Source organism: Actinocrispum wychmicini, assembly GCF_004345645.1.
GTDB classification, from domain to species: Bacteria; Actinomycetota; Actinomycetes; order Mycobacteriales; family Pseudonocardiaceae; genus Kibdelosporangium; species Kibdelosporangium wychmicini.
Genome location: NZ_SLWS01000013.1, coordinates 115343 through 229601 on the forward strand (window position 1 = coordinate 115343; position 114259 = coordinate 229601).

Genomic DNA, 114259 nt, shown 5'->3' on the forward strand with positions numbered 1-114259 from the left:
AAGCGGGTCGCGCTGGAGCTGGGTGGCAAGTCCGCCAACGTGATCCTGGACGACGCGGATCTCACCGCGGCGGTGAAGAAGGGGATCGCGAACACGTACAACAACTGCGGCCAGACGTGCACCGCCTGGACCAGGATGCTGGTGCCCGCGGACAAGCACGACGAGGTCGTCGAGCTGGCGGTCGCCGCCTCGGGCAAGTACTCGCCTGCTGACCCGACCGACCCGAACACCCGGATCGGCCCGGTGTCGTCCGACCTGCAGCGCACCCGGGTGTTGGGGTATGTCAACAAGGGCATCGACGAGGGCGCGACCGTGGCGTGCGGCGGCGCTGAGACGAGCGGCCTGCCTTCGCCGGGCGCGTACGTGCAGCCGACCGTGTTCTCGAACGTCCGGCCGGAGATGACCATCGCGCAGGAGGAGATCTTCGGCCCGGTGCTGTCGATCCTGCCGTACCGCACCGAGGACGAGGCCGTGGCGATCGCCAACTCCACGATCTACGGCCTCGCCGGCGCGGTGTTCTCCGCCGACCAGGACCGGGCGCTGAGCGTGGCCAAGCGGCTACGGGCCGGGCAGGTGAGCGTGAACGGCGGCACGTTCAACCCGCTCGCGCCGTTCGGCGGCTACAAACAGTCCGGCAACGGGCGCGAGCTGGGCCGGTACGGCATCGAGGAGTTCACCGAGCTGAAGTCCATCCAGCGCTGAGGTTTTCTCGCTGCTGGATCACGAAGTCCTGGCCGACGGGATGGCCGTGACCGGGGACGACGATCCGTGGATCGAGCTGCAACAGGGCGTCCAGGACGTTCGGCCAGTTGGTGACGTCGCCGTCCCCGAACGACTCGTCGGTGAGTTCGGGGACTTCGACGAGGTCGCCGGCGAACACCACGTCGACGTCGGGCACGTGCACGACTGTGTCGCTGTAGGAGTGCGCGGGCCCGAAGTGGTGGAGGACAACGCTTCGGCCACCCACGCTTAGCGCTTCGGTGTCGGCGAAGAACTTCGTGGGCGTCACGAGCGTCGTCGTCTCGATGGCGTCGGCGATGTCTTCCTTGCCTTGGGCGCGGTAACTCGACGCCCACACGTCCTGTTCCTCGCGGTCGATCTGGAAGTTCTCGTGCGCCCACACATCGCACGGCAGGAACTCGCTCGTGCCGTAGAAGTGGTCGAAGTGTGGGTGCGTGAGCACCACCTGCCACGGGTACGGCGTGATCTCCCGTACGGCGTTGACGAGGTCCGCGCCTTGTACGCGGTCGCCGCGCGTGTCGATCACGAGGCACGCGTCCTCGCCGACGACGAGCCCGGTGGTGAGGTCCAACTCTTCGTGCCTGCGGGCGTACACGCCGTCAGCGACCTCGGTGAATGTCACTCGAAGACCCCGTTCACCAGGTGCGGTGCGGCTTTGCTGACGTTCGTCTGGCCGGCCAGCGCGATGTCCTCGGACAGGCCCCGCTCGCCCAACTCCAGGCCCGAACCGCAGCCGCCGAGCAGGTCGCCGAGGTACGGCTCGGCCGTGCGGTACGTCGTCGCCGCGAGCGCCGCCTCCGGTGACGCGGGGTTGTACCCCAGGGCCAGCAGTTCGGACACGAGCGCGCCGGCGCCCAGGTAGTCCTCGATCGCGACCCGCATCCGGCCCTCGGTCCTGCCTTCGAACATGTTCACGCCCCATTGCTCACCGGCCGGAACGATGCCGATCGGGCCACGGTCGGCCAGGTCGATCGCCTTGTCCGCGACCGCGGCGGCGTTGCGCAGGCACCCGGCCATCACCTTGGTCCACTGCGCGGCATGCTCGCACAGGCGTCCGCCGTTGGGGGAGGTCATGGTGATCTCGTCGCCCGGTTGGACGGACCGCAACGCACTTGGGCGCCGTAGACCGGTGGTGGCCTGCGGGCTGAACGGCCTCAGGTTGATCCGTCCGCCCTGCCCGACGATCATGTCGAGCGACGTGGTGAAGCACAACACGTCGACGATGATGAGCACTGTGCAGTGCGGGGCCAGCGCCTCGACGCCGTCGAGTCCCCATTCCAGTCGTACGCCAAAGCCGTCCTGAGTGAACATGCCTCCAGCCTGCCAGTCCGGTCCATGGCAGACTTCGGCGCGTGCGCGTGTATCTGGGAAGCGACCATGCCGGCTTCGAACTGAAGACCTACCTGGTCTCGCACCTGACCTCAGCAGGGCACGACGTCGTCGATGTCGGCCCCCATGTCTACGACGGCGACGACGACTACCCGCCGTTCTGCATCGACGCCGCCCGGCGGGTCGTGGACGACCCGGGCAGCCTCGGGATCGTGATCGGCGGCTCCGGCAACGGCGAGCAGATCGCCGCCAACAAGGTGCCCGGCTGCCGGGCGGCGCTCGCCTACAACGTGGATACGGCGACCTTGGCGCGTGAGCACAACAACGCCCAGGTCGTCGGCATCGGCGCCCGGATGCACACCCCGGCGGAGGCCGCGGAGATCGTCGACAGTTTCCTGGCGACACCGTTTTCCGAAGGGGCGCGGCACGCGCGCCGGATCGCCCTGATCGCCGAGTACGAGAAGACCGGGACCCCGCCGGCCCGGCCCGATGCCTGAGGGCCACACCCTGCACCGGCTGGCCCGGCTGCACCACCGCCGGTACGCCGGCCACCCGGTGTCGGTGTCCAGCCCACAGGGCCGGTTCGCCGCCCAGGCGTCCGCTGTGGACGGTCGGAAGCTGGTCCGGGCCGAGGCGTACGGAAAGCACCTGTTCCACGTGTACGGCCCGGACGCGGTCGTACACGTGCACCTCGGCCTGGCCGGCATCTTCGACGAGCACAAACTGCCGCTCGCGCCGCCGGTCGGCCAGGTCCGGATGCGGGTCGCCGGGCGTACACATTGGACAGACCTGCGCGGGCCGGCCGCCTGCGAGCTGCTGACCGCGGACGATGTGGCCAGGATCCACGCCCGCCTGGGCCCGGACCCACTGCGCAAGGACGCGGACCCGGACAAGGTGTGGCACCGGATCTCGAAGTCGCGGGTGCCGATCGCGGCGCTGCTGATGGACCAGGCCGTGCTCGCCGGCGTCGGCAACGTCTATCGGGCGGAGATCCTGTTCCGCCACCGGATCCCGCCGATGACGCCGGGCCGCGACCTGGACGCGGCCCTGTTCAAGGACGTCTGGGGAGACCTGGTCGACCTGATGAAGGACGGCGTGAAGGTCGGCCAGATCAACACGGTCCGGCCCGAGCACATGCCCGAGGTGACCGGCCGGGAACCCCGCCAGGACCGGCACGGCGGCGAAGTGTACGTCTACCGCCGGGCCGAAATGCCCTGCCACCTCTGCGGAACCGAAGTGGCGAAGGCCGAGCTGGCCGGCCGGAACCTCTACTGGTGCCCAACGTGCCAGGCATGATGATCCTCACCCGGAGGCAGCCCCCACCCTCTCCGGGGGGCGACCCCGATGCCAGCGTATCGCCGATGGGGGCGCAGGAGGGGGTTTGGCGGCTGTGAGTCCGTACGAACGGACCGTTCGTACGGACAACCCCCAGCCGGGTGACGGCTACCAGTCCCCGCCGCCGAAGTCCCCGCCGCCGTCTCCGCCGCCCCAGTCGAAGCCGCCACCGCCGTCGCCACCGAAGTCCTGACCGCCGCCGTCGCCGCCGAAGTCCTGGCCGCCGGCGTCACCCATGGCGTCGGCCTGGCCCGCGTCGTAGCCGGCCTGCCAGTCCTGGGCGCCGGCGATGCCGTGCATGCCGGAGAACATGGCGTCGAACAGCAGGAAGGACCCGACGCCCCAGGCGCCCGCGACCAGCGCCGGCTTCCACCACGGCTCCGAGTACCAGCCCTGCGGCACCGGCCGGCCGGCCACCCGGCCGCCTGGGTAGTAGTACGGCGTGCCCTCGCCGGAGTACGGCGATGCCTCGTAGTCGCGGCCTTCCACGGACACGCGACGGTCCTCGGTGACCTTGCCCGCCTCGGTGCGTTCGCGGTCCTCAGGCAAGGCGGGGCCCGGGTCCAGGCCCATCGCCGTCCGGGCCGCGCGCACGTAGTAGAGGCCTTCCAGCGCCGTCTTGGTGACCAGCCGGGCCTGTTCGGTGGTCCGTGCCTGATCCATCTGGGACCCGGCCGCGGTGTACCGCTCCGAGGCGTCGGCCATGGCCTGTTTGGACGCCGCGTCGGTACCGGTCAGGTTCATCACCTGGCCGCCGAGGCGTTCCATCCACCGCCGCGCGTCCGCTTTGGCGTCCTCGAGTTCGTTGCGGCGCGCGGCGTTTCCCTTGCTCACGGCCACCACGATCAGTCCACCGACCACGATGACCAGGACAACCACCACGATGAGCAGACCCACCACGCCTCCAGCCAGAGCATTCCTAAAGTCGTCGAAACGGACAACGCGGAACGCTACCGTGCTGGTTCCCGACTCGCCGTCAGAAGACCTCTTGGCAGTGCGGGGCGTGGTCGCCGATGAACGCCCGGGAGGCCTTCGTCACCGCGCCCGGGGTGAGTTCGGTGATCAGGCCGGCGGCGGCCAGTTCGGTGAGCCGGACGCCGCCGAGGTAGGCCGCGCCCAGGTCGGCGATGTCCAGCACCATGTCCGGGTCGGCGGTGGTGCGCTCGACGGTCGCCGCGCCGGCCGAGTCCACGGCCAGGCGCCAGCGGCCCTGGTTCCACGGACAGAGCACGTCTGTGACCTGGAACACGGTGTCCAGCGGAGTCCCGTAGCCGCGCAGCGCGAGCGCCCGGTCCACGTCGACGAGCCGGACCCACAGCCCGTCCTTCGTCAACCGGACTGCCTGCTCCTTGTCGTGCAGCATCGTCGTCACCGGCTCGTCCACCGCGAACATGCCGTTGACCAGCCGGACCTGGTCGTAGTCGAGGAGGTAACGCCAGAGCGCGGCCGCCGCCACCGGGGAAGCCGCCACGATCTCGCGCACTTTCAGCTCACCCGCCGGGCCGCGGTCGTCCCACTTCGACGTGGTCCGGAAGATCGCGTACCCGTCGGGGTGCACGGCGAACCGGTAGGCCGAGGCGCCGTCCCGGTTGCGTTCGGAGTCCCACAGGTGCATGTTCCACGACGGCTCGGCCCGGCTGAGCCACCCGACCCGGGTGGGCGCGACCCGGTCGTACACGGCGGTCACGTGCTTCATCGCCTCGGCGCGGGGCAGTTCCCTGATCCGATCCTTGCCGAGGTCGACACCCGCCCGGAAGGGCACCCCGCCCGGCACCTTGATGGTGGAATAGTGAGCGGCGAGACCGTATCCGAAGCGGCCGTAGATCGAGCCCTCGGAAGCCCACAACGCGGCAAATGGTTCGCGTTGTTCTTCATGAAGCCCGTGCAACTGCACGTGCATCAGCATTGACGCGGCGCCGCGCCGTCGATGCCACGGTTTCACAGCCACTGTGGTGACCCCCGCGACCGGGGTCGGACCCGTTCCCGGCAGGGTGATGTCCCTGGTCAGGACCGCCGCGGTGCCGACAAGTTCGTCGCCGTCGAAACAGCCGTGGAACCGGTCGGGCTCGAAGTCCGAACGGAACCAGTCCGGGTCCAGGTTCTCGAGGTCCCGCAGAAAGGCGGAACCGAAAGTCAGCAGGATCTCGTCGAAGAGATCCTCTGTCACCAGTCGTACGGTCAGCTCGGACACCCGCTCTTCATATCCCAGGCGTCCAGACGTTGCCACTGAGTTTCCGGTGTGCGTATCGTGTGCGCTACTTCTTCTGGACCCTGGTCTTCGGCTGGGAGGGTCCCATGCGGGTGGACACCCTGACTCTCGTGCGTGAGGCGCGTGCTGGCGACGCGGCCGTGATCGCTGACGTGCACGCCGAGGCGTGGCGCGTGGCGTACGGGGACCTGTTCGAGTCGTCGTTCCTCGCCAAGCAGTTGGAAACTGTTCGCCGGCAATGGAGCGCCCCGGAATTGCCCGGGAACATCCTGGTCGCGGAACGTGGTCACCGGATCGTGGCGTTCGCGCATTTCGGTCACGGTGAGATCTTCGATTGTTACGCCCGCCCGATCGCATGGGGCACAGGCGTCGCCGGCACGTTGCTCACGCATGTCCTGGAGACCCTCGCGGACGCCCGCGACCGGGACGTTCGCGCGTGGACACTGTCCGGCGCGAACCGGGCACGGCATTTCTACCGGAAAGCCGGGTTTCGGGAGTCCGGCCGGTACCGCGAGCGTGACTACGGGGACGGCCGGCCGGTGATGGAACTGGAATACATAAGGAGCATCCGACACCTGCACAGGTGACCCCGGTGTTGTAGGGTTTGCGTTGTCGGGGTTCTGGGGCTGACCATTCTCTCGGGGGAGAGAGAAAGGACCTTGGTGAGGGTCAGGACGTTCACCGAACAACTGACAGTGTTCGACGGGGCGGACCAGGTTGTCGAACTGGTCCGTGCGCTGGTCCACCGGCCGCGTTTCGGGGAGGCCCCGGAACGCACGCGTGACCAGGACACATGGCGTCGCCGTGGCCGCAAGGGCATCCCGATGGTGTGCCTGGTGCGGGATGTCCACGAGCGCGAACTGTTGGCGGAGTTGGACAAACGGCTCGAACAGGCACGGCCGAAGCCGGTCCCGCACGCCCGCTACACGTACGGTTCCCGGGTCGCGGACTGGCCGGAGTCCGGCGACCGGGCGTTGAAGCCCGCGCACGCCAGTGACGTCGAGCCGATCCGGGCGGTCCTGTCCGACCTGGCCGTGGATCTGGCGGGCCGGGACGGCGCGCCGCGGTTCCGGCGGTTCCGGCTGGTGCGCTGGCTGACCGAACAGTCCTTGCGGGACGCGATCACCGAGCCGGACGGGGAACTGCTGCGCCGATTACGGGAACGCGACCTCGCCCGGCGGCGGTCGTTCGCCACGGAACGCACGGACGAGCTGACCGACATCGTGCCGTCCTGGGCCAGGTTCGTGTTACGGCTGGTTCCTCCACTGTGGTTTCGCGCGAAGATCTCCGGCCTGGGTGCCGAGTACCGGTGGTTGCTGCGGCAGCCGTACCTGGCGCCGAGAGACCCGGGCACGTTCGCCGGGTTCGCCGAACGGCTGACCACGGACAAGCGGGCCAAGGAGGATCCCGAACAGCTGCTTCGCCTGCTGGTCAACGCTTTCCTCGCGGATCTCCGGCACGCGTACCGCCGCCGGCCGTGGCGGCCCGGTGCGGCGCGGCGCACCAGCTACGTGGTGATCCTGCTGGACGGGGTGTCCCGGGCCAACGGCGGCTACCGGCTGTTGAAGCTGATCAACGACGTCCGCAACGACACCGGCGCCTTCGACCCGGTGCTGTTCGTCAGCGGCAGCGAGAAGGTCCCGCCGTTCGCGGTGAAGTCGGACGAGCACGGCACCCCGGCGGTGCCGACGGCCCGGAACGCCTTGCAGGCGTACCGGAAGTGGTCCGAACGGTTCAGCACGGCCAGCCGCGCGCGTACGCCGACCGCTTGGTACCTGCCGATCCGCGTACCGCAGGGCCCCAACGCGGAAAGTGACCGTTTCGACGAGGCCCGGGAACGGCTGCTCGACACTCCGGCGATCACGTCCGACCCGGCGCCGTTGTGGTCCCGGCGTTGGGTTCTGGCGCTGGTCACGCTCGCGCTCGTCGGCGCCGTGGTCGGCGTGGAGGAGCAGCAGCGGCAGGCGCACTGCGGTGTGTTCTTCCTGGCCGCCGAAGCGTCCACTCTGGTCACCGCGGGCGACGAGTGCGTGGGCGTGAGCGAACGCGGATTCGCGTTCCAGCCGTCCGACCGGGCGTTCAGTGACGTGCAGGCCAAGGTGGGCGAGCTGAACCAACGGGCCACGGACGCGCATCGCGCGAACCCGAAGCGGCCGCTGGTGTCGCTCGTGTTCGTCGCCGCGCAGAGTTCGCCCAACCAGTCGCTCGCGTCCGAACGGGAGAGTCTCGCCGGGATCGCGGTCGCGCAGGACCGGCAGATCGAGGCGAGCGGCGACAACAACCCGCTGCTGCGGGTCCTGGTCGCCAACGTCGGGTTCCAGATGCGGCACGGACCCGAGGTCGCCGAGTTGCTCGGCCGGATGGTGGCCCGGGACAGCTCGATCATCGGCGCGATCGGCTTCGACCAGAGCCGGCAGCCCGCGCTCGAGACGATCGACGCGCTGTCCCGGATCGGCCTGCCGATGGTGGCCGCGACCCTGTCCGCGGACCACATCCCGGACCGGACCTCGCTGTACTTCCAAGTGTCCCCGCGTAACCAGCGGGAGGCGGCGATCGCCGCCCGGTACACCGACGAGGAGCTGAAACCCGCCGAACGCAAGGTCCTGGTCCTGTCCCCGGACGACCCCGGCGACACGTACAGCAACAACCTGCGTGACGACCTGCGCGCCAGCTTCGGCACCGTCGGCTTCGTCGTGGAGACCCGTGACTACGCGCTGAGCCCAGGAGCGGGGGAGGTGGCGCGCCAGGTCGGCGCGGACGTCTGCGGCTACCGCGGGGTGGTGTTCTTCACCGGCCGCTCCGAGGACTTCGACCTGTTGCTGGACGGCGTGAACGCACGGTGTCGTGGCGTGTCACCGATGATCCTGGCCGGCGACGACATCTCCCGGTACGTCGCCGACCGCGGCCTGCGGGCCCGGTACGCGGGCGTTCCCTTCGACTACCTGACGTTCGCCACCGGCGGCGCCGGCTGCGACACCGGAGGGGATCTGTACGCCCGGATGAAGGTGTTGGTCCCCAACGAATGCGGCGGCGAACGAGACGTCGCCCTCGACGAGTACGCGCCGTTGGCCTACGACGCGACCCTGACGTACATCAAGGCGGTGGAACAGGTCCGGGAGAGCCCCGGCCAGGTCCCGTTGGACAAGGCTTCGGTGTGGCACGAGCTGAGCAGCACCCAGACCCTGGTCGGCGAGAGCGGCACCATCGACTTCGGCGGCAAGGTGGACCAACGCTGGCCGTTGAACAAGTACGTGGCCGTCGTCCGGGTCAACGGCCCAGGCCAGACCCACCCGACCGTGATGGCCACCTGCGGCCTGCACCAGGGCGACCCACCGAGCGCCGCCTGGTGTCCACATGACTAACCACTGGTCAGCCCATTCCGGACATAGTCCGGAATGGGCTTCTTGGCCAGGGTCGCGGGGTCGACGAACACGTGCCGCATCTCACCCTCGGTGATCACGGTGTCGCCGACCCGGAACACCGGGTGGACGATCAGGCTGGTGGTGCCGAGGTGGTGGACGTCCATCGCGATGTCGATCTCGTCGTCGAACCGTCCCGGCCTGAGGAACCGCAACCTGCTCTCCGCCACCACCAGGTCATCGCCCTTGTCGATCATCTCCTGGTACAGGCACACCCGCGCCCGCCACAACTCGGTGAGGGCGACGTCGTAGTAGGCGAGATAGTTGGCGTTGAAGACCACCCCTTGCTGGTCGCACTCGCTGTATCGGACCCTGAGCCGGTGAACGAACATGATTCATTGTCCCGCCTGCGGGCCCTCTGCCTGGCTCTCCCCGAAGCCGAGGAGAAAGTGAGCCACGGCGAACCCACGTGGTTCGTGCGCAAGGTCTTCGTGATGTACGCCAACCAGCACCACGACGACCGCGTCGGCTTCTGGTGCGCGGCGCCCCCAGGCGCCCAGGAAGCGATGGTCGCCGCGGACCCCGCGAAGTACTTCCGCCCGCCGTACGTGGGCCACCGCGGCTGGCTGGGCGTGTACCTGGACGTGCCGGTCGACTGGGAGGAGATCGCGGAGATCGTCACCGACGCCTACCGCGCGATCGCCCCCAAGCGCCTGATCGCCCTCCTGGACTGAGCCGCTGTTGGGACGTTTGGGTGGTTCCATGTCCGTGGTGGTGCCTTGGCGGCTCCTGTCTGGACGACGTCGAGAATTCACGACTCGTCCGAGGAGTGCGGCACGTGCCATTCAACCCGAACCAAGCCAGAGGTGCAGACGGCAAGTGGATCAAGACAGGAGGAGCACTGGGCGCCGCATTGGTCGCCGGCGTCCTTGCGGCAGCGGGCGGCGGTGATGTGGTCACGTCGGTGGGTGCAGGGCTGGACGCGGCGGCCGGTCGCAGCACGGGCAGCACGAACAGGGCGACCAGCCGGCAAGCCGCGAAGACCGGGGACGAGGCCAAGGCATGGGAACGTTTGGCGCTCAAGGAACTCAAGAAGGATGTGCGGCACCGACTTCGGTGCGCTGTCCAGTCGCGCGGCCAGGTGCGGCAGTTCTTCGTCAAGCACCCGTGTGACAAGCTCGACCAGTTCCTGTTCGCGGTGAGTGACGCGAAAGGTGACGTTGTCGTCGGCTCGGTCATGTGGGTGAAGATGCCGTCGTCCGCTGCGGCAACCCAGCTCAAGCAGTTGGAGGACACGCCCGGAACCGGCGACGTGACCCCGTTCGGAACCGAGGTGCTGCAACTCGGCGGATTCCAGTTCACCGGCGAGCACTATCGGTCCCGCCTGGACGGATCCCTCGTCGTCATCGCGGAAACCGAACCTGTACGTGGGCATCCCTCCGACAGTCTGCTCAACGATGTCGCCACGGTCGCTGTGGTGCTGCCGCCGAAGTGAGGACTCGGGCAAATCCAGTGGCTGCGGGGCCGTGCCCGTGCCGATACTGCTGTATATGGCTGTGATCCGCCGGGCTGTGCCGCGCGACGCCGATGACGTGGTCGGACTCGTTCGCGAGTTCTACGAGCTCGACGGCCATCACTTCGACGCGCGCCGGGTGCTCAAGGGCCTTGCTCCGCTGCTGGTCGGCGACGAGCATGGCCAGGTCTGGCTCGTGGTCGACGGTGGTCTGGTGGGGTACGCGGTCGTCACCTGGGGCTGGAGTCTGGAATCAGGCGGGCGTGACGCCCTGCTCGACGAGATCTATCTGCGGGTCCGTGGCGCGGGCATCGGGCTCGCGTTGCTGACGCACGCACGGATGGCCGCGGCGCTGGCCGGCGCCAGCCGGATGTTCCTCGAGACTGAGTCCCACAACGATCGAGTGCGTGCCTTCTATGCCCGAAGTGGATTCACCGCGGACGATTCGATCTGGATGAGCCGCGATATCGGGCCGCTGTGAAGCGGTTGGGCCGGGCGCCCGACCCAACCGCCCGCGTTCACCGCACGCTGGCGAGGTAGGCGACCGCGGCGTCGAACGACGTGTCCAGGTTGTTGTCCAGTTCGTAGTCGCTGAACACCCCTGGTGTCACCTTGTGCGGAGGGATTCCGGCGCCGTCGAAGGTCGTTCCGGCCCTGGTGCGGAACTCCTCGTTGGGCAGCCCGAACACCCAGCCGTTCGGCAGCGCCCGGTTGAGGACGTCCGAGAACACCCCCTGCGTGTTCTCGCCGATCCGGTACGGGGTCGGCGTGCGGGACATCATCGCCTGGGTGAACGTCTCACCGGCGCTCTTGGTCAGCGGACTGGTGAGCAACGCGATCGGACCGGTATAGGCCGTACGGCCATTGGGCTCAACCCACTGCGGCTGCGGCCTGGTGAACCGGGTCGGATCGGTCGCGTCGTTGCGTGCCTGCACAGCGTAGGCACGGTAACTCGAACCGCTCAGCCGCGCGGCCAACTGCAGGCCGAGAGCATCCGAGCCACCCTTGTTGTCGCGTACGTCAACGATGAGTCCACGCAGCTTGCACACCGGGTTCTGGGTGAAGATCTCGTCCAACGCGCTGTTCAGTACGTCCGAGTCAGCCTGGAAGTAACTCGGGTCGACATAGCCAGAGAACCCGGTCACCCGAAGATATCCAAGCCCACCAGGAAGACTCGCGTACCCGATCTGCTTGTTCGCCCATAGCTGCAAAGGCCTGCCGACATCGCGGCGCTCGATCAGGTCCTTGATCCGACCCTTGACTGTCGGGTCGTACGGCCGAGTGCCCGACCGGACCGCCGATCGTCCCCTTGCTGTCGGTCAACTGGGTGTGCGCGTCGCGTAGCACGCCAAGGATCTCACGCAACTTGGTGGAAAGTTCGTCCGCAGTGTGTATCTGAGGACGATAGGTCGCCCGAATCCCTTGCCAGTCAACACCCTTGGCCGCGAAGAACGGATAGTTCTCAGCGAACGTCTGCCAGAAGACATCGAACGACGTGACCGGATCGGTCGGCATCGGAGCAGTGCACCGCCCCGGCAGCGCGGACAGCCGCGTGAGGTTGACACCCGCGGCCTTTCCCGCCACCTGCAGCACCGCGTGCCCACGGCCCTGCGGCTCGAACGTGAGAAGCGGATGCCCATTGTCAGTGAACGCCACCGAACCGTCCGGCCCACTGGCCCCACGTTCCGCACTGAGCAAACCGGACAGACAACTTATCGACGTGGTCTCATAGGTCCTGAGTGACGTGCGGTCGATGGCCAGGATCAAGCCGTAACCATCGGTCCGCCAGAACCCTTCCACCCCTTGGGATGCCGCCGCCGAGGCGGTCAGGGGAGTGACGATGGTGAGTGCGATCGCGGCCACCATCGCGGTGCTCATGATCTTCATGACGCAGAGGCTAGGAAGCGGCCATCTAACCGAACATCCGTCCCTGGGCCCATCGGAACTTCAGGGGTTCCCCCGAGGCCGTACAAACTAGTTCGGTTCGTACCGGCCGTCCATCGGAGCCGAAGACCCAGGAAGCTCCGACCTGCCGTGCCTGGCCGTGCTGGTGAATCGGTAACGACGGCTGGACCTGGGCGATATCCGACACTGAAGCTTAAGGAGCGTGAGATGGCGGATGCTTTACGGCCTGACGTTCAGGCGGCCAAAGACAGGATGCAGGCCAAGCTTGGCGCCGGCCGCGAGATCAAGCGGCTTGTCGACTACCTGTGGGAAGGCGAACAAGTCGAACTGATGGCGAGCGGCACCTACGGTCCAGGCGTTGGGCTTGTCGTCTTGACGGATCGGCGCCTGTTGTTCCTGAAGGACGGCGTGATGCGTCAGGTCACCGAAGACTTCCCGCTGGACAAAGTGTCTTCGGTCCAGTGGTCGGCGGGGCTCGCGCTTGGTTCGTTCACCATCTTCGCGTCGGGCAACAAGGCCGAGATCAAAAGCATAAACAAGAAGGACGGCAAGCAGATCGCGGATGCGGCTCGCGAGCGCCTCGCGAATCGAGCGCACCCGAATCCGTCGACCCCTCCTGCTGTCACCGCGGTGCATGGTTCGACTGGCGATGTCTACGAGCAGCTTCGAAAGCTTGGCGAGCTGCACGAAGCCGGCGTTCTTACTGCCGACGAGTTCAACACGAAGAAGCAAGAACTACTGAATCGGCTGTGACCTGAACCGCCGCGCTCCGCTCGCGGGCGGAGCAAAGCAGCCGACTGAGAACCGCCGCACGAGGGCTCCACCAGCGGCGTGCTGCGGAGCAGTTGATCGGATTGAGCCCGCTTGACCGGCTTGGCAGCGCGACAGAAACGGCCGGTCCACAGCGCCTGACCTCAACGGTCGCTGGTCGTGGTCGCCCCCCGACCAGCGGTAAGTAGCACGCCAGTAGCACGCGATCATGCTAGCCGGATGCTGCGCAGTCGATGACGCGTTCGGTCGCCGGTGGTTGATCACCCGGATCGTGCCCGTCGAGGAGCACACACCGATACGTGACCATGGATGAGGATGTCGTCGACGTCGCCATGATCGAGCTGGACTGGATGCAGCGGCACTGGCCGCAGGCGATGCGACATGGCACGCGGGGGGCACGGCGGCGTCAGAGGGGCCGAAGAAGCGTCGCAAAGGGACGGTCCGCGAGAGCTCTACCAGCGGGGATGTGGTGGAGCGGGTGACGGGAATCGAACCCGCATGACCAGCTTGGAAGGCTGGGGCTCTGCCATTGAGCTACACCCGCGTGCGCCGGCCGTGGGGGCCGGTGCGGATTAAGAGTAGCGGGTCGCGATAAGCTTCGTGGGCAGGACCCCGGGATGTAGCGCAGCTTGGTAGCGCATCCGCTTTGGGAGCGGAGGGTCGCAGGTTCAAATCCTGTCATCCCGACCAGGCGACCGGAGCAGGCGTGCGGTCGCGCGTTCGACTCTGGCGCGGCCGAAGCGCCTGATCAGGGCCAGGTAGAACACCACTGGTCCCACTGACGACCAGTTGTCGACGCGGTCGGGGCGGAGCAGGTAGGTGATCACCGGTTCGACCTCGAAGGCGACGAACTCCAGGTGTTGGTGCTCCCATTTGTCCGGGACGCCTCGGGTTCGGCGGGCTTGGAGGTCTGCCGCGGTCAGGTCGTGCAGTTCGGCGGTGAAGAGCGCGCCCCACTGTTGGCGGTGGGTGTCGATCGTGAAGGCGAGCATCTCCAGGTGGTATTCGGACTGGTCCACCGCCAGTTCTTCGGCGATTCCCCGGCGCATCACGTCGTAGAGGTCCGATGCTGTCCGGCCGCGGGAGTCCAGTTCACGGGACAGCGCCTCGTTCGCGGAGGAGCTCCAGGTGCCTGGTTGGGAGCCGACCTGGTCGCTGCGCCGCTGGACGGCCAACAGGTTGTCCGCGGTGACCAGTGCGACGTTTGTGCCGAAGCTGCAGCACATGAAGTCCGGTGCCGTGGCGGGGCCGGAGCTCAGGTAGCGGGCGCGGGGTGTGGTTCCGTCCGCGAACTCGCGGTCCAGCTGCTGGGTCGCCATGAACGTGTAGTAGTCCGCGTGCTTGAGGCGCAGGCAGGCCTCCGGTGCCTCGTTCACCGTTGTGCGGCTGACCACCAGGCCGGTGACCGCGTAGTTCGGCCCGTTCCAGAAGAACTGTTCACCGCGGTCCCGCCTGGCCTGCTGTTCCCGAGCCACTTCCGCGCGCCAGGCCGCCATCTCGTCGGGCAGTTCCACGTCGACCGGGTCGATCACGATCCGGATCGACTGCTCGTTGATCACCTGCTCGCCGTCGCCCTCGACCACCAGCATGGGAGTGCGTAACGGGCCGAGTTGGAACTCGTCCGTCCGCTCCGGCAGTCTGCCGCGGGACCGGACCCGCCTCGTCCACGAGCCGAGTCGCTTCGTCTGGTCCTTGAGGTAGTCCTCCAGGAACACCGCGAGCAACAGACCGAGCAGGGCGCCGACGACCAGGCCGGTCGCACCGGAACTCAGCGTGTCCACGGCCCCCACTTCCGTGACTGGGCATCAGCTGGTCGGGTCACATTACGGCACCGTGACCCCGGGCGGTGGCCGGTGGGGCGACCTCACATAGACTTTCCTGGTAACCCTGGCCGTCGGTTCGCCGGGTGTTCCCACTTGTCATGAGGAGTCCTACGTTGAAGAGCACCGTCGAGCACCTGAGCCCGACACGGGTCCGGATCAACGTCGAGGTGCCGTTCGACGAGCTCAAGCCGAACTTCGACCGCGCATACCGCAAGCTGGCCAAGCAGGTGCGCATCCCTGGTTTCCGGCCGGGTAAGGCGCCCGCGCGGGTGCTGGAGAGCCGGCTCGGTCGCGGTGTCGTGCTGGACGAGGTCGTCAACGAAGCCATCCCGGCCAAGTACATGGAGGCGGTCAGCTCCGACGAGCTGAAGACCCTGGGCCGTCCGGACATCGAGGTCACCAAGATCGAGGACGGTGACCACCTGGCGTTCACCGTCGAGGTCGACATCCGGCCCGAGATCACGGTGCCGGCGTTCGGCGAGCTGAGCGTCTCCGTCGACGACGTCGAGATCACCGACGACGAGGTCGACAAGCAGCTCGACGACCTGCGGGCCCGGTTCGGCACGTTGAGCGGCGCCGACCGGCCGGCCGAGGACGGCGACTTCGTGTCCATCGACCTGTCCGGCACGGTGGACGGCGAGGAGGTGCCGGACGCCGCGACCACCGGACTGTCCTACCAGGTCGGGTCCGGTGAGCTGATCGACGGCATCGACGAGGCCATTGTCGGCACGGCCGCCGGGGAGACCAAGACGTTCACGTCCTCCCTGGTCGCCGGCGACTTCGCCGGCCGGGACGCGGAGATCTCGGTGACCGTCCAGTCGGTCAAGGTCCGGGAGCTGCCCGAGGCCGACGACGACTTCGCGCAGCTGGCCAGCGAGTTCGACACCATCGACGAGCTGCGCGACAACCTCCGCGAGCGGGTCGGCATGAGCAAGCGGATGCAGCAGGGTGTGCAGGCCCGGGACAAGGTCCTGGACGCGTTGCTGGAGACCACCGAGGTCCCGCTGCCGGAGACCGTGGTCAACGCCGAGGTGGAGATGCGCGCCCACGACGCGGTGCACGCCTTCGACCACGACGACGCCAAGTTCAACGAGTTCCTCGAGGCGCAGGGCAAGACCCGCGAGGAGTTCGACGCCGACATGCGGACCGAGGCCGAGAAGGCAGTGAAGACCCAGCTGGTGCTGGACTCGGTCGCTGACGCCGAAGGGGTCAACGTCTCCGACCAGGAGCTGACCGAACGGATCATCTACCAGGCGCAGCGGTTCGGTATCAGCCCGGACGAGTACGTCAACCGGGCCCAGCAGTCCGGCCAGCTCGGCGCCATCTTCGCGGACGTGCGCCGCGGCAAGGCGCTGGCGGCCATCGTGCGCCAGGCCACGGTCACCGATGCCAGCGGCAACACGATCGACTTCGACGCCCTGTTCGGCCCGGCCGAGCCCGCCGAACCGGCCGTGCCGGTCGAGGAGACCGCGGCCGAGCCGGAGACGGCCGAGGCGCGGTAGTGACGCTCTGAGCGAACGTGGGCGGTGTCGGGACGTCGACGCCGCCCGCCTTCGTTAATGTCGGTTGGTAGCGGACGAACTTTTCTTGGCAGAAGGCAGGCAGTAGCTGTGAGTGACATTCAGCTCCCCCAGGCCCGATACGTGCTGCCCTCCTTCGTGGAGCGCACGAGCTACGGGGTCAAAGAGTCCAACCCTTACAACAAGCTCTTCGAAGAGCGGATCATCTTCCTCGGCGTGCAGATCGACGACGCGTCCGCCAACGACGTGATGGCGCAGCTGCTGTACCTCGAGTCGGTGGACCCGGACCGGGACATCGAGATGTACATCAACTCGCCCGGCGGTTCGTTCACGTCGCTGATGGCGATCTACGACACCATGCAGTACGTGCGTCCGGACGTGCGCACCACGTGCCTCGGCCAGGCCGCTTCGGCCGCCGCCGTGCTGCTCGCCGCGGGCACCCCCGGCAAGCGCATGGCCCTGCCGAACGCGCGCGTGCTGATCCACCAGCCGTCGATCGAGGGCATCTACGGCCAGGTGTCCGACCTGGAGATCCAGGCGAACGAGATCCAGCGGCTGCGCCGCCAGATGGAGATCACCCTGGCGCACCACACCCGCAAGGCGCCCGAGGACATCCGCAAGGACATCGAGCGCGACAAGATCCTCACCGCCGAGGACGCGAAGACCTACGGCATCATCGACGAGGTGCTGCCGTACCGGAAGCTTTCGGCCGTCAGCTGAGGCGAACGGTCCCGGCGTTGCCGATGTCCCGTTTCGCGCGACACGCGCGGCCGGTAGGGCCTACGGTGAGTCAGCGGAGGTAATCGGTGGGATTCGGCAACGTACGGGTCAGGTTCTCCCGCTTTGCGGTTCCGGGCACGTACAGTCGAGAGGTGCGCGGGTCATGACCCGCCGCCTGGACACCCCGACCGGTGTTGAAGTCGAGACACCCGAGCGGGCGAGAAGCTCGAACACAGCCAGGCGTACCGCTGGTACGCCGGAGGGGACAGAGGTCAGCGGTCATGGCACGTATCGGTGACGGCGGAGACCTGCTCAAGTGCTCCTTCTGCGGGAAGAGCCAGAAGCAGGTGAAGAAGCTCATCGCCGGCCCCGGCGTGTACATCTGCGACGAGTGCATCGACCTGTGCAACGAGATCATCGAGGAGGAGCTGGCCGAGGCGGGCGACGTCAAGCTCGACGAACTGCCCAAGCCGGCCGAGATCCACGACTTCCTCGACCAGTACGTGATCGGGCAGGACGACGCGAAACGCAGCCTCGCCGTAGCGGTGTACAACCACTACAAGCGGATCCAGTCGGGCGACCGGGTGCGCGAAGGACGGGACTCCCGCGAGGAGACCGTCGAGCTGGCCAAGTCCAACATCCTGATGCTGGGGCCCACCGGCTGTGGCAAGACCTACCTGGCGCAGACCCTGGCCAAGCTGCTCAACGTGCCGTTCGCGATCGCGGACGCCACGGCGCTGACCGAGGCGGGCTACGTCGGTGAAGACGTCGAGAACATCCTGCTGAAGCTGATCCAGGCCGCGGACTACGACGTGAAGCGAGCCGAGACCGGCATCATCTACATCGACGAGGTGGACAAGATCGCTCGCAAGAGCGAGAACCCGTCGATCACCCGTGACGTGTCCGGGGAGGGCGTGCAGCAGGCCCTGTTGAAGATCCTGGAGGGCACCACGGCGAGTGTGCCCCCGCAGGGCGGCCGCAAGCACCCGCACCAGGAGTTCATCCAGATCGACACGACGAACGTGCTGTTCATCGTGGCCGGCGCGTTCGCCGGGCTGGAGAAGATCATCCAGGACCGGGTCGGCAAGCGCGGCCTCGGCTTCGGCGCCGAGATCCGCACCGCCGCGGAGATCGACAAGAGCGACGTGTTCGCCGACACCATGCCCGAGGACCTGATCAAGTTCGGCCTGATCCCGGAGTTCATCGGCCGGTTGCCGATCGTGGCCAGCGTGACCAACCTGGACAAAGAGTCCCTGGTGACGATCCTGACCGCGCCGCGCAACGCCCTGGTGAAGCAGTACCAGAAGCTGTTCGAGATGGACGGCGTGGAGCTGGAGTTCACCGAGACGGCCCTGGAGGCCATCGCGGACCAGGCGATCCTGCGCGGCACCGGTGCCCGTGGCCTGCGCGCGATCATGGAGGAGGTCCTGCAGCCGGTGATGTACGACATCCCGAGCCGTACGGACGTCGCCAAGGTTGTGATCACCGAGCAGACGGTCCGGGAGAACGTGAACCCGACCATCGTCGCCCGTCAGCCCACTCGCCGCGAGCGCCGCGAGAAGTCGGCCTGAGCTTCGACGACTTGGAGAACGGCCCCCAGGTTGGGGGCCGTTTTTCTCATCCCTGGGCGGTGGCCGGGGTGTGCTTGCCGAGGAAACCGAGGACGCTGGGAACGATCCCGCGGTAGAAGGCGTCGCTGTGGGTCCCGGGGCCGGTGTACCGCACCTCGGGGTTGGCCAGCTTGATGAACTTGCGGGTGCCTTCGATGAAGTGGTCCTCGGTGCCGCACCAGATGCCCACCGGGACCTTGCCGAGCTTGTCCACGTTGCGCAGCGGGTCGAGGGCCGCCCAGTCGGCGGTGTCCCGGAACGCCTTCCGGGTGCTCATCTCCCGCCAGGACGTGAGCAGGCCGGGGGAGATGGCCGCGATCGCCTGAGCCGGGCGGCCGGCTTCGTGCCGTCGCCGGCCGTAGAGCAACGCGCCGAAGCCGCCCATGGAGATGCCGGCGCACGCGAACGGCACGCCGTTGGCGTCGCCGAGGCCGCGGGCTTTCAGCCAGGCGGGGACTTCCTCCAGGAGCATGCCCATGGGGTTGTCGCCGCGCTGGTTCTCGTGCCAGTAGTTGTCGCCGCCGTCCACCGCCACGAACGCGAACGGGGGGATCGTGCCGTTGGCCGCTTCGGTCGCCAGTCGCTGCGCCAGGCCAGTGGGGGCTGCGTTGCTGGCGTGCCCGTGCAGGCCGTGCAGCAGCAGGCAGACAGGCAGGTTCTTGGCCGGGGTGTCGCTGGGCAGGATCGTCACCAGGTCGACTTCCTTGTGCCGCTGGTGCGAGTAGACCCGCTCCTGTCGTTTGATCCCGTCCGGGCCCACCGCGGGCCGGCTGGACATGCCCAGCACGTCACCTACCATGTCGGCGAGCGGGATCACCCCGGTCGCCGACCCGAGTACCAGGCTGGCCGTGGCCAGACCGGCCGTGCCGGCGACGAGCACCGAACGCCGGCTCATCCGCCGTCGCTCCTCCTGCTCGGTCCCGTCTTCGTCCACCCCGGTCCTTCCCCCGATGGCCACACACATGGTCTTTACCAGTAAGACGTCTGCGCGTGTGCCCACGTTGCATCCTGTTGCCACCATCGGGCCACAGGGGCCGGACGTTTCGCCCGCTACGGTGACGTTGAGTACTCAACCAGGCGTTCGAGGCCGCTGTACACGTTCATCTCCTCGCCGCGGAGGAACCCGACCAGGGTCATCCCGCTCTCGACGGCCAGTTCGACGGCGAGTGACGACGGCGCCGAGACCGCGGCCAGCACCGGCACACCGGCCATCGTGGCCTTCTGAACGAGCTCAAAGGACGCCCTTCCGGACACCAGCAGCACGGTCCCTGTCAACGGCACAAGGCCCTGCAGCAACGCCCACCCCATCACCTTGTCGACCGCGTTGTGCCGGCCGATGTCCTCGCGGACCACGAGCGTGGTGCCGTCCGCGCGGAACAGTCCGGCCGCGTGCAACCCGCCGGTCGACTCGAACACGCGCTGCGCCTCGCGCAATGCGTCCGGCAGGGTGGTCAGCACGGTTGGGGAGATCCGCACCGGGTCCTGCGCGGGGGAGAACCGGGACTTGAGCTTCACGGCGTCCAACGCGGCCTTGCCGCACACCCCGCACGACGACGTCGTGTAGAAATTGCGCTCCACGCCGGTGTCGGGCGGCGGGACACCCTCGGCCAAGGCGATGTCGAGCACGTTATATGTGTTTTTGCCAGAGTCGTCGACGCTGTCGCAGTACCGGGCCGTCGCGATGTCCTCCCGGTCGCCGACCACGCCTTCGGTCAGCAGAAAACCGTGCGCCAGTTCGACGTCGTGGCCGGGCGTCCGCATGGTCACTGCCAGGGCTTTTCCGTCCACCCGAAGCTCAAGCGGCTCCTCGGCCGCGAGACTGTCCGGGCGGCGGCGTTGGCCGTTCGGAGTCAGCCTCACCACCGGCCGGCGTACGGTCACCCGTCCCATGTGGAACTCCTTCTTGCTGCACCCGCTTCATGCCATTAGTTTGCCTACTCAACAACCAGCGTACGGAGGTCAACGATGGCCCTCGGTTTCCTGGACCGCTCCCGCACGATCGCGCCGGCCGGCTGGAGCCGCTGGCTGATCCCACCCGCCGCACTCTCCATCCATCTGTCGATCGGGCAGGCGTACAGCTGGAGCGTGTTCAAGACGCCGCTGGAGAAGTATCTCGCACTCAACGGCACCCAGAGCGCGTTGCCGTTCCAGCTGGGCATCGTGATGCTCGGGCTGTCCGCCGCCCTGTTCGGCACCAGGGTGGAACGCAACGGCCCGCGCTGGGCGATGTTCGTGTCGCTGTGCTGTTTCGTCAGCGGGTTCCTGATCTCCGCGCTCGGCGTGGCCACCCAGCAGTATTGGCTGGTCGTACTCGGGTACGGCGGCGTCGGCGGGATCGGCCTGGGCATGGGCTACATCTCGCCGGTGTCCACGCTCATCAAATGGTTCCCGGACCGGCCCGGGATGGCCACCGGCATCGCCATCATGGGCTTCGGCGGCGGCGCGCTGATCGCATCGCCCTGGTCCAACGCCATGCTCACCGGCTTCGGCGGCGACCGCGGTGCGATCGCGCTGGCCTTCCTGGTGCACGGCCTGGTGTACGCCGTGTTCATGGCCATGGGCGTGCTGCTGATCCGGGTGCCGGCGGACGACTGGCTGCCAACCGGGTGGAACCCGGTCCAGGACGCCAAACAGCACACGTTGATCACCACGGCCAACGTGTCCGCGCGCAACGCGATCAAGACACCACAGTTCTGGTTCTTGTGGATAGTGCTGTGCTTCAACGTGTCCGCCGGCATCGGGATCCTGGAGAAGGCGTCGCCGATGATCCAGGACTTCTTCAGGGCCACGCCGATCCCGGTCAGCGCTGCGGCCGCGACCGGATTCCTGGCGCTGCTGTCGCTGGCGAACATGCTCGGCCGGATCGGCTGGTCGTCCACATCGGACCTGGTCGGCCGCAAGAACATCTACCGGCTGTACCTGGGGGTCGGCGCGGTGCTGTACCTGGTCATCGCGTTGTCCACCAACTCGTCGAAGCTGCTGTTCATCATCTGCGCGATGCTCATCCTTTCCTTCTACGGCGCCGGTTTCGCCACCATCCCGGCGTACCTGAAGGACCTGTTCGGCACGTACCAGGTCGGCGCCATCCACGGCCGGCTGCTCACCGCGTGGTCGGTCGCCGGCGTGCTCGGCCCGCTGATCGTCAACGCGATCGCCGACTCGCAGAAGTCCGCCGGCAAGAGCGGACCGGCGCTGTACACGACGTCCATGTACATCATGATCGGCCTGCTGGTGCTCGGGTTCGTGGCCAACGAACTGATCCGGCCGGTCAACGCAAGGTTCCATGAGCCGGTCGCGCAGGAGGTGACTTCCTCATGAACCGCACCGCACTGATGGTCCTCGTCTGGCTGTGGGTGGCCGTACCGTTCGCCTACGGCGTGTACGAGCTGATCCAGAACGTCAAAAAGATGTTCACGGGCTGAGCGCGGCCACCAGGACGGCACGTGCCTCGTGCACGTGCTCCTCGGCGTACCGCGAGGCGGCCTCGGGGTCGCCACGCCGGAGCATGGCGACGATCTCGCGGTGCTCGTCGACCACGATCGCCCGGTAGTGCTCGCCGTTCAGCCGGACGCGGGTGAGCTGGAACAGGTACACCTGGGACCGCAACGCCCGCCACGCGCTGATCAGGCGGGCGTTGCCGGTCGCCTGGTAGATCGTGTCGTGGAACCGCATGTCCAGGGCCAGCAGGCGGTCGTCGTCGGTCAGGTCGAGCATGACGGCCACGATCTCGTCGAGCTCGTCGAGTGAGACGCGGCCGATGGCTGTGCTCGTGGCGAGCCCTTCCAGAGCGGCCCGGACGGCGTAGACCTCTTCGACGTCATGGACGGTTACGTCGATCACTTTGGTGCCGCGGTGCCACTCGCTGCGCACCAGGCCCTCGGCTTCCAGGACGGCCAGTCCCTCCCGCACGGAACCACGGCTGATGTCCAGCTCGGCGGCCAGTTCGATCTCGCGGAGCTGGCTGCCGGGCGGGACCACGCCGCCGAAGATCGCGTCCCGGATCCGCTCGGCCGCCTCGTCCGCCATGCCCCGCCGGGCCGCCCGCTCAAACATGTCCGAATGTTGACATTCGGACAATCCGCGGGTCAAGGTGGAGGCATGACCCGACCCGAATCAGGTGACGCCGTGACCAAACCTGCGTCCGGTGACGCCGTGACTCGACCTGTGTCCGGTGACGTCGCGGCTCGACCTGTATCTGGTGACGTCGCGGCCCGACCTGCACCTGGTGACGCCGTGAGCCGACCTGGATTTCACCTGGCCATCCCCGTCGACGACCTTGCCGCGGCGCGCGCTTTCTATGGCGGCGTGCTCGGGCTGACGGAGGGCAGGTCCGCCGACGCGTGGGTCGACTGGAACTTCCACGGCCACCAGGTCGTGACGCATGTCGTCCCCGGACACAGGGCGACCGCCCCCGGGGACGGGCACGACGCTGGGCACAACCCGGTGGATGGGCACTCCGTGCCGGTGCCGCACTTCGGCCTGATCATGGCCGTTCCGGCGTTCCACGCGTTGGCCGACCGGCTGCGGGCCGCGGGCACCGAGTTCGTGATCGAGCCGTACCAGCGGTTCGCGGGCGAGCCGGGGGAGCAGTGGACCATGTTCTTCCGTGACCCGGCCGGGAACGCCTTGGAGTTCAAGGCGTTCCGGGACGAGACGCAGGTGTTCGCGAAATGAGCCGGGGTGTGCTGGTCACCGGTGGGACGCGCGGGATCGGTCTGGCGATCGCGGACGCGTTCCGCGCGTTGGGGGACGAAGTCGTCGCGTTGTCGTCCGCCGACGGCGACCTGGGTGACGCCGACGTGGTCGAGGGGTTGGTGGCGTCGGCAGTCGACACGCTGGGGACGATCGACGTCCTGGTCAACAACGCCGCGGTGATCCTGTCCAGTCCAGTGGCCACGTCGTCCTATTCGGACTGGCGGGACACCTGGCAACGGACGTTGGCGGTGAACGTGTTCGGCGCGGCCAACGTGAGCTACTGCGTCGCCCGGCACATGATCGAAAAAGGCGCCGGGCGGATCGTCAACGTGGGTTCGCGCGGCGCCTTCCGCGGCGAGCCCAACCACCCCGCGTACGGCGCCAGCAAGGCCGCCCTGCACTCCCTCGGCCAGTCGTTGGCGGTCTCGCTCGCGCCGCACGGAATCGCGGTGACGTCAGTCGCCCCCGGCTTCGTCGAGACCGAACGGGTCGGCCCGATGCTGACCGACGACGTCCGGCAGCAGAGCCCGTTCGGCCGGGTCGCCACGCCACAGGAGATCGCGGCCGCCGTGGTCTACCTCGCGTCCGGGCCGGCCGAGTGGGCGTCCGGCGCGGTGCTCGACCTCAACGGCGCGTCCTACCTACGGACGTGAACCAACCGAGGTCTTTCAGCAGTTGGACACCCTCCTTGGTGACCGACCGCAGCACCGGCAGCCTGGACAGGCGCACCAGCCGGTCGATCATCGGCACCGTGCGGTCCACGAGAATCCGGCTGCGGGCGCTGTCCGGCGCCCGGTCGTGCACCCAGAACAGCACGATTCCCATGTGGTAGAGCCACAACAGGCCGGGCAGCTCCGGCCGCAGGGTCGCGTCGGGCTTCGCGTCCGACCCGGCCAGCACCCGTTCCTGCATCGCGATGTTCGCGGTGCGGGCGGGCTCTGACTCCGCCGAGAACGGGCTGAGTGGGCTGGTCGGGTCGGCCGCGTTCTTGAAGAACTGCGCGGCGAACTCGTGGTACGGCTCGGCGATGTCCAACCAGATGTGCAGCACCCCGCGCAGCCGGGCCGCGAAGTTCCGCTCACCGGCCAGCAGGTCGGTGCAGGACTCCAGGAACACCGCCTGCATCTGGTCGTAGAACCCTTGGATCAGGTGTTCCTTGGACTCGAAGTAGTAGTAGGCGTTGCCGACCGACACGCCCGCTTCCTTCGCGATCGCCCGCATGGTGGTGCGGTCGTAGCCCTGTTCCCGGAACAGCCGCAGGGCCGTCGCCATGATCAGGCTCCTGGTCTGCTCACTCTTGGCGGAGCTACCCGCCGACTTGACACCGGGCAGGCCAGGTTCCGTCATGATGTTCACCGTAGTCTTTGTCGCGCAGCCGGTTGGCGAGGCTCATCGCGGCCCGGAGGGCCACCTTGTTCCGGCTGGCCGAAGCGCGGACGGCAACCCCTCGAAACGCCGCCAACGCCCACAGGCACACCAGCCAGGCCCGTTCACCCTGATATACCTCGCCTTCGTCGGATACCACCGTCAGGTCGCACAAGGTTCGCGTGTGGTCGAGATCCGGAAACATCCCCAGGGCTTCCGGCGAACCCGCCGACACGAACCGCAACGGCACCAACTGTGTCCGGTGGGACAGCCAGTCACGAGCACGCCGGCAGAAGTTGCAGCCGCCGTCGTACAGAACCGTCAGGCTCTTCATGTGACTGTCGTCCGCGCCTGCGGCTCGACGGGCGGAAGGTCCTGCCGTTCCCACAGGCTGCGCCGCCGTAGCCGAGCGAGCACAACGACGTTGCTGATGTGCAGCACGCCGAGGACGAGCACGACCGTGCCCACTTTGAGCGACAAGGTCTCGAAGACGTCCCGTACCCCCGCCACCGTGTCGTCAGTGCGCAGGAAGTACGCCATGAAGCCGAGATTCACCAGGTAGAACCCGACGATGAGCAGCCGGTTCACGGCCGTCGCCAGCTCCGGGTTGCCGTCGAAGACCTGGATCAGGAACACCCGGCCGTTGCTGCCCAACGTGTGCCCGACCCACACCGTGAGGCCCACGCTGATGGCGATGTAGAGCAGGTACATCATGACCAAGTTGGTCATCACCCCTCCTTTTGAACGTGTTCAATTCGGCAGCGTAGACCCGTTTTTGAACGCGTTCAAGACGCAGGTCGGTGAGGGAGGTCTCAGCCAAGGCGGCGAGAGGGTGCGACGGGTCGAGCGCGAACGACCGGGGCAGCTAGGACGTGCAGGTGCTGGTCGCCGGGAGGGTGCTGCTGGGGTCGAAGTACGTCGTCCGGTCGTGCGGCGGGGTGTCGGTCATCGGGCTGCCGCGGCGTTCGCTGTACGACGGCGCCAGGTAGCCCTCGCGGAGCGCTTGGCAGCCCATCGAGTACGTGAAGCCCTGGGACCTGATCGGCCAGATGCCGAGGCTGCTCGCCGCGTACTTGCCTGTCAGGACTGAGTAGTCGACGTCCCAGCGGTCCACGGCGACGATGTCCATCACGTCGGTGAGCTGCTCTGGGTGGGCGTCGTTGAAGGCATACGCGAACACGTAGTTCGTGTGGATGATCAGTTCACCCGGGTGCGTGCCCTGCTCGGCCCACATGCGGCCGCTTACCTTCGGTACGGCAGGGAGCAGCGTGTAGCCGTCGGCGAGTCGGGTCGCGTACGCGTGCGCCTGGTGTGGGTCGTCGGTGAACACCGGGCGCAGTTTCTTCTGCGAGTCCTTGGCCAGGAGCTTCAGCCACTGTTCCACGTCGTGCTTCTCCAGCACGGCCCGGTCCAGGCGGGAGGTGATCACCGCTTGGCGGACCTTGGCGTACGCGTCGGTGACCTGTTGCTTGGTGAACGGGCCGACGGGCGCGGCGTCGGGCGCTGCGATCCCGGTCTCGCCGTCCGCCCACTTCTCGGCCGGGGTGCCGACGAACGGCCGGGCGAAGTCGATCTGCGGTTTGGCGGGGGCGGCGACCACGTCCACTGTCCGAGGTTCCGCGGTGCTGTGCACGGCGGCGAACGTGACCGCGCCGGCGACCACCGCCACGGCGGCACCGACGGTCACGAGTTTGCCCAGACCGCGGGGACGCGGCTTGGCAGTGGCGGGACCGCCGTTGTCCTGCACTTCTTCGGACATTTCTCCCTCGCGCAGTTCAGAGAGAACCGGTGCCCGGCAGCCCCATGGTGTCTCGTCCACACCGGACGCCGAGAGCCTAGCCTGGACACGGTCCGTAAAACCAGTGGTCACGCGTAGTGGCGTGGGTGCGCTGAGTCACAACCCGTGGTCCTCGGCCTGCGGCCGTTCCGCATGCAAATGGGCCATCACCCGTTCGTATGACTGGTAATGCGGATGAAGCCGATCGGCCGAGGTTCGTAAACTCTACGACCGTGACGGATACAGCCATTCCCCAGCCCACCATCGATCTTCCGGCCGCGTGGCAGCCGGAGAAGGTAGAGGGGCGGCTGTACCGGCGTTGGGTGGACGCCGGGTACTTCACCGCGGACGTCGAGTCGGACAAGCCGCCCTTCACGATCGTGCTCCCGCCGCCGAACGTGACCGGCAGCCTGCACATGGGCCACGCGCTCGACCACACGCTGATGGACGCCCTGACCCGTCGTCGCCGCATGCAGGGTTACGAGGCGCTGTGGCTGCCGGGCATGGACCACGCCGGCATCGCCACCCAGAACGTGGTCGAGCGGATGCTCGCGGAGAAGGAAGGCCTGTCCCGCCAGGACCTGGGTCGCGAGGAGTTCGTCTCGCGGGTCTGGGAGTGGAAGGAGGACTACGGCGGCCGGATCCTCGACCAGATGCGCCGGCTCGGCGACAGCGTCGACTGGAGCCGCGAGCGCTTCACGATGGACGAGGGGCTGTCCCGTGCGGTCCAGACCATGTTCAAGAAGCTGCACGACGACGGCCTGATCTACCGCGCCGAGCGGATCATCAACTGGTGCCCGCGCTGCCAGACGGCCCTGTCGGACATTGAAGTCGAGCACTCCGAGGATGACGGCGAACTGGTCTCGATCCGGTACGGCGAGGGTGACAACTCGATCGTCGTGGCGACCACGCGCGCGGAGACCATGCTCGGTGACACGGCTGTGGCTGTCCACCCGGATGACGAGCGCTACAAGCACCTGGTCGGTACCGAGGTGGTGCTGCCGCTGACCGGGCGGCGGATCCCGGTCGTGGCCGACGAGCACGTCGACCCGGAGTTCGGCACCGGCGCGGTGAAGGTGACGCCCGCGCACGACCCGAACGACTTCGAGATCGGCCAGCGGCACGGCCTGCCGTCGCTGACGATCATGAACGAGCGGGCCGTGATCACGGCCAAGGGACCGTTCGAGGGGCTGGACCGGTTCGAGGCCCGGCCCGCGGTCGTGGCGGCGCTGCGCGAACAAGGCCGGATCGTCAAGGAGGTCCGGCCGTACAAGCACAGCGTGGGTCACTGTTCGCGCTGTGACACCGTTGTCGAACCGCGGTTGTCGTTGCAGTGGTGGGTCAAGGTCGAGCCGTTGGCACGGGCCGCCGGTGACGCCGTGCGGGACGGCCGGACCACGGTCCACCCGCCGGAGATGGCCAAGCGCTACTTCGACTGGGTCGACAACATGCACGACTGGACGATCTCCCGGCAGCTGTGGTGGGGTCATCGGATCCCGGTCTGGTACGGCCCGGACGGCGAGGTCGTGTGCTGCGGCCCGGACGACACCCCGCCCGAGGGCTGGACGCAGGACCCGGACGTGCTCGACACGTGGTTCTCGTCCGGCCTGTGGCCGATGTCCACGCTCGGCTGGCCGGCCGAGACCGAGGACCTGAAGCGGTTCTACCCGACCAGCGTCCTGTGCACCGGCTACGACATCCTCTTCTTCTGGGTCGCCCGGATGATGATGTTCGGCCTGTACGTGATGGACGGCGTCCAGCCGTTCGACGACCTGTACCTGCACGGCCTGGTCCGGGACGCGCAGGGCAAGAAGATGTCCAAGTCCCGCGGCAACGTGATCGACCCGGTGGAGTGGCTGGAGCAGTACGGCGCCGACGCGTTGCGCTTCACGCTCGCGCGCGGCGCCAACCCCGGCAGTGACCAGGCGATCTCGGCGGACTGGGTCTCGGGGTCCCGCAACTTCTGCACCAAGCTGTGGAACGCCACCAGGTTCGCGTTGGCCAACGGCGCCACGGTGGACATCCCGGTGCCGCCGCGCGCGGAGCTGACCGACGCGGACCGGTGGATCCTGGACCGGCTGGACACCCTGGTGTCCGAAGTGGACGGCCTGTTCGACGGCTTCCAGTTCGCCAAACTGTGCGACAGCCTGTACCACTTCACGTGGGACGAGTTCTGCGACTGGTACCTGGAGCTGGCCAAGGTCCAGATCGCGGCCGGCCGGGTGGACGGCACCCGCGCGGTGCTCGGCCACGTGCTGGACGTGTTGCTGCGGCTGATGCACCCGGTGATCCCGTTCGTCACCGAGGAGCTGTGGACCGCGTTGACCGGCCGTGAGTCCGTGGTCATCGCCTCGTGGCCGGCCGCGACCGGCGCCGCGCCTGACCTGGACGCGGCGCGGCGGATCGAGGGTGTGCAGAAGCTGGCGACCGAGATCCGCCGGTTCCGCAACGACCAGGGCCTCAAGCCCGGCCAGAAGGTCAGCGCCCGACTGTCCGGTGTGGACGACGCGGGCCTGGCCGGCCAACTGCCCGCGGTGACCACGTTGACCCGGCTGACCGAGCCGGGCGACGAGTTCACGCCGAGCGCGTCCCTGGAGGTCGCGCTGCCCGGCGCCGCGGTCGTGGTCGAGCTGGACCTGTCCGGCGCGATCGACGTCGAGGCGGAACGCAAGCGGCTGGCCAAGGACCTCGCCGCGGCCCAGAAGGAACTGGGCCAGTGCGAGGCCAAGCTCACCAACCCGAAGTTCACCGAGAAGGCCCCGGCCGACGTGGTCGAGAAGATCCAGGCCCGCCGCGAGGTGGCCAAGGCCGACATCGAGCGGATCACCGCCCGGTTGGCCGGCCTGCCGCAAGGCTGACCCGGTGCCCCCGATGTGCTGTCACATCGGGGGCACCGTCAGGGTGAACGTGGTGCGGCCGGGGTGGCTGGCCACGGTCACGGTGCCGCCGTGGGCGGTGACGATCGAGTGCACGATCGACAGGCCCAGGCCGGTTCCGCCGATGTTGCGGCTGCGCGAGTCGTCGATCCGGTAGAACCGGTCGAAGATCCGGCTCAGGTGTTCGGCCGGAATGCCCGGTCCGGTGTCGGTGACGGTGGCGACCGCGGCCGGTGACACGCTGAACTCGACCGACGTGCCTGCCGGGGTGTGCCGGGCGATGTTGGCCAACAGGTTGTCGAAGACCTGGCGCAGCCGCATCGGGTCGCCGTGCACGGGCACGTTGCTCGGGGCGTCGAAGTCCAGCGGATAGTCCGGGTGGGCGGCGACGAACGCGTCGGCGGCGGCGGACGCGACCTCCACGAGGTTGATGTCCTCCAGGCGCAGCGGGGAGTCCGCGTCGAGCCGGGCCAGCAGCAGCAGGTCGTCGACGAGCACACTCATGCGCTCGGTCTCCGCGCGGATCTTCGTCAGGTGCGCTTCGCGTTCCTGGGGTTCGTTCGCCGCCGCGTACTGGAAAAGGTCGGCGTATCCCCGGATCGACGTCAACGGGGTGCGCAGCTCGTGGGACGCGTCCGCGATGAAGCGCCGCAGGCGTTGCTCGGCGGCCGTACGGGCGGCCAGCGACTGGTCGATGTGGTCGAGCATGACGTTGAACGACGTACGCAACTCCTCGACCTCAGGGCCGCCGCCGGCACCGGCGGCACGGACCGAGAGGTGCCCGGAGTCCGTCAGGTCATGGGATGTGATGTCGTGCGCGGTCGCGGCCATGTCGCTCAACGGGCGCAGTCCCTTGCGCAACACGAATCTGCCGGCCACCACCAGCACGATCAACGCCACTGCGAACGTGCTCGCCAGCAGGATCACCAGTGTGCTGACCGTGTTGTCGATCTCGGCGAACGAGGCCGCGGTCACCAGTACCTGTCCGGTTCCGTACGGACAGGCTCGTACCCGGAATGTGCCCTCGTTGCGCAAGGAAACGTTGTCGAAGTACGCGTTGCGGCCGACTGCCTTCTCCGCGGCCCGTGCGAAGTCGTCCGGGTCCGGGAGGTCCTGGCTGCTCTGCTGGAGCATCGCCTTTCCGCCGTAGACCGTGAAGGTCGCCGAGTACCAGCCCGGCGACTGCGGCAGTGGCTGCTGGTACTTCGACTTGGCCGCCCACATCTGCTGGCTCTTGGTGATGTTCGCGTCGAACTGGCTTTCGAGGAAGTGCCTTGTGCGGTCCACGAGCACGATCCCGACGATCGCGAACACGACCAACGACAGCACGCCGATCGCCAACGCGAGCCGGGTGCCGAGCGAGGTCCGGCGCCAGCGGTTCACCCCGCCACCTGTCGCACGACGTAGCCGACGCCGCGGACGGTGTGGATCAACGGCCGGTGGCCGTCGTCGATCTTCTTGCGCAGATGGGACACGACCAGTTCGACCACATTGGACCGGCCGCCGAAGTCGTACTCCCACACGTGGTCGAGGATCTGCGCCTTGGTGAGCACCGCCGGGGACCGGCGCATCAGATAGCGCAACAGCTCGAACTCGGTCGGGGTCAGCCCGATCAGCTCCTCGCCGCGGCGGACCTCACGCGTGTCCTCGTCCATCGTCAGGTCGCCCACCTCCAGCACGGAACGCTTCCACGACGGCCCGGTCGACCGGCGCAGCACCGCCCGCAGCCGGGCCATCAGCTCCTCCACCGAGAACGGCTTCACCAGGTAGTCGTCGCCGCCCCTGGTCAGGCCGGCGATCCGGTCGGCCGTCCCGTCCTTGGCGGTCAGGAACACCACGGGCACCATCGCGCCGGACGCGCGCAGCCCGTCGAGCACCGAGAACCCGTCGATGTCCGGCAGCATCAGGTCGAGCACCACGATGTCCGGGTTGAAACTCTCGGCCTCGTGCAGCGCCTCCGCACCGGTCCCGGCCGTGACCGCGTGCCAGCCCTCGTACCGGGCGACCGTCGCGACCAGATCGGCGATGTGCGGCTCGTCGTCCACCACGAGCAGCCGCACCGGGCTCTTCTTGTTCACATCACAATGGTGCGGTACGCGCCGGCCGACAGCGAGACGACAGCAGGCCCGATAGAAAGTCGACAGGTTGTGGACAGGGCCGGCACAGGTTCAGTGGCGAAGCTCAGTGGCATGACGACCCTGCGACTGACGCGTCCACGGACGCACCAGCCTCCGACCAACCACCGCGCGGTCGCGCGGGCCGGCCTGTACCTGGTCATGGGCGCCAACATCGGGATCGTGACGGCGTTGTTCGCCGTCGCGGGCCCGTCCGTGAACCCGTTGATCACCGTCGGCCGGCTGTTCGGGCTGTACGCGGCCCTGGTGATGGCGTTCCAGCTGCTGCTGGTGGCCCGGCTGGGCTGGCTGGACCGGCGGCTGGGGATGGACCGGCTGACCAGCCTGCACCGCCTGACCGGCTTCGGCCTGGTGTGGCTGCTGGTCGGGCACGTGGTGTTCGTCGTGGCCGGCTACGCGGACCTGACCAGCTCGGGTCCGGTCGACGAACTGGTCACGCTGGCGACGACCATCGAGGGCGTCCTGCGCGCGATCGTGGCGTTCGCGCTGATCATGATCGTCGGCGCGGTGTCCGCCCGGTACGCGCGCAAGCGTTTGGCGTACGAGACCTGGCATTTCATCCACCTGTACACGTACCTCGCGGTGGTGCTGGCGTTCACCCACCAGGTCGCGGCCGGGTCGTCCTTTGTGGGCTCCCTGTTCGGACAGGTCTACTGGTGGACGTTGTGGGGCGCGGCCCTCGGCGCGGTTCTGCTGGGTCGGGCCGTGCTGCCGCTGTGGCGTAACTTCCGGCACCGGCTACGGGTGTCCGCGGTCGTGCCGGAGTCGGACAACGTGGTGTCGGTGTACATGACCGGCCAGGACCTGGACCGGTTGGCGGCCAGGGCAGGCCAGTTCTTCCTGTGGCGGTTCCTCACCAGGGGCCGCTGGTGGCAGGCGCACCCGTACTCGCTGTCGGCGGCGCCGGACGGGAAGTCGTTGCGGCTCACGGCAAAGGCAGTCGGGGACGGAAGCGCCGGGCTGCGCGACCTCAAGCCGGGCACCCGCGTCTTCGCGGAGGGCCCGTACGGCGCGTTCACCACGATGCACCAGCGACGGGCGAGCGCGCTGCTGATCGCGGGAGGCGTCGGCATCACGCCGATCCGGGCGTTGCTGGAAGAGATCCGTGGGCACGTCATCGTCCTGTATCGCGTGAACAAGAGGGATGACGCAGTGCTCGTGCGGGAACTCGTTGACATCGCGCGGACTCGGGGTGCGTTGGTGCACGTGCTGACTGGGCCGCCGAGCGCGCGCGACGAGAACGGGCCGTTGCTGGGCGCGCAGAGCCTGGCCGGGATGGTGCGGGACATCTGGGACCGGGACGTCTTCGTGTGCGGCCCGCCGCCGATGACCGACGTGGTCCTCAAGGGCCTGCGTGAGTTGGGTGTGCCGAAGGATCAGATCCACGCCGAGCGTTTCAGCCTGGCGAGTTGAGGAGACCTGACATGCGCCGGGCCGTCCCCGCCCTCCTGCTGACCGCCGCCGGCTTCTTCTTCGTCTGGCAGTACCAGCCCCAGCCCGACATGGTTACTGAAACGGCCGCCCCACCAGCCGTTGTCTCAACCGCGCCTGGCAGTACCACCAAGACCGTCGCGGGCACCACCCAGCGCAACCGGTACGGCAACGTGCAGGTCCAGGTGACGTTCACGGACAACAGGATCACCGCGGTGGAGTTCCTGCAACTGCCCCGGTCCGGGCCGTCCCAGGAAGTCGCGCCGACCCTGGTCCAGGAAACCCTGCGGGCGCAGAACGCGAACATCGACACGGTGTCCGGCGCCACCCAGACCAGCGAGTCGTACATCAGGTCGCTGCAGGCGGCGATCGACGCGAAGGGCGCGTGATGGCCGCGAACGTCGTCGAGCACCTGATGGGCTTCCCGATCTCCGTCGACCTGCCCAACGGCGGACGCCGGGACGCCGACCGGGTCTTCGAGTGGTTGCACGAGGTGGATCTGCGGTTCAGCCCGTTCCGGGCGGACAGCGAAGTGAGCCGGTTCGGTCGTGGCGAAGTCGACGAGGTCAGCGACGACCTCCGCGAGGTGCTGGCCCTGTGCGATGAATACGAACGCCGTTCCGGCGGCGCGTTCCGCACACGGCTGCCTGGGCGTGCGTTCGACCCGTGCGCGGTGGTGAAGGGATGGTCGGTACAACGGGCCGCGTCGATGCTGCGGGACGCGGGCCTGGAGCGGTTCTGTATCAATGCGGGTGGTGATGTGGTGACGGCCACCGACGGCGAACCGTGGCGGGTAGGCATTCGTCACCCTGACGACGCCACTCAGATCGCAGCCGTCCTCGGTGTGCGTAACGGCGCTGTGGCCACATCGGCGGCGTACGAGCGCGGCCACCACATCTACGACGGCCGTACGGGCCTGCCGGCGTACGGCCTGCTCAGCATCACCATCTACGCCGACGACCTCACCACGGCGGACGCGACCGCGACGGCCGCCTTCGCCATGGGCGAGGACGGCCCGCACTGGGCGACCCAGCAGGACGGCTGCCTTGTGTACGCTGTATACACGAACTACCGGGTGGTTCGCTCCCCGGATCTGCCCATGGTCGGGTGAGAAAGAACCTCCGGTCGTGACCACTAGACTCAGGTGTCGTGACCGATCCCGACAGCATGCAGGTGCTCCGCGCGGTAGAGGCCCAGTTGGACACCCGCTGGCCGGAGACCAAGATCGGCCCGTCGCTGGACCGCATCAGCCGCCTGATGGACGTGTTGGGCAACCCGCACCACTCGTACCCGGTGATCCAGATCACCGGGACGAACGGCAAGACGTCCACGGCCCGGATGGTCGACAGTCTGCTGACCCGGATCGGTCTGCGGGTGGGCCGGTTCACCAGCCCGCACCTGCAGTTGGTCACCGAGCGGATCGCCATCGACGGCGCCCCGATCAGCCCCGACCGGTACGTGCAGGCGTTCCGTGAACTTGAGCCGTACATCGGCATGGTGGACGCGGCCGGTGACATCCGGATGACCAAGTTCGAGGTGCTCGTCGGGATGGCCTACGCGGCCTTCGCCGAGGCCCCGGTGGACGCCGCGGTCGTGGAGGTCGGCCTTGGCGGCGGCTGGGACGCGACCAACGTGGTCGACGCCAAGGTGGCGGTGGTCGGGCCGGTCGACATCGACCACACCGACTACCTCGGGCCGGACATCACCGGGATCGCCCGCGAGAAGGCCGGGATCATCAAACCGGCGTCCGTGGCCATCCTCGGCGAACAGCGGCCCGAGGTGAACCGGGTGGTGCTCGAGCGAGTGGCCGAAGTGGACAGTGTGGTGGCCCGCCAGGGCCAGGAGTTCATGGTGCTCGACCGGGAGATCGCGGTCGGCGGCCAGGTCGTCCGGCTGCAAGGCCTCGGCGGCGTGTACGAGGACATCTACCTGCCGTTGCACGGCGCCCACCAGGCGGACAACGCGGTCCGCGCGCTCGCCGCGGTCGAGGCGTTCTTCGGCGCGGGCGCGAACCGGCAACTGGACGTGGAAGCCGTCCGGGAAGGCTTCGCGTCCGTCGTGGCGCCCGGCCGGATGGAACGAATGCGTTCCGCCCCAACGGTTTTCATCGACGCGGCGCACAACCCGCACGGCGCTCGGGCGCTCGCGGCCGCGCTGGACGAGGAATTCGCCTTCCGCCGGATGATCACAGTCGTCGGCATGATGGCCGACAAGGACGCCAAAGGCATCCTGGCGGCCCTCGAACCGGTCTCGACCGAGATCGTGCTGACCCGCAACACATCGCCGCGCGCGATGGACGTCGACGAGCTGGCGAGCGTGGCGCGGGACATCTTCGGCGACGACCGGATCGCCGTCGAACCCCGGCTGGACAGCGCGATCGAGGCCGCGGTCCAGCGCGCCGAAGAGGTCGGCGACCCGTCCGAGCCGCTGGCCGGCGGGGGAGTGGTGGTGACCGGCTCGGTGGTCACCGCGGGCGAGGCCAGGACGCTGTTCGGGAAGGGGCCGGCGTGACCGCGCCAGACTTGGGGAACGGCGACGACACGGATCCGGTGACGGATGCCGGTTCGCCAACGGAGGCGGCGCCGGCCCGAGTCCCCGACCCGATGAAGGGTTTCCGTGGCGTGGCCGCGGGCACGTTGATCCTCGAAGTGATCGTGGTCGGCCTGTCACTGCTTGTGGTGCAGCGCACCGCCGGTGGTCTGGCGTCCGGCGCGGGGCTGTTCGCGGGTGGGATCATCGTGGCGTTGATCGCCGCGTGCGGCGTGCTGCGGCGGGGCTGGGGCATCTGGTTCGTGGCCGCCATCCAGGTCGTCCTGATCGCCGGGTTCTTCGTGCTGATCGAGCTGGGTGTGGTGGGCGTCATCTTCGGTCTGGTCTGGACCTACCTGTTCTACCTGCGTCGGGACGTCGCCAAGCGGATGGCAGAAGGGCGTCTGCCCAGCCAGCAGCGGTAGCGTTCATCCGCCGGACCACCCGCGTTGGCGTGCTGTCCGGGTATCCGGGATAAAACGCCCACATGGATAGACGAACTCTCCTCCGGGCCGGCGCCGTCGGTACCGGCATGCTCGTCGCCGGAGCCCTCCCGGCAGGTGCTGACGTGCTCAAGCGGGACCGTCCGGTGCTGACCCACGGTGTGCAGTCCGGTGACGTCACCACCGACGGCGCGCTCGTCTGGACGAGGGCGGACCGGCCGTCGCGGATGCTCGTCGAGGTGTCCACCGACCCGTCGTTCCGTCGCTCGCGCTGTGTGCGGGGACCCGTTCTCACGCCGGACACCGACGGTACGGGCAAGCTGCGGCTGCGCGGGCTGGCGCCTGGCCATGACGTGTACTACCGCGTGCGGGCCGAGGACCTGGACGGCCGGACCGTGAGCGAGCCGCTGACTGGTACGTTCCGCACCGCGCCCGTGGGCAACGCGGATGTGCGGTTCGCGTGGTCCGGTGACGTGGCCGGGCAGGGCTGGGGGATCAACCCGGACATCGGCGGCATGACCGGGTTCGCCGCGATCGCCGCCCGCAAGCCGGACTTCTTCCTGCACAGCGGCGACACCGTGTACTCCGACGGCCCGCTGTCGGAGACCGTGACCCTGCCGGACGGGCGGGTCTGGCGCAACCTCGTGACCCCGGCGAAGACGAAGGTCGCCGAAACGCTCACCGAGTACCGAGGTCAGTTCGCGTATAACCTGCTCGACGCGAACGTGCGCGCGCTGGCCGCGCAGACACCGGCGATCGTCCAATGGGATGATCATGAGGTCCTCAACAACTGGTACCCCGGCCAGATCCTCGACCGGCCCGGCTACACCGAGAAGCGCGTGGACGTGCTCGCGGCACGCGCGTTCCAGGCGTTCCACGAGTGGCAACCGGTGGACCAGGCACGTGCCGTCGACGGACGCGTGTACCGCAGCTTCTCGTTCGGCCGCCGGCTCGACCTGTTCGTGCTGGACATGCGGACGTACAAGGACGCGAACACCGCGCCCAAGGACGGCGTGGGGCACATCCTTGGCGACAAGCAGGCGCGGTGGTTGGTGGACAGCCTGTCCCGCAGCCGGGCGACGTGGAAGATCGTCGCGGCGGACCTGCCGATCGGCCTGCTGGTGCCGGACGGCACCGGCATCGAGGCGGTCGCGAACGGCCTGCCCGGCGGACCCGGCGGCCGTGAGCACGAGTTCGCGTGGGTGCTGCAGCAGCTGCAACGCCGTCGCGTCCGCAACGTCGTGTTCCTGACCGCGGACGTGCACTACACGGCGGCGCACCACTACTCCCCGGACAGGGCCGCGTTCAAGGACTTCGACCCGTTCTGGGAGTTCGTGTCCGGGCCGTTGAACGCGGGCGCGTTCGGGCCGAACACGCTCGATCCGACGTTCGGGCCGCGGGCCGAGTTCGTACACGCGCCGCCGGCCGCGAACACGTCGCCGATGGTGGGTTTCCAACACTTCGGCGAGGTCGCGGTGGACGGCCACAGCGGCGAGCTCACCGTGTCGCTGCGGGACGGCAAGGGGACTTCCCTGTGGTCCACGAAGTTGCGGCCGGAAGGTCACCGTTAGGCTTCGGACGAATCGCACATCCCAACGAAGGAGTTCCGACCGCCGTGAGCGAGCGCACTCTTGTCCTGGTCAAGCCCGACGGCGTCAGCCGCGGCCTGGTCGGCGAGGTCATCTCCCGGATCGAGCGCAAGGGCCTGAGCCTGGTCGCGCTCGAACTCAAGCACGTCACCAAGGAGCTGGCCGAGCAGCACTACGCGGAGCACGCCGAGCGGCCGTTCTTCGGTTCGCTGGTCGAGTTCATCACCGGCGGTCCGGTGGTCGCGATCGTGGTCGAAGGCGTCCGCGCGATCGCCGCGTTCCGCCAGCTGGCCGGCGGCACCGACCCGGTCGAGAAGGCCGTGCCGGGCAGCATCCGCGGCGACTTCGGCACCGAGGTCCAGTACAACCTGGTGCACGGTTCGGACTCGGCCGACTCGGCCAAGCGCGAGATCGACCTCTGGTTCCCGAGCCTGTAGACAATTTCCGGCGGAGGCGGCCATTGCGCGGTCGCCTCCGCCAAGAAAGCCCTTGGCGAAATTCGGCCGAATTTCGCTATGGTGCCCCGGTGGATGGTTCTCTGGTCCGGGCTGTGGGGCTGACCAAACGGTTTGGCGATTTCGAAGCGGTCGGCGGCGTCGACCTCGATGTCCGGCGCGGCGAGGCGTTCGGCTTCCTGGGACCGAACGGCGCCGGCAAGTCGTCGACGATGCGGATGATCGGGTGCGTGTCCGCCCGGTCCGGCGGCGAACTGTCCGTGTTGGGAATGGACCCGAATGTCGACGGCCCGAAAATCCGGGCCAGGCTCGGCGTCGTACCCCAGACGGACAATCTCGACAACGAATTGACCGTCCGACAGAACCTGCAGGTGTACGGCAGATTCTTCGGCCTGTCCCGGACGTATCTGCGGGCCAAGGCCGCCGAGCTGCTGGAGTTCGCCCAGCTCACCGAACGCGCGGACGACGAGGTCGAACCGCTGTCCGGCGGCATGAAACGCCGGCTGACCATCGCCCGGTCGCTGGTGAACGACCCGGACCTGCTGCTGCTCGACGAACCCACCACCGGGCTCGACCCGCAGGCCCGGCATCTGTTGTGGGACCGGCTGTTCCGCCTCAAGCAGGAAGGCGTGACGCTGATCGTCACCACCCACTACATGGACGAGGCCGAGCAGTTGTGCGACCGGCTCGTCGTGATGGACGGCGGGAAGATCGCCGCCGAGGGCAGCCCCGGTGAGCTGATCGACCGGTACTCCACCAAGGAAGTCCTGGAGCTGCGGTTCCCGCCCGGCGAGCAGGACCCGATCCCGCCCCTGCTGCACGGCCTCGCCGACCGGATGGAGGTGCTGCCGGACCGGATCCTGCTGTACACCGTCGACGGCGAGGCGTCGCTGGCCGCGGCGCACAGCAGGGGAGTGCAGCCGCTGGCGAGCCTGGTCCGGCGGTCCACGTTGGAGGACGTGTTCCTGCGCCTGACCGGTCGGACGTTGGTGGACTGATGACCACCGTCTCCCGGAGCACCGGCCAGGTCCCGACGTGGCGGCGCGCCGTGCTGCTCTACATCGAGGCCGCGTGGACCTGGTATCGGCGCAACTGGCGGTCCACCCTCGTGTCGAGTGTGCTCACCCCGTTGTTCTTCCTTGTCGCCATGGGTTTCGGCCTCGGCTCACGGATCCAGCCCAGCGCGGCCACGGACGGCCTGCCGTACGCCGTGTATCTGGCGCCCGCCATGCTCGCCAGTGCCGCCGTGCAGAACGCGGCGGGCGAGTCCACTTTCCCGGTGCTGTCCGGGTTCCGGTGGAGCCGGGTGTTCTGGGGCATCGCGTCGACGCCGGTGACGGCCGCCCAGATCGCCGCCGGGCAGCTGCTGTGGATCGCGGCCCGGATCACGTTCTCCGGACTGGCGTTCGTGCTCGTGGCGGCTCTGCTCGGTGCCGTGGAGAGCCCGCTGATCCTGCTGTCGCTGGTGTTCTCGCTGCTCGCCGGGATGGCCTTCGCGGCGCCCCTGGTCGCCTACTCGGCCACGATCGACTCCGAAGGCCAGCAGTTCAACGCGGTGTTCCGGTTCATCGTGCTGCCGATGACGCTGATCGCCGGCACGTTCTTCCCGCTGACCGCGCTGCCGGTCTGGGTGCAGCCGCTCGCCTGGATCACGCCGCTCTGGCACGGCACGGAACTGAGCCGCGGCGTCGCGTTCGGCACGCTGGATCTATGGCCGGCGCTGGGGCATGTGGCGTACCTGCTCGCGCTGACGCTGGTCGGCACCGCGCTGGCGGCCCGGTACTTCCGCCGCAGGCTGGAGAAGTGACATGAGCACTGGCTTGGTGTGGCGGGTGCTGCCGCCCGGGATGTACGCCCGCCGCGCGCACACGCTGGTCGAACGCTCGTGGCTGGTGAACCGGCGCGCGTGGATGGGCATCTTCTCCGGGTTCTTCGAGTCGTTCTTCTACCTGTTCGCCATGGGCATCGGGTTCGGCGGCCTGGTCGGGCAGGTCACCGGCCCCGGCGGGCAGCCGATGAGCTACGCCGCGTTCGTCGCGCCCGCCCTGCTGGCCGCGTCCGCGATGAACGGCGCGGTCTACGACTCCACCTTCAACATCTTCTTCAAATTCAAGTACGCCAAGCTCTACGACGCCATGCTGGCCACCCCGCTGGGCACGTTGGACGTGGCGGTCGGCGAGATCTCGTGGGCGCTGATCCGCGGCGGCATCTACGCGACCGGCTTCCTGGCCGTGGTCACCGCCGTCGGCCTGGTGACGTCGCCGTGGGCGATCCTGGCGTTGCCCGCGGCCCTGCTGGTGGCGCTGGGCTTCGGGGCCGTGGGTATGGCCTGCACCACGTTCATGCGCTCCTGGCAGGACTTCGACCTGGTCCAACTCGTCCTGCTGCCGCTGTTCCTGTTCTCCGCGACCTTCTACCCACTGGACGTCTACCCGGAGGGCCTGCAGGTGGTCGTGCGACTTTCCCCGCTCTATCACGCCGTGCAGCTGATGCGCGGCCTCACCGCGGGCGTCCTGGAGTGGTCGATGCTCGTCAACGTGGCCTACTTCGTGGTGATGGCCGCCATCGGCCTGACCATCGCCGGCCGCCGCCTGGGCAAGCTGCTGCTGAGCTAGTCTGGTTCGCTGTGAGCGTGGAGTCCGTTTTCCCCCGGTTGGAGCCGCTGCTGCCCAGGGTGGCCAAGCCCGTGCAGTACGTCGGCGGCGAGCTCAACGCGACGGTGAAGGACTGGGACGCCACGACCGTCCGCTGGGCGCTGATGTACCCGGACGCGTACGAGGTCGGCCTGCCCAACCAGGGCGTGATGATCCTGTACGAGATCCTCAACGAGCAGCCGGACGTGCTCGCCGAGCGGACGTACTCGGTCTGGCCGGACCTCGAGAAGCTGATGCGCGCGCACGACGTGCCGCAGTTCACCGTGGACGGGCACCGCCCGGTCGGCGCGTTCGACCTGCTGGGGGTGAGTTTCGCGACCGAGTTGGGCTACACGAACCTGCTCACCGCGCTCGACCTCGCCGGGGTCCCGATCCACGCCGCGGACCGCACCGAGGACCACCCGGTGGTGGTCGCGGGCGGGCACTCGGCGTTCAACCCCGAGCCGATGGCCGACTTCATCGACGCCGCGGTGCTCGGCGACGGCGAGGAGGCCGTGCTCGACATCACCGCGGTCGTCCGTGGGTGGAAGGCCGAGGGCAGCCCCGGCGGCCGGGACGAGCTGCTCACTCGGCTCGCCGAGACCGGCAGCGTCTACATCCCTCGTTTTTACGATGTAAAGTACGGCTCGGCCGGTGAGATCACCCACATCGCCCCGAACCGGGACCGGGTGCCGCCGCGAGTGGCCAAGCGGACCACGATGGACCTGGACGCCTGGCCGTACCCCAAGCGGCCGCTGGTGCCGCTCGCCGAGAGCGTGCACGAGCGGATGAGCGTCGAGATCTTCCGTGGCTGCACCCGCGGCTGCCGGTTCTGCCAGGCCGGGATGATCACCCGGCCGGTGCGCGAACGCTCCATCCAGGGCATCGGCGACATGGTCCACAACGGACTCGAAGCCAGTGGCTTCGAGGAGGTCGGCCTGCTGTCGTTGTCCAGCGCGGACCACTCGGAGATCGCGCAGATCACCAAGGGCCTCGCGGACCGTTACGAAGGCACCAACACCGGACTGTCACTGCCGAGCACCCGGGTGGACGCGTTCAATGTGGACCTGGCGAACGAGCTGTCCCGCAACGGAAGGCGCTCCGGCCTGACCTTCGCGCCGGAGGGCGGCAGCGAGCGGATCAGGCGCGTGATCAACAAGATGGTGTCCGAAGAGGACCTCATCCGAACCGTGAGCGCCGCGTTCGCCAACGGCTGGCGGCAGGTCAAGCTGTACTTCATGTGCGGCCTGCCGACCGAGACCGACGACGACGTCCTGCAGATCGCCGCGATGGCCCACGAAGTCATCCGCGCCGGCCGGAAAGCCGCCGGGCGCAACGACATCCGCTGTACGATCTCGATCGGCGGGTTCGTGCCGAAGCCGCACACCCCGTTCCAGTGGGCGGCCCAGTGCGATCCGGACACAGTGGACGATCGGCTGCGCAAGCTGCGCACGGCCGTGAACTCCGACCGCGGTCTCGGCCGGAACATCGGAATGCGTTACCACGACGGCAAACCGAGCCTGATCGAAGGCCTGCTGTCCCGCGGTGACCGACGGGTCGGCAAAGTGATCGAACGCGTCTGGCGCGACGGCGGCCGTTTCGACGGTTGGAGCGAGCACTTCAAGTTCGACCGCTGGACCGCCGCGGCCGCCGCGGAACTGGAGCCGCTGGGCGTCAGCCTCGCCTGGTTCACCACCCGCGAGCGCGCCGAGGACGAGATCCTGCCCTGGGACCACCTGGACTCGGGCCTGGACAAAGAGTGGCTCTGGGACGACTGGCAGGACGCGCTGGCCGAACAGGAACTCGACGACTGCCGCTGGACCCCGTGCTTCGACTGCGGAGTGTGCCCGACGATGGGTACCGCGATCGAGATCGGCCCAACCGGCCGCAAGCTCCTGCCGCTGAACCCGGTCTAGTTCGACCGGCTGTTAGTTCGACACCGCGGCCAGGGCGTCGACCAGGCCGTGGCCGTAGAAGCCGTTGTAGGGCGCGTACCCGGAGCAGTACGCGTCCTGGGTGCCGGTGCCGCTGAGGTCGTAGTCGGCCGGGCAGGGGAGGTTCTGGGCCTGGTTGTTGAGCATCCTGGTCAGGCTCGCCGGGGACGCTTTCGGATGCGTCGACGCCAGCAACGCGAGCACACCGGACACGTGCGGAGCGGCCATGGACGTGCCACAGAACCGTGCGTACCCGCCGGGCACGGTCGACAGCACACAGCCGCTGTCCGGGTCGTCCGGCCGGCGTTTCTGCTCGCCGCCCGGCGCGGCCACGTCGATCACACCGAGGCCGTACGCGCTGTACCCGGCCTTCACCTTGTCCTGGCCGACGGACGACACCGCCAGCACACCCCGCAGCCCGGCGGGCAGCACGCGGCAGCTCGGGTCCGGCGGGTTGGCGATGTCGACGTTCTCGTTGGTCGCCGCGGCCACGTTCAGCACGCCTTCATAGGTCGCGTACGACACCGCGCGCGTCAACGCCTCACGCACCACACGCTGACCGGGCTTCGAGCACGTGAACAGCCACGGGTCCACGAAGTAGCTGCTGTTGGTGATGGTCATCTTCTTCTGCGCGGCCCACATGAACCCGCAGATCGCGTACTCCGGATAGATGTGACCGTCGTCGTCGACCACCTTGACCGACGCGACCCGTACACCCGGCGCGACGCCTGTGATGCCCTTGCCGTCGTCGGCCGCCGCGATCGTCCCGGCGACATGGGTGCCGTGCGGCGAGCCACTCGGGGACCACGCTGTCGGGGCGATGTCCGGACGGCCCGTCAAGCAGCCCGCGGACACCGACGGGTCGACCGCCGCGCGCAGGTCGGGATGCGTGTCGTCGATCCCGGAGTCCAGCACGCCGACGACCACGTTGCGGCTGCCCTCGGTGACCTCGTGGGCCGCCCCCGCGTTGATCATCGTCATGTCCCACTGCTCGCCGGTGCGGTCCGTGGCGGGGATCGCCGTGCGGCGGGGCGCCAGCTGGGTCTCGTCGGCCTTCCGGGGCGAACCCGCCCGCTTGGCCACCGCGGCCTCGGCGCTGAACGCCCGGTTCGGGCCGATCTGGTCGGCGAAACCGGGATCTGTAGCGGTCGCGACCGCCACGGCGATCTGTGGGTAGTAGACCGTGGTCGTCCCGCAGGAGCCGGTGATCTCCGCCTGGGCGGCGTCGGGTGTGGTCCCGGGGTCGAACAGCACGATGTAGCGCAGCGTCCGACCACCGCTGACGCATGCGGCGTCGGCGGGATCGGCCGCGGCCGGCAGTGCACACGTCGCCGCGATCACTGCCGTCAGCACCGCTGCCGCCCTCACGCGGCGGACCAGAGGCACGACGAAAGACCTCCATCGCTGGGTCGGCCGGCTCGGGGGACCGGCTGTCCACGTTGCGGGACGGTAGCCACGCCGGGTCGACCAGACAAGTTCATCCGGAGAATTGCGCCTGCCGGTACCGTGCCAGCCGAACGCGGGAGTGCACCAGCGGAGCCGCCGCAGTCCACCAGAAGGAGTAACGCTGAGCCGCCAAGACCAGCCCAACCCGTCACCACCCGGGGTGCAGAAGCTCCGGCTGCGTTACGCCAAACGAGGGCGACTGCGTTTCACGTCACACCGGGACATCGCCAGGGCCTTCGAACGGGCGCTGCGCCGGGCCGGCGCGCCCATGGCGTTCTCCCAGGGCTTCAATCCGCACCCGAAGATCTCCTGGATCGGCGCGGCGCCGACGGGGGCGGCCAGCGAGGCGGAATACGTCGAGATCCAGCTTGTTGAACAGGTCGAGCCGGGCCGGCTCGCGGCCGAGCTCGACGCGGCCATGCCGGCGGGCCTGGACGTGCTGGAGGCGGTGCAGGCCGGGGCGGGCTCGCTCGCCGACCGGATCGACGCCAGCCAGTGGCGGATCGAGGTGCCCGGTGTCACAGGAGCCGACCTGGCCGGCGCGGTCGCCGCTTTCCTCGCGGTCGAAGTGGCCGAAGTAGAGCGTCTGACCAAGAACGGCATGCGAACAATCAACGTCCGACCTGCGGTTGTTCGGGCCGAGACCCGTGAAGTGTCGGCGGCCGGCGAACCATGTGGGATACTTGAGGTGGTGGTACGGCAGACAACACCTGCCGTACGGCCGGACGACGTACTGAGTGCGCTCCGTGTCGTCGCCGCTTTGGAACCGCCGGTGCCCGCGAAGGCGACCCGGATGGCCCAGGGACGGCTCGACGACGGCGGCGGTGTCACCGACCCGCTGGCCCCCGACCGGGCGGCGGAGTCGCACCAAGGCGACGTCCACAGCTGACCTAAAGCCACCCCTGGGTGGCATGAGGCGAGGTTTCCCGCCGCCGGGGCCCCGAGGCTCTGCGGCGGGCCAGGCAGGACTGCTTTGAAAACGGTGTTCGTCAGGGGAAGGCGACGGGCACCGGAGACCACAACGTCCGCCGCTGGTAGCGGCGGACCGAACGACGACGAGCCCCTGTGCGGCCGCGTTCAGTCATGGACGCGCCCGGGGGCGAAGGAGCTACATGTCGGACACGACCACGCCCGCCGGTGACGACACCAGGCGGGACCTGATCGATCTACCGCCCAAGATCCGGGTGCACGCCCTGGCCAAGCTGCTCGGCGCGAGCAGCCGCGAGGTGCTCGGCGCGCTGGCGGATCTCAACGAGGAAGTGCGCAGCGCCCAGTCCAGCGTGAGCCGCGAGGTGGCCCAGCGGGTCGTCGACGCGCTCGCGCCCGCTGACGACGCGCCGAGCCCGGCGGCCGCCGAACCCGTCGAGGCGACGGACACAGTGGACACCACGGACACCGCAGACACTTCGGACGTGCCCGAGGTCGCGGAGGTCGCCAAGGAGCCGCGGCGCGCCCGGCCACCCAAGCAGCCGCTGTTCGCCTCGGCGTCCCCGCTGTTCCTGCCGCCGGAGGCCACAGCCCGCCCGGCCCGGCCGGCGCCCGTCGAGGAGCCCGTCACGGACGAGGCCGAAGCCGAAGCCGATGAGTCGGATGACGCCGACGGCCTCGACGAGGACGGCAACACCCGCCGCCGGCGTCGGCGCGGCCGCCGGGGCCGTGGCCGGGGCAAGGGCACCCTCGCCGAGGACGGGTCGGAAGAGCAGGACGACGACGCCGAAGAAGAGCCCGCGGTCGAAGAGGCCGAGGCGCAGGACGCCGAAGCCGACGAGGACGCGCAGGACGCCGAGGACGGGGTGTCCCGTCGGCGTCGGCGTCGCCGTCGTCGCAAGGGCTCGGACGGCGACGAGTCGTCCGGCGGTGACGACGACCCGCCCAACACCGTCGTGCACGTCCGCGAAGCCCGGGACGAGAAGGCCAAGCCGGAAAAGCCGGCCGCCGACCGCGACGAGGTCCGCAGCGTCCGGGGCTCGACCCGGCTGGAGGCCAAGCGCCAGCGTCGCCGTGACGGCCGGGAAGCCGGCCGCCGCCGCGCGCCGATCCTGTCCGAGGCGGAGTTCCTGACCAGGCGCGAGTCCGTCGACCGCAAGATGGTCGTGCGGGAACGCAGCGACCGGACCCAGATCGGCGTGCTTGAGGACGGCGTGCTCGTCGAGCACTTCGTCACCTCGTCCGGCACCGGCTCCCTGGTCGGCAACGTCTACCTCGGCCGGGTGCAGAACGTGCTGCCCAGCATGGAGGCCGCGTTCGTCGACATCGGCCGCGGCCGCAACGCCGTGCTGTATGCCGGCGAGGTCGACTGGGACGCCGCCGGCCTGGAAGGCAAGGCCCGCCGGATCGAGCAGGCCCTGTCCACCGGCGACAGCGTGCTCGTGCAGGTCACCAAGGACCCGGTCGGGCACAAGGGCGCCCGGCTGACCACCCAGATCAGCCTGCCCGGCCGCTTCCTGGTGTACGTGCCCGGCGGCGGCGCCACCGGTATCAGCCGCAAGCTGCCGGAGAACGAGCGGCGCCGGCTGAAGGACATCCTCAAGCGGATCGTCCCCGAGGACGCCGGCGTGATCATCCGGACCGCGTCCGAGGGCATCAGCGAGGACGAGCTGGCCCGCGACGTCCGTCGGCTGCAGGCCCAGTGGCAGGTGATCAAGGACAAGGCCGAAGGCAGCGACGAGGTCAAGAAGGCCACCGCGCCGACCCTGCTCTACGAGGAGCCGGACCTGCTGGTGAAGGTCGTCCGCGACCTGTTCACCGAGGACTTCTCCGGGCTGGTCGTCCAGGGCGACGACGCGTGGGACACGATCGACGCCTACGTCCGGCACGTCGCCCCGGACCTGCAGGAACGCCTGAGCCGGCACGTCGGCACCACGGACGTGTTCACCGAGTACCGGATCGACGAGCAGCTGCTCAAGGCCCTGGACCGCAAGGTCTGGCTGCCGTCCGGCGGCTACCTGGTGATCGACCGCACCGAGGCGATGACCGTGATCGACGTGAACACCGGCAAGTTCACCGGATCCGGCGGCAACCTCGAGGAGACCGTCACCCGCAACAACCTGGAGTCGGCCGAGGAGATCGTCCGCCAGCTGCGGCTGCGCGACATCGGCGGGATCATCGTGATCGACTTCATCGACATGGTCCTGGAATCCAACCGGGACCTGGTGCTGCGCCGGCTCACCGAATGCCTTGGCCGGGACCGCACCCGCCACCAGGTCGCCGAGGTCACCTCGCTCGGCCTGGTACAGATGACCCGCAAGCGCGTGGGCACGGGACTGCTGGAGGCGTTCAGCGCCACCTGCGAGCACTGCCGCGGGCGGGGTGTGATCGTGTCCACCGAGCCGATCGTGCGGTCCAACGGCGGCAACGGGAACGGCAACGGCCACCAGCACAGCCACGCGGCCCCGCCGAAGCCCCCGAAGGCCGAGGAGAAGCCGCAACAACCGGAACGCGCCGAGTCCCAGCGCACCCGCGAGCGGCCCAGCAGGGCCGAGCGCCGGGCCAAAGCCGAGCGTGCGCGCGCGGAGGCTGCCGAAGCGGCGGCCACTCCGAACGCCGAGACCACGGCCGAGCCGGCCGCTGAGCCGGTCAAGACGGCCGCTGACACCGCGCAGGCGGCGGCCACCGAACTGGCCACGCCGGCTGCTGACTCGGCAGCGGAGTCGGCCAAGGCGGTGACCGGGTCGGCTGGGCCAGCTGCCGAGTCGGCCACGACCGCTGCTGAGTCCGCCAACACGGCTGCCGAGTCCGCCAAGGCGGCCGTCGAGCCCGCGGACGCGGCCACTGAGTCCGCCGAGCCGGCCACGACGGCAGCGGGGTCGGCCAGGCCCGCCACCGAGTCAGCCGAGTCGGTCACTGAGCCCGCGAAGGCGGCTACCGAGTCCGCCAAGACCGGCGAGGTGGTCGCCGCGTCCGGCGAGGCAGCCGCCGAGCCCGCCGAGGCCCCCGTGGCCGCGGCGGACGTCGTCGACCTCGCGTCCGAGCCGGGCCTGCCGCCGGTCGAGGTCACCAAGGTCAACGAGGACTTCGAGGTCACCGTGGACAACAGCGGTGTGCCCGAGGCCCCCCTCGAGCCGGCGCTGAACGGGCACCCGTCGACCGCTTCGTCGGAAGTGCCGCAAGGTGTCGACGACGACGTGGTCCTGGTCCCGCGCCGGCAGCGGCGACGGTCCGCGTCCAGGCCGGCCGGACCGCCCGTCAACGCAGGTCAGGAGGGGTAATGCACCCCGGTGGCGGAAGCGGTCGGGACAATGGAGTATTCTTGTTCCCGGCCCACCTTCCAGTGGGTCGTGTCGTGTGCGGCCCGGTCCTAGTACCCAGGGCCCGCGTGGCCCCCATCACCAACGAGTAATGCAGGAGACTTCCGTGTCCGCGTACGCGATCGTCAAGACCGGCGGCAAGCAGTACAAGGTCGCCGTGGGCGACGTCGTCGAGGTCGAGAAGCTCGAGGGCGAGCCGGGCACCGAGCTCAGCTTCCCGGCAGTGCTCGTTGTCGATGGCAGCGACGTCATCACCGACGCCGACGTGTTGGGCAAGGTCTCGGTGACCGGCAAGGTCGTCGCCCAGACCAAGGGCCCCAAGATCCGCATCCACAAGTTCAAGAACAAGACCGGATACCACAAGCGCCAGGGTCACCGCCAGAAGCTGACCCGCGTCGAGGTCACCGGCATCACCAAGTAAGGACCTGACCAGCCATGGCACACAAGAAGGGCGCGTCCAGCTCCCGCAACGGCCGTGACTCCAACGCCCAGTACCTGGGTGTGAAGCGGTACGGCGGCCAGGTGGTGAAGGCCGGTGAGATCCTGATCCGCCAGCGCGGCACCAAGTTCCACCCGGGTGTGAACGTCGGCCGCGGCAAGGACGACACGCTGTTCGCGCTGTCCGCGGGAGCGGTGCAGTTCGGCGCGAAGCGCGGCCGTAAGACCGTCAACATCGTTCCGGTCGAGGCGTCCGCCTAAGACCGTTTGACATTCCAAGGGGCGGGCCGCGTGCCCGCCCCTTGGTGCGTTCTGGAGAGGAAGAAGCCGCCGTGTCCAAGTTCGTCGACCGCGTGGTGATCCATGTCGCCGCGGGTGACGGCGGCAACGGCTGTGTCTCCGTGCACCGCGAGAAGTACAAGCCGTTGGGCGGGCCGGATGGCGGCGACGGCGGCAACGGCGGGGACGTCGTTCTCGTCGTCGACCCGAACGTGCACACCCTGCTGGACTTCCACTTCCGGCCGAACGCCGCCGGTGGCAACGGCAAGCAGGGCCAGGGCAGCAACCGGGACGGCGCGAACGGCACCGACCTGGAGCTGAAGGTCCCGGACGGCACGGTCGTGATGACCGAGGCCGGCGAGCTGCTCGCGGACCTGGTCGGCGCGGGCACCCGGTTCGTGGCCGCGGCCGGCGGCCGGGGCGGACTGGGCAACGCGGCGCTGGCCTCCAAGGCTCGCCGGGCCCCCGGGTTCGCCCTGCTCGGCGAGCCGGGCGACCGGCGGGACCTGGTCCTGGAAGTCCGTTCGGTGGCGGACGTCGGCCTGGTGGGGTTCCCGTCGGCCGGCAAGTCCTCGCTCATCGCCGTGATGTCCGCGGCGCGTCCGAAGATCGCGGACTACCCGTTCACCACGCTCGTACCGAACCTGGGTGTGATCACCGTCGGCGAGCACGTCTACACGATGGCCGACGTGCCCGGCCTGATCCCCGGCGCGAGCGAGGGCAAGGGCCTCGGCCTGGACTTCCTCCGGCACATCGAGCGCTGCGCGGTGTTGGTGCACGTCGTCGACTGTGCGACGTACGAACCGGACCGCGATCCTGTGTCCGATGTGGACGCACTGGAGACCGAGCTCGCCCGGTACACCCCGGGCCTGGGCGGTGACCTCGCGGAGCGGCCCCGGGTGGTGGTGCTGAACAAGATCGACATCCCGGAGGCGCGGGATCTCGCCGAGATCGTCCGCCCGGACCTCGAAGCCCGCGGCTGGCCGGTGTTCGAGATCTCCACCGCGACCCGGGAAGGACTGCGCGAGCTGAGCTTCGCCCTGGCCGAGGTGGTCGAGCGGTACCGGGCGGCCAGGCCCGTGGCCGAGCCCACCCGCGTGGTGCTGCGGCCGGTCGCCGTGGACGACAAGGGCTTCGAGGTCATCCTCGACCCGGACGACGACGAAGGTTTCATCGTCACCGGCGAGCGGGTCGAGCGCTGGGTGCGGCAGACCAACTTCGACAACGACGAAGCCGTCGGCTACCTCGGCGACCGGTTGAACCGGCTGGGAGTCGAGGACGCGCTGGCCGCGAAGGGCGCCCAACCAGGCTGCCCGGTCACGATCGGCGCGTGGACGTTCAGCTGGGAGCCGTCCACCCCGGCCGGGATCGCCGCCGTGCTCACCGGCCGCGGCACCGACGTCCGGCTGGAGGCGACCGACCGCGTCAACGCGGCCGAACGCAAAATGGCCCGCCGTGTGCGGCGCGGCATGGCTCCCGAGGATGGCGACGAGCAGTGAGCTCGCCGACGCGCAAGGCCCTGGCCGGCGCGCACAGGATCGTGGTGAAAGTCGGGTCGTCCTCGTTGACCACGGCCGAAGGCGGACTGGACCCGGCCCGGCTGGACGCCCTGGTCGACGCGCTGGCGGCCCGGTACGCCAACGGCAGCCAGGTGGTGCTGGTCTCGTCCGGCGCGATCGCCGCGGGCCTGGCGCCACTGGGCATTCCGCGTCGACCCCGCGACCTGGCCACTCAGCAAGCGGCGGCCAGCGTCGGTCAACTGGCCCTCGCGCACGCCTACGCTTCGTCGTTCGCCCGGTACTCCCTGACGGTCGGTCAGGTGCTGCTGACCGCGGACGACGTCGTCCGTCGATCCCACTACCGCAACGCCCAGCGGACGTTCTCCAAACTGTTGGCCCTCAACACCGTGCCCGTGGTGAACGAGAACGACACGGTCGCCACCGAGGAGATCCGGTTCGGCGACAACGACCGCCTGGCAGCTCTGGTCGCCCACCTGGTCGGCGCCGACGCCCTGTTCCTTCTGTCCGATGTGGACGGCTTGTACGACGGTGACCCACGCGCCGGGGCCGGTGCCCGGCGGATCGACGAGGTCGCCGGCGAGTCCGATGTGGACGGTGTGAAAGCGGGCAGCCAGGGCGCGTCAGGCCTCGGCACCGGGGGAATGGCGTCCAAGTTGTCCGCCGCCCAGCTGGCCTCCTCGGCCGGGGTCCCGGTCCTGCTCGCGGCCGCCGCCCAAGCACCCCAGGCCCTCGCCGACGCGGACGTGGGCACGGCCTTCGCCGCCACCGGAGCACGCCTCTCCGCCCGCCGGTTCTGGCTCGGCCACGCGGCCGGCGCCACCGGCCGGCTGTGGCTCGACGACGGCGCTGTCGCGGCTGTCGTCAACCGGCGCCGGTCCCTGCTCAGTGCGGGCATCACCGCGGTGGACGGCGAGTTCGACGCCGGCGACGTCGTCGAACTGGTGGACCCGGCCGGCCGAGTGGTCGCCCGCGGTGTGGTGGCCTTTGACGCGGCCGAACTGCCGGCCCTGATCGGCCGCTCGACCCACGACCTGCCGGCCGAACAACGCCGCGAAGTCGTGCACGCGGACGACCTCGTGCCACTGCGCAACCGTTGACTCAGCTCGCCGGGGAGCCGGGCGGCGCGAGGTGGCGCACCATCAGGGCCAGCTGATCCGCGTACTTCTCGATGAAGTCCGGTGACGCCGCGTCTTCGCCCGTGATGTTGTGGACCATCAGCGGCATGGTGAGGGTCGCGCTGGCCGCTGTCACCAGGACCAGCAGCAAGTAGGCCGGATCGAGGTCCGCCGGGATCTCGCCGCGTTGCTGCCGTGCGCGGATCTCTTCGACCTGGGCCCGCATGAACTGGGCGTCCTGGCCGTTGCCGGGGTCCTCGCCCGACATGTTCGCCCACACCATCAGCCGGCCCCAGTCCCGGTCGTGCATGGTCGTCAGGACGAACTGGCGCACCACCTCGGCCAGCGGCTGGTCGGCCGTGGCCAGCCGGCCGCCGGTCCGGTGCCACTGCCCGGCCAGCTCCTGGTAGAGGCCTTCCTTGCCGCCGAAGTAGTACGAGATCAGCTGCTTGTTCACCCCGGCGCGGGTGGCGATGTCGATCACCCGGGCCGCCACGTAGCCCTTCGCCCCGAACTCGACCTTGGCCGCGTCCAGGATCCTGCGCTTGGTCCGCTCCGGATCGCGCTGCTTCTCGGCTGGTTCCCGCCTGGGTGCTGGCACGGCTCCAGCCTAGCGGATCATCGCTAGGTCTGACTCAATCAGAATTGAGGTTGACGTAATCATCTTTAAGGTTGATTATGGAGACACCCAACTTGAGGAGAAGACATGAAGCGCCAGCACCACGTGGTCGTCATCGGCGGCGGAACCGGCGGACTGTGCCTGGCTCAGGCCCTGCACAAGGCCGGTGTGAGCGTCGCCGTCTACGAACGCAGCCGCACCCGCACCGAACGCCTGCAGGGCTACCGCGTGCACATCAACCCCCACGGATCGCAGGCCCTGCACGAGTGCCTGCCAGCCGACCTGTGGCAGCGATTCGTGGACACCTGTGGCAGTTCAGGCGGCAACTTCGCGTTCCTCACTGAGCAACTGGACGAGCTGCTGGAGATCGGCGACGACCTGATCGGCAGTGCCGACCCCGCTTCCGGGCATCACTCGGTCAGCCGGATCACCCTGCACCAGGTGCTGTCCGCCGGTCTGGACGGGATCCTGCACTACGACAAGGAGTTCGTCCGCTACGAGCGCAACTCGGATGGCACGGTCACGTGCCACTTCGCCGACGGAACCACCGCGACCGGCGACATCGTGGTGGCGGCGGACGGCGGCGGATCCCGGGTCCGGCAGCAGTACCTGCCGTCAGCCGGGCGGGTCGACACCGGGATCGTCACCGTGGCTGGCAAGTTCCCGCTGACCGACGCCACCCGGAACCTGCTGCCGTCCAGGCTGGTCGACGGCCCGAACAACATCCTTCCGAAACCGGGCCGGTTCATGTTCTGCGCGCCGCATGACCTTGCCGACGGCCGCAACGACGAGACCTACGACCACGACAAGGTCCTGTTCGACAACACGACCAGCTATGTGATGTGGGCGTTCGCGGCCGGCCGAAGCCGGTTCCCGGCCAACGTGTCCGATGTGGACGGTATCGGCCTGCGGAACACGGTCGGCCGGATGATCGAGGACTGGCATCCGGGCCTGCGCACCCTGGTGGCCGGCACGCCGGGCGAGGCGGTGTCGCTGCTGCCGATCCGGACCTCGGTGCCGGTGAAACAGTGGCCGACCACGAACATCACCCTCCTGGGCGACGCGATCCACAGCATGACCCCGTTCGGCGGTATCGGGGCCAACACCGCGCTGCGGGACGCTCGCCTGTTGTCCCACAACATCATCGACGCTGTCCAACAGGACCGGGACATGTTGGCCGCGATCGCCGACTACGAGCGGCAGATGGTGGAGTACGGCTTCGCGGCCGTGCGTTCGTCCCTTCGCAACGCCACCCAGGCCGTGTCCGAGGCCACGATCGGCCGCGTGATGTTCAAGACGATCCTGCGGGTCTGCTCGGCCGTGCCCATGCTGAAGCGCAAGATGTTCAGTGACCTCGGCAGCAGCGAGTAGTCACTTGAGCTCGGCGCCTTTCGTCTCGGGCAAGGTGAGGATCATCAGGAAGGAGATGGCCGCGGCGACCGCGACGTACCAGAAGAACACGGTCGAAGCCCCGAGCTCGGCCAGCCACGTGATCACCAAGGGCGCGGTGCCACCGAAGACCGCGACAGTCAGGTTGTACCAGGCACCGATGCCCAACCCGCGCAGTTCGGTGGGGAACAGTTCACTCATGATCGCCGGGGCGATCGAGGTCATGCACGTGTACAGCCCCAGCCCGACACAGAACACCACCAGCAGGTTGCCCAGTCCCGGTTTGACCAACATGGACAGTGGCACGATGACCACCGCGGTCGCCGCGGACCAAACCAGCATCTGTGGCTTGCGCCCGAACCGGTCCGCGGCGGCACCCATCGGGTACTGAAGCACGACGAACAGCGCGGTCGCGATCGACAAAGCGAGGAACAGCTCGTCAGCGCTGACCTTCCGCGAGTTGATCGCGAACGGTGTCAACGCGCTGAAGAACGTGTAGTAGCAGAGGGTGGACAGCATGGTGAAGCCGATCAGCTGCCTGATCGCCTTGGGATGCTGCCGGAGCGTCACCAGCAACGGATTGCGGACTTCCCGTGCCTTGTCCTTCTTCGCCTCGAACAGTTCGCTCTCGTCGATGGTGCGGCGCAGCCACAGGCCAGCCAGCCCGAACACGCCACCGAGCAGGAACGGGATCCGCCAGCCAAAGTTGTTCATGTCAGCCGGCGTCAGCCCGCGGGTCAGGAAGTAGCCGAGTGCCGACGCGATCAGCACCGCCCCGCCAGTCGAGATGTAGAAGAACGCCGAATACCGGCCGCGGCGGCCGGCCGGCGCGATCTCCCCGAGATACGCCGACGCGTTGGACACCTCGCCACCGAGCGACAGCCCCTGGGCGATCCGGGCGAGCAGCAGCAGAACCGGCGCCAGCCAGCCGACCGACGCGAACGTCGGCAGGATCCCGATGGCCAGCGACCCACCGGCCATCAGCGTGATGGTCAGGATCATCGCCGGTTTGCGGCCCCGGACGTCGGCGAACCTGCCGAGCATGAGCCCACCGAGCGGCCGGAAGAAGAACGCCAGCGAGTACGTGGCGAACGTCCCGATCAGCCCTTTGCTGTCCGGCTCGAACAGCGCGTTCGCTATGAACGTGCTGAACGACGCGTAGACGGTCCAGTCGTACCACTCGATAGCGTTGCCGATGCTCGCGGCAACCAGTCTGCGGACCGGCAGCCGGTGCACACCGGACTCGACGACCTGCTCCGGCATGAATGGGACCTAACCACACACCGGCGCTGCTGAGTAGATTCCAACCACTCAAGTAATCCGTTTTCGGGTCCCGGGGTCGAGCCACAGAATGCACGTGGCCCGCAGGTCACCGGACTGCGGCCGGCAGGCTCTGGCCAGCGGGATATTTCGCCCGCACCTGGTCGATGTAGGTGTCCCGGGACACCGGACCCGCGAACCTGAGCCGGTCATAGTCTGTGAACGGCAACTCGACGCTCTCGAGCGCGTCGACAAGGCCGTGCAGCCGCTCCACCCATGCCCGCGAATCGGGCTGCGGCTGCTCCAGTTCCGTCTTGATCGCGCTGACCAGGTCGCCTTTGCGTTGGATGTTCCGCGGAGTGACCGATCGAAGGCACACATACTGCCCACTGAGGTACGACTCCCACTCCTCAGCGGCAGTGGCCTCGTCCGGCCAGGACTGCCGCCCGAACCACTCAGCCAGTTCGCTCGTCCCCCCAGCCTCCTCCGCGAGCGACAGCAGATCGGACGGAACCATCTCCACCCCGTCCGACCGCAAGTAACTCGGCAACGGAACCCGCCCCGCCACCATCTCGGCCCGAACCCACTCCGGATCCGCCGACAGGTCGGTCAAAGGCACAAAGTGCTGGTCCACATACTCGTCATCCGCCGACGTCATGGGATGGTCGCCATTGACGTCAACGAAACGAGCGGCAACGCGAGCACGAAGGTCTTCGGTCATGACGCCACAGTAGAACGCCCACCCTTCGGCCGCGGCCGAACCATGACCGCGCAGCCCGACCTGAGGCATCACCGGCTCACCAGCGAACCATCATGGTCCACTCGGATCCGACCGGCCATCCAGGCACCGACGACCAATCAAGGAAGAAACTCGACAGGCAAGGCCTCGAACCCAGAACCATCAGGAGATCCGACTATCCGACCGGGTTTCCGTTGTGCGAATTATTCATGTTGCCCAACGCTGCCGCGGTGGTCTGATGCTGGGATTCGAGCAGGTCTAGGTGTCGCGGGACACCCAAAGATCACACGGCAGCCTCAGGCACCAGCAGGTGCCTGCCCACTGGCGGGACGCATTCGACCGCCTGGTGAGCCAGACAGCCATCCAGTTCTCTTCGGTTGACCCGCGGCGCCGAGGGCGGTGGTTGATCTCCGGGCCAGTGGAGGATCGGCCGCGCAAGAACTGCTGGACCCATGCCGAGCACGCGGCCGACGCGCACGCGGACACACCGCCATCGACTCGCCACGGCGACAACCTGCACCTGCGGAACACCCTCGAACACGCCAGACCAGGTATGTCCTGGCCAGCTCCAGCACACACCCCGCCGTCACGCACGCCGGGGAAGTGCCAGGCGGAGGTCGTGACGGCGCGGATCGCCAAGCGGACCCGGTAGCGGCATTCCGCTGAAGCTGCGCAAAGGGCGAGCGACACTGCGACCGGTCGAGCCGCGGCACTTGACCAAGCCCAGGTCAACACCCGCGGCCGGACCGGCTGCCGGTGTCCACCGCTCTGTCACAAGCGCCGAGCCGCCGAGCCGCCCCGAGCCGCCAACTCGCCTTCTACCGCTGCTCCTACCTCACCTGGGTTCAGCTGTCCTTTCTGGTGCGGGTGGTTGGGCGGCGGCGGAGGGAGACGTTCAGGCAGGCAAGGGCCTGACCGGCCGGGACGAGCATCAGGTTCGTCGCTGGACTTCCTGAGACCGGTCGGTCCCCCTCGCGATACTCGTCCTCGGCGTCCTCGGCGTCCTCGGCGTCCTCGGCGTCCTCGGCGTCACCGCCGCTGCCGCTGCCGCTGCCGCCGTTGCCGCCGTTGCCGCCGCTCCTGCCGCCGCCGAACGCCGCGACCGCCTCATCGTCGCAGGCCTGATTCCCCTGACTGGCAACGAGATCCAGCACCTGCGCGCGACCTTGACCGACCCGAGTCCACGGCTTCGCACACCGACTGCGCCGATCGCACCGGCGACGACGGCGCCGTGCCCGCGACTGCCGCTGCGGGCGGCAAGCGACCCACCCAGCCATGAGGATCACGATTTACGGCTGGAGTATTGGCCTGCCTGGGCAGGTGACGCGGACACCGACGAGATGGCAGGCAGCAGCGCACCTGTTCAGCGCGCCGCGTTCACCGCCACCATCGCGATCAGCCACGGCGACGAGTCCGCCGGAGCGGCGCCTTCTTGTCGATGCCGCGCAAGGTCTCAAGGAGAACGCCTCGGGCCGGCTCCACGACAGCGGGGATGTGGGAATGCTGTCATGGACCGTTGCTGGCCTGCCTGGCCCGCCTGGTCGGTCATGAGGCTCAGTCTTGTGTTGGCGCTCGGTGCTCCGACCGCAGGATCCTCCTTTCTGGCACCGGTGAAACGGAGATCACCAGTGGTCGTGACTTTTGTGTTGGATTGATGGGTATGGCCGTGTCGCTCGGCGCAGCGACCTGACTGTGTCCACCTATGTGGTGGTGGCCAGGGCGAACGGGAGGACAGCCGGGGCGCCCGCACCACGCAGCAGCAGTGCGGCCACCGTCATCGTCCAACCGGTGTCGATCTGGTCGTCCACCAGGAGAACCGGACTGTCGACGGTCGCGATGTCCTGGGCGAGCTGTGGCGGTACCCGCATCGCGTTCCACAGTCCGGCGAGGCGTTGGGCGCTGTTGGATCTTCGGTCGGCTCCGGGACCGAGCTCCAGTTCGCCCAAGTACGTGAGCCGGCCGATGCCTGCCAGGCGTTCGCCCAGACTCCGGACAAGCTTCGGCCGTCGGTGCGACGCCATGGTCACGACAGCGGTCGGGCGCCGCTCCCATTTCCATGCCGCCAACACCTTCACGCACGCGTCGAAGACGTCGTCCGGGATCGGTTGGTCGGGTGCTGTCACACCCAGCATGACCCGCAACCGATTGCCCCAGCCGATGTCGGTGAGCCGGCCGAGCGCACGCCCTGGCTCGGCGCGCTCGTCCGTGGCGATCTTCCCCGACAATGGCACGCCGAGCGCGCTCATCCCTGACGGCCATTGTCGGCGAGGTGTGACGTCGATCCCTGGTCGACGCAGCCGGTCCTGTGCCTCCGCGGTCGCGGCCACGGAGACGTCGGTCGCCCACGTACGCCCTGTGCAGTTGTCGCATCGTCCGCATGGGGCCGCGTGCGGATCGTCCAACTGCCGCAGCAGGAACTCCATTCGGCACCCGCTCGTCGACTGGTAGTCGAGCATCGCCTGCTGCTCGGCCACCCGCGCGGCTGCTACGTGCGCGTACCGTTCGGAGTCGTATGACCAGCCCTCGCCCGTGCTCAGCCAGCCACCGCGCTCGCGGCGCACGGCACCGTCCACATCGAGCACTTTGAGGACGACCTCGAGTCTGGATCTCGACAGCTCCACGCGTGGTTCGAGAGCCGCCAACGACATCGGCCCGCCCGCGTCGGCCAATGCGTCCAGCACCTGCCGCACCACCGACTCCGGCGGGAAGGCAAGTGACGCGAAGTACGCCCAGATGTCCCTGTCCTCGGCGCCTGGGAGCAGGAGCACCTCGGCTCTGCGCACGCCCCGGCCGGCCCGGCCGATCTGCTGGTAGTACGCGATCGGTGACTGGGGTGCGCCCAGATGCACCACGAACCCGAGATCCGGCTTGTCGAACCCCATGCCGAGGGCAGAGGTGGCCACCAGCGCTTTCACCCGGTTGGCCAACAGGTCCTCCTCGGCCTGCAGCCGCTCGGCCTGCTCGGTCTTGCCCGAGTAGGCACGGGCCTCGAAACCACGCTCCCGCAGGAACGCCGCCACCTCCTCGGCCGCCGCCACGGTGAGGGTGTAGATGATCCCCGAGCCAGGCAGTTCGGGGAGCTTCTCGGCCAGCCAGGCGAGCCTGGCCGCGGCGTTGGGCAGCCGCACCACCGCCAGGTGCAGGCTCTCCCGGTCCAGTCCGCCGCGCAGCACCAGCGTGTCTGTTGTGGACGGTCCCAGCCCCAGCTGCTGGGCGACGTCCCGCACCACGCGGTCGTTGGCTGTCGCAGTGGTCGCCAGCACCGGAACGCCCGCGGGCAGTTCGGTCAGCAACGTACGCAGCCTGCGGTAGTCGGGCCGGAAGTCGTGGCCCCAGTCGGAGATGCAGTGGGCCTCGTCGACCACCAACATCCCGGCCGACGCGGTCAGCGAAGGCAGTACGGTGTCCCGGAAGTCCGGGTTGTTGAGCCGTTCCGGGCTCACCAACAGGACGTCCACGTCGCCTCCGGTGACCGCGTCCTGGATCTCGCGCCACTGCTCCGGGTTGGCCGAGTTGATCGTCGCGGCGTGGACACCCGCGCGCGCTGCCGCCTCGACCTGGTTGCGCATCAACGCGAGCAGCGGGGAGACGATCACTGTCGGTCCTTCGCCCCGCGCCCGCAGCAACGCGGTGGCGACAAAGTAGACAGCGGACTTTCCCCAGCCGGTTCGCTGCACGACAAGCGCGCGGGCCTGCCGGTCGACGAGCGCCTCGATCGCGGTCCACTGATCGTCCCGCAGTCGGGCGCCGTCGCCGGCGAGGTCCTTGAGGTGGCGCTCGGCTTGGTCGCGCAGTTCGTTTGTCACATTTCCAGAAGTACCGCACTGGAGGGGATAACGCAGTAACTTGTCCGTGCGAACGGTCCGTTCGTACGGGTTCAGGGAGTGGATGTGGCCGATTACCAGCAGGTTCGCCGTCGAGATGCGAATGCCAGTCGGGCGGCTCTGCTGGAGGCCGCCGCCGAGCTCTTCGCCGAACGCGGATACGACCGGACGACGGTCCGCGACATCGCCGGGCGCGCCGGGGTGAACCAAGCGCTGCTTTTCCGGTACTTCGGCAGCAAGGAGGCCCTGTTCGCGGCGGTCGTCGCGCGGGCCGGCCGGGACAAGCTCGCCGAGGCGCCGGGGGACCGGGTCTACGCCCATATCCTGCGTGCCATCCTGGACGAGGAGCAGAAGGACCGGAAGAACCACTCCCTGCAGATCATGCTCCGGTCCAGTGCCGAGGACGTCGCCGTCAAGACGATCCGGCAGGAGCTGGGCCAGGATTACATCCGTGCGATCGGGGAGCTGACCGACGCGCAGGACGCCGACATCCGTGCGCACCTCGCTCTCGCCTGGATCGTGGGGATCGACATGCTGCGCACGGTGGGTGGCGCGGAACCGCTGGCCAGCGCCGACCCCGAGGACATCGTCAAGTACGTCCTGCCCGCTGTGCGGACCCTGCTGGAGCGTGCACAGGACGTCTAGCCCATTTTGGACACTCTGCGCGACAGGTCGTTGACGGGTCGTGGCGGCCTCGCTATGGTCGAGTTTGTAAGCAGTTGCTTACAAACGTAAAGGGAGCGTTTCGATGACCACCACACACGAACCGCTGAACTTCCCGTTCGACGACGAGTACGACCGCCTCAATGTTCCCGCCCAACAGGCCGGCCTGGCCGACGGCGACCCGCTGGTCCGGGTGCACCTGCCGTACGGCGGCGACGGGTGGCTGGCGCGGCGCTACGAGGACGTCAAGGTCGTGCTCGCGGACCCACGGTTCAGCCGCGCGGTCGCGTTCGGCAAGGACATCCCAAGGTCGACGTCGTTCATCACCGACCAACCGGGCATCCTGGACATGGATCCGCCAGACCACACCCGGCTGCGCAAGCTGACCGCCAAGGCGTTCACCGCGCGACGGGTCGAGTTGCTGCGGCCGCGCACCCAGGAGATCATCGACGGTCTGCTGGACGGGATGGTGGCCGCGGGACCGCCCACGGACCTGATGAGCGCGTTCTCCTGGCCGCTGCCGATCACCGTGATCTGCGAGCTGCTCGGCGTCCCGGTCGAGGACCGGGTGCGGTTCCGGGTCTGGACCGACAAGACCCTGGCGATCACCGCGTTCAGCCCGGAGGACATCTTCGACGCCCGCGACCGACTGCGCGAGTACATCGCCGGACTGATCGAAGAGCGCCGCAACGAGCCGCGCGACGACCTGCTCACCGCGCTGGTCAAGGCGCGCGACGAGGAGGACCGGCTGTCCGAGCTGGAGATGGTGCAGTTCGGCGTCGGCCTGCTGGTCGCCGGCCACGAGACCACCGCGAACCAGTTCGGCAACTTCATGTACATGCTGCTGACCCACCCGGACGAGCTGGCAAAACTCCGCGCCGACCCGGCACTCGTCGACTCCGCGGTCGAGGAGATGATGCGGTACACGCCGTTGGGTGGCGTGAACTCAGGTTTCCCCAGGATCGCTTTGGAGGACCTGGACCTGGGCGGGGTCACGGTCCGTGCGGGCGAGGCGGTGTTCGTCGACGTCGCGTCCGCGAACCGGGACCCGCGCGTGTTCGACAACCCGGATCGGCTCGACGTCGCCCGCCAGGTCAACCCGCACATCGGCTTCGGCCACGGCGCGCACCACTGCCTGGGTGCCCAACTCGCGCGACTGGAACTGCGGATGGCGCTCACTTCCGTTCTGCACCGGTTTCCGGACCTTGCGTTCGCCGCCGACGAGGCGGAAATATCCTGGAAACAGGGCCGCGCGGTGCGCGGCCTTGAAGCAATGCCGGTCACCTGGTCGGAGGTACGAGAGTGAGTGACACCCAGTGGCGGTTGGAGGTCGACCGGCACACCTGTATCTCGTCAGGGATGTGCGCCGGTGTGGCGCCTGACCACTTCGAGCTCGAATCGGACGGCTCGCACGCCCTGGTCGACGTGGTCGACCAGGACGAGGCCGTGATCGACGCGGCCGAGTCATGCCCGGTCGAGGCGATCAAGGTGTTCATGGCCGGTTCTGGCGAGTTGGTGGCGCCCGTCGACTAGGCCGTTACCCGGCTGACGGGCCGACCCGGACCACGACCTGATCGAGTGACTTGCGGACCAGGTCGGGCACCATGGCGTCGTCAGCCGGGTACCCCACCGGGATGACGGCGAACGCCTTCTCGTTGCGCGGTCGCCCGAGCACTTCGGACAGGAACCGCATCGGGCTCGGCGTGTGGATGAGGGCCGCCAGACCGGCCAGGTGCAGCGCGGTCAGCAGCATGCCGACCGCGATGCCGACGGACTCGTCGACGTAGTAGTGCTTGTGGCTCTCGCCCTCCTCGTCCAGGTAGAACCGCTGCTCGAACACCACGATCAGGTACGGCGCGTCGGTCAGATGCGGCTTGTGCTGGTCCGTGCCCAACGGTCGCAGTGCGGCGAGCCACTCCGTCCCCAGTCGGCCGTCGTAGGAGCGGCGTTCCTCGGCCTCTGCCGCCGCACGGATCTGCCCGCGCACTTCGGGATCGGTCACCAGCACGAACGTCCACGGCTGCTGGTGCGCACCGGACGGCGCGGTCGCCGCCACCGCGATCGCGTCCAGCACCACCTGCTCCGGCACGGGATCAGCGGAGAACGCTCGTACGGTCCGTCGCTCGTCCATACGTTCCCGCAGGTCGGCGGCGATCCGCAAGGACGCGTCCGGCGGGATGCGGGACGGCCGGTACGGCGTCGGGCTGTAGGGCTGACCGTGCATGGGTGTCCAAGTCCTCATACCCCGATCCTGCCGCCCGGACCAGGGGAAATGTAGACGTAGATCGACAAAACGTCGGGTGATGGCCAGTGTGGCCGATCAAGGCCGCGTACGCTCCGGCTATGTCGAGGGACCGCCGTATCGGGGTCATGGGAGGCACGTTCGACCCGGTGCACCACGGGCACCTGGTCGCGGCCAGCGAGGTTCAGGCCAGGTTCAACCTGGACGAGGTGATCTTCGTTCCGACCGGCGAGCCCTGGCAGAAGGGCGCCCGTGCGGTCAGCCCGGCCGAGGACCGCTACCTGATGACCGTGATCGCCACCGCGTCCAACCCCCGGTTCTCGGTCAGTCGCGTGGACATCGACCGCGAGGGCCCGACGTACACCGTGGACACGCTGCAGGACCTGCGCCTGGCCAGGCCCGGCGCGGACGTCTTCTTCATCACCGGCGCTGACGCGTTGGCGCAGATCCTCTCGTGGCACGACGCGGAGAAGCTCTTCGGCCTCGCCCACTTCATCGGCGTCACCAGGCCGGGCTACACGCTCGACGACCACCATCTGCCGGACGGGTCGGTCACCCTGGTCGAGGTCCCGGCCATGGCGATCTCGTCCACCGCCTGCCGGGAACGCGTCGCCCTCGGCGAGCCGGTCTGGTACCTGGTACCCGACGGGGTGGTGCAGTACATCCAGAAACGTAACCTGTACTCGGCGGAGATCATCGGCGTCCGATCGGAATAGCCGCGCTTGTGCCCGGCGGTGCCGGGTACCCTCAGTACCTTCCACCGCAACGGCCGTACCCGAGGAGAGACGTGGCTGCTACGCCCGACGCACGCAGGTTGGCGCTGGTGGCGGCCAACGCGGCCGCTGATAAGCTGGCCAGTGACGTGATCGTGCTCGACGTGTCCACTCAGCTGGTCATCACCGACTGCTTCGTGATCGCCTCCGCGCCGAACGAGCGCCAGGTCGGGGCCATCGTGGACTTCGTCGAGGAGAAGATGCGCGAGGCCGGCACCAAGCCTGTCCGGCGCGAGGGCGCGCGGGAGGGCCGCTGGGTGCTGCTCGACTTCGTCGACGTCGTCGTGCACGTGCTGCATACGGAGGAGCGCACGTTCTACTCGCTCGAGCGACTGTGGAAGGACTGTCCGCGGATCGAGTTCGCCCCGGAGGCGGCGACGTGACCCTGCGCCGCCTCGTGCTGTGGCGGCACGGGGAGACGGACTACAACGCGTCCAGCCGGATGCAGGGACACCTGGACTCGGCGCTGACCGACGTCGGCTGGAACCAGGCGCGGTTCGCCGTGCCCGCGTTGGCCCGGTTCTCCCCGGACCTGGTGGTCGCGTCCGACCTGCGCCGGGCCATGGACACGGCGAACGTGTTCGTGACGGCGACCGGCGTGCCGATGCGGATCGACAAACGTTTGCGAGAGACAAATCTGGGGATGTGGCAGGGCCTGACGGGCGCCGAGGTGGACGAGTTGTCGCCCGGCGCCCGTGCCATGTGGCAGCAGGACGCGACGTGGGCACCGCCGGGCGGCGAGTCCAGGGTGGAGGTCGCCTCCAGGGCCGCGGATGTGGTCAACGGGCTCGACGAGGGCGAAGCGGAAACGGTCATCCTCGGTACGCACGGCGGCCTGATCACCGCACTGACCGGCCGGCTGCTCAGCTTGCCGATCCCGAACTGGCCGCTCCTGGGCGGGATCGGGAACTGCCACTGGACCGTGCTCGCGCGACGGCCGAGCACCGGGATGGCCTGGCGCCTGATCGCGTACAACGCCGGCATCACCGGATGACCACGCTCCTCGTTTTCGGTGACTCGCTGAGCTTCCACGGCCAGGACGGTCCGCTGCCCGCGGACGACTCGCGGTTGTGGCCGAACATCGCCGCGTCGCTGTTGGGCGGACAGACCGAGCTGGTCGCGGGTTTCGGTTGGACGGCCCGGGACGCCTACTGGTCGTTGGTGGGGGATCCGCGCGTGTGGACGTTGATGCCGAAGGCCACCGTGCTCGTGCTGGGTGTGGGCAGTATGGACACATTGCCCTCGCCGCTGCCCACGTACTTGCGGCAGGGCCTGCGTTATCTCCGTCCGGAGGGGGTGCGCCGGTGGGCTCGTACCCGGTATCTGGCTGCACAACCGTGGCTCGCGCGGGCAATGGGAGGGCGGCCGGTCGCACTGCCGCCTGCTTTGACGGTTCACTACCTTGACCTGATCCTGCGGTCAGTGCGCGCGCTGCGGCCCGACATACCGGCCGTCGGTGTTCTCCCGCCGGTACACCGTGCTTCGGCGTACGCGAGTGTGCACACCGGGCGGATCCCTGGAACGTCGGCACTGTCCCAGTGGGGCGAGCGGGCCGGAGTTCCCATGCTTAACCTGGCCGCCCTGGTCGGGTCGCACGTGCTGGACGGGCACGGCAACCCCGACGGAATGCACTGGGGTTGGGACGGACACAAGATCGTCGGACACGCGCTGGCCTCGCTGATAGAGCAGACCAGCGGCCCCGATCGGACGTAGGCTCCGTGATCATGCGGGTCGTCGTCGTCACAGACTCCACGGCGCACCTGCCGGAAGGCTTCGCGGTCCGGCACTCGGTGCGTGTGGTGCCGCTGCATGTCGTGATGGACGACGAGGTGGGGCTGGACGGCGTCGACATCGGCCCGATGCAACTGGCGAGCGCCCTGTCGCAGAGACGTGTGGTCACCACGTCACGACCGTCGCCGCATGAGTTCGCCAAGGTCTACCAAGCGGAACTGGACGCGGGCGCGTCCGCGGTGGTGTCGGTGCACCTGTCCCGACACCTGTCGGGCACATGGGACTCGGCACGGCTGGCCGCTGAGGAGATCGGGTCGGACCGGGTGCGGGTGGTCGACTCACGGACAACCGGTATGGGCTTGGGATTCGCCGCGCTCCGGGCCGCCGCGATGGCCGCTGACGGGGCGTCAGCCGAGGATGTCGAGGCCGAGGCTGTGCGGGCGGCGGCGGACACTCGGACCTTCTTCATGGTCGAGACGCTGGAGTATCTGCGTCGCGGTGGGCGGATCGGCGCCGCCGCGGCTTTGGTGGGAACGGCGTTGGCGGTGAAGCCCGTGCTGCACGTGTCGGATGGACGGATCGTTCCGCTGGAGAAGGTCCGTACCGCCAGTCGGGCCCTGACGCGGCTCGTCGACCTGGGCGTGGAGGCTGCCGGCAGCGGTCGGGTCGAGTTGGCCGTGCACCATCTCGCCGCGCCCGAGCGGGCCGCGGAACTCGCCACCAGATTAGAGGAAAGACTGCCTCGGTCGGCCGGCTGTGTGGTCTCCGAGCTGGGAGCCGTGATCGGCGCGCACACCGGCCCTGGCGTGCTTGGGGTCGTTGTTCTCCCAGCGTGAGCTGGATTTCCAGGCCGGCTAGCACACGCCACCGACACTTTCCCGAAGTGATCTTGGTTTTCGGCCGAGTTGTCCCCATGCCCCGAGTTGTCCACAGTTCGCCCAAGCGATCTCCCTCCGTCCATCCACCCCACCTACGGTCGAAACCATGTTCGACACATTGCGGCGCCGCGCCGCCCAAGCCGGAATCCCCAGCGCGCGACTGCGGGAACTCGTCACCACACCACTCACCAGAGACGAGGAGTGGGTGGACGAGACGCCGCCCGAGGCACCCAGGTCACGTTTGTCCAGACGAAGACTGACGATCGTGCTGGGAGCCGTGGTGGTCGCGGCTTGCTGTGCTGTGCTCGGATTGTTGTTGTCCCGTCCCGAAAGGGAGTCGCCCCCGCCGTTGCCGGCAGCGGTGGCGACAGTGCGTGGACGCGCCCCGGCGTCGACACCAGGTCCTAGTTCCACGTCAGTTCCCGCGCCTGCGACGCTTGTCGTGAGCGTCGTGGGGCATGTGCCCACGCCTGGGCTCGTTACGGTCACGGAAGGTGCGCGGGTGGCGGACGCCGTGCGCGCCGCCGGTGGTGCGTCCGATGTGGACACAGTGCCGCTCAACATGGCCAGAAGGCTGGCTGATGGCGAACAGGTGTATGTGGGCATCCCAGCGGCACCGGACGTGGTCACGCCGCAGCCGAGGCCCGGCAAGGTCGATCTCAACGCGGCCAACGTGTCCCAGCTGGACGACTTGCCGGGGGTCGGCGCGGTCACGGCCCAACGCATCGTCGAGTGGCGGACCCGGCACGGCCGGTTCGCGACAGTCGAGCAACTTCGGCAGGTCGACGGCATCGGTGACAGCAAGTTCACGCGGCTCAAGGACCTGGTGACCGCCAGATAGCTCCTTGGCTCGCGGCTGCGGCCTGGCCGCCGTTCGGGCGGCAGGACTTCGACGTCGTCAGCGCTTGGTGACTGTGTTCATTGATGGAATCGGGATGGACCATGAGTTTTCGTTCGCTGGATCCGTTGAGTTTCCGGGACTGGCGGCTCGTTCCAGCGGCTTTGGCCGTGTGGCTGGCCGCGCTCGTCGGGTCGCTTGTCGGCTGGTGGTGCGCTCTGGCCGTCGGCGCGTTGTCAGCCTGTTTGGGCGTGTGTGTCCTTTGCGGGCTCCTCGTTCGAGCGCCCAATGTGCGGACCCTGTCGCCTGGAGCCGTGGTGGTGCGTGAACGGTGGTTGCGTCAGGGTGTTGGCTGGTCCTTGGTGGTCTGCGGGGCACTGTCGATGGTGCCGACCTCGTTGCGGCTCCGAGCCGCCGAAGACGACCCGTTGCGGCCACACGCTCAGCGGGGCGAGACAGCGCTGCTGACCGTTGAGTTGGCGGACCGACCACGTCCGATCTTCTCCACCGGGTTCGGCGGGCAAGAGGCCGGAGTGCGTTCGGCGATGGTGTCGGCTGACGTTCGACAGGCCGAGGTCGGTTCGCGGATGGTGGCGTCGCACGGCAAGGTCCTGCTGCTCGTGCCGATCGAGGGATGGGCAAGGTTGTTGCCAGGACAGGAAGTCAGGGCGAACGGCGAGCTCGCCACCAGTGACTCGGCAGTGGCCGTGCTGCGCGTGCGTGGGCCACCGGAGGGTGTCACGCCGGCTCCGATCTGGGAACGTGCTGCGGAGTCGTTGCGTGCGGGCCTGCGTCAAGCGGCCGGGGTGTTGTCCGACGAGGCCGCCGGACTGCTGCCCGCGTTGGTGGTCGGTGACACGGTTGCTCTGCCGCATCGCGTGATCGACGAGTTCCGTGCGGCCGGCATGTCGCACCTGCTCGCGGTCAGCGGGGCCAATCTGGCGATCGTCGGCGTGGCGACGCTGCTGTTGTTGCGTGCCATACGGCTCGGTCCCCGTTGCTGTGCCGTCGGCGCCGGGATGGTCGTGATCGGCTTCGTTGTCCTGGCGGGGCCGGAGCCGAGCGTGCTGCGGGCGGCGGTGATGGGTGGCGTCGGTCTGCTGGCGCTTGCCGCCGGGCGACAGCAAGCGGCGTTGCCGGCGTTGGCCGTGTCGGTGATCGTGCTCCTCCTGCACGAGCCATCGATGGCGACGAGTCTCGGGTTCGTCCTGTCCGTGCTGGCCACTGCGGCGCTCATCCTGGTGGCGTCCAGGTGGACGCGGTTCATGGCGGGTCGAGGAGTGCCGCGCGTGATCGCCGAAGCCTTGGCGGTGCCGGCGGCCGCACATCTGGCGACCGCGCCGGTGATCGCGGGGATGAGCGGCACGGTCAGCCTGGTCGCGATCGGGGCGAACCTGGTGGTCGCACCGGTCGTGGCACCGGCCACCGTGCTCGGCCTGCTCGCGGCGGTCGTCGCGGGACCGTGTCCCTGGCTGGCCGAGTTCCTGGTTCGCCTGGCCGGGCCTGAACTCAGTTGGATGGTCACGGTCGGCCGGCACGCGGCGGCCATGCCAGGCGGCACGGTGGACTGGCCGGCGGGCTGGTGGGGTGGCGTGCTGCTGGCTCTGCTCGTTGTCGCGACAGTCGTGGTGCTGCGTCGGAAACAGTTGCGGACATTGGCAATTGCCGTGGTCGCGGGGCTGCTTGTCGTGATCGTGCCGGTTCGGGTACTGACGCCTGGCTGGCCGCCGTCCGGATGGTCCGCCGTCGCGTGCGATGTCGGACAGGGCGACGCGGTGGTGCTGGCCACGGCGGAGCCGGGGCGTGCGGTCCTGGTGGACACCGGACCGGACCCAGGTGCGGTCGCCGGATGCCTTGGTCGGCTCGGGGTGTCCAGGATCCCGTTGGTGATCCTGAGCCACCTGCATGCGGACCACATCGGCGGCCTCGCCGCGGTGCTCGACGAGCACGCGGTCGGTGCGGTGGCCGTCGGCTCGGCCCGGCTGCCCGGGTGGGCTTGGCGACAGGTCCAGTCGGCGGCTGAGCGCGGCCGTGTGCCGCTGCTGTGGTTGTCCATCGGCCAGCGACTGGACTGGCCAGGTTTGTCCATCGAGGTCCTCGGCCCGCGGGTCGTGGACACCAGAGAGGAAGGTGACGCGACCGGAACGGAGATCAACAACGGCTCGCTCGTCCTGCGCGCGACCACTCACAGTGGCCGGATGCTGCTCACTGGCGACGTCGAACTGGCCGCGCAGGCGGACCTGCTCGACTCCCATGTGGACCTCAGGGCCGAAGTTCTGAAAGTCCCGCACCACGGAAGCAGGTACACAGCGCCGGAGTTCCTCGACGCTGTGCGTCCACGGGTCGCGTTGATCAGTGTCGGAGCCGGCAACCGCTACGGCCATCCCAGCGCCGGCACGATCAACTACCTGTCCGGGAAAGGGGCGACAGTCCTGCGCACGGACCAGGACGGCGACTCCGCGGTTGTCGGCGACAGCGGTGAACTGGCCGTGGTCAGACGTGGTGAGCCACGTGGCCCACCCAATGGCTAGCAGCGGGGCCTGCCGGGCAGGGTGACGGCGCTCGTGGAGTGCTGGTGTGGGGCCATCCGGATGGCTGGCCGGGCCGGGCGGGGGCGGTCAGGGTGCGCCGCGCGGCCACCCGGTCGCTAGCCGCGAGCTCGCTGGCCAGGGCCAAGACACCGGTGGTGTGCCGGTGTGGGCCATCCGGTGGCTGGCTGCGGGTTGTGGGAAGGGTGGAGGCGCTGACGGTTGCGGGCGTCGGCGCCGCCGCTCCTTCAGCGCATGCCCTTCAGCATTTCGCGGAGATGCGTCTCGCTGACCGGGGCGAAGTGGGCGTCCAGGTTCAGCACGTGACCCGTGCCGTCCTTGCTTGGCGAACGGACTGTCGCGGTGACGTGGAAGGCGGTGGCTTCGATGCCGACTGCCACGTCCATGCGGTAGCCGGGCTCGCGGAGGAGTGTCACCACACGTTCACCTTCGCGAGTGTCGAGGATGTGCTGGGTGGCTTCGGCGAAGGCTCGGATCGCCTCTTCCGTTGCCGGGCGCGACAGGCGTGGGTTCAGGGTGACCAGCCATTGGTTGTCGCCGGGGCGGCGGGCGATGTCGAGACGGGCCGCGTTGGACTCGTTGGCGCGGTTGGCGAACGTGGTGATCACGTTGGCCGACTGGGGCATGTCGGCGCTGGCCGGGCCGGCCGTCGCCAACCGGTGCAGCAGCGTCCGGAACGCCGACCTGAGTGGTTCCGCGTCGGGCGGGTTGAGGTGGAACTCGACGCAGCTGGTGCCGGCTTCGTTGCGGTACAGCGGCTCGCCCGCGGCGCTCACGCCGACGAAGTCCTGTCGGTGGTCGAACCACGCCCAGATCGTCAGGTAAGGGCCGTCTTCGTCGACACCTGTCATCGTGTCGACGCTGACGCGGTCGTCGCCGAACACGGTGACCTCGTCCTCGCCCTGATCCTGGTCCAGCGCGGCGAGGGCGCCTTCGGCGAACCTGCGTAACGTCTCCGGCCTGGTCACCCCGCCGGCGTAGCCCGGCAGGGCGACCAGCCACCTGCGTTCCCGTTCGTGCCACAGCACCGAGAGGCCCTTGACCGGATGCTGGCCGAACAGCTTCATGTCTCCGAAGTAGACGACCGGCTCGGCCGTCCTCACTAAGGCGTCGTGATCCACGGGCGCAGGTTAGCGCCCGCCGAAGGTCACAACCCGAGTGCCTCGTGCACAGCCGCCGCCGAGGGCGGCACGGTGGCGCGCGGGCCGATGTGGTTTTCGATCGCGTCGAGGGTCTTGAGACCGTCGCCGGTGATCAGCAGGACCGTTTCGGCGTCCGGGTCGAGCTTTCCGGTCTCGACCAGCTTCTTCGCTGTCGCCACGGTCACGCCGCCAGCGGTCTCGGTGAAGATGCCTTCGGTCCGGGCCAACAGCCGGATGCCTTCGACGACTTCCTCGTCGGTGACGTCCTCGATGGCGCCGTTGGTGCGACGCACCACGTCCAGCACGTACGGGCCGTCGGCCGGGGCGCCGATCGCCAGCGACCGGGCGATCGTGTCGGGGCGGACCGGCTGGACCACGTCGTGGCCCGCCTTGTAGGCCGCGGACACCGGGGAACATCCGGTCGCCTGGGCGCCGAACACGCGGTACGGCGTGGCCTCGACCAGGTCGAGCTCGCCGAGCTCGCGGAATCCCTTGTCCACTTTGGTCAGTTGGGCGCCGGAGGCGATCGGCACGACCACCTGCTCGGGCAGCCGCCATCCGAGCTGTTCGGCGATCTCGTACGCGAGGGTCTTCGAGCCTTCCGCGTAGTACGGCCGGACGTTGACGTTGACGAACGCCCAGTCCTCGTGTTCCGCCGCCAGTTCGGTGGCCAGGCGGTTGACGTCGTCGTAGTTGCCGTCCACCGCGATCAACGCGCCGTCGTACACCGCGGTCGTGAGGATCTTGGCCTTCTCCAGCGACGACGGGATCAGGACCACGGACTCCCAGCCCGCGCGTGCGGCAGCGGCCGCGGTGGCGTTGGCCAGGTTCCCGGTGGAGGGGCAGGCCAGCACCTTGAACCCGAGTTGGCGGGCGGCGGCCAGCGCCACTGCCACGACGCGGTCCTTGAACGAGTGCGTCGGGTTGCCGGTGTCGTCCTTGACCCACAGGCTCCGCAGGCCGAGCGCGGCGGCCAGCCGGTCGGCGCGGACCAGGCGGGTCAGCCCCGGCTGGGTGTTCGGGTGACTGTCCACATCGGACGGGACGGGTAGGAGGCCACGGTAGCGCCAGATGGATCGGGGTCCCGCTTCGATGTCCGCCCGCCGGACCTGGCCGAACGAATAGGCGACCTCGAGCGGGCCGAAACACTCGGCACACGCGAATTCGGGCGCCAACGGGATCTGGTGGCCGCACTCACGGCAGGACAAAGCCTTGGCAGGGCCGAGGTCGAAGGTGGTCGGTGCACCGACTGTGGTCGTCATCGCGAGGTATCTCCTCATCTTTCCCGCTGTCGCGGGTCGGAATTGGCACCTGTACGCCACCGTGAACGGTGAGCGCTGGTTGCCGGGGCTTCTACGGGCCGATCCCTCTGCCCCTCTGGATGAGCGGTATTCAGTTGTCGGGGACCCACGTTACGGCACCGCGGGAACTCCGTGCCACCCGAAGTGCCCACTATCCGAGAACCATGGACGTGGCAGGATGCGTGTGTGAACGCCCCGGCCGTGACGCCCGAGCCGCTGCAACTGGTGGTAGGCGAGGAAGAGCTACTGGTGGAGCGGGCTGTTCGGGCCGCGCTGGACGCGGCCCGGCTCGCCGACCCCACGGCGGACCTGACCAGGGTCCGGGTGGCTGAGCTCACAGTTCCGCAGCTCACAGAGCTGGTGAGCCCGTCGCTGTTCGCCGAGGCGCGGGTGGTGGTCCTCGAAGCCGCGCACGAGGCCACCCAGGAGATCGCGGACGCGGTGATCGGGTACGGCAAGGACCCGGCCGACGGTGTGGTGCTGGTGGTGGTGCATTCAGGTGGCGGACGGACCAAGGTCGCCAAGGCGCTGCCGGCGGCGTTGAAGAAGGCCGGGGCGTTCGTGACCGAGTGCCCCAAGATGACCAAACCCGCGGAACGTGAGGACTTCGTCCGGAACGAGATCCGCAGGGCGGGTGGCCGGACCGACGCGCCCGGGGTGTCCGCGCTGATCGAGACGGTCGGCTCGGACCTCCGGGAACTGGCGTCCGCGGCGGCCCAGCTGGTGGCGGACACCGACGGCAAGGTCGACGAGGAGGCAGTCCGCCGCTACCACAGCGGCCGGGCCGAGGTGAACGGCTTCGCGGTCGCCGACAAGGCCGTGGTGGGGGACCTGCCCGGGGCATTGGAGGCGCTGCGGTGGGCCATGCAGCTCGGCGTTCCGCACGTGCTCGTCGCGGATGCCCTCGCGGACGCGGTCCGGACAGTGGCACGGGTGGCCCCGCTCGGCCGGATCGACCCGTTCAAGATGGCCGGCGAGCTGGGGATGCCGCCTTGGAAAGTGCGCAAGGCCATGGGCCAGTGCCGAGGATGGCACCCGGCTGGGCTGGCCGACGCGATGCAGATCGTCGCCGCGCTGAACGCCGACGTGAAAGGCGTCGCGGCGGACGCCGGATACGCCCTGGAGCTGGCGATCATCAAACTCGCGCGTGCGCACAGGCGCGCCTAGCCGGCACCTGCGGCGCGACTTCGGCGGGGTGGCCTGCAAGGCGTCCGCGAAGGAGGGGCGCCTGAGGGCCAGGATGTCGTGGCGGGCGAGTGGGGATCAGGCCCTCCACCAGGGCCGCTCAGGGAGGCCGGACAGGGCAAAGGGGCCTCACCCGCTGCGGTAAGGCCCCTCTGCGAGCTCTGGGTCAGAGGCTGTTCGCGACCTTGGCCATGGCCGACTTCTTGTTGGCGGCCTGGTTGGGGTGCAGGACACCCTTGCCGGCGGCCTTGTCCAGGCTGCGGCTGGCGACCCGGAACAGCTCCGCGGCCTTGTCCTTGTCACCGGCTTCGGCGGCCTCGCGGAACTTCCGGATGGCGGTCTTCACCGAGGACTTGACGGACTTGTTGCGCTGGCGACGAACCTCGTTCGTCCTGATGCGTTTGATCTGCGACTTGATGTTGGCCATGCGGCTACTCCTCAGCGTTCGCTATCCGGATTGCCGTACCGCGCTGAGCTTCGGCCCCGCGAGCGCGGGCTTCCTCCAGGTCGGAATGCCACACGGTACGACTTGGACATCGTAACAGCGGGTGATCCGGGCTCAAAAACCAGGCGTGCCGGACCCGGGTGATGCGCCAGGGTGATGGTCATGAACCCGGCCGCCGTGAGTCTCGTCCTTGTCGCCGCTCTCGCTCACGCCGCATGGAACTTCTCAGCCAAACGCGCCGGCGGCACCGGGGCCGCGTTCGTGTGGCTGTACCAGGTCGCCTCGGCAGTGCTGTGCCTTCCCGTCGCGGTCATGGCGCTGGTGCTGTCGCACGCGACGCCGAACTGGTCGTGGCTGTTCGCGGCCGCTGTGAGTGGGGTCATGCACATCTTTTACGGGCTGGCGCTGCAACGCGGGTACGGCGTTGGTGACATGTCCGTGGTGTATCCGGTGGCGCGGGGTAGCGGGCCGTTACTTTCGGTGATGGCGGCGGTGCTGTTGCTGCACGAGCACCCAGGGTGGATGGGGGTGGTGGGAGCGGCGTTCGTCGTCGCGGGCGTGTTCGTCATCGGGTTCGGCGGCACTCGGCGCGACAACCCGATCGGGCCAAGCCTGTTCTACGGCGTGCTCACCGGTGTCGCCATCGCCGGATACACACTCTGGGACGCGCACTCGGTGAACACGCTCGAGGTGCCTCCGCTGATCTACCTGTGCATCGGCTCGATCCTGCAAAGCACGATGCTCGCGCCCTACGCGATGCGTCGTCGCGAGCAGGTCGTGCGGCTATGGCGCGCTCATCGGGTCGATGTCCTTGTCATCGGTCTCCTGTCGCCGATCGGATACATCCTCGTGCTCTACGCCATGCGGATCGCGCCGGTGAGCATGGTGGCACCGGCCAGGGAGCTGTCGATCGTGGTCGGGAGCGTGATCGCGTGGCGGTGGCTCGGCGAACCCGACCCGGTCCGGCGGCTCTTCGGGGCGGCCATCGTGCTGGCCGGAGTGGCCGCCATCGCAGTGGCCTGAACCCAGTGGCCTGAACCCAGTGGCCTGAACCCAGCGGCCTGAACCCAGCGGCCTGAACCCAGCGGCCTGGGGACGGGACAGTGGTGGCACGGACATCGGAGGTTTCTGGCTCGTAACGCCGAGCATTTTGGCCGGACAGAGTAGTGCGTCCAGGCGTTTCGCTGAGTCAAGATGTCGACCATGAGCCGGCGAACTGTGACATCCCGCGCGAAGGCCGTGCCGTTGGCGAACGGGCACGCTCCTTTGTTCGACGGTTATCTGGATCCGGCTCGTCCGCATCCTGGGGCTTATGACGAGATGTTCGCGGAGGCGGCGACCGTGCGGTCGGCCTACCGGACGTTGTACGACTCGTTGGCGCCCTCCGAGGTCTCCGACCTGGCCGCTCGGGCCGAGGCGTTGGACCGGGCGTTCGTCGACCAGGGCATCACGTTCTCGCTGTCCGGGAAGGAGCGGCCGTTCCCGCTCGACCTGGTTCCCCGGGTGATCACCGCGGCCGAGTGGTCCAGGCTGGAACGGGGCATTGTGCAGCGGGTGCGGGCGTTGGAGATGTTCCTCGCCGATGTCTACGGCGACGTGCAGATCGTTCGGGACGGGGTGCTGCCGCGCCGGCTGATCACCTCCTGCGCGCATTTCCACCGGGAGGCCGCCGGGATCTCGCCGCCCAACGGGGTCCGCATCCACGTCGCCGGGATCGACCTCATCCGGGACGAGGCCGGTGTGTTCCGGGTGCTGGAGGACAACCTGCGGTGCCCGTCCGGGGTTTCGTACGTGATGGAGAACCGTCGCACGATGGCCCGGGTGTTCCCGGATCTTTTCGCGCGCCACCGGGTTCGCGCGGTCGGGGACTACGCCGGGCACCTGCTGCGTGCGCTCCGGGCGTCCGCCGCGGCGAACGTGGCTGATCCGACCGTCGTGGTCCTCACCCCCGGTGTGCACAACTCCGCGTACTTCGAGCACTCGCTGCTCGCCCGGCAGATGGGGGTCGAGCTGGTCGAGGGCCGGGACCTGTTCTGCCGCGACAACACCGTGTACATCCGCACCACCGAGGGGGAACGCCAGGTCGACGTCATCTACCGGCGCATCGATGACGACTTCCTCGACCCGGTCCAGTTCCTGCCGGACTCGGTCCTCGGGGTGGCCGGCCTGGTGAACGCGGCACGGGCCGGCAACGTCGTGATCGCCAACGCGGTCGGCAACGGCGTCGCCGACGACAAGCTCGTCTACACGTACCTGCCGGAGATCGTGCAGTACTACCTCGGCGAGAAACCGCTGCTGCCCAACGTGGACACGTTCCGGTGCTGGCTGCCGGACGAACGCGCGCACGTGCTCGACCACCTGGACGAACTGGTGATCAAGCCGGTCGAGGGCTCCGGCGGGTACGGCATCGTGTTCGGCGCCGACGCCACCGCGCCGGAGCTGGCCCGGCTGCGGCGCAAGATCAAGGGCGACCCGCGCGGGTGGATCGCCCAGCCCGTGGTCCAGCTGTCGACCGTGCCGACCAAGATCGGCAACCGGCTGGTGCCGCGGCACGTGGACCTGCGGCCGTTCGCGGTGAACGACGGCAACTTCGTGTTCGTCCTGCCCGGCGGACTGACCAGGGTGGCGCTGCCGGAGGGCAGCCTGGTGGTCAACTCGTCGCAGGGCGGCGGTTCCAAGGACACCTGGGTCCTGGCCGCCCGGTCGTCCACTGTGGAGCGTGAGCTGGCCGAGCCGGGCCTGGCCGAGCAGGCCGAGGTGGACTCGCCCGCCGCCGACCAAGGACCTGAGCTGTCCACCACGCAACAGCAGCAACAGCAACAACAACAGGCGTAGGCCCGGAGGGGAGGCACGATGCTCGCGCGCAACGCCGAGTCGCTGTACTGGATCGGTCGCTATGTCGAACGGGCCGACGACACCGCCCGGATCCTCGATGTCTCCGTGCACCAGTTGCTCGAGGACGCCACGGTCAACCCGGACGCGACCAGCCGGCAGCTGCTGGCCGTCCTGGGCATCGAGCCGCCCGACGGCGAATCGCTGGACGTGTGGTCGCTGACAGAACTGGTCGCGTACTCCGGGGACCACGCCGGGTCGATCGTCGCGTCGGTCACCAGCGCCAGGGAGAACACCCGGGGCGCCCGTGAAGTCGTCTCCACCGAGATGTGGGAATGCCTCAACGCGATGTGGAACGCCGTGCCCGAACGGCAGCGGTACGCCCGGCAGATGGGGCCGCACTCGTTCTTCCAGTTCGTGGAGGAACGGGCCGCGATGTTCGCCGGCCTCGCCGACTCGACCATGAGCCGCGACGACGGCTGGCGGTTCCTCGTGCTGGGCCGGTCCGTGGAACGGGTGGACATGATCGTTCGGCTGCTGCTGTCCAGGGTCAGTGACAAGGCCTCGTCGCCGGGCTGGGTGACCGTGCTGCGGTCCGCGGGCGCACATGACACGTACCTGCGCACGTACCGCGGCGCGTTGGACGCCGCGCGGGTCGTGCAGTTCATGTTGCTGGACAGGCTTTTCCCACGTTCGGTGTTCTACTCGCTGCGCCAGGCGGAGGCGTGCCTGGAACAACTCGACCACCAGCCGGACGTCCGCGTCGGCGCACGCGCGGAAGCCCTGCGGCTCCTGGGCCGGGCGCGCAGCGACCTGGAGTTCCTTCGGCCCGCGGACCTGTTGGAGGACTTGCCGCGCCGGCTGCGAAGGCTGCAGACGACCGTGCGTGAGGTCGGTGAGGCAGTGTCACAGCAGTACTTCCACACCGCGCCATGGGTCGCGTGGACCAACGCGGAGGTGTCGTCGTGAGCTGGCGCGTCCGAGTCGTGCACACCACCGGCTACCGGTACCGGTCGGTGGTCACCCAGTCCTACAACGAGGTCCGCGTCACGCCCCGGTCCGACCGCAAGCAGAACCTGGTGGTGAGCCGGGTGGAGACGACACCCGCGACCCGCCAGTACCGGTACACCGACTACTGGGGCACCGCCGTCACGAGCTTCGACCTGCGCGCTCCGCACACCCAACTGAAGATCGTCGGGGCGTCCGTGGTGGAGACGAGCGGCGAGGTGGAGCCGATCCGCACCGGCAGCTGGGCCGACCTGCGCGAGGAGAACCTCGTCGACCGGTACACCGAGTTGCTCGAACCCACGAAGTACGTGCCGAAGGACCGGGAACTCGCCGCGGTCGCCCGCGGGCTGCGCAAGGGCAAGACGCCTGGCGATGCCGTCCTCGACGCCTCCCAGTGGGTGCACGAGAGACTGAAGTACCAGCCAGGCACCACAGGCGTGCACTCCTCGGCGGTCGACGCGTACGCCGCGGGCGAAGGCGTGTGCCAGGACTACGCGCACGTCACGCTGGTGTTGTTGCGCGCCATGGGGATACCGGCCCGATACGTCTCCGGATACCTGCACACCAAGCCGGACGGCGAACCCAAGGAGACGGTACGCGGCGAGAGCCACGCGTGGATCGAGGCGTGGACCGGCGGCTGGTGGGGCTACGACCCGACCAACGCGGTCCGGGTCGGGCCGCGGCACGTCTGGGTGGCGCTCGGCCGCGACTACGCCGACGTGACCCCGCTGAAAGGGATCTACTCCGGCGGGGACGCGACGGCTCTCGAGGTGACGGTCGACATCACGCGGTTGGCGTAGACGCTCGTCAGCCCATCCGGGCGTTGATGGCCTCCGCGACGTGCTCGAACCGGTCCGGGTCCAGGATCGAGCCCTCCCGGCGGATGTCGTCCTCGTCCAGCTCGTAGATCCGGTCCAGGCGGACGTACGACTCGCGGCCGTCCCGGTCCCACGCGCCGCGGCCCAGGTCCAGCCAGCCTCGCTCGCCCTTGTGGTCCCTGCTCGACAGCATCACCGCGAGCAGATGCCGCCCGGACCGGCCGATCACCAGCAGTGGCCGGTCCTTGCCGCGATCCGGGTCCTCCTCGTACGGCACCCAGGCCCACACGACCTCGCCCGGGTCGGCCAGGCCGTCCAGGTCGGGGGAGTAGTCCAGGGTCGCGCCAGGGGCCAGGACGTGCACCTGCCGCACACCGCCGCGGGCGGGCTTGGGGTCTTCGCCGGGATCACGCACGCGGCGAGCGTACTGGTCATGGGACTATTAGACGGTCAGGCATGCAAACAGCGAGGAAATCAGTGGCCACGTTCGCCGATACGACGTTCACGCCGCCGGAGCGCATCCGGAACTTCTGCATCATCGCCCACATCGACCACGGCAAGTCCACCCTGGCCGACCGGATGCTGCAGCTCACAGGCGTGGTCGAGGAACGCGCCATGCGAGCCCAGTACCTGGACCGGATGGACATCGAGCGGGAACGCGGCATCACCATCAAGGCGCAGAACGTCCGGCTGCCCTGGGTGATCGACGGCGAGGAGATCGTGCTGCACCTGATCGACACCCCCGGGCACGTGGACTTCACCTACGAGGTGTCCCGGGCGCTGGAGGCGTGCGAGGGCGCGATCCTGCTGGTCGACGCCGCGCAGGGGATCGAGGCGCAGACCCTGGCGAACCTCTACCTCGCCCTGGAGAAGGACCTCACGGTCGTGCCGGTGCTGAACAAGATCGACCTGCCGGCCGCCGACCCGGAGAAGTACTCACGTGAGTTGGCGCACATCATCGGGTGCGAGCCGGAGGACGTGCTGCGGGTCTCGGCCAAGACCGGCGAGGGCGTCCGGGAGCTGCTCGACGCCGTCGTGCGCCAGGTGCCGGCGCCGACCGGGAACGCGGACGCGCCGGCCCGCGCGATGATCTTCGACTCGGTGTACGACACGTACCGCGGCGTGGTCACGTACATCAGGGTGGTGGACGGGAAGATCACGCCGCGGGAGCGGATCCGGATGATGTCCACCGGCGCCGTGCACGAGCTGCTCGAGGTCGGGATCATCTCGCCGGAGCCCAAGCCGAGCGTCGGTCTCGGGGTCGGCGAGGTCGGCTACCTGATCACCGGAGTGAAGGACGTCCGTCAGTCCAAGGTCGGTGACACGGTCACCGCGGAGCGCAAGGGCGCCACCGAGGCGCTGGCCGGGTACCGGGAACCGAAACCGATGGTCTACTCCGGACTGTACCCGCTGGACGGTTCGGACTACCCCGACCTGCGCGAGGCACTGGACAAGCTCCGGCTGAACGACGCCGCGCTGACGTACGAGCCGGAGACCTCGGCCGCGCTGGGCTTCGGATTCCGCTGTGGCTTCCTCGGTCTGCTGCACCTGGAGATCACCCGGGATCGGCTGGAGCGCGAGTTCGGCCTCGAGCTCATCTCGACCGCGCCGAACGTGGTCTACCGCGTGGTCACCGACGACGGCACCGAGACGACCGTGACGAATCCGTCCGACTGGGTGGACGGCAAGATCATGGAGGTCTACGAGCCGATCGTGAAGACCACGGTGATCTGCCCGAGCGAGTTCATCGGCACGGTCATGGAACTGTGCCAGAGCCGCCGTGGCCAGCTCGGCGGCATGGACTACCTCTCGGAGGACCGCGTCGAACTGCGGTACACGATGCCGTTGGCGGAGATCATCTTCGACTTCTTCGACTCGCTGAAGTCCCGCACCCGCGGCTACGCCTCGCTGGACTACGAGGACGCCGGCGAGCAGACCGCGAACCTGGTCAAGGTCGACATCCTGCTGCAGGGCGAGCCGGTGGACGCGTTCAGCGCCATCGTCCACCGGGACGCCGCCTACACCTACGGCACCCGGATGGCCACGAAACTGCGCGAACTCATTCCGCGGCAACAGTTCGAGGTGCCGATCCAGGCCGCGATCGGCTCCCGCGTGATCGCCCGCGAGACGATCCGCGCGATGCGCAAGGACGTCCTGGCCAAGTGCTACGGCGGTGACATCACCCGGAAGCGCAAGCTGCTGGAGAAGCAGAAAGAAGGCAAGAAGCGGATGAAGATGGTCGGCCGCGTGGAGGTCCCCCAAGAGGCCTTCGTGGCCGCGCTGTCCACCGACGAGGCCGGCGACAAGCCCAAGGGAAAGAAGTAACCCGATCGAGTGAAGCTCCCGCAACCAAGATCAACAACGAAGGTTTCTGTCGGTCCCCTCTGATCCACTTGGCAGCGTGGAGAAAGGAGGCCGATGACAGAAATGGTGGCCGGCTTGCCCGGCGGTTCGGGTCCGTTCGCAGTCAGGGACCTGGAGCGGATGCCCGATGACGGACGTCGCTACGAGTTGCTGGACGGGGTGCTGATCGTCAGCCCGATACCTGGCACCCGGCATCAGAAGATGGTGGTGGGCTTGGCCGCTGTGTTGAACCGGTCGTGCCCGGACGATTTGCACGCCTTGATCGGGCCGTTCGCGGTACGCCCAGGGCCCGATACCGAGCTGCAGCCCGACGCGCTTGTCGCCCGCGCCGAGGATCTGACCGAGGAGCTGTTGCCGGTCGCGCCGCTCTTGACCGTTGAGGTGCTTTCGCCGAGCACCGCACTGATCGACATCAACACCAAGAAGGCCGCCTACCAGCGGATGGGAGTGCCGAGCTACTGGATCATCGATCCGGTGGACGCGCGGCTGACCGTGTTCGAACTGGACGACGCCGGGGTCTACGCCCAGGTTGCCGAGGTCAAGGGCGAGGACGGGGTGGAGGTGGAACGGCCGTTCCCGGTGCGGGTGGTGCCGGCGGAACTGCTGGGGACACTGTGGCGCCGGGTCTAGGTTGGTGGCGGGGTGGGCCTACCAGGCCAGGCAGCCGGCCAGGAAGCGGCTCGACAGGTCAGGAGGGCGGCAGGGCAGCCGCGCTGGTGGGCCGGGTCGGGTAGCCGGGCTGGCGGGTCAGGAAGGCGGGTCGACGAGGCGGGCCGGCAGAGCAGGTGGTCGGGCTCACGGGCCGGGCCGGCAGGTCGCGGGGTGGGCGAGTCCGTGGGCTGGGCTGGTGGGCTGAGCAGTTGGGTCAGGAAGCCGGCTGCGGGCCGGGCACGTGTTCGAGTGGGCTGATTGGTCGGGCGGCCGGGTGAATGAGTCGCGAAGGCGGACAGCCGGGTCGGGTAGCCAGGCTGGTGAGCCGGTGGGTCGAGAAGCCGGGCAGGTGAGCCGGGTGACTGGGTCTGTGGGCCGGGAAGCCGGGCAGGTGAGCCGAGTAGCAGGGTCAGTGGGCCGGAAGCCGGGCCGGTGAGCCGAGTAGCTGGGTCAGTGGGCCGGAAGCCCGGGCAGGTGCCGAGCGCCTTGGTCAGTGGGTCGGAAAGCGGGGCTGGGTGCTGGGTCGCGGCGTTCCGGATGGGCTGGTGAGCCGGGTAGGTGGGTCAGTTGGTCGGCAGGCAGGGCTGGCGGGCTGGGTCGGTGGGTTGTAAAGGCGGGCTGGCGGATCGAGTGGCTGGGCTGTCGCGCCGGTTGCTGGGCTGGATAACCGGGCTGCGGGTTAGGAAGGCGGTCCGTGCTGGTGGCCACGCGGGCGGGCTGCGTCACTGGTTCGGGAAGCCGGGCTGGCGGATCGGGTAGCTGGGCTGGCGGCCGGATTGATGGTCAGGCAGCTGACCGGCGGCCGGGTTGGTGGCCGGGCAGTTGGGCTGGTGGGCCGGGTTGTTGGTCAGGCAGCTGGCTGGCGGCTGGGTTGGTGGTCGCGCAGTTGGGCTGGTGGGCCGGGTTAGTGGTCGCGCAGCGGGGCTGGCGGGCCAGGTTGGTGGTCGGGTAGCTGGGTCGGTTCGGGGCGCGGTGTTCCGGTGGGCTGGGTCGCGGCTGAAGGCCGTCGGTGGGTGAACGCGTTCGCCAGCTCTGCCGTTCGTTGACAGGCAACGCGTTCGCCGACCCTGCCGGTTGTCGACGAGCAACGTTCGCTGACCCTGCTCTTCGTTGACGGGACCGGGGTGTTCCGGCGTTTGGTGGGGAGTCGAGCCGGGTTGGGTACTGTCAGCCGGCTAGGTCGTCCAGGACGCGGATTGCTTTGGCGTACTTGGCTTTGAGGCGATTTTGGGTGGCTGGGTCGAGGGCGTCCATTCGGATGGGGTCGGTGTTGTCCGCTATGTCGGCGCGCTTGACCGTTACAGCTGTGGGGTCTTTGGCTACTCGGATCAGGTAGGCGGATTGGGGTTCGTCGTCGCCTCGGCTGAGGGCTATCACGGTGGTGACTACTGCTTCGGGGCAGCCGGCGGCTCGGAGGTCGTCGGCGGTGACCGGGGTGTCTTCGATGACGTCGTGGAGGACCGCGGCCATTTTGGCGTGGTCTCCTTCGACGCGGGCCATCACCCGCATCGGGTGGCCGATGTACGGATTGCCGGACAGGTCTATCTGGGTGGCGTGGGCGTCGCGGGCGATCCGGATGGCGTCGTCGAGGGTGAAAGCCGTCATATCAGTGTCACCTCTTGGTTGTCGAAGTCCACGACGATCCTGAGTCTGCCTCCGATGGCGGCAGCGTACCGGCGGATTGTGTCGACCTCGAACAGCTGCACGTCGCCGCGTTCCAGTTGGCTGATCCTGGCCTGGCTCACGCCCATCGCGTTGGCCAGTTCGGTCTGCGTGAAACCGGCTCGCTTGCGAAGCTCGCGCAGCCGGTAGCCGCCGATGTAGGCGCCGAGTGACCTACGGGCCTCGGCGGCGTCGGCTTGGGCCTTGGTTTCTTTCCAGGGAAGCATTTTCGCCCTCCTCAGCGGTGCGCTGCGAATATAACGCCGACCTTCTATTCGTCGGGTGTCGAGCGGCACTGGGTGCCAGAGTGGCGGCATCTGGGGGTTGACAAAGGGTATTGGTCTAGTCCATTTTGGTGGTGTAGACCACAAACCGGGCGCGGGTGTGGAGAAGATCAACAATGGCCAGTAGGGTCTGGCGGCTGTTCTCGGCCGCCGTCTTAGCCATCGCCGCCCTCGCCCTGGTTCCGGCTGGTCCGGCCGCGGCGGCGAACATCGTCTCGAACCCCGGGTTCGAGACGGGCACCACCAGCAGTTGGACCTGTTCCAACGCAACGGTTGCGAACAGTCCCGTGCACAGTGGCGCCAAGGCGCTGGCCGGCACGCCCGCCGGGCAGGACTTCGCCCAGTGCACGCAGTCGATCATCGTCGTGCCGAACACCAAGTACACGCTCAGCGCCTGGGTCAACGGCAGTTACACCTACGTCGGGGTGACCGGCACGGGGACGACCGACACGAGCACGTGGACCCCGGTCGCCGGCCAGTACACCCAACTGTCGGTCGGCTTCACGACCGGCGCGAACACCAAGAGCATCACGGTCTTCGTGCACGGCTGGTACGGCCAGCCCACGTACTTCGCGGACGACTTCACCATCGACGGTCCCGGCGGCGGCGACCCGAACCCGCCGGTCGTCCCGAACCCGCCCACCGGGCTGTCCGGGACCGCGACCAGCGACACGACGTCGTCCCTGAATTGGTCCGCGGTGTCGAACGCGACCAGCTACAACGTCTACCGCAACGGTACGAAGATCGGCTCGTCGACGAGCGCGTCGTTCAACGACTCCGGCCTCACCGCGCAGACGACGTACAGCTACGCGGTCACGGCGGTCAACACGGCCGGTGAGTCGGCGAAGTCCACCGCGGTGTCCGTGACCACCCCGCAGAGCGGCGGCGGCAACCCGGGCGGTGGCTCGTTGCCGAAGCACGTGCTCACGGGGTACTGGCAGAACTTCTTCAACGGCGCCAGGGCACTGAAGCTGGCTGACGTGCCCGCCACGTACGACATCATCGCGGTGGCGTTCGCCGACGCCGTCCCGAGCCGGCCCGGCGGGATCAGCTTCACGCTGGACTCCGGCCTGTCGTCGCAGCTCGGCGGGTACACCGACGCCCAGTTCCGGGCGGACATCAAGACCGTGCACGCCCGTGGCCAGAAGGTGATCATCTCGGTCGGCGGCCAGAACGGCACGATCTCGGTCGGCGACAGCACGGCCGCGAACAACTTCGCCAACGACGTGAAGGGCCTGATCGCCACCTACGGGTTCGACGGTGTGGACATCGACCTGGAGAACGGGATCAGCGCCGGACCGATGGGGTCCGCGCTGCACAGCATCGCCGCCGGCGGTGGCTCGGTCATCACGTTGGCACCGCAGACGATCGACATGCAGTCCACCGGCAACGGCTACTTCCAGTTGGCGTTGAACATCAAGGACGTGCTGACCGTCGTCAACATGCAGTACTACAACTCCGGTTCCATGAACGGCTGTGACCAGGGCGTCTACAGCCAGAGCACGGTGAACTTCCTGACCGCGTTGGCCTGCATCCAGTTGCAGGGCGGTCTGCGGCCGGACCAGGTCGGGTTGGGGTTGCCGGCGTCGACGAGCGCCGCCGGCGGTGGCTTCCAGTCGCCGGGCAACGTCAACAACGCGTTGGACTGCCTGGCCAGAGGGACCAACTGCGGCAGCTTCAAGCCGAGCACCACCTGGCCGGCGATCAGGGGCGCGATGACCTGGTCGATCAACTGGGACGCCACGAACAGCTTCCAGTTCGCGAACACTGTCGCACCGCACCTCGATACCCTGCCTTGAGGTGCTCCGGGAGTGGCTCTCGTCTCCGCCCACGGACGAGAGCCACTCCTTGGACTATCGTCGAATCCATGTACGCCAAGCTGCCGGTGATCGTCGCCCCGATGGCGGGCGGTCCGTCCACTCCGGACCTTGTCGCGGGGGCGGCGGACGCCGGCGCCTTCGGTTTCCTGGCCGCCGGCTATCTCACCGCCGACGGTCTGAAAGCCCAGCTCGACCGGACCAGAGGCCTTACCGGTCAGGCGTTCGGCGTGAACCTGTTCCTGCCCAGCACAAGGTCCACTGTGGACCTGAGTGGCTACCGTGAAGCGGTCACGGCCGAAGCTCGGCGCTACGGCGCTGAGCCGGGCGAGCCGGTGTGGAACGACGACAACTATCCGGCCAAGGTTGACCTGCTGGTGGCCGACCCGGTTCCGGTGGTGTCGTTCACGTTCGGTGTTCCGTCGACGAATGACGTGGAACGGCTACACGCGGCGGGTACCCAGGTTGTCGTCACTGTCACCACACCGGGCGAGGCGCGTAAGGCCGCTGAGGTGGGCGCGGACGCGTTGTGTGTGCAGGGTTTCGAAGCTGGTGCGCACCGGGGGATCTTCGTGGACGACGGGTCGCCGGCCGGCGGCCCGACCTACGGGCTGCTGGCCGCGTTGCGGCTCGTGCAGGCGGAAGTGGATTTGCCGTTGATCGCGGCCGGGGGACTGGTGCACGGCGCGGACATCGCGGCCGTGCTGGCCGCGGGCGCGAAGGCCGCCCAGCTCGGCACCGCTTTCCTCGGCTGCCCGGAGGCGGGCACCCAGCAGGTGCACCGGGAAGCGCTCAAGTCGGTCAGGGACACCGCGTTCACCAGGGCGTTCAGCGGTCGCCCCGCTCGTGGGCTGGTGAACCGCTTCATGACCGAGCACGACGGTCCGGCCGCGTACCCCGAGGTCCACAACATGACCCGGCCGGTGCGAGCCGCCGCGGCCAAGGCGGGTGATCCGGAGGCGATGTCGCTGTGGGCGGGCCAGACGTACCCGGTGGCGCCGTCCGGCCCGGTGCGGGACGTGGTGGCTCAGTTGGCGACGCAACTGCGTGCGGCGATCAGCAGCGTTGCGCAAGTACTTCCGTAGTGGCCGGATCGAATTCGTATGCCACCTGACCGTCCGAGCGGGCAGGATGTGGGGGTGATCGATCAACTCGCCGACGAGTTGCTGGACGTGCTGACGCGTCGTGACCCGCTGGGTGACTTCTACGGCGACTTTCCGGCCTACGCCGACCGCCTGCCCGACCCGGATCCCACGGCTGAGGCCGCGCTGGCGGACCAGGCCCGCCGGATCGCCGCCCGCGCCGCCGAGGAGCCGCCGAGCGCCACTCGCGGTGTCGTGCTGCACCATGCCCAGACGGTGTTGACCCTGGTCGAGTCGAGGCTGGTGGAGCACACCATGTGGGACTTCCAGGTCTCCGCGTTGGCCCAACTGCTCGGCACGCTGCCGGTCAGCGTCGGCGACTACCCGGCCCGGCTCGCCGCGATCCCGGACTACCTGGCGAAATGCGCGGACCGCCATCGGTCCGGACGCAAGCCCGTGGCCAGGCGGGTGCAAGCCGCGGTCGCGCGGATCGACGCCCACCTCGCCGACCCGGCGAACGACCCGTTACGCAGGGAGCCGGAGAACGAGCAGGTGCTGGCGGACGTGGTGCGGCCGGCGTTCGCCCGGTACCGGGACGTCCTCGCGGGGCTGGACAGTCGAGCGGACGACCAGCCCGGCCTGTGCTGGCTGCCGGACGGCGAAAGCGTGTACGCGTCGCTCGTCCGGATGCACACGACCACCGAGCAGAGCTCGGCTCAGCTGCACCAGATCGGCCTGGACCTGCTGGCGGAGCTGGATGGGGAGTTCGCCCGGGTCGGCGGCGGGCCCGCAGCGGAGGTGCGCGAACGTTCGCGGCAGGCCCGCTACCGCAGCCGGGAGGAGGTGCTTGCCATCCCGCGTGCCGCGCTGGAACGGGCCGAGCGGGCCGCGCCCGACTGGTTCGGCCGGATCCCGGAGCGGCGCTGCGCGATCGAGGAGACGCCGCCGGACAAGGCACCCGGTCAGTCCGTGGCGTACTACGTGCCGCCGACCGCGACGTACCACGCCAACACGTACCGCTGGGAGGAACGCGACCGGTCCATCGCCGAGGCGAACGCGTTCCACGAAGCCGTTCCCGGGCATCACTTCCAGATCACCCTGGCCAGGGAACTGACCGGGGTCCCGAGGCTGACGCAGGTCGCGTACATCAACGCGTACCTCGAAGGCTGGAGCCTGTACTGCGAGCGGCTCGCCGACGAGATGGGCCTCTACTCCGACGACATCTACCGGTTGGGCATGCTGGCGAACGCGGGCATGCGGGCCGCGCGACTCGTCGTCGACACGGGACTGCACGCGTTCGGCTGGTCACGGCCACGGGTCGTCGACTTCCTGCGGGCGAACACCGCGATGAACGAGGTCGAGGTGCAGCAGGAGACCGACCGGTACATCGAGAACCCGGGGCAGGCGCTGTCGTACATGGCCGGGCGGCTGGCGATCGACCGGATCCGGGCCCGGGCGGAGCAGGTGCTGGGGTCGGCCTTCGACATCCGGATGTTCCATGATGTGGTGTTGGGGACCGGCCCGGTGCCGATGGCGGTGCTGGACGACGTGGTCACCGAGTGGATGGGGGCAGCATGAGCGAACTGGAGCGGATCGCCGAGAAGGTGCTCGACCTGATCGTGGAAGAGGACCCGCTCGGCGAGATGATCCAGGGCTTCCCGGGAGTCGACGCCATGCTGAGCGACCTGGACGAGGCGGCTGAGGCGGACCTGAAGGACCGGGCGCTCAAGCTGGCCGCGGCCGCCCGCGCGGCGGACGCGGCCGACTGGGTGACCCGCGAGGTCACGATCACCCAGGCCGAGGCGATCGCCGCGCGGGCCGACTCGAAGCTGGTCGAGCACGCCGTGGCGGACCTGGAGGTCTCCGCGATCTCGCGGCTGCTCGTCCGGGTCCCGCTGGGCCGGCCGCGCGACCAGCGGGACTACTTCACCCGGCTCGCGGCGATCCCCGAGTATCTGCGGAAGGCCGCGGTCAGGCACCGGGCGGGCGTCGCCGCGGGTCGGGTTCCGGTGCGGGCGCGGGCGGAGTTCGCGGTCTCGCACCTGGAGCACTATCTGGCCGATCCGGCGAACGACCCGTTTCGCCATGTGCCTGTGGCCGACACGGCCGAACGGGACCGCCTGATCGACGACGTCGTCCGGCCGGCGTTCGCTGCGTACCGCGAGGTGCTCAAGGACGAGATCGCCCCGCACGGCCGTCCGCAGGACAAACCGGGTCTGTGCTGGCTGCCCGACGGCGACGCCGTGTACGCGTCCCTCGCGCGCATGCACACGACGACCGACCGGACGGCTGAGGACCTGCACCAGACCGGGCTGGACCTGATCGAGCAGCTGGCCGAGGAGTACGTGGCGATCGGGTCGAAGGTGTTCGGCGTCAAGACCGTCGAAGAGGTGCACCAACGACTGCGGACCGATCCCGCGATGCGCTGGACGAGCGCCGAGGAGATGGTGGCGCACGCCAAGGCGACGATGGAACGCGCTGAGGCCGCGGCGCCCGACTGGTTCGGGCTGTTGCCGTCGCAGCGCTGTCTGGTGGAGGCGACACCGGAGGCGGACGAGCAGAACGCGGCGGTCGCGTACTACTACCCGCCCGCGGTCGACGGTTCCCGGCCGGGCGTCTACTACGCGAACACGTACCGCGCGACCGAACGGGACCGGTATGTCTCCGAGGCGACCGCGTTCCACGAGGCCGTGCCGGGACATCACTTCCAGTGCGTGATCGCGATGGGCCTGACCGGGCTGCCGAAGCTGCGGCGGCACTCGTACGTGAACTCGTACGCGGAGGGCTGGGGCCTGTACTGCGAGCGCTTGGCCGACGAGATGGGCCTGTACTCCGACGACATCGCGCGGCTGGGCATGTTGGCGATGGACTCGATGCGGGCGGCGCGGCTGGTCGTGGACACGGGCCTGCACAGCTTCGGCTGGTCGCGCGAGCGGACCATGGCGTACCTGCGGGCCAACACCGTGATGTCCGAAGTGGACGTCAAGGCGGAGACCGACCGGTACATCGAGATGCCCGCGCAGGCACTGTCCTATATGGTCGGACGGCTGGAGATCCTCCGGCTGCGCGCCCGCGCGCGACAGGAGATGGGTCCGGCCTTCGACATCAAGGGGTTCCACGACCTCGTGTTGGGCAGCGGATCGTTGCCGCTGACCGTGCTCGACCAGGTCGTCGCCGACTGGGCCAAGGCAGCCAAATGAGTGGACACAGCATGAGCGACCACGGCCCGGCCACCGACCTGCTCGCCGACGACCTGCTCGACCTGATCGCCGAGGAGGACCCGCTCGAAGCCAGCCTGGTCGGCATCCCCAGGCACGACCACGAGTTACGCGACCTCAGCGAGGCGGCGGACGACAGCTTCCGTGAGCGTGCGATCGCCATCGCCGCGCGTGCGGAGCTGGTGGAGCCGAGTGTGACCCGCAGCGTGGTGTTGCAGCAGGCCGCCGCCATGGTCGACAAGATCAACGCACGGCTGGTCGAGCACACCATGGCGGACTTCCTGTCCGCGCCGGCGATCCGGTTGGCCACGTACATCCCGCGCGTGGTGCCGACCAGTGCCGAGGCGGAAACGGCGTATCTGCAACGTCTTTCGGCGATTCCCGCGTATCTCGACCGCGCCGCGGAACGCAACCGCGCGGGGATCGCGGCCGAACGCACGCCTGTCGCCAGAATGGTCCGTACCGCGGTCGAGCACATCGACCGTTACCTGGATGGCGCCACGGACACCTTCGCCCAGGCGCCGATGTCGGGACGGCACGGCGCCGAACGGGACCGGCTGTTGGCCGACGCGGTCCGGCCGGCGTTCGTGCGCTACCGGGACGTGCTGGCCACGGACGTCGAATCGCGTGGCCGGTCCGACGAGCAGCCGGGTTTGTGCTGGTTGCCGGACGGCGACGCGGCCTATGACGCGCTTGTTCGTTACCACACGACGACGGCCCAGACGCCGGAGCAGCTGCACCGAACCGGGTTGGAGCTGATCGAGAACCTGGCGCTGGAGTACGCGGAGATCGGCGCGCGCGTGTTCGGGCTGGGCACGGCCGAGGAGGTGCAGGAGCGGCTACGGACCGATCCGGAACTGAAGTGGGGGAGCGCGGACGAGATCATCGCGCACGCCCGCGTCACCATCGAGCGTGCGGAAGCTGTTGCCCCGCAATGGTTCTCACGGTTGCCTGTCAAACGTTGCGTCGTCGTGGCGGTGCCGGACGCCGAGGCGCCGAACGCGGCGGGCGCGTACTATACGGCGCCCGCGCTGGATGGTTCGCGGGAAGGCACGTACTGGGCGAACACGTACAAGGCGACCCAGCGGGATCGCTACGGCGCCGAGTCCGTGGCGTTCCACGAGGCCGTGCCGGGGCACCACTTCCAGATCGCGCTGGCCCAGGAGATGACGAATCTGCATATGCTGCGCCGGGTCGCGTCGGTGACCGCGTACGCCGAAGGCTGGGGCCTATACGCCGAACGGCTCGCGGACGAGATGGGTCTGTTCTCCAGTGACCTCGCCCGGCTCGGGATGCTCGCCGAGGACTCGATGCGGGCCGCGCGGCTCGTCGTCGACACGGGTCTGCACGCGATGGGCTGGACCCGTCAACAGACCGTGGACTACTTGCGTGTCAACACGGTCATGACCGAGGTCGACATCCAGTCCGAGGCGGACAGGTACATCGAGGACCCGGGCCAAGCGTTGGCGTACATGGTGGGCCGGCTGGAGATCCTGCGGCTGCGGCGCCGCGCCGAACAGGACATGGGGAACGCCTTCGACATCAAGGGGTTCCACGATGTCGTGCTCGGCAACGGGCCGCTGCCGATGGCCGTGCTGGAGGAGGTCGTCACGGAGTGGGCGAGTTGAGTACGGACTTGCGGCGGCCGTACAGGAAGTAGACGACCATGCCGAGGACGAACCACACCGCGAACCGGATCCAGGTGATCGGCGCGAGGAACGTGATCAGCCAGATCGAGAACGCCACGCCGATCGCTGGCACGACTGGCATGCCCGGGGTGCGGAACGTCCGAGGCAGGTCTGGCCGCCGGTAGCGCAGCACGATCACGGCCACGCACACCACGACGAACGCCAGCAGGATGCCGATGTTCGTCAGCTCGGCCACGTCGATGATGGGCAGCAGCCCGGCGAGCACGGCCGAGATCACCCCGGCGATCCAGGTGACCCGGACCGGCACCTTGCGCACCGGATGGGTCTTGGCGAACCACCGCGGCAGCAGGCCGTCGCGGCTCATCGCGTACCAGACCCGCGTGACACCCAGCATGAACGTGAACATCACGGTCAGGATCCCGATCACCGCGCCGGCCGCGATGACCGTGCCAAGGCCGGTCAGGCCGACGGACGCGAACGCGGTGGAGAACCCGCTGGCCGGGTCGATCAGCGTGTAGTCCTGCATGCCGGTCAGCACCAGGCACGCCAGGACGTACAGCACCATCGAGATGGCCAGCGAGTACACGATGGCCTTGGGCATGTGCCGTTGCGCGTCCTTGGACTCCTCGGCCGCGGTGGACATGGCGTCGTAGCCGAACACGGCGAAGAACACCAACGCGGCCCCGCTCATCGCGCCGCTGAAACCGGCCGGGGCGAACGGCGTGAGGTTGCCTGTCCTGATGTAGAAGAACCCGACCACGATGACCACGAGCACGACGACGATCTTCAGCGCCACCACGGTCGTCTCGAACCGGGCGGCGGCGCGGATGCCCCGAGTGAGCAGGAACGCGATGAGCAGGCACAGGATGGCCGCGATCAGGTTGATCTTGTACGTGCCCGCGGCCACCCCCGGCGGCTCGGTGCCGGGCGCGCCGAGCATCCACGCCGGCAGGTGGACGCCGATCTGGTCGAGCAGGAACCCGAAGTACCCGGAGATGCCGATGGCGACCACGGCGACGATCGCGGTGTACTCCAACAGCAGGTCCCAGCCGATGAACCAGCCGACCACCTCGCCGAGCACGGCGTACCCGTACGTGTACGCCGACCCGGCCTTCGGGATCAGGCCGGCGAACTCCGCGTACGAGAACGCGGCCGCCGCGCTCGCGATCCCCGCGATCAGAAACGAGATCAGCACCGCCGGGCCGACCCCGGCGAGGGGGCTACCGAGTGAACACGATTTTCCCCGCGGTCTCGCCGTCCGCCATGGCCTGGAAGCCCGCCGGCGCCTGGTCCATCGGCACCTCGGTGCCGATCTTCGGCCGGAGGTTCGCCGACGCGCAGAACCGCAGCAGGTCGGCGAGTTCGTCCCGGGTGCCCATGGTCGAGCCGACCACCCGCAGCTGCAGGAAGAACAGCCGCTGCAGGTCGGCGTTGGCGTCCGGGCCGCTGGTCGACCCGGAGACCACGATGATCCCGCCCGGTTTCAGCGCCTTCATCGAGTGCGACCAGGTGGCCTTGCCGACCGTCTCGAACACCGCGTCCACCCGCTCGGGCAGCCGCGCGCCGGACTCGAACGTCTGGTGCGCCCCCAGATCCGCCGCGACCGCGCGTTTCTCCGCCGACCGGCCGGTCACCCACACCCGGTACCCGGCGGCCCGGCCGAGCTGGATCAACGCCGTCGACACCCCGCCCGAAGCGCCCTGCACCAGCATGGTCTGCCCAGGCCGCAACCCGGACTTGACGAACAGCATCCGGTACGCCGTCAGCCACGCCGTTCCCATGCACGCGCCCTCGGCGAACGACAACTCCGCGGGCTTCGGCAACGCGTTGCGCCTCGGCACGATCACCTTGTCCGCGAACGTGCCCTGGTGCAGTTCGGTCAGCAACGTCCGCTTCGGGTCGAGCGTCTCGTCCCCGCTCCAGTCCGGGTCACCGATCACCGAGTGCAGCACGACCTCGGTGCCGTCGTCGAGGACACCGGCGCCGTCACAGCCCAGGATCATCGGGAACCGCTCGGCCTTGATGCCCACGCCCCGCAACGTCCACAGGTCGTGCATGTTCAGGCTGGCGGCTTTGACGGTGACGGTCACCCACCCGTCCCGTGGCTCCGGATCCGGCCGCTCGCCCACTGTCAGCGCGGCTAGTGGGTCGTCGGGCTTGGGCTCGGCTGCGTACACGGCGAACATGTCAGCAACCTACCCATTGGCCGATTCCGCCGCCTGTGGGGTGGGCCACCGAAGATCTGCTTGCCGGGTCGAGCATCGGTGCAGCTAGGGTTCTGGGTGTGTCCTGGTTGTCCGAGTGGTGGAACGCCGTCGAGCTGTGGATCACGCAGCTGGCGTTCCCGGCCCAGTTCGCCGTGGTGATCGCGGTGCTGCTGCCGGTGTGCGCGGGCGGGGCGTGGCTGATCGACCGGGCCGTGGACTACGTCGGCGACAAGATCAACCGGGCCCGCGGGCCGTCGGTGGAGGACTGCGATTAGGGTCGTGATCCATGGGGTCGCGCCGGCGCATCACACTCGCCCTGATCGGACTGGTCGTCCTGGTCGTGGTCGGATGGCTGGTCGGGACGTCCGGCATGGCCACCAAGCCGCTGTCGGCCCTGCCGCCGGAGGCGAGGACGACCTGGCAGCTGATCCAGAAGGGCGGGCCGTTCAAGTCCAGTCAGGACGGCAAGGTGTTCGAGAACCGGGAGAAACTGCTGCCGGGCCAGCCGGCCAGCTACTACCACGAGTACACCGTGGCCACCCCCGGCGCCGACGACCGTGGCGCCCGCCGCCTGATCTACGGCCAGCAGCGCGAGCTGTACTACACCGATGACCATTACGCTTCGTTCGTGAAAGTCGACCCAGGGAAATGAAGCGATGCGGGCCGTAGTGGACGGGCGCGAGATCCGCGGCAAAGCCGCGATGCTCGACGCCCTGGCCACCGCGTTGGACTTCCCCGACTACTTCGGGCACAACTACGACGCCCTCAACGACCTGGTCAACGACCTGCCGCCGGGCGAGCACACGGTGGTCTGGCGTGCGCCGGACGTGCTGCGCCGGGCCGATCCGGACGCCTACGAGCAGATCGTGGACATCCTGACGCACGCCGACCGGCTCACGGTTGAGTTCGAGCGCTGACCCGGGCGCTGATCAGCTCGTACAGCAGGCTGCTCACCGGGGTCGGCGTGCCGGTCTCCTGCCCGAGACGTACGGCCGCGCCCGTCCACGCGGCCAACTCCGACTGCTTGCCGGCCAGGATGTCCCGTTGCAGTGATGTGGTCGCCGCCGCGGGCATGTCGTCCAGGAACGCCATCCGGGCCTGGATCACGTCGTCCGGCAGGTCGATCCCTTTCGCACGGGCCACTTGCAGGACCTCAGTCATGCTGTCCTCGATCAGCCGGCGCGTGCCCGGCCGCGACCGCACCACGCCGAACGGCGCGTCGGTGACCGTGCCCAGCGCGCCGATGGATGCCAGGGTGAGGAACTTCGTCCACAGCGCGCCCCAGATGTCCGTCGACACCACGGCTGCCAGGCCTGCTTCGGCGACGGCCGCGCGCAAGCGTTCCACCCGGTCGCTCGGCCGGCTGTCCCATTCGGCGAACGTGAGCTTCCCGCCGCCGATCTGGCGGATCCGGCCAGGCCCGTCGATGTACGCGATGACCTCGACCGCGCCGGGCAGCACCGCCCCCTCGCCGACGATGTCGGCCACCTGCCGCGGGGCGTCCACGCCGTTCTGCGTGGTCAGGACAGCTGTGTCCGGGCCGACCAGCGGCCGCAACGCGGCGATCGCGTGCCCCAACTGCCAGGTCTTGACGCCCAGCAGCACGTAGTCGACCTCGCCGATCTCCTTGGTGTCCTCGGTCGCCCGCACCGGCGACACCGTGAAGTCCCCTTCGACGCTCGTCACGGCCAGGCCGTCCTGCCTGAGCGCCGCGAGGTGCGCCCCGCGCGCCACAAAACTGACGTCGTGGCCCGCCCTGGCCAACCGACCGCCGAAATAGCCACCGACACCGCCGGTGCCGAGCACTGCGATTCTCATGATCACACGGTACTCAGCGAGATCGCGGCCCGAATCTGTCCGTGAAAGAGGGCACCACCATCGGTTGACGAGCCTTGTGGTGTGGGCCACCCAGCACCGGGTGGCCCGCACGGCATGATGGCCCTATGGCTGAACTGGTCCACATCGCCGTAGACCGTGGCGTCGCGGCGATCACGCTCGATTCGCCGCACAACCGCAACGCCCTGTCCCAGCAGTTGCGGGGCGAGCTGCGGCACCACCTCACCACCGCGATCGACGACGACCGGGTCCGGGTGATCGTGCTCGACCACACCGGCCCGGTCTTCTGTGCCGGCATGGACCTGAAGGAGGCCGGTGGGACCGCGTCCGGTGACCAGGGGGTGAATGAGTTCCCAGAGATCCTGGACCTGATCCGCACCAGCCCGAAACCGGTCGTCGCCAAGCTCGCCGGCCCGGCGCGCGCCGGCGGTGTCGGCATTGTCGCGGCGGCCGATATCGCCGTCGCCGCGGACACGGCCACGTTCGCGTTCACCGAGGTCCGGATCGGGGTCGTGCCCGCGGTGATCTCCGTGACCGTGTTGCCGCGGTTGGCGCCGCGCGCCGCCCATGAGCTGTTCCTGACCGGGGAGACGTTCGACGCGACCCGGGCGGTGGCCATCGGCCTGATCAATTCCGCGGTGCCGGCCGACCGGCTGGACGCGGAAGTGGTCCGCTATACCGACATGCTCAGCAAAGGCGGACCGGTCGCGCTGGCCGCGACCAAGGCGCTGCTGCGCGAACCGGTCAGTGATTTCGGCAGCATGCTGAAGCTGTCCGCGGAGTTCTTCGCCAGTGAGGAAGGCCAGGAGGGGATCGCGGCGTTCGCCCAGAAACGCAACCCGTCCTGGATTCCCTGACCGCTACGGGGTGGTGACGAGGAAGTCGTCGAACTGGACCTTGCCGCCCCAGCCGTCATTGGACGCGTCCATCACGTTGAGCCCGTTGAACGGCGCGCTGAGCCCGGTGGTGATTCCGGTGCAGCTTGTCGCCGCGCCATTCACCAGAACGTCGAAGGTGTGCGGCAAGGTGGTGGCGTGCACTTTCAGCGTCACCGTCGACCAGACGCCGGACGTGAGGTTCGTGCAGTCGGTCGAACCTGACGGCGATGTCTGCGCCACCAGGGTGTTCGAGCCGGGTGCGCGCTGCAACCGGACCCTGCGGGCGCCGATGGACGAACCGGCGCCGTTGAACGCGGTGACGAAGGCCGAGCCCGCGCTCGGTTTGATCGCGTAGCTTTCCAGGATTTCCGTGGCCGACGAGCTGAGCGACCGGGACGCGATCAGAAAGTCCCCGAGCGTGGTGCTTCCGCGTAATTCCAGAACCCGCCCATGATCCGATGTGTCCATCACCACCGCGGTGCTCGCACCCGCCTGGGAAATGCTCCATGGCGCACCGAGTGGGCCGGTCGGCGTGGTTTGGAAGTTCTCGCTGAACACCACGGTCGTCGCGTTCGCGTTGGGTGTCAGAACAGCGACGAAAAGGACGAAGACCGCGACAAGAATACGTAAGAATGCGGCTTTCATGACGATCTCCTGACGGTTATCGACAGAAACGCCTCATCCTATCGACGAATTGGGTCACCCGGTGCGCTCAAGGGATGCGCGCAAGGTGTCGTCATACCGTTGCAGGACGAGCTCGGCGACGCCGGGATCGGCGCCCAGCGGATCGGCCAGTAGGACGTCCGGGGCGGCGTCGTGGGCGGCGGTGTAGACCCGGTCGGGCAGCAGTCCGGGCGCCAGGAACCAGGAGGCGACCGCGATCCGCTCGGCGCCACGGGCCCGCAGCTTGGCGATGGCGGCGGGCACATCGGGCTGCACGGTCGCGGCGAAGGCGGCGATCGCGCCGGCCCAGCCGGTCTGGGCGCTCCAGCGTTGGGCCATCGCGGCGACGGAAGCGTTCGCTCGGTTGTCCGAGGAGCCGGCGCCGGCCAGCACGACACCGAGCGCCGGGTCGTCGAACCGGACCCCGGCCGCGGTGAGCCGGCGCAACGCCGCCGACTCCAGCCGGGGATCAGGGCCGAGCGCCTCGGCCACGGTCACCGAGAGCCGCGGTGACCGGCGGCCCGCCTCGTGGACGATGGCTGGAACGTCCACTTTGGCGTGATACGCCCGGCCGAGCAGCAACGGCACGACCACGACCTCGCCGCGCACGCCGGCGAGCACGTCGGTCAGCCGAGGCGCTGAGAGGTCCAAAAAGGACACCCGGGCGTCCAGGCCGGGCCGCAGCGCGCGGACCACGTCCACCAGCGCCGCGACCTGGGCGGCGGACCGGGGATCGCGGCTGCCGTGGGCGACCGCCACCAGGGGGATCACGTCAACGCTCCGGTCAGGCCACGGGCCCGCAGCACGGCCCGTTCGACCGGGCGGAACACCAGCAGTTCGATCCCGACCCCGACGAGCAGGATCAGGAAGATCGCGGCCATCACCATCGGCATGTCGTTGTACGACGACCCTTGGTTCAGGTACGCGCCGAGCCCCAGGCCCAGGTCCGGGCTGTGCGCGATCAGCTCGGCCGCCATCAGCGACCGCCACGAGAACGCCCAGCCCTGCTTGAGCCCGGCCAGATATCCGGGCAACGCGGCCGGCAACAGGATGTGCCGGGCCGAGGCGAGCCGGCCGGCGCCCAGGGTCTTGCCGACCCGGGGCAGGATCGGCGGGATCTGGTCGATCCCGGCGACCAGGCCGTTCGCGATCGACGGCACCGAACCCATCAGCACGACGAAGTAGATCGACCCGTCCTTCAGGCCGAACCACAGGATCGCGGCCGGCACCCACGCCACCGACGGCAGCGACTGCAGCCCGCTCAGCAGCGGCCCGATCGCCGCCCGCACCACCCGGACCTTGGCCACCAGCAGGCCGAGGGGAGTGGCGATCACCAGGCCGGCGAGGAAACCGAGCACCGCGCGGCTAATGGACGTCCACAGCACCTCGGCGATCTGTCCGGTTTGGACAAGGTCCTCGAACTTCGCCCACACCGCCAGCGGCGACGGCAGCTGGAACTCCGGCCAGATCGCCGCCGCCCACAACGCCTGCCAGACCGCTATGAGCACGACCAGCGCGCCCACCGGAGGCAGCGCCGCGCGGGCGAACCGCCGCCACCGCGGTCCGTCCGCACCGGTGGTGGGCGTGTCCAGGGCGTCCAGGCCGGCACCGACCTGGTCCTGGGCGTCCCGGTCCTGAACGTCAACGTCCGGCATGGGTGCTGATCACCTCACGCAGCCGGCCGGTGATCTCCTCGGTCAACTCCTCGGTGTCCGTGACGTCCTCAGTGGACCATTCCTGGACGACCCGGCCAGGCCGGGACGACAACAGCACCACCCGCTGCCCGAGCCGGACCGCCTCACGGACATCGTGCGTCACAAAGAGAACAGCGGTCGCCGTCCGTTCGTAGACGCGCAGCAGCTCACCCTGCAACACGTCCCGGGTGATCGCGTCCAACGCCGCGAACGGCTCGTCCATCAGCAGCAGCGCCGGCTCGTCCGTGCCCTTCACCCGCTGGGTCGCCGCGAGCGAGCGCGCCAACGCCACCCGCTGGCGCATGCCGCCGGACAGTTCATGCGGCCGCTTGTGCCCGGATCCGCTCAACCGCACCAGATCCAGCAGCTCGGCGACCTTCGACTGCCGGTCGGCGCGGCCGAACCCGGCCAGCCGCAGCGGAAGCTCGATGTTGCGGCCCGCGGTCAGCCACGGCATCAGCGCGGCCTCCTGGAACATCACCGCCGGCCGGGACGTGTTCAGCGTGATCGTGCCCGCCGTCGGCGCGTCCAACCCGGCGACCAGGTTGAGCAGCGTCGTCTTGCCGCAGCCGGACGCGCCGAGCAGGCAGACGAACTCGCCGGGCGCGACACTCAGGTTCACCCCGTCCAGCGCCGCCACCGCCCGCTGGCCCCGGCCGAAGACCTTGCCGACCCCGGTGAGCCGCACCGCGGTAGCCGACTGAACGTGCTCGGACGAACTGAGTGTCGCGGTCATGTCCCCTACTTCTCCAGGCCGGCGGCGTCCACCGCGGGCTTGCCCAGCGACTTCAATGCCTCGTTCAACGCGCTGAAGTCCGCGAACCCCTTCAGGTCCGCGACAGTCTTGACGATCTGCGCGGTCACCGAGTCCTTGGCCAGCTGGCCGAACGTCGACGCGATCGGGTCGGCGGTCTGCTCGATCGCGCTGAACGCCCGGTCGAGCACCGGCTGCGACAGCGAGCTGCCGGCCAGCTCCTTGAGCGCGTTGTTCACCACGGTCTTGGCGTCGGCCTCGTTGGCCTTCGCCCAGTCGATCGCCTTCAGGTGGCCCCGCAGGATCGCCTGCACGGTCTGCGGGTGCTGCTGCAGGAACTCGCTGCGCACGATGATCACCGTGGTCGGGAACCGGCCGTTCGGCCACAGGGTCTTCTCGTCCACGAGCACCTTCGCGCCCGCGTCCAGCACCAGCCGCGACGACCACGGCTCGGGCAGCCAGGCGCCGTCCACCTCGCCCTTCTTGAAGGCGTCCAGCGTCTTCGGGTTGTCCAGGTTGGTGATCTTGACACCCTGCAGCTTCTTGTCGGCGACGAACTTCTTCAGCGCCACGTCCTGCGTGTTGCCCAGCTGCGGGGTGGCGATGTTCTTGCCGGCCAACTGGTCCGGGGACGTGATGTCCGGCTTGGTCACCAGCTGCGCGCCACCGGACACCGCGCCGGAGATCAGCTGGATCGAGCCGGTCGACTTGGTGAACGCGTTGATCGCTGGCCCCGACCCGATGAACGCGATGTCCAATGACTTGCCGAGCAGCGCGTTGACCTCGTCCGGACCCGCGTTGAACGTCTGCGTGGTGAGCTTCGTCGAGCCGAGTTCCTTGGTGTAGAAGTCCTTCTTCACCCCGATGATCGCGGGTGTGTGCGTGACGTTCGGGAAGTACCCGATCCGGACCTCGGTCGCGTCGCCCTGCGCCGCGGCCGGCGCGGGCTTGTCGCCGCCGCCCGCGCGCGAGCACCCTGCTGCCAGGGACAAGGCCGCCATCGCGGCGGCGAGTAAGCGAAGCGTGCGTCTGGTGCTCACGGTCGAAGGTCCTCTCGGGGAGTTCAGGGTCCAGGGGAGACCGCGTCCCGTACCGGGAGCGGCGCGCCGACCAGGCCCGCGGCCAGTGTGGTCCCGTCGCCCGCGTCGATGACCAGGAACGCCCCGGTCCTGCGGCTGACGGTGTAGTCGTCGATTGGCAGCGGTTCGGCGGTACGCAGCCTAACCTGGCCGATCTCGTTCAATTGCAACGATTCGGGAAACTCCACACTGGACAGCTTTTGTTCGTCGAAACGCGAGATCAATTCCGTCACGAAGGCTGGGGTGGTTTTCGTGCCGTGCTTGAGAAGAATTCGCGAATTGGGCCGCAAATCCTTGTCCGCCAACCAACACAGCGTCGCACCGAACTCGTCGGTCACGGTCGGGGGAGCACTCGCGGTGGAAATCAAGTCCCCGCGCGAGATATCCAGATCGTGGGACAGGATCAACGTGACCGACTGGCCCGCGGTCGCCTCGGCCAGTTCGCCGTCCGGCGTGTCGATCCGTTCCACCAGACTGCGACCGCCCGAGGGCAGCACGACGATCTCGTCGCCGGGCCGGACCGTCCCGGCCGCCACCTGGCCGGCGTAACCGCGGTAGTCCGGGTGTTCCGGCGTGCGCGGGCGGATCACGTACTGGACGGGGAACCGGAACGGCACGTGGTGCGGGTCCGGTTCGACGGGCACGGTCTCCAGGTGGTCCAACAGGGTCGGCCCGGTGTACCAAGGTGTGTTCGCGGACCTTTCCACGACGTTGTCACCGACCAGGGCGGACACCGGGACCGTCACCACATCCGACTCGCTGTAGCCGAGCGCGGCCGCGTGGGCTGCGAACTCCTTGGCGATCAAGGCGAACACGGACTCGTTGTAGTCGACGAGGTCGATCTTGTTGACCGCCAGCACAAGCCGAGGCACGCCAAGCAGCGCCAAGACGGCCGCGTGTCGCCTTGTCTGCTCGATAACACCTTTACGCGCGTCCACCAGAAGGATCGCCAGCTGCGCGGTGGACGCGCCGGTGACGGTGTTCCTGGTGTACTGCACGTGACCGGGCGTGTCCGCGAGGACGAACGAACGCCGTGGTGTGGCGAAGTAGCGGTACGCGACGTCGATGGTGATGCCCTGCTCGCGTTCGGACCGCAGCCCGTCCACGAGCAGGGACAGGTCCGGGCCGGCGAGTCCGCGGTCGACGCTGGCCCGGTGCACCGCGTCGAGCTGGTCGGCCAGCACCGACTTGGTGTCGTACAGCAACCGTCCGACCAAAGTGGACTTTCCGTCGTCCACGCTGCCGGCGGTGGCGAGCCTCAGGAGATCGCTCATCGGCTTAGAAGTAACCTTCCCTCTTGCGATCTTCCATGGCCGCCTCGGACAGCCGGTCGTCGGCCCGGGTGGCGCCGCGCTCGGTCAGCCGGGACGCGGCCACCTCGGCGATCACCTGCTCGATGTCGGCCGCGGTCGACTCGACCGCGCCGGTGCACGAGCCGTCCCCGACCGTCCGGTACCGGACAGTCCGCGCCTGCAGCGTCTCGTCGGCGCGCGGGCCGCCCCACGGGCCTTCGGCCAGCCACATCCCGTCGCGCAGGTAGACCTCCCGTTGGTGCGCGTAGTAGATGGACGGCAACTCGATGTTCTCGCGCGCGATGTAGTTCCAGACGTCCAGTTCGGTCCAGTTCGAGAGCGGGAACACCCGCACATGTTCCCCCGGCCGGTGTCGCCCGTTGTACAGGTTCCACAGTTCGGGACGCTGCCTGCGCGGCTCCCACTGGCCGAACGCGTTGCGGAGGCTGAAGATCCGTTCCTTGGCGCGGGCGCGTTCCTCGTCCCGGCGGCCACCGCCGAACACCGCGTCGAACTTGTTCTCGGTGATGGTGTCCAGCAGCGGGACGGTCTGCAGCGGATTGCGGGTGCCGTCCGGGCGCTCGGCCAGTCGGCCGTCGTCGATCCACTCCTGGACGTGGGCGACTTCCAGGCGCAGGCCGTACTGGTCGACGACCTTGTCCCGGAACTCGATGACCTCGGTGAAGTTGTGCCCGGTGTCCACATGCAACAGTGGGAACGGCACCGGCGCCGGCCAGAACGCCTTGATCGCCAGGTGCAGCAGCAGGGTCGAGTCCTTGCCGCCGGAGAACAGGATCACCGGCCGGTCGAACTCGCCCGCCACCTCACGGAAGATGTGGATCGCCTCGGACTCCAGGGCGTCCAGGTTGTCTGTGCGCAGGGCCACAGTCATCGTCGTCCCCCTACCCGTGCAGTCCGCACTCGGTCTTGCCCTGACCGGCCCAACGGCCGCTGCGCGGGTCGGCGCCCGCCTCGACCTTCGCCGTGCACGGCGCGCACCCGATCGACAGGTATCCCTCGGCCACCAGCAGGTTCTCCAGGATGCCGTGCTCGTCGATGTACTGGCGGAACTCCTCGTCGGTCCACGGCGCGATCGGGTTGACCTTCACCAGGCCGTTGCGGTCGTCCCACTGCACGATCGGCGTGTTCGCCCTGGTCGGCGCGTCCACCCGGCGTACCCCGGTGACCCAGGCGGCGTAGTTCGCCAACGTCCGCCGCAACGGCACGACCTTGCGCATCGCGCAGCACCGGTCCGGCTCACGCTCGTAGAGGTTCGGTCCCTCGTCGGCGTCCTGTTCGGCGACAGTCTTGTCCGGCATGGCATTGATGATGTTGATGCCGGAGTAGGTCGCGCCGACCGCGTCCCGCAGGCCGATGGTCTCCGGGAAGTGGTACCCGGTTTCCAGGAACAGCACGTCGAAGTCCGGCTTCGCCTGGACTGCCAAGTCGATCAGCACGGCGTCCTGCATGTTGGACGCGAGAATCCAGTTGTCCCCGAACGTCTTCGCGGTCCATTCGAGCGCCTCGGCCGCGCCGGCGTCGGCCAGTTCGACCTCGGCGGCGGCTGCCAACTCCTTCAGTTCGTCCCGTGTCGCGGTCGTCACTTGCTCACCTGTCCCACCGAGATCCCCACGAACTTCACTGTGAACACCCGGCGGCAGTCGTTGCACAGCCAGGCGGCATGTGGCTCCTCCTGCGGGCGAAGATCCTCTTCGCCGCAATAGGGGCAGTAGAACGGTGTGGCCCTGTCACTCATTGCTGCCTCCGCTGAGACAAGCACGTCGGCAGGCACTCATTTGAGGTCATCCTCGTGAGCCCGCCCCACCCACTGCGCGAACCGTTCTCCCTCGGTCCGCTGCTTGACGTAGTTACGCACCACGCGTTCCACGTAGTCGGCCAGTTCGGTGGCGGTCACCTTGTGGCCACGCAGTTTCCGGCCGAACCCGGCGTCCAGCCCGAGGCCGCCGCCGAGGTGCACCTGGAAGCCTTCGACCTGGTTGCCGTCGCCGTCCGTGACGATCTGGCCCTTCAGCCCGATGTCCGCGGTCTGGATCCGGGCGCACGAGTTCGGGCACCCGTTGATGTGCACAGTCACCGGGTCCGCGATACCGGCCTGGACGTCCGCCAGTCGCGTCTCCAACGCGGCCACCAGGTCCGCCGCGCGGGCCTTCGTCTCGACGATCGCGAGCTTGCAGAACTCGATGCCGGTGCACGCCATCACGCCACGCCGCCACGGCGACGGGTCGACCTGCAGGCCCAGCTTGCCCAGTTCGGCCTTGAGGCCGGGCACGTCACCCTCGGGCACGTCCAGCACGAGCAGCTTCTGCTGCGGGGTGAACCGCACCCGCCGCGACCCCGCCCGCTCGGCCGCCTTCGCGACCTCCACCAGCACCGAGCCGGAGACCCGGCCGGCGATCGGCGCGGCGCCGACGTAGAACTTCCCGTCCTTCTGCGGGTACACGCCGATGTGGTCGACCGGCCGGTCGAGGACCTTCGGTGCCGGGCCGTCGACGAGCGCCCGGCCCAGGTACTTGGATTCGAGAATTTCCCTGAATTTCTCAGGCCCCCAGTCCGCGACCAGGAACTTGATCCGCGCCCGGTGCCGCAGCCGGCGGTACCCGTAGTCGCGGAAGACGCTGATCACCCCGGCCCACACGTCGGGCACCTCGTCGAGTGGGACCCAGGCGCCGAGTCGCTGCCCGATCATCGGGTTGGTGGACAGGCCGCCGCCGACCCACACGTCGAACCCTGGCCCGTGCTCGGGGTGCACGACGCCGACGAACGCGACGTCGTGGATCTCGTGGGCGACGTCCTGGATGCCCGAGATGGCCGTCTTGAACTTCCGCGGCAGGTTCGAGAACGCCTTGTCGCCGACGTACGTGTCCTTGATCCGGTCGATCGCCGGCGTGCCGTCGAGCACCTCGTTCTCGGCGATCCCGGCGACGGGGGAGCCCAGGATGACGCGCGGGCTGTCGCCGCACGCCTCCATCGTGGTCATCCCGGCGCCTTCGAGCTTGTCCCAGATGGCCGGCATGTCCTCGATGCGGATCCAGTGGTACTGGATGTTCTGCCGGTCGGTGATGTCCGCGGTGTCGCGCGCGTACGTCTGCGAGATCTCCCCGATGATGGCCAGCTGCTCGGTGGTGACCGCGCCGCCGTCGATCCGGATCCGCAGCATGAAGTACTCGTCGTCGAGCTCCTCGGGCTCAAGCGTGGCCGTGCGGCCACCGTCGATCCCTGGCTTGCGCTGGGTGTACAGGCCGAACCAGCGGAACCGGCCGCGCAGGTCAGCCGGGTCGATGGAGTCGAAGCCGCCCTTGGCGTAGATCGTCTCGATCCGGGCGCGGACGTTGAGCGGGTTGTCGTCCTTCTTGCTGCGCTCGTTCGGGTTGAGCGGTTCGCGGTAGCCGAGTGCCCACTGTCCCTCGCCCCGACGCTGCTTGGCTCGCTTGGGGGTGGTGGTTGGCGGTGCCATCCGATGGCGTCCTTCGGGATCTGGGCGGTCGCGTGCGCCATCCCCCGCGAACAGGGAAGAAACCGGCGAACCCGACGCCGGCGGAAGAAACAGTTGTCCGGCGTAGGACTCAGCGCCGGCACAAGTCGCTGTTGACGCGCAGGAAATCCACGTGGCGGCGGACCACCAGGAGGACCAACACGACAGCGGACATGTGCCCAGCGTGCCATGCGTCCAACAAGTGGTCTACCGGCATCCGCATGCTGGGACGAGTGTCACCGCACTTGACGAGCGGGCCGGGATGGGACACTTGTGCGGTGGCCTCCACACTTCCCCCAGGTGACCCCGCGCCCGCCGACGGTTCGCTGCCGGCCGAGGCGCTCGCCGGTCTGGGCCGGAGGCCGTTCGGCGTTTACGTGCACGTGCCGTTCTGCGCGACCCGCTGCGGATACTGCGACTTCAACACCTACACCGCCGGTGAGCTGGGCACATCCGCTTCGCCGGAGTCGTGGCTGGAGGGCCTGCGGCGGGAACTGGACCTGGCCGCCCGGGTGCTGGGGACCCCGCCGGTGGTGGACACCGTGTTCGTCGGCGGCGGGACACCGTCCCTGCTGGGCGCGTCCGGTCTCGCCGCAGTACTGGACGCCGTGCGCGGCTCGTTCGGGTTGTCGTCGGCCGCGGAGGTCACCACCGAGTCCAATCCGGAGTCCACATCGCCCGAGTTCTTCGCGGGCATCCTGCGCGCCGGCTACAACCGGGTGTCCCTGGGGGCACAGTCAGTGGCGCCGCATGTGCTCTCCGTACTGGACCGGACGCACACGCCAGGACGTCCGGTGGCCGCCGCCACCGAGGCCCGAGCGGCCGGTTTCGAGCACCTGAACCTCGACCTCATCTACGGCACCCCCGGTGAACAACCGGACGACCTGCAGGCCTCGCTGGACGCCGTGCTGGACGCGGGTGTCGACCACGTGTCCGCGTACGCGTTGATCGTGGAGGAGGGCACCGCGCTGGCTCGCCGGATCCGGCGCGGCGAACTGCCCCCGCCGGACGACGACGTGCTCGCCGAACGGTACGAACAGGTCGACTCCGTGCTCTCGACCAGCGGCTTCCGGTGGTACGAGGTGTCGAACTGGGCGGCTTCGGTGGCCGCGCGCTGCCGGCACAACCTGGGCTACTGGCGGGGCGACGACTGGTGGGGCGCCGGTCCCGGAGCACACAGCCACGTCGGCGGCGTGCGGTGGTGGAACGTGAAGCACCCGGCCAAGTACGCGGAAGTGCTGGCCGCCGGCCGATCTCCGGCCGCCGCCCGGGAGGTACTGTCCGAAGAGGACAGACGGGTCGAGCGGGTGCTGCTGGAACTCCGCCTGGCCGAAGGACTTCCGTTGGACGTGCTGGACGAGTCCGGCGTGGCCGAGGCGAAGGTCGCGGTGTCCGACGGCCTGCTGAGCCAGTGGGCGTTCGACGCCGGCCGCGCCGTGCTCACCGACGAAGGGCGTTTGCTGGCGGACGGGATCGTCCGGCGGCTGTTGCCCTGACGAGCCGGCGCTCACACCCGGCTGAGCACGCGGTCGAGCGTTGACGCGAGATCACCTTCGCCCTGCATCGACCGCCAGGCGATGACGAAGTCGGGCCGGACCAGGACCGCGCCCTCGGCCCCGATCCCGTACGTCTTGGTCACCTCGTCACCGACGAGATACGCGTCAAGTCCCAGGTCGGTGGCCCGGTCGACCCACTGTTGCGCACCTGTCAGGACCACGAACCCGCGGCCGAACAGCTCCACGACGGATTTCCCGTCGACCATGACGTGCGGCGCGCGCGAGCCGGGCCGGCCCGTGGGTTCCTCGGGGTTCTCCAACAGTTCCCGGTCGTCGTCGGGTTCGAGGATCACGGCGTCGCTGAGGCAGCGGTAGCCGAAGAACAGCTTGGACACCGGGTCGACCGGCGACGCCAACGTGTCGTCGGCGAGGTCGGGGCGCATCCGCTCGACGTACGCGGTGTACTGCTGCTCGGCGATGAAGTCCGACCAGGGCCGCTGCTCCGGGTCGTGGCTGTCCAGCAAGCCCGGTCCGGCCTCGCCACGGACCACCATCGCGAGCTTCCAGGCCAGGTGGAAGCCGTCCATGATGGCCGAGTTCCCGCCGAACCCGCCGGTCGGCGGCATCACCCGGGCCGCGTCGCCGACCAGGTGCACCCGGCCATCGCTGAACCGGTCGGCCACCGAGTGCTTGATGTCCGTGCTGGTCATGCCGTGCTGGACGACCTCGGCCGCCAGGTCGGGGATCCCGGTCGCGGTGCGGATCACCTTCAGCCAGTCGTGGTCGCCAAGGCCGACACTGACCGCGTACTGGCTGGGCTCGTCGGTGGTCACCAGCGACCCGCCGCCCCCGGGCAGCTCCGGGTTCTGGAGGTACACCAGGGCGTTCGGGGGGATGACGTCGCCAAGGTCGGCGCGGAAGACCACGCCGGTGCCCGTGCCGAGGACACCGCGGCCGTGGTGCCCGATGCCGAGCGCGGCCCGGATCGGGCTGCGGTGGCCGTCCGCCGCGACCATGTACGGGGCACGGATCTCGCTGGTCTCGCCGGTCGTGAGGTCGCGCAGCGTCGCCGTGACCCCGTCGTCGTCCTGCTGGAACTCGACCAGTTCGGTGGCGAACCGGATCTCGGCCCCCAGTTCGCGGGCCCGCTCGGCCAGGACCGGTTCGGCACGTTCCTGGCTGCAGCCCGCCCAGACCGCGGTGGACAGCGCGGACAGGTCCGGACCGAGCTGGTCCACCAGGATCTCCTTGAACACCGGGCCGGCGGCGCTGGCCGCGATCACGATCTTGAAGGTCTGGTCCGACGGTGACGCGGCCACCATCTTCTGGTCGACCCCGGCCAGCCGCAGCGCCTCCATGGTGTGCGGGAACTGGCCACGCGCCTTCGGGTAGATCGACGTGGACGGGTGCCGCTCCACCACGAGCGCCTGCACCCCGTGCAGCCCCAGGTACATCGCGGTGGACAGCCCGGACAGCCCCGCACCCACAACAAGAACTCGCATGATCCCTCTCCCTTGCGAACGAACACCGTTCGTGTGACGAATACAGTTCTACTAACGAACAGCGTTCGTGTCAAGTACAGTGTTCCCGTGGAGCTCCCCGAACCGCCATGGCGCTCGGCGCAACGCAAGCCCGCGCGCCAACCCCTCAGCCGTGACCTGATCGTGGACACGGCACTGAAACTGCTGGAAAAGGAAGGTCTGGACGCGCTCTCGATGCGCCGCGTGGCCCAGGCGCTCAACACCGGACCGGCGTCGCTCTACGCCCACGTCCGCAACCGTGAGGAACTGTGCGAGCTGATGTTCGACCGGATCCTCGGTGACATCGATCTGCCCAAGCCCGACCCGGCGCGCTGGCGCGGTCAGCTCAAGGACCTGTGCTTGGCGCAGGTCAAGGCCATGGTCGCGTATCCGGGGATCGCGCAGGTCGTGATGAACGCGATGATCCCGACCGGCCCCAACAGCCTGCGGCACGGCGAGGCGATGCTCGGGTTCCTGCGGGCCGGCGGCCTCTCCGAACGGCACGCCGCGTTCGCGTTCGACGCGCTCGGCCTGTACTGCAAGGCGTTCGCGGCCGAGGTCGGCATCTGGCAGTCCGCCGGCGTGGACCAGACGGACATCGCCGACCGGGTCCGGCAGATGGTGGACTACATGAAGTCGTTGCCGCCGGGGACGTTCCCGAACCTGCTCGCCATCGGCCCGCTGTTCTCCGGGGACACCGCGCGGGACCGCCTGGAGTTCGCGATCGACACGTTCATCGCCGGTCTAGTGGGCGGGGCGGATGGTGGGGGTGTTGCAGGGGTCCTGGATGCTGGCGCTCGGGAATGACCGGCGCAGCTCGACTTTGAGCTGCTCGCGGTCCACCCCGGGCGCTGGTGTCACCCGGACGTTCGCGGGATACGTGTCCGGGTCGAACATGCTCAACATCGACGGGTCGCCCGCGTACTTCGTGCGGTACCGCTCGTACCCTTGCGCGCGGGTCTCCCCGACGGCCTCGCCGACCTGAGGGTTCTTCTTCAGGTCGTCGGTGCCCTGGCGCATTTTCGCGTCGCTCGTGAAGCCGACGTCGACCTCCACGCACGGCGGCTCCACCGCGACCGACTCGCTACGCCAGGTGACCAGCACGACCGTCACGACGGCTGCGGCGACCACCACACCCAGCAGGGAGAAGATCAACAGCCGTCGGCTCACCCGACGACTGTCTCACAACCCCTTCGACCGGACGAAATTCACATGTACGACGTCACTTCGTGGGGATCATCAACGTAAGGATCTCCGCCTGGAGCAAGGAGATCACGCCGACGACGGCGGTCAACGCCAGCGACCACAGGAACGTCTGCCGCAGCAGCGTCGACTCCTCGCCGGTCTTGTCGATCGCGGTCGCGCCGATCGACAGGTTCTGCGGCGAGATCATCTTGCCCATCACGCCGCCGGACGTGTTGGTCGCGCCGGCCAGCACCGGGTTGATGCCGAGCTGCTGCGCGGAGATCACCTGCATCGGCCCGAACAGGCTGTTGGTGGACGCGTCCGAGCCGGTGAGGAACACGCCGAGCCAGCCGATGTACGCGGAGAACAACGGGAACAGCACGCCGGTCGTGGCGAACGCCAGGCCGAGGGTCTGGGTCGCGCCAGAGTAGTTCATCACGAACGCGATGCCGAGGATCATCATGATCGTCGCGAGCGCCCACCGCATCTGGACGATCGTCCGCACGTACACCCGGGCGAGTTTCCGGATGCCCGCGCCCATGGTGAGGCCGGCGAGCACCGCGGAGATCAACGCCATGCTGCCCGCCGAGTACAGCCAGTCGATCGTGAACGAGGCCCCGTACGGCGTGGGTTTCGCGGTGATCGGCGGGGACTGGATCACCTGGTTGTGCAGCCCCGGCCAGGTGAAGATGATGCTCGGCTTCTGCAGCAACGTCGTCAGATTGGCCCAGGACGGCAGTTTCGGCCAGATCGTGCCGATCCGGGACAGCAGGATGACGACGATGAGCACGATGTAGGGAGCGAATCCGTACAGCGCTCCGCGCGGCCGCGCGGTGGTGCCGACACCCTTGGCCATCTCCGGTACCTCGCCGTCGAAGCGCCACACCGCCTTGGGCTGCCACACGCGGGACAGCAGCCACAGAGCCAACATCGCGCCGAGGGCCGCCAGCACGTCCACCAGGCTCGCGCTGACGTAGTTGGAGACAAGGAACTGCACGACCGCGAAGGACAGCCCGGCGGTGAGCACGGCCGGCCACACCTCGGTCATCTTCTTCCAGCCGCACAGCACGACCACCAGAAAACCGGGGATGATCAACGAGATCAGTGGCAGCTGACGGCCGACCACGGCGGAGAACAACGCGGTCGCGTCGTCCGGCTTGAGGTTCAGGATCGGCCCGGTCAACCGGCCCAGGATGATGAGCGGGTTGCCCAGCCCGCCGAACGCGACCGGCGCCGTGTTCGCCAGCAACGCCAACACGACCGCTTTCACCGGCGGGAAACCCAGTGCCGCGAGCATCGCGCCGGTGATCGCGACCGGCGCGCCGCCACCGGCGATGCCTTCCAGCAGCGCGCCGAACGCGAACGCGATCAGCAACGCCTGCAGCCGCCGGTCCGGGCTGAACCCGGCCAGCACCGACTTGACCGTCTCGAACCGGCCGGTCGCGACCGTGACGTTGTGGAAGTACACGGCGTGGAACGCGATCCAGATCACGTTCCACACGCCGAACGCGATCCCCATCGCGGCCGAGTCGAACGCCAGCCCGAAAGGCATCCGGTACGCCGCGAGCGCCACGACCAACGCCACCACCAACGCGAGCGCCGCGGACAAGTGCGCCGAGCGGCGCAGCACGCCGAGCGTCACGAGCAGCACGATGACCGGTAACGCCGCGATGACCGCCGACAGCCACAACGGGCCGGCCGGCTGATAATCCTGAATCACTGCAACCCCTTTACTGGGGCATGTGCCCCAACCGGCGGGACAGGGTGGCCGCGGCGTCAGCCACCATGGGTCCCAGTTCGTCCACGCGCAGCAGCACCCGCCCGGCCGGACCGGCGATGCTCATCGCGGCGACCGGTTGTCCGGTGCGGTCCCGGACCGGGGCCGCGACGCACCCGACGTCGGGCTCGTTCTCGATGTTGTCGATCGCCCAACCCCGCCTTGAGGTTCGCTCAAGGTCGTCGAGCAGTTGTGTCCGGTCCACAATTGTGTTGGGAGTCAAGCGGTCCAGCCGCATCCGCGTCACCCGGTCGACGCGTTCGCCGGCTGGCAGCGCGGCCAGCCACGCCTTGCCGAGCGACGAGGCGTGCTGCGGGCGGCGAGTGCCCAGCTGGCAGTGCAACGTGACGGCGTTGGCGCCCCGGTCCTTCGCCACGTACACCATCGCGTCGCCGTCCGGGACGGCCAGGAAGATCGTCTCTCCGGTGTGCGCGGCCAGTCCGGCCAGGAACTGCGGCGCGGCCTTGTGCAGGTCCGTCGACGACATCGCCTGGACACCGAGTTCGACCAGGCGGGCGCCGAGCCGTACCCGGCCGGTCACGTGGTCGGCCTCCAGGTACTGCAGTTCCTTGAGGGTGTGCACGATCCGGTAGACGGCGCTGCGGGACAGGCCGAGCTGGGTCGCGATGGCGTTGGTGGAGATCTCCTGGCGCATCCCGACGTGTTCGAGCACGGCCAGTCCCCGCTCCAGCGTTCCGCTCTGCGGGGCCTTCGGCATGTGGTCGTCCTTCTCGGCCGACGGTGTCGATGTACCGTTCATTGGGACATTGTCCCGGTATTCAGCGAGCGAGCCAGCCACCATCCACCGCCAAGACATGTCCGGTTACGTAGTCAGAGGCCGAACTGGCCAGGAACACCGCTGCGCCGGCGAGATCGTCCGGAGATCCCCACCGGCCCGTGGGGATACGACCCAGAATCTCCTCGTAGCGTCGCTCGTCGGCGCGCAGCGCAGCGGTGTTGTCGGTCGCGAAGTAGCCCGGGGCTATCGCGTTGACCTGTACATTGCTCGCCGCCCACTCGTTGGACAGCGTTTTGGTGAGTCCCGCGACCGCGTGTTTGCTCGCGGTGTAGGCGGCCACCTTGATCCCGCCCTGAAAGCTCAGCAGGGACGCGACAGTGATGATCTTCCCGGCCCGCCGGTGCACCATCCGGCCGCCGACCACCCGGGTCAGTTCGAACACCGAGTCCAGGTTGACGGCCATGACGGCACGCCAGTCGTCGAGCGAGTGCGTCACCGCGTCGGACCGCCTGATGATCCCCGCGTTGTTGACGAGGATGTCGATCTGACGCGTGTCGACGAGCCGCGTCGCCTGGTCGGCGACCTGGTCCGGCTCGGAAAGGTCGATCTGGGCGACGGACGCGGTGCCGCCGTACGCCTCGATCTCCTCCTGGACTCCGGAGAAGTCGCCGCCGTGGCCGAGCAGCACGACGTCGGCGCCCGCGCCGGCCAGTGCCACCGCGACCGCCCGGCCGAGCCCGGTCCGCGCCCCGGTGACCAGCGCGGTGCGGCCGTCCAGGGAGAACAGCTTCCGCAGGTACGTCATCGCAGGTCCGCCATGGCGACGTGGTCCATGTCGTCGAACCGGTAGTTCTCGCCCGCCATGAACCACAGGAACGAGTAGCTGCCGGTCGCCGCGCCGGAGTGGATGGACCAACTCGGTGAGATGACCGCCTGTTCGTTGCGGACGATGACATGCCGGGTTTCGCCGGGCTCGCCCAACAGGTGCACCAGCCGGGCGTCCGGCTCCAGGTCGAAGTAGAAGTAGCACTCGGTCCGGCGCGCGTGGGTGTGCGCCGGCATGGTGTTCCAGACACTGCCCGGCGCGAGCTGGGTCCAGCCCATCATCAGCTGGCAGCTCCGCACGTGCGTGCCGTCGATGTACCGGCGAAGGGTGCGTGCGTTCGCGGACTCGGGCGTGCCGAGGTCGACGGGTGCCACGTCCTGGCCGCGCACCAAGGTGGTCGGAAGTGCGCGGTGCGCGGGCGCCGAAGCCAGGTAGATCCGCGCTGGTTCGGCGCCTTCGACGCTGGCGAACGTGATCTCGGCGGCGCCCCGGCCGACATAGAGAAGGTCTCCCCGGGACAGCGTGTACGGAGTACCGTCCACGGTCACCGCTCCGCGCCCGCCGACGCAGAAAGCCGCCAGCTCGCGACGTTCGCAGAAGTGGTCCGTTCGCAGGGCGTCGTCGGCCTGGAGGCGCAACGGAACAGGGCCGGGCATGGCGCCGCCGAGCACCACCCGGTCCTCGTGGCTGTACGTGAGGCGCACCGCTCCCGGGACGAACACGTCCTCGACCAGGTAGTGCCGGCGCAGCTGCGCGGTGTCGTACCCGCGCGCCTCCGCCGGACTGGTCGAGTACCGAACGTCCACCGCGACCTCCATGTACCAGTCAGTGGAACACTGAACCAGTAGTTGGGAAGACGCTAACAGCTCGGCCCGGCCAAGGGAAGGTCCAGACCACCCGGGCCGGCCGCGGTGTTCAGTCGGCCACCGGGAAGTTGCCGCAGAAGACGGGCCGCGGGTCGCGGCGGCGCTTGATGTCACGCAGGCGGATGACCACTTCGGCACTGAACGCGTCGGACACGTTCTCGCCAGGACTGAGGAACGTGAACGGTTTGCGGCCACTGACGGGGAGCGAGCCGGCGAGTGACAGCTGCCTGTCAGTGATCGACAGGGCCGTGTCCGGGTCGGCTGGAATGCCGAACATGTAGATCGCGTACGGCTCGGTCAGCGGGCCGTGCGGACTGTCGGACGGGCGGGTGAACGCGCCACCCAGGTGCCGGACCTGCACGCTCAGCAGCGGCGCGATCGGTTCGGCCAGCAGCGTCTTGGCCGCGTCGTCGTCCAGTCCGGTCAGGAGTTCGCCCCACGAACTGCCCGCGCTCGGGGCGACCGGTTCGGCGGTGATCGATCCCAGCTCCGCGACCGACATGACTTTCCTGCTGTCGGACAACGGCTTCGGCAGGCGACCGAGCGGGGCCAGCAGGCGGCGTGCCTCGTCCTCGCCACCCAGGTACGTCGCGTCCACCGCGACCATGGGATCGCCGCCGGGGAAGTGCAGCAGGTCCAGCCACACAGTCAACTCGTCCGGCGCGGTCGCGGTGATCTGCCGGAAGACGTCCACAACCGGCGCGGCGTACTCGCCGGCCCACAGGACCCGGCCGCCGTACAGCCGCGGCGCAGGGTGCAGGGCGAGTTCGAGCGCGGTGACGACGACGAGATCGCCACCCCCGCCGCGCAGAGCCCAGAACAGGTCGGGATCGCTTCCGGCAGTGACGTGTCGCTGGTGTCCTTCGGCGTCGACGACGTCGAAGGCGGTGACGTTGTCGGCGACCCAGCCGTGGGCGCGACCGAACCAGCTCAACCCGCCGCCGAGAGCCACCCCGGTGACGCTGACGATCGGGGAGCTGCCGGGCAGGCCGGTCAGCCCGAGCGGTGCGGCGGCGGCCTGCACACGGCCGGAAGCGACGCCCGCGCCGACGCGGGCCCGGCGGGTCGCCGGGGAGATCTCCAGTGTGTCGAGCCGGCGGGTGCGCAGCAGGATGGCGCCGTCGGTGCGGCCGGTGGCGCCGTGCCCGTTGGGCTGGGTGGTGACGGTCATCCCGGCCGCGCGGGCGTGTTTGACGAGTGCGACGACGTCTTCGGCGTCCGCCACTTCGACCACGGCGGCCACCGGCTG

At 68.7% G+C, this 114259-nt stretch carries 112 protein-coding genes, 2 tRNA genes, 1 pseudogene and 1 riboswitch (2 of these 116 cut by a window edge); of the genes and pseudogenes, 64 read left to right on the plus strand and 51 right to left on the minus strand.

The genetic code is table 11. From position 1 onward, the window contains the following. Positions 1-702, plus strand: partial view of an aldehyde dehydrogenase family protein gene (locus EV192_RS43905; protein WP_132124686.1) — the 3' end only. Its footprint begins 729 nt before the window's first position; 702 of the gene's 1431 nt are visible here — the last part of the coding sequence; its start codon lies beyond the left edge, outside the window; the stop codon is at positions 700-702. Here the strand turns inward: EV192_RS43905 and EV192_RS43910 are convergent. Next, positions 674-1363, minus strand: coding sequence for an MBL fold metallo-hydrolase (locus EV192_RS43910; protein ID WP_132124687.1), 690 nt, complete (start codon positions 1361-1363; stop codon positions 674-676). The genes EV192_RS43905 and EV192_RS43910 overlap by 29 nt on opposite strands. Further along, a complete protein-coding gene (locus EV192_RS43915; RefSeq protein ID WP_132124688.1) occupies positions 1360-2052 on the minus strand; it encodes a 2-phosphosulfolactate phosphatase in 693 nt (230 codons plus the stop codon). Before EV192_RS43915 ends, EV192_RS43910 begins: the two co-directional genes overlap by 4 nt. 41 nt (positions 2053-2093) lie before the next feature. Here EV192_RS43915 and EV192_RS43920 point away from each other — a divergent pair, with 41 nt between their 5' ends. Both EV192_RS43920 and EV192_RS43925 read left to right on the plus strand, forming a co-directional pair. Further along, positions 2094-2567, plus strand: coding sequence for a ribose-5-phosphate isomerase (locus EV192_RS43920; RefSeq protein ID WP_132124689.1), 474 nt, complete (start codon positions 2094-2096; stop codon positions 2565-2567). Beyond that, complete coding sequence (locus EV192_RS43925) at positions 2560-3366, plus strand: Fpg/Nei family DNA glycosylase (RefSeq protein ID WP_132124690.1); 807 nt, start codon at positions 2560-2562, stop codon at positions 3364-3366. Before EV192_RS43920 ends, EV192_RS43925 begins: the two co-directional genes overlap by 8 nt. A gap of 147 nt (positions 3367-3513) precedes the next feature. On the opposite strand, the gene EV192_RS43930 is transcribed toward EV192_RS43925, so the two are convergent. Both EV192_RS43930 and EV192_RS43935 read right to left on the minus strand, forming a co-directional pair. After that, positions 3514-4302 carry a hypothetical protein gene (locus EV192_RS43930; RefSeq protein ID WP_132124691.1) on the minus strand — a complete coding sequence of 263 codons (789 nt, stop codon included), beginning with the start codon at positions 4300-4302 and terminating at the stop codon, positions 3514-3516. A 79-nt stretch (positions 4303-4381) separates the two neighbouring features. Then, positions 4382-5632 carry a GNAT family N-acetyltransferase gene (locus EV192_RS43935; RefSeq protein WP_279495605.1) on the minus strand — a complete coding sequence of 417 codons (1251 nt, stop codon included), beginning with the start codon at positions 5630-5632 and terminating at the stop codon, positions 4382-4384. Between the two features lie 68 nt (positions 5633-5700). Here EV192_RS43935 and EV192_RS43940 point away from each other — a divergent pair, with 68 nt between their 5' ends. Together EV192_RS43940 and EV192_RS43945 are read left to right on the plus strand one after the other, a co-directional pair. Beyond that, on the plus strand, positions 5701-6201 hold the full coding sequence (locus EV192_RS43940; protein WP_132124693.1) for a GNAT family N-acetyltransferase: 501 nt from the start codon (positions 5701-5703) through the stop codon (positions 6199-6201). A 75-nt stretch (positions 6202-6276) separates the two neighbouring features. Next, on the plus strand, positions 6277-8976 hold the full coding sequence (locus EV192_RS43945; RefSeq protein WP_132124694.1) for an ABC transporter substrate-binding protein: 2700 nt from the start codon (positions 6277-6279) through the stop codon (positions 8974-8976). Here the strand turns inward: EV192_RS43945 and EV192_RS43950 are convergent. Then, positions 8973-9365, minus strand: coding sequence for an acyl-CoA thioesterase (locus tag EV192_RS43950; RefSeq protein ID WP_132124695.1), 393 nt, complete (start codon positions 9363-9365; stop codon positions 8973-8975). The genes EV192_RS43945 and EV192_RS43950 overlap by 4 nt on opposite strands. Between EV192_RS43950 and EV192_RS43955 the strand changes: the two genes are divergently transcribed. From EV192_RS43955 to EV192_RS43965, 3 genes are all read left to right on the plus strand, one after another. Next, positions 9354-9707 (plus strand): MmcQ/YjbR family DNA-binding protein, encoded by a 354-nt coding sequence (locus tag EV192_RS43955; RefSeq protein ID WP_132124696.1) that lies wholly within the window; start codon positions 9354-9356, stop codon positions 9705-9707. The two genes, EV192_RS43950 and EV192_RS43955, sit on opposite strands and share 12 nt — an antisense overlap. A 104-nt stretch (positions 9708-9811) precedes the next feature. After that, complete coding sequence (locus EV192_RS43960; RefSeq protein ID WP_132124697.1) at positions 9812-10468, plus strand: hypothetical protein; 657 nt, start codon at positions 9812-9814, stop codon at positions 10466-10468. A gap of 55 nt (positions 10469-10523) precedes the next feature. Beyond that, positions 10524-10967, plus strand: a complete 444-nt coding sequence (locus tag EV192_RS43965) for a GNAT family N-acetyltransferase (RefSeq protein ID WP_132124698.1) — start codon at positions 10524-10526, stop codon at positions 10965-10967. Positions 10968-11004: 37 nt separating this feature from the next. Here the strand turns inward: EV192_RS43965 and EV192_RS43970 are convergent, their stop codons facing one another. Both EV192_RS43970 and EV192_RS55105 read right to left on the minus strand, forming a co-directional pair. After that, positions 11005-11631, minus strand: coding sequence for a S41 family peptidase (locus EV192_RS43970; RefSeq protein ID WP_207926700.1), 627 nt, complete (start codon positions 11629-11631; stop codon positions 11005-11007). Continuing rightward, on the minus strand, positions 11585-12364 hold the full coding sequence (locus EV192_RS55105; protein WP_207926702.1) for a S41 family peptidase: 780 nt from the start codon (positions 12362-12364) through the stop codon (positions 11585-11587). Before EV192_RS55105 ends, EV192_RS43970 begins: the two co-directional genes overlap by 47 nt. Positions 12365-12598: 234 nt before the next feature. Here EV192_RS55105 and EV192_RS43980 point away from each other — a divergent pair, with 234 nt between their 5' ends. Continuing rightward, on the plus strand, positions 12599-13144 hold the full coding sequence (locus tag EV192_RS43980) for a PH domain-containing protein (RefSeq protein WP_207926732.1): 546 nt from the start codon (positions 12599-12601) through the stop codon (positions 13142-13144). A 488-nt stretch (positions 13145-13632) separates the two neighbouring features. Here the strand turns inward: EV192_RS43980 and EV192_RS43985 are convergent. Next, positions 13633-13706: transfer RNA gene (locus EV192_RS43985), tRNA-Gly, on the minus strand. A 69-nt stretch (positions 13707-13775) separates the two neighbouring features. Between EV192_RS43985 and EV192_RS43990 the strand changes: the two genes are divergently transcribed. Next, positions 13776-13852: transfer RNA gene (locus tag EV192_RS43990), tRNA-Pro, on the plus strand. Here EV192_RS43990 and EV192_RS43995 read toward each other — a convergent pair. Further along, positions 13831-14943, minus strand: coding sequence for a hypothetical protein (locus tag EV192_RS43995; RefSeq protein ID WP_207926704.1), 1113 nt, complete (start codon positions 14941-14943; stop codon positions 13831-13833). The two genes, EV192_RS43990 and EV192_RS43995, sit on opposite strands and share 22 nt — an antisense overlap. Positions 14944-15098: 155 nt before the next feature. On the opposite strand from EV192_RS43995, the gene tig reads away from it, so the two are divergent. From tig to clpX, 3 genes are all read left to right on the plus strand, one after another. Next, positions 15099-16487 (plus strand): trigger factor, encoded by a 1389-nt coding sequence (gene tig / locus EV192_RS44000; RefSeq protein WP_132124701.1) that lies wholly within the window; start codon positions 15099-15101, stop codon positions 16485-16487. 108 nt (positions 16488-16595) lie between these two features. Then, positions 16596-17225, plus strand: coding sequence for an ATP-dependent Clp protease proteolytic subunit (locus EV192_RS44005; protein ID WP_243727456.1), 630 nt, complete (start codon positions 16596-16598; stop codon positions 17223-17225). A gap of 281 nt (positions 17226-17506) precedes the next feature. After that, positions 17507-18796: an ATP-dependent Clp protease ATP-binding subunit ClpX gene (clpX, locus tag EV192_RS44010; RefSeq protein ID WP_132124703.1), complete on the plus strand. Its 1290-nt coding sequence runs from the start codon at positions 17507-17509 to the stop codon at positions 18794-18796. A gap of 46 nt (positions 18797-18842) precedes the next feature. Here the strand turns inward: clpX and EV192_RS44015 are convergent, their stop codons facing one another. Both EV192_RS44015 and fdhD read right to left on the minus strand, forming a co-directional pair. Continuing rightward, a complete protein-coding gene (locus EV192_RS44015; protein WP_207926734.1) occupies positions 18843-19799 on the minus strand; it encodes an alpha/beta hydrolase in 957 nt (318 codons plus the stop codon). A gap of 86 nt (positions 19800-19885) precedes the next feature. Next, entirely contained in the window at positions 19886-20725 is an 840-nt protein-coding gene (gene fdhD, locus EV192_RS44020; protein WP_132124704.1) for a formate dehydrogenase accessory sulfurtransferase FdhD, read from the minus strand. 75 nt (positions 20726-20800) lie between these two features. On the opposite strand from fdhD, the gene EV192_RS44025 reads away from it, so the two are divergent. Further along, the gene (locus tag EV192_RS44025; RefSeq protein WP_132124705.1) at positions 20801-22153 is read left to right on the plus strand and encodes an OFA family MFS transporter; all 1353 of its coding nucleotides are present in this window, start codon (positions 20801-20803) and stop codon (positions 22151-22153) included. Beyond that, a complete protein-coding gene (locus tag EV192_RS57555) occupies positions 22150-22257 on the plus strand; it encodes an MFS transporter small subunit (protein ID WP_424923432.1) in 108 nt (35 codons plus the stop codon). The genes EV192_RS44025 and EV192_RS57555 overlap by 4 nt, the downstream gene beginning before the upstream one ends. On the opposite strand, the gene EV192_RS44030 is transcribed toward EV192_RS57555, so the two are convergent. Beyond that, positions 22247-22888, minus strand: a complete 642-nt coding sequence (locus EV192_RS44030) for a GntR family transcriptional regulator (RefSeq protein WP_207926706.1) — start codon at positions 22886-22888, stop codon at positions 22247-22249. The two genes, EV192_RS57555 and EV192_RS44030, sit on opposite strands and share 11 nt — an antisense overlap. 180 nt (positions 22889-23068) lie before the next feature. On the opposite strand from EV192_RS44030, the gene EV192_RS44035 reads away from it, so the two are divergent. Continuing rightward, positions 23069-23509, plus strand: coding sequence for a VOC family protein (locus EV192_RS44035; RefSeq protein ID WP_165960924.1), 441 nt, complete (start codon positions 23069-23071; stop codon positions 23507-23509). Continuing rightward, on the plus strand, positions 23506-24183 hold the full coding sequence (locus EV192_RS44040) for an SDR family NAD(P)-dependent oxidoreductase (RefSeq protein WP_132124707.1): 678 nt from the start codon (positions 23506-23508) through the stop codon (positions 24181-24183). Before EV192_RS44035 ends, EV192_RS44040 begins: the two co-directional genes overlap by 4 nt. Here EV192_RS44040 and EV192_RS44045 read toward each other — a convergent pair. The 4 genes from EV192_RS44045 to EV192_RS44060 all read right to left on the minus strand — a co-directional run bounded on the left by EV192_RS44045 (position 24155) and on the right by EV192_RS44060 (position 26654). Beyond that, positions 24155-24877 (minus strand): TetR/AcrR family transcriptional regulator, encoded by a 723-nt coding sequence (locus tag EV192_RS44045; RefSeq protein ID WP_132124708.1) that lies wholly within the window; start codon positions 24875-24877, stop codon positions 24155-24157. The two genes, EV192_RS44040 and EV192_RS44045, sit on opposite strands and share 29 nt — an antisense overlap. After that, positions 24837-25229, minus strand: a complete 393-nt coding sequence (locus EV192_RS44050) for a thiol-disulfide oxidoreductase DCC family protein (RefSeq protein ID WP_132124709.1) — start codon at positions 25227-25229, stop codon at positions 24837-24839. Before EV192_RS44050 ends, EV192_RS44045 begins: the two co-directional genes overlap by 41 nt. After that, the gene (locus EV192_RS44055) at positions 25226-25624 is read right to left on the minus strand and encodes a hypothetical protein (RefSeq protein WP_132124710.1); all 399 of its coding nucleotides are present in this window, start codon (positions 25622-25624) and stop codon (positions 25226-25228) included. Before EV192_RS44055 ends, EV192_RS44050 begins: the two co-directional genes overlap by 4 nt. Before the next feature lie 136 nt (positions 25625-25760). Further along, on the minus strand, positions 25761-26654 hold the full coding sequence (locus EV192_RS44060; RefSeq protein WP_132124711.1) for a hypothetical protein: 894 nt from the start codon (positions 26652-26654) through the stop codon (positions 25761-25763). Positions 26655-26851: 197 nt separating this feature from the next. Here EV192_RS44060 and EV192_RS44065 point away from each other — a divergent pair, with 197 nt between their 5' ends. Beyond that, positions 26852-29530, plus strand: coding sequence for a valine--tRNA ligase (locus tag EV192_RS44065; protein ID WP_132124712.1), 2679 nt, complete (start codon positions 26852-26854; stop codon positions 29528-29530). 21 nt (positions 29531-29551) lie between these two features. Here EV192_RS44065 and EV192_RS44070 read toward each other — a convergent pair whose 3' ends face one another. Together EV192_RS44070 and EV192_RS44075 are read right to left on the minus strand one after the other, a co-directional pair. Next, entirely contained in the window at positions 29552-30931 is a 1380-nt protein-coding gene (locus tag EV192_RS44070; RefSeq protein ID WP_132124713.1) for a sensor histidine kinase, read from the minus strand. Then, positions 30928-31626 (minus strand): response regulator transcription factor, encoded by a 699-nt coding sequence (locus tag EV192_RS44075; protein WP_132124714.1) that lies wholly within the window; start codon positions 31624-31626, stop codon positions 30928-30930. Before EV192_RS44075 ends, EV192_RS44070 begins: the two co-directional genes overlap by 4 nt. A gap of 111 nt (positions 31627-31737) precedes the next feature. On the opposite strand from EV192_RS44075, the gene EV192_RS44080 reads away from it, so the two are divergent. The 11 genes from EV192_RS44080 (at position 31738) to EV192_RS44130 (ending at position 42679) form a co-directional block, all read left to right on the plus strand. Next, positions 31738-33096 (plus strand): ferredoxin reductase family protein, encoded by a 1359-nt coding sequence (locus EV192_RS44080; protein WP_132124715.1) that lies wholly within the window; start codon positions 31738-31740, stop codon positions 33094-33096. 11 nt (positions 33097-33107) lie between these two features. After that, entirely contained in the window at positions 33108-33503 is a 396-nt protein-coding gene (locus EV192_RS44085) for an FMN-binding protein (RefSeq protein WP_132124716.1), read from the plus strand. After that, positions 33503-34225, plus strand: coding sequence for an FAD:protein FMN transferase (locus EV192_RS44090; protein ID WP_132124717.1), 723 nt, complete (start codon positions 33503-33505; stop codon positions 34223-34225). The genes EV192_RS44085 and EV192_RS44090 overlap by 1 nt, the downstream gene beginning before the upstream one ends. Before the next feature lie 38 nt (positions 34226-34263). Continuing rightward, complete coding sequence (folC, locus tag EV192_RS44095; protein WP_424923433.1) at positions 34264-35625, plus strand: bifunctional tetrahydrofolate synthase/dihydrofolate synthase; 1362 nt, start codon at positions 34264-34266, stop codon at positions 35623-35625. Continuing rightward, a complete protein-coding gene (locus EV192_RS44100) occupies positions 35622-36068 on the plus strand; it encodes a DUF4233 domain-containing protein (protein WP_243727457.1) in 447 nt (148 codons plus the stop codon). Before folC ends, EV192_RS44100 begins: the two co-directional genes overlap by 4 nt. A 62-nt stretch (positions 36069-36130) precedes the next feature. Then, on the plus strand, positions 36131-37657 hold the full coding sequence (locus EV192_RS44105; protein ID WP_132124718.1) for an alkaline phosphatase D family protein: 1527 nt from the start codon (positions 36131-36133) through the stop codon (positions 37655-37657). Positions 37658-37701: 44 nt separating this feature from the next. After that, the gene (gene ndk, locus EV192_RS44110) at positions 37702-38112 is read left to right on the plus strand and encodes a nucleoside-diphosphate kinase (RefSeq protein WP_132124719.1); all 411 of its coding nucleotides are present in this window, start codon (positions 37702-37704) and stop codon (positions 38110-38112) included. Positions 38113-38201: 89 nt separating this feature from the next. After that, the gene (locus EV192_RS44115) at positions 38202-39128 is read left to right on the plus strand and encodes an ABC transporter ATP-binding protein (protein WP_132124720.1); all 927 of its coding nucleotides are present in this window, start codon (positions 38202-38204) and stop codon (positions 39126-39128) included. Then, positions 39128-39937: an ABC transporter permease gene (locus tag EV192_RS44120; protein ID WP_132124721.1), complete on the plus strand. Its 810-nt coding sequence runs from the start codon at positions 39128-39130 to the stop codon at positions 39935-39937. Before EV192_RS44115 ends, EV192_RS44120 begins: the two co-directional genes overlap by 1 nt. A gap of 1 nt (position 39938) precedes the next feature. Then, on the plus strand, positions 39939-40745 hold the full coding sequence (locus EV192_RS44125; RefSeq protein ID WP_132124722.1) for an ABC transporter permease: 807 nt from the start codon (positions 39939-39941) through the stop codon (positions 40743-40745). Positions 40746-40756: 11 nt separating this feature from the next. Beyond that, the gene (locus tag EV192_RS44130; RefSeq protein WP_132124723.1) at positions 40757-42679 is read left to right on the plus strand and encodes a TIGR03960 family B12-binding radical SAM protein; all 1923 of its coding nucleotides are present in this window, start codon (positions 40757-40759) and stop codon (positions 42677-42679) included. A gap of 12 nt (positions 42680-42691) precedes the next feature. On the opposite strand, the gene EV192_RS44135 is transcribed toward EV192_RS44130, so the two are convergent. Beyond that, positions 42692-44083, minus strand: coding sequence for a S8 family peptidase (locus EV192_RS44135; protein WP_132124724.1), 1392 nt, complete (start codon positions 44081-44083; stop codon positions 42692-42694). 220 nt (positions 44084-44303) lie between these two features. Between EV192_RS44135 and EV192_RS44140 the strand changes: the two genes are divergently transcribed. From EV192_RS44140 to proB, 6 genes are all read left to right on the plus strand, one after another. Then, positions 44304-45032: a TIGR03936 family radical SAM-associated protein gene (locus EV192_RS44140; RefSeq protein WP_132124725.1), complete on the plus strand. Its 729-nt coding sequence runs from the start codon at positions 44304-44306 to the stop codon at positions 45030-45032. A gap of 223 nt (positions 45033-45255) precedes the next feature. Further along, entirely contained in the window at positions 45256-48351 is a 3096-nt protein-coding gene (locus tag EV192_RS44145) for a translation initiation factor IF-2 N-terminal domain-containing protein (protein ID WP_132124726.1), read from the plus strand. 145 nt (positions 48352-48496) lie between these two features. Then, positions 48497-48811 carry a 50S ribosomal protein L21 gene (gene rplU, locus EV192_RS44150; protein WP_132124883.1) on the plus strand — a complete coding sequence of 105 codons (315 nt, stop codon included), beginning with the start codon at positions 48497-48499 and terminating at the stop codon, positions 48809-48811. A gap of 14 nt (positions 48812-48825) precedes the next feature. Continuing rightward, positions 48826-49089: a 50S ribosomal protein L27 gene (gene rpmA, locus EV192_RS44155; RefSeq protein ID WP_132124727.1), complete on the plus strand. Its 264-nt coding sequence runs from the start codon at positions 48826-48828 to the stop codon at positions 49087-49089. A gap of 71 nt (positions 49090-49160) precedes the next feature. Then, positions 49161-50606, plus strand: a complete 1446-nt coding sequence (obgE, locus tag EV192_RS44160) for a GTPase ObgE (protein WP_132124728.1) — start codon at positions 49161-49163, stop codon at positions 50604-50606. Beyond that, on the plus strand, positions 50603-51724 hold the full coding sequence (proB, locus tag EV192_RS44165; protein WP_132124729.1) for a glutamate 5-kinase: 1122 nt from the start codon (positions 50603-50605) through the stop codon (positions 51722-51724). Before obgE ends, proB begins: the two co-directional genes overlap by 4 nt. Position 51725: 1 nt before the next feature. Here the strand turns inward: proB and EV192_RS44170 are convergent, their stop codons facing one another. Further along, on the minus strand, positions 51726-52343 hold the full coding sequence (locus tag EV192_RS44170) for a TetR/AcrR family transcriptional regulator (protein ID WP_132124730.1): 618 nt from the start codon (positions 52341-52343) through the stop codon (positions 51726-51728). Positions 52344-52448: 105 nt separating this feature from the next. Between EV192_RS44170 and EV192_RS44175 the strand changes: the two genes are divergently transcribed. Continuing rightward, the gene (locus EV192_RS44175; protein ID WP_132124731.1) at positions 52449-53732 is read left to right on the plus strand and encodes an FAD-dependent oxidoreductase; all 1284 of its coding nucleotides are present in this window, start codon (positions 52449-52451) and stop codon (positions 53730-53732) included. Here EV192_RS44175 and EV192_RS44180 read toward each other — a convergent pair whose 3' ends face one another. The 4 genes from EV192_RS44180 to EV192_RS44195 form a co-directional block, all read right to left on the minus strand. Continuing rightward, positions 53733-55013 (minus strand): MFS transporter, encoded by a 1281-nt coding sequence (locus tag EV192_RS44180; RefSeq protein WP_132124732.1) that lies wholly within the window; start codon positions 55011-55013, stop codon positions 53733-53735. 106 nt (positions 55014-55119) lie between these two features. Beyond that, positions 55120-55731, minus strand: a complete 612-nt coding sequence (locus EV192_RS44185) for a DUF6058 family natural product biosynthesis protein (protein ID WP_132124733.1) — start codon at positions 55729-55731, stop codon at positions 55120-55122. Positions 55732-56594: 863 nt separating this feature from the next. Beyond that, positions 56595-56903: a hypothetical protein gene (locus EV192_RS54350; RefSeq protein WP_165960925.1), complete on the minus strand. Its 309-nt coding sequence runs from the start codon at positions 56901-56903 to the stop codon at positions 56595-56597. A gap of 546 nt (positions 56904-57449) precedes the next feature. Further along, a complete protein-coding gene (locus EV192_RS44195) occupies positions 57450-59555 on the minus strand; it encodes a RecQ family ATP-dependent DNA helicase (RefSeq protein ID WP_132124734.1) in 2106 nt (701 codons plus the stop codon). An 84-nt stretch (positions 59556-59639) separates the two neighbouring features. Between EV192_RS44195 and EV192_RS44200 the strand changes: the two genes are divergently transcribed. The 3 genes from EV192_RS44200 (at position 59640) to EV192_RS44210 (ending at position 61769) form a co-directional block, all read left to right on the plus strand. Next, the gene (locus EV192_RS44200) at positions 59640-60218 is read left to right on the plus strand and encodes a TetR/AcrR family transcriptional regulator (RefSeq protein ID WP_132124735.1); all 579 of its coding nucleotides are present in this window, start codon (positions 59640-59642) and stop codon (positions 60216-60218) included. Positions 60219-60321: 103 nt separating this feature from the next. Continuing rightward, positions 60322-61542, plus strand: coding sequence for a cytochrome P450 (locus EV192_RS44205; RefSeq protein ID WP_132124736.1), 1221 nt, complete (start codon positions 60322-60324; stop codon positions 61540-61542). After that, complete coding sequence (locus EV192_RS44210) at positions 61539-61769, plus strand: ferredoxin (protein ID WP_132124737.1); 231 nt, start codon at positions 61539-61541, stop codon at positions 61767-61769. Before EV192_RS44205 ends, EV192_RS44210 begins: the two co-directional genes overlap by 4 nt. Positions 61770-61773: 4 nt before the next feature. Here the strand turns inward: EV192_RS44210 and EV192_RS44215 are convergent, their stop codons facing one another. Further along, positions 61774-62478 (minus strand): nitroreductase family protein, encoded by a 705-nt coding sequence (locus tag EV192_RS44215; protein WP_132124738.1) that lies wholly within the window; start codon positions 62476-62478, stop codon positions 61774-61776. Positions 62479-62579: 101 nt separating this feature from the next. On the opposite strand from EV192_RS44215, the gene nadD reads away from it, so the two are divergent. The 7 genes from nadD (at position 62580) to EV192_RS44250 (ending at position 69229) form a co-directional block, all read left to right on the plus strand. Then, complete coding sequence (gene nadD / locus EV192_RS44220) at positions 62580-63194, plus strand: nicotinate-nucleotide adenylyltransferase (RefSeq protein ID WP_132124739.1); 615 nt, start codon at positions 62580-62582, stop codon at positions 63192-63194. 71 nt (positions 63195-63265) lie between these two features. Further along, positions 63266-63634 (plus strand): ribosome silencing factor, encoded by a 369-nt coding sequence (rsfS, locus tag EV192_RS44225; protein WP_132124740.1) that lies wholly within the window; start codon positions 63266-63268, stop codon positions 63632-63634. Continuing rightward, a complete protein-coding gene (locus EV192_RS44230) occupies positions 63631-64245 on the plus strand; it encodes a histidine phosphatase family protein (RefSeq protein WP_132124741.1) in 615 nt (204 codons plus the stop codon). Before rsfS ends, EV192_RS44230 begins: the two co-directional genes overlap by 4 nt. Further along, entirely contained in the window at positions 64242-64964 is a 723-nt protein-coding gene (gene octT / locus EV192_RS44235) for a diglucosylglycerate octanoyltransferase (protein ID WP_132124742.1), read from the plus strand. Before EV192_RS44230 ends, octT begins: the two co-directional genes overlap by 4 nt. Positions 64965-64975: 11 nt before the next feature. Further along, positions 64976-65818: a DegV family protein gene (locus EV192_RS44240; protein ID WP_132124743.1), complete on the plus strand. Its 843-nt coding sequence runs from the start codon at positions 64976-64978 to the stop codon at positions 65816-65818. Between the two features lie 148 nt (positions 65819-65966). Next, positions 65967-66701: a ComEA family DNA-binding protein gene (locus tag EV192_RS44245; protein WP_132124744.1), complete on the plus strand. Its 735-nt coding sequence runs from the start codon at positions 65967-65969 to the stop codon at positions 66699-66701. A 101-nt stretch (positions 66702-66802) separates the two neighbouring features. Then, the gene (locus tag EV192_RS44250; RefSeq protein WP_132124745.1) at positions 66803-69229 is read left to right on the plus strand and encodes a DNA internalization-related competence protein ComEC/Rec2; all 2427 of its coding nucleotides are present in this window, start codon (positions 66803-66805) and stop codon (positions 69227-69229) included. Positions 69230-69474: 245 nt separating this feature from the next. Here EV192_RS44250 and EV192_RS44255 read toward each other — a convergent pair whose 3' ends face one another. Together EV192_RS44255 and thrC are read right to left on the minus strand one after the other, a co-directional pair. Next, the gene (locus EV192_RS44255; RefSeq protein ID WP_132124746.1) at positions 69475-70368 is read right to left on the minus strand and encodes a hypothetical protein; all 894 of its coding nucleotides are present in this window, start codon (positions 70366-70368) and stop codon (positions 69475-69477) included. A gap of 26 nt (positions 70369-70394) precedes the next feature. Beyond that, a complete protein-coding gene (gene thrC / locus EV192_RS44260) occupies positions 70395-71651 on the minus strand; it encodes a threonine synthase (RefSeq protein WP_132124747.1) in 1257 nt (418 codons plus the stop codon). 11 nt (positions 71652-71662) lie between these two features. Next, positions 71663-71777: riboswitch (SAM riboswitch) on the minus strand. Between the two features lie 99 nt (positions 71778-71876). On the opposite strand from thrC, the gene holA reads away from it, so the two are divergent. Beyond that, on the plus strand, positions 71877-72857 hold the full coding sequence (gene holA / locus EV192_RS44265) for a DNA polymerase III subunit delta (protein ID WP_132124748.1): 981 nt from the start codon (positions 71877-71879) through the stop codon (positions 72855-72857). A 184-nt stretch (positions 72858-73041) separates the two neighbouring features. On the opposite strand, the gene rpsT is transcribed toward holA, so the two are convergent. Next, the gene (gene rpsT / locus EV192_RS44270; RefSeq protein WP_132124749.1) at positions 73042-73302 is read right to left on the minus strand and encodes a 30S ribosomal protein S20; all 261 of its coding nucleotides are present in this window, start codon (positions 73300-73302) and stop codon (positions 73042-73044) included. 180 nt (positions 73303-73482) lie between these two features. On the opposite strand from rpsT, the gene EV192_RS44275 reads away from it, so the two are divergent. The 4 genes from EV192_RS44275 to EV192_RS44290 all read left to right on the plus strand — a co-directional run bounded on the left by EV192_RS44275 (position 73483) and on the right by EV192_RS44290 (position 77960). Further along, a complete protein-coding gene (locus tag EV192_RS44275; RefSeq protein ID WP_132124750.1) occupies positions 73483-74343 on the plus strand; it encodes a DMT family transporter in 861 nt (286 codons plus the stop codon). 180 nt (positions 74344-74523) lie between these two features. Further along, the gene (locus EV192_RS44280; protein WP_243727459.1) at positions 74524-76155 is read left to right on the plus strand and encodes a circularly permuted type 2 ATP-grasp protein; all 1632 of its coding nucleotides are present in this window, start codon (positions 74524-74526) and stop codon (positions 76153-76155) included. Positions 76156-76173: 18 nt separating this feature from the next. Next, positions 76174-77121: an alpha-E domain-containing protein gene (locus EV192_RS44285; protein WP_132124752.1), complete on the plus strand. Its 948-nt coding sequence runs from the start codon at positions 76174-76176 to the stop codon at positions 77119-77121. Next, positions 77118-77960: a transglutaminase family protein gene (locus tag EV192_RS44290; protein WP_132124753.1), complete on the plus strand. Its 843-nt coding sequence runs from the start codon at positions 77118-77120 to the stop codon at positions 77958-77960. The genes EV192_RS44285 and EV192_RS44290 overlap by 4 nt, the downstream gene beginning before the upstream one ends. A 7-nt stretch (positions 77961-77967) precedes the next feature. On the opposite strand, the gene EV192_RS44295 is transcribed toward EV192_RS44290, so the two are convergent. Beyond that, positions 77968-78393 (minus strand): type II toxin-antitoxin system PemK/MazF family toxin, encoded by a 426-nt coding sequence (locus EV192_RS44295; protein WP_132124754.1) that lies wholly within the window; start codon positions 78391-78393, stop codon positions 77968-77970. Positions 78394-78455: 62 nt separating this feature from the next. On the opposite strand from EV192_RS44295, the gene lepA reads away from it, so the two are divergent. Continuing rightward, entirely contained in the window at positions 78456-80303 is a 1848-nt protein-coding gene (gene lepA / locus EV192_RS44300; RefSeq protein ID WP_132124884.1) for a translation elongation factor 4, read from the plus strand. 93 nt (positions 80304-80396) lie between these two features. Next, positions 80397-80972, plus strand: a complete 576-nt coding sequence (locus EV192_RS44305; RefSeq protein WP_132124755.1) for a Uma2 family endonuclease — start codon at positions 80397-80399, stop codon at positions 80970-80972. A 1188-nt stretch (positions 80973-82160) separates the two neighbouring features. Here the strand turns inward: EV192_RS44305 and EV192_RS44310 are convergent. Both EV192_RS44310 and EV192_RS44315 read right to left on the minus strand, forming a co-directional pair. Beyond that, the gene (locus tag EV192_RS44310) at positions 82161-82598 is read right to left on the minus strand and encodes an HD domain-containing protein (protein WP_132124756.1); all 438 of its coding nucleotides are present in this window, start codon (positions 82596-82598) and stop codon (positions 82161-82163) included. Then, the gene (locus tag EV192_RS44315) at positions 82595-82882 is read right to left on the minus strand and encodes a helix-turn-helix domain-containing protein (RefSeq protein WP_132124757.1); all 288 of its coding nucleotides are present in this window, start codon (positions 82880-82882) and stop codon (positions 82595-82597) included. The genes EV192_RS44310 and EV192_RS44315 overlap by 4 nt, the downstream gene beginning before the upstream one ends. Positions 82883-83055: 173 nt before the next feature. On the opposite strand from EV192_RS44315, the gene EV192_RS44320 reads away from it, so the two are divergent. The 5 genes from EV192_RS44320 to EV192_RS44340 all read left to right on the plus strand — a co-directional run bounded on the left by EV192_RS44320 (position 83056) and on the right by EV192_RS44340 (position 90684). Further along, the gene (locus EV192_RS44320) at positions 83056-84738 is read left to right on the plus strand and encodes a chitinase (protein WP_132124758.1); all 1683 of its coding nucleotides are present in this window, start codon (positions 83056-83058) and stop codon (positions 84736-84738) included. 68 nt (positions 84739-84806) lie between these two features. Then, complete coding sequence (locus EV192_RS44325) at positions 84807-85841, plus strand: nitronate monooxygenase (RefSeq protein ID WP_207926708.1); 1035 nt, start codon at positions 84807-84809, stop codon at positions 85839-85841. A gap of 54 nt (positions 85842-85895) precedes the next feature. Next, a complete protein-coding gene (locus EV192_RS44330; RefSeq protein ID WP_243727460.1) occupies positions 85896-87416 on the plus strand; it encodes a DUF885 domain-containing protein in 1521 nt (506 codons plus the stop codon). Then, positions 87413-89038 carry a DUF885 domain-containing protein gene (locus EV192_RS44335; protein WP_132124760.1) on the plus strand — a complete coding sequence of 542 codons (1626 nt, stop codon included), beginning with the start codon at positions 87413-87415 and terminating at the stop codon, positions 89036-89038. Before EV192_RS44330 ends, EV192_RS44335 begins: the two co-directional genes overlap by 4 nt. Positions 89039-89049: 11 nt before the next feature. Further along, complete coding sequence (locus EV192_RS44340) at positions 89050-90684, plus strand: DUF885 domain-containing protein (RefSeq protein ID WP_132124761.1); 1635 nt, start codon at positions 89050-89052, stop codon at positions 90682-90684. Here the strand turns inward: EV192_RS44340 and EV192_RS44345 are convergent. Beyond that, positions 90665-91909 (minus strand): annotated as a pseudogene (locus tag EV192_RS44345) (amino acid permease); the annotation flags it as partial. The gene EV192_RS44340 and the pseudogene EV192_RS44345 sit on opposite strands and share 20 nt — an antisense overlap. A 16-nt stretch (positions 91910-91925) precedes the next feature. Continuing rightward, positions 91926-92891 (minus strand): zinc-binding dehydrogenase, encoded by a 966-nt coding sequence (locus EV192_RS44350; RefSeq protein WP_132124763.1) that lies wholly within the window; start codon positions 92889-92891, stop codon positions 91926-91928. Positions 92892-92989: 98 nt separating this feature from the next. On the opposite strand from EV192_RS44350, the gene EV192_RS44355 reads away from it, so the two are divergent. From EV192_RS44355 to EV192_RS44365, 3 genes are read left to right on the plus strand one after another with little or no spacing between them, the layout of a single operon-like run. Further along, on the plus strand, positions 92990-93187 hold the full coding sequence (locus tag EV192_RS44355; protein WP_132124764.1) for a hypothetical protein: 198 nt from the start codon (positions 92990-92992) through the stop codon (positions 93185-93187). A gap of 11 nt (positions 93188-93198) precedes the next feature. Next, entirely contained in the window at positions 93199-93564 is a 366-nt protein-coding gene (locus tag EV192_RS44360) for a guanyl-specific ribonuclease (protein WP_132124765.1), read from the plus strand. A gap of 4 nt (positions 93565-93568) precedes the next feature. Then, complete coding sequence (locus tag EV192_RS44365) at positions 93569-93829, plus strand: barstar family protein (protein WP_132124766.1); 261 nt, start codon at positions 93569-93571, stop codon at positions 93827-93829. Here EV192_RS44365 and EV192_RS44370 read toward each other — a convergent pair. Further along, a complete protein-coding gene (locus EV192_RS44370) occupies positions 93807-94730 on the minus strand; it encodes a 2-dehydropantoate 2-reductase (protein WP_132124767.1) in 924 nt (307 codons plus the stop codon). The genes EV192_RS44365 and EV192_RS44370 overlap by 23 nt on opposite strands. 125 nt (positions 94731-94855) lie before the next feature. On the opposite strand from EV192_RS44370, the gene EV192_RS44375 reads away from it, so the two are divergent. Next, the gene (locus EV192_RS44375; protein ID WP_132124768.1) at positions 94856-95605 is read left to right on the plus strand and encodes an enoyl-CoA hydratase-related protein; all 750 of its coding nucleotides are present in this window, start codon (positions 94856-94858) and stop codon (positions 95603-95605) included. A 3-nt stretch (positions 95606-95608) separates the two neighbouring features. Here EV192_RS44375 and EV192_RS44380 read toward each other — a convergent pair whose 3' ends face one another. The 10 genes from EV192_RS44380 to EV192_RS44425 all read right to left on the minus strand — a co-directional run bounded on the left by EV192_RS44380 (position 95609) and on the right by EV192_RS44425 (position 104583). After that, positions 95609-96271, minus strand: a complete 663-nt coding sequence (locus EV192_RS44380) for a hypothetical protein (protein ID WP_132124769.1) — start codon at positions 96269-96271, stop codon at positions 95609-95611. 54 nt (positions 96272-96325) lie between these two features. Then, positions 96326-97060, minus strand: a complete 735-nt coding sequence (locus EV192_RS44385) for a sirohydrochlorin chelatase (protein ID WP_132124770.1) — start codon at positions 97058-97060, stop codon at positions 96326-96328. Next, positions 97057-97944 carry an ABC transporter permease gene (locus tag EV192_RS44390; RefSeq protein WP_132124771.1) on the minus strand — a complete coding sequence of 296 codons (888 nt, stop codon included), beginning with the start codon at positions 97942-97944 and terminating at the stop codon, positions 97057-97059. Before EV192_RS44390 ends, EV192_RS44385 begins: the two co-directional genes overlap by 4 nt. Continuing rightward, entirely contained in the window at positions 97931-98719 is a 789-nt protein-coding gene (locus tag EV192_RS44395; RefSeq protein WP_132124772.1) for an ABC transporter ATP-binding protein, read from the minus strand. The genes EV192_RS44390 and EV192_RS44395 overlap by 14 nt, the downstream gene beginning before the upstream one ends. A gap of 5 nt (positions 98720-98724) precedes the next feature. Then, positions 98725-99738 (minus strand): ABC transporter substrate-binding protein, encoded by a 1014-nt coding sequence (locus tag EV192_RS44400; protein WP_132124886.1) that lies wholly within the window; start codon positions 99736-99738, stop codon positions 98725-98727. A 62-nt stretch (positions 99739-99800) separates the two neighbouring features. Continuing rightward, positions 99801-101090, minus strand: a complete 1290-nt coding sequence (locus EV192_RS44405; protein WP_132124773.1) for a sulfate adenylyltransferase subunit 1 — start codon at positions 101088-101090, stop codon at positions 99801-99803. Between the two features lie 4 nt (positions 101091-101094). Beyond that, positions 101095-102000 carry a sulfate adenylyltransferase subunit CysD gene (cysD, locus tag EV192_RS44410; protein WP_132124774.1) on the minus strand — a complete coding sequence of 302 codons (906 nt, stop codon included), beginning with the start codon at positions 101998-102000 and terminating at the stop codon, positions 101095-101097. A gap of 10 nt (positions 102001-102010) precedes the next feature. Next, positions 102011-102712, minus strand: coding sequence for a phosphoadenylyl-sulfate reductase (locus tag EV192_RS44415; RefSeq protein ID WP_132124775.1), 702 nt, complete (start codon positions 102710-102712; stop codon positions 102011-102013). After that, the gene (locus EV192_RS44420; protein WP_132124776.1) at positions 102709-102864 is read right to left on the minus strand and encodes an Insertion element protein; all 156 of its coding nucleotides are present in this window, start codon (positions 102862-102864) and stop codon (positions 102709-102711) included. The genes EV192_RS44415 and EV192_RS44420 overlap by 4 nt, the downstream gene beginning before the upstream one ends. A 36-nt stretch (positions 102865-102900) precedes the next feature. Beyond that, the gene (locus EV192_RS44425; RefSeq protein ID WP_132124777.1) at positions 102901-104583 is read right to left on the minus strand and encodes a nitrite/sulfite reductase; all 1683 of its coding nucleotides are present in this window, start codon (positions 104581-104583) and stop codon (positions 102901-102903) included. A gap of 296 nt (positions 104584-104879) precedes the next feature. Between EV192_RS44425 and hemW the strand changes: the two genes are divergently transcribed. After that, a complete protein-coding gene (gene hemW / locus EV192_RS44430; protein WP_243727461.1) occupies positions 104880-106097 on the plus strand; it encodes a radical SAM family heme chaperone HemW in 1218 nt (405 codons plus the stop codon). 11 nt (positions 106098-106108) lie between these two features. On the opposite strand, the gene EV192_RS44435 is transcribed toward hemW, so the two are convergent. After that, complete coding sequence (locus EV192_RS44435; protein ID WP_132124779.1) at positions 106109-107599, minus strand: FAD-dependent monooxygenase; 1491 nt, start codon at positions 107597-107599, stop codon at positions 106109-106111. 87 nt (positions 107600-107686) lie between these two features. Between EV192_RS44435 and EV192_RS44440 the strand changes: the two genes are divergently transcribed. Next, positions 107687-108424: a TetR/AcrR family transcriptional regulator gene (locus EV192_RS44440; protein WP_243727462.1), complete on the plus strand. Its 738-nt coding sequence runs from the start codon at positions 107687-107689 to the stop codon at positions 108422-108424. Here the strand turns inward: EV192_RS44440 and EV192_RS44445 are convergent. The 6 genes from EV192_RS44445 to EV192_RS44470 all read right to left on the minus strand — a co-directional run. Further along, complete coding sequence (locus tag EV192_RS44445; RefSeq protein ID WP_132124780.1) at positions 108362-108787, minus strand: permease-like cell division protein FtsX; 426 nt, start codon at positions 108785-108787, stop codon at positions 108362-108364. The genes EV192_RS44440 and EV192_RS44445 overlap by 63 nt on opposite strands. 52 nt (positions 108788-108839) lie before the next feature. Beyond that, positions 108840-110522, minus strand: coding sequence for an L-lactate permease (locus tag EV192_RS44450; protein ID WP_243727463.1), 1683 nt, complete (start codon positions 110520-110522; stop codon positions 108840-108842). A 10-nt stretch (positions 110523-110532) separates the two neighbouring features. Continuing rightward, complete coding sequence (locus EV192_RS44455) at positions 110533-111339, minus strand: IclR family transcriptional regulator (RefSeq protein ID WP_243727464.1); 807 nt, start codon at positions 111337-111339, stop codon at positions 110533-110535. 19 nt (positions 111340-111358) lie between these two features. Then, on the minus strand, positions 111359-112123 hold the full coding sequence (gene kduD / locus EV192_RS44460) for a 2-dehydro-3-deoxy-D-gluconate 5-dehydrogenase KduD (protein WP_132124782.1): 765 nt from the start codon (positions 112121-112123) through the stop codon (positions 111359-111361). After that, positions 112120-112950: a 5-dehydro-4-deoxy-D-glucuronate isomerase gene (gene kduI, locus EV192_RS44465; RefSeq protein ID WP_132124783.1), complete on the minus strand. Its 831-nt coding sequence runs from the start codon at positions 112948-112950 to the stop codon at positions 112120-112122. Before kduI ends, kduD begins: the two co-directional genes overlap by 4 nt. Positions 112951-113059: 109 nt before the next feature. After that, positions 113060-114259 carry the 3' portion of an FAD-binding oxidoreductase gene (locus EV192_RS44470; RefSeq protein ID WP_132124784.1) on the minus strand. 96 nt of this gene lie beyond the right edge of the window, so the window shows 1200 of its 1296 coding nt (coding positions 97-1296); its start codon lies off the right edge, out of view; the stop codon is at positions 113060-113062.

Coding starts and splice junctions, on each gene's coding strand:
- EV192_RS44305 (WP_132124755.1), top strand. CDS start 80,397: ATGACAGAAATGGTGGCCGGCTTGCCCGGCGGTTCGGGTCCGTTCGCA.
- EV192_RS44045 (WP_132124708.1), bottom strand. CDS start 24,877: ATGACGGAACCTGGCCTGCCCGGTGTCAAGTCGGCGGGTAGCTCCGCC.
- rpsT (WP_132124749.1), bottom strand. CDS start 73,302: ATGGCCAACATCAAGTCGCAGATCAAACGCATCAGGACGAACGAGGTT.
- EV192_RS44050 (WP_132124709.1), bottom strand. CDS start 25,229: ATGAAGAGCCTGACGGTTCTGTACGACGGCGGCTGCAACTTCTGCCGG.
- EV192_RS44320 (WP_132124758.1), top strand. CDS start 83,056: ATGGCCAGTAGGGTCTGGCGGCTGTTCTCGGCCGCCGTCTTAGCCATC.
- EV192_RS44060 (WP_132124711.1), bottom strand. CDS start 26,654: ATGTCCGAAGAAGTGCAGGACAACGGCGGTCCCGCCACTGCCAAGCCG.
- cysD (WP_132124774.1), bottom strand. CDS start 102,000: ATGACTGTGGCCCTGCGCACAGACAACCTGGACGCCCTGGAGTCCGAG.
- EV192_RS44055 (WP_132124710.1), bottom strand. CDS start 25,624: ATGACCAACTTGGTCATGATGTACCTGCTCTACATCGCCATCAGCGTG.
- clpX (WP_132124703.1), top strand. CDS start 17,507: ATGGCACGTATCGGTGACGGCGGAGACCTGCTCAAGTGCTCCTTCTGC.
- EV192_RS44205 (WP_132124736.1), top strand. CDS start 60,322: ATGACCACCACACACGAACCGCTGAACTTCCCGTTCGACGACGAGTAC.
- EV192_RS44240 (WP_132124743.1), top strand. CDS start 64,976: ATGCGGGTCGTCGTCGTCACAGACTCCACGGCGCACCTGCCGGAAGGC.
- EV192_RS43925 (WP_132124690.1), top strand. CDS start 2,560: ATGCCTGAGGGCCACACCCTGCACCGGCTGGCCCGGCTGCACCACCGC.
- EV192_RS44325 (WP_207926708.1), top strand. CDS start 84,807: ATGTACGCCAAGCTGCCGGTGATCGTCGCCCCGATGGCGGGCGGTCCG.
- EV192_RS44065 (WP_132124712.1), top strand. CDS start 26,852: ATGACTGGTAATGCGGATGAAGCCGATCGGCCGAGGTTCGTAAACTCT.
- EV192_RS44310 (WP_132124756.1), bottom strand. CDS start 82,598: ATGACGGCTTTCACCCTCGACGACGCCATCCGGATCGCCCGCGACGCC.
- EV192_RS44405 (WP_132124773.1), bottom strand. CDS start 101,090: ATGAGCGATCTCCTGAGGCTCGCCACCGCCGGCAGCGTGGACGACGGA.
- EV192_RS44085 (WP_132124716.1), top strand. CDS start 33,108: ATGCGCCGGGCCGTCCCCGCCCTCCTGCTGACCGCCGCCGGCTTCTTC.
- EV192_RS43915 (WP_132124688.1), bottom strand. CDS start 2,052: ATGTTCACTCAGGACGGCTTTGGCGTACGACTGGAATGGGGACTCGAC.
- EV192_RS44390 (WP_132124771.1), bottom strand. CDS start 97,944: ATGCCGGACGTTGACGTTCAGGACCGGGACGCCCAGGACCAGGTCGGT.
- EV192_RS44420 (WP_132124776.1), bottom strand. CDS start 102,864: ATGAGTGACAGGGCCACACCGTTCTACTGCCCCTATTGCGGCGAAGAG.
- EV192_RS44080 (WP_132124715.1), top strand. CDS start 31,738: ATGACGACCCTGCGACTGACGCGTCCACGGACGCACCAGCCTCCGACC.
- EV192_RS44425 (WP_132124777.1), bottom strand. CDS start 104,583: ATGGCACCGCCAACCACCACCCCCAAGCGAGCCAAGCAGCGTCGGGGC.
- EV192_RS43950 (WP_132124695.1), bottom strand. CDS start 9,365: ATGTTCGTTCACCGGCTCAGGGTCCGATACAGCGAGTGCGACCAGCAA.
- nadD (WP_132124739.1), top strand. CDS start 62,580: ATGTCGAGGGACCGCCGTATCGGGGTCATGGGAGGCACGTTCGACCCG.
- EV192_RS43965 (WP_132124698.1), top strand. CDS start 10,524: ATGGCTGTGATCCGCCGGGCTGTGCCGCGCGACGCCGATGACGTGGTC.
- EV192_RS44360 (WP_132124765.1), top strand. CDS start 93,199: ATGGGGTCGCGCCGGCGCATCACACTCGCCCTGATCGGACTGGTCGTC.
- rpmA (WP_132124727.1), top strand. CDS start 48,826: ATGGCACACAAGAAGGGCGCGTCCAGCTCCCGCAACGGCCGTGACTCC.
- EV192_RS44120 (WP_132124721.1), top strand. CDS start 39,128: ATGACCACCGTCTCCCGGAGCACCGGCCAGGTCCCGACGTGGCGGCGC.
- EV192_RS44180 (WP_132124732.1), bottom strand. CDS start 55,013: ATGCCGGAGCAGGTCGTCGAGTCCGGTGTGCACCGGCTGCCGGTCCGC.
- EV192_RS44215 (WP_132124738.1), bottom strand. CDS start 62,478: ATGAGGACTTGGACACCCATGCACGGTCAGCCCTACAGCCCGACGCCG.
- kduD (WP_132124782.1), bottom strand. CDS start 112,123: ATGACGTACCTGCGGAAGCTGTTCTCCCTGGACGGCCGCACCGCGCTG.
- fdhD (WP_132124704.1), bottom strand. CDS start 20,725: ATGGGACGGGTGACCGTACGCCGGCCGGTGGTGAGGCTGACTCCGAAC.
- EV192_RS55105 (WP_207926702.1), bottom strand. CDS start 12,364: ATGAGCACCGCGATGGTGGCCGCGATCGCACTCACCATCGTCACTCCC.
- EV192_RS44040 (WP_132124707.1), top strand. CDS start 23,506: ATGAGCCGGGGTGTGCTGGTCACCGGTGGGACGCGCGGGATCGGTCTG.
- EV192_RS44375 (WP_132124768.1), top strand. CDS start 94,856: ATGGCTGAACTGGTCCACATCGCCGTAGACCGTGGCGTCGCGGCGATC.
- EV192_RS44030 (WP_207926706.1), bottom strand. CDS start 22,888: ATGTTTGAGCGGGCGGCCCGGCGGGGCATGGCGGACGAGGCGGCCGAG.
- EV192_RS44280 (WP_243727459.1), top strand. CDS start 74,524: ATGAGCCGGCGAACTGTGACATCCCGCGCGAAGGCCGTGCCGTTGGCG.
- thrC (WP_132124747.1), bottom strand. CDS start 71,651: ATGACGACCACAGTCGGTGCACCGACCACCTTCGACCTCGGCCCTGCC.
- EV192_RS44250 (WP_132124745.1), top strand. CDS start 66,803: ATGAGTTTTCGTTCGCTGGATCCGTTGAGTTTCCGGGACTGGCGGCTC.
- EV192_RS44025 (WP_132124705.1), top strand. CDS start 20,801: ATGGCCCTCGGTTTCCTGGACCGCTCCCGCACGATCGCGCCGGCCGGC.
- octT (WP_132124742.1), top strand. CDS start 64,242: ATGACCACGCTCCTCGTTTTCGGTGACTCGCTGAGCTTCCACGGCCAG.
- EV192_RS44145 (WP_132124726.1), top strand. CDS start 45,256: ATGTCGGACACGACCACGCCCGCCGGTGACGACACCAGGCGGGACCTG.
- EV192_RS44175 (WP_132124731.1), top strand. CDS start 52,449: ATGAAGCGCCAGCACCACGTGGTCGTCATCGGCGGCGGAACCGGCGGA.
- EV192_RS44455 (WP_243727464.1), bottom strand. CDS start 111,339: ATGAACGGTACATCGACACCGTCGGCCGAGAAGGACGACCACATGCCG.
- EV192_RS44400 (WP_132124886.1), bottom strand. CDS start 99,738: ATGGCGGCCTTGTCCCTGGCAGCAGGGTGCTCGCGCGCGGGCGGCGGC.
- EV192_RS44105 (WP_132124718.1), top strand. CDS start 36,131: ATGGATAGACGAACTCTCCTCCGGGCCGGCGCCGTCGGTACCGGCATG.
- EV192_RS57555 (WP_424923432.1), top strand. CDS start 22,150: ATGAACCGCACCGCACTGATGGTCCTCGTCTGGCTGTGGGTGGCCGTA.
- EV192_RS44350 (WP_132124763.1), bottom strand. CDS start 92,891: ATGTTCGCCGTGTACGCAGCCGAGCCCAAGCCCGACGACCCACTAGCC.
- EV192_RS44365 (WP_132124766.1), top strand. CDS start 93,569: ATGCGGGCCGTAGTGGACGGGCGCGAGATCCGCGGCAAAGCCGCGATG.
- EV192_RS44275 (WP_132124750.1), top strand. CDS start 73,483: ATGAACCCGGCCGCCGTGAGTCTCGTCCTTGTCGCCGCTCTCGCTCAC.
- EV192_RS44340 (WP_132124761.1), top strand. CDS start 89,050: ATGAGCGACCACGGCCCGGCCACCGACCTGCTCGCCGACGACCTGCTC.
- EV192_RS44395 (WP_132124772.1), bottom strand. CDS start 98,719: ATGACCGCGACACTCAGTTCGTCCGAGCACGTTCAGTCGGCTACCGCG.
- EV192_RS44380 (WP_132124769.1), bottom strand. CDS start 96,271: ATGAAAGCCGCATTCTTACGTATTCTTGTCGCGGTCTTCGTCCTTTTC.
- EV192_RS43940 (WP_132124693.1), top strand. CDS start 5,701: ATGCGGGTGGACACCCTGACTCTCGTGCGTGAGGCGCGTGCTGGCGAC.
- EV192_RS44185 (WP_132124733.1), bottom strand. CDS start 55,731: ATGACCGAAGACCTTCGTGCTCGCGTTGCCGCTCGTTTCGTTGACGTC.
- EV192_RS44090 (WP_132124717.1), top strand. CDS start 33,503: ATGGCCGCGAACGTCGTCGAGCACCTGATGGGCTTCCCGATCTCCGTC.
- EV192_RS44015 (WP_207926734.1), bottom strand. CDS start 19,799: ATGTGTGTGGCCATCGGGGGAAGGACCGGGGTGGACGAAGACGGGACC.
- EV192_RS44435 (WP_132124779.1), bottom strand. CDS start 107,599: ATGCGAGTTCTTGTTGTGGGTGCGGGGCTGTCCGGGCTGTCCACCGCG.
- EV192_RS44125 (WP_132124722.1), top strand. CDS start 39,939: ATGAGCACTGGCTTGGTGTGGCGGGTGCTGCCGCCCGGGATGTACGCC.
- EV192_RS44370 (WP_132124767.1), bottom strand. CDS start 94,730: ATGAGAATCGCAGTGCTCGGCACCGGCGGTGTCGGTGGCTATTTCGGC.
- EV192_RS44315 (WP_132124757.1), bottom strand. CDS start 82,882: ATGCTTCCCTGGAAAGAAACCAAGGCCCAAGCCGACGCCGCCGAGGCC.
- EV192_RS44285 (WP_132124752.1), top strand. CDS start 76,174: ATGCTCGCGCGCAACGCCGAGTCGCTGTACTGGATCGGTCGCTATGTC.
- EV192_RS44335 (WP_132124760.1), top strand. CDS start 87,413: ATGAGCGAACTGGAGCGGATCGCCGAGAAGGTGCTCGACCTGATCGTG.
- EV192_RS44245 (WP_132124744.1), top strand. CDS start 65,967: ATGTTCGACACATTGCGGCGCCGCGCCGCCCAAGCCGGAATCCCCAGC.
- EV192_RS43980 (WP_207926732.1), top strand. CDS start 12,599: ATGGCGGATGCTTTACGGCCTGACGTTCAGGCGGCCAAAGACAGGATG.